Below are 85,587 nucleotides of genomic sequence, written 5' to 3' on the forward strand. Positions count from 1 at the left end.
GTTACAAGGATTCATCGATTCTGTTTTCAAACTCGCTCAACTCCCGTTGTCATGTCCTCATTATTCATGCATCAGTAAACGAGCCAAAACGGTTAATGTGTCATTCAAGACAAAGACCCGAGGCGCAATACAGCATTTAGCCATTGATGCAACAGGGCTAAAGGTCTACGGTGAAGGTGAATGGAAAGTAAAAAAACATGGTACTGACGGGAAGCGTCGAGTTTGGCGTAAGCTCCATTTAGCCGTAGACACTGGCACTCATGAAATCATTGCGGCTGAGTTAAGTTTATCGAATGTCACTGACGGTGAAGCTCTTCCTAATTTACTGAATCAAACTCGTCGTAGAATCAATGAGATATCTGGTGATGGAGCTTACGATACAAGACAATGCTACGAAGCAATACGTATTAAACAAGCTGTTCCACTTATTCCACCGAGAGAAGGTGCTGCTTTTTGGTTACGAGGTCACCCCCGTAATCTGGCGGTAGCTTGCCAGAAATTATACGGCTCAAATAAACATTGGAAAAAGAAGTACGGTTACCATAAACGGTCACTTTCAGAGACGGCTATGTTCCGTGTAAAGACACTGTTTGGTGGGCGATTAAGTTTAAGAAACTATAATGCTCAGGTTGGTGAAACCTACGCCATGATTAAAGCGTTGAATAAGCTCACAGGGTTAGGTATGCCTAAAACGATAGAAATAGCCTAATAATCACCCATACTGGCCGTTTCTATCTGAGATCCAATTAGGAAACAAAGCCATCCAATGCCTCAAAAGACAGAAGACCTTGAGGTGACGGCAGATATATACGTACCAAAAGAGTTTAACTGGAATAGTTTTATAGGGTTACCTGTCGCTATTTTTATTCATGGTGTTACAGCAGAGCGCGGCACTGCTTCTTTAATGGCTGCGGAATATACTGATAAAGGTTATGCCGTGGTTGCGATCGATATGCCATATCACGGTGAGCGGATACGTTATGACTCAAGCCCTGAGCACGTGGAAATTAGTGCCCGAGCAAACAAAGCCTTCTTCATCAATATTGATTCCCCTTTAGCGCTTCGTTCTAACCTCCAGCAGTCTGTTTCTGATTTTCTGGGTCTACGCTATGCGTTGAGCCAAGAAGGTTGGGTTGATAACAATAACGTTCATCTAATCGGACAATCGTTGGGTGGGATCATGTCGGTAATGGTGAGTGAGTTTAGTCAAGCAAGCCCTGATTTTCACTCGGATACTAATCCTAATTTTGAATTCAATACGGTGAACTTTGTTGTTCCGGGGCAGGGGCTAACCAACTTGGTTCTGTCTTCTCAAACCTTAGGCCCTGAAATGTCTGAAGGTGTTAAGAAGTCTCCTAATGTTCAGCGTGGCATTGCTGAAACTGTCATACCAGATACATGCATAACAGAAGCAACGAATCAACAATGTATTGAAGCACTTAGAGAGTTTGTAGAGCTTTCATCTGATAACGCGCTGCTTGTTAATCAGCTAGAGAACGACATCTTCGATTTAGTTGTTACCGACCTTAAACAAGGAGTTCAAGCAACAATTGATAGTGCAGACCCTGCTAGTTTCATCTCTCGTCAAGTTAAGGCTGAGCAACCGACTCTTTTGTTAGCTGCAGTTGGAGATTGCGGCGAAACCTGTGACGTTGGCGTTGATTATGTGCCAGACAGCGTAATTCCGAATACCGCGCCAAATAATATTCGAACTGGCACTGAGCCCTTAATTACTGCCCTTGGTTTAGACCCAAGAACGGGTACAAAGCGTGATCAGATCGAACTCGGTGGAGTCATAAGAACGACAACCGGTGGACATGGTACGTACTTATTCCCGTATGAAGGCCCCGTTGATGAAAATGGCCTACCGGGTATGCCAGGCGGAAATATGTCAGATGTACGTGAAGCCGTGACAACCCAACAATTAGCTGTTGCTTCGATGGTGATGACTGACGGTTCGCTTGTTGTCATTAATAACGAAGACCATATCGAAACAGAGGTGCGTCAAGATGAAGAATAAACTCATATTGGGCACCGCAGCTGCTCTCATTCCATGTTTAACAAACGCCGCAGGATTCCAACTTAACGCACAATCAGCAACGGGTTTAGGCCGTGCATTCTCGGGTGATGCTGTTATGGCCGATAGTGCGGCAATTGTGGCTAAGAACAGCGCTGCGATGGCTTACATAAAGCAACCAACACTCTCTGTCGGCGCTATCTATATCGATAGTGGTATTGATGTGTCGAGTGTTAGCTACACACCAATGATTGGTGATACTGAAATGTTAGATGACCAATCATTGGACGCAGGGACACTAGTCCCAAACATTCATTATGTTCACTCAATTCAAGATTCGAAATTTACCTTGGGCGCAACAGTCCATTCCAATTTCGGTACTGATGTTGAGTTTGACGAGTCGTTCGAAGCGGATGAGTTCGGAGGGAAAACAGCGCTTTCCAGTATCAATGTTGGTTTCGCTGTGGCTTACGAGTTATCTGAAAAAATCAATTTGGGCGCAGGGCTAGATGTTATCTACGGTGAGGGTGAGATATACCGTCAAAACTTGTTAAATGTAGATGCAGACGGTTTCGGTCTGGGTGCAAATGTTGGTGCGACTTACCAAGTCAACGAACATAACAAGTTTGGTATTAGTTACCGTTACAGCCCAGATATCGAAGTGGAAGGTGACATTACCAAAGGCGGTGTCCCTGCCGACAAGATGAACGTACCTCTACCAGACACTCTAGAGTTTTCCGGTTGGCACCAGCTCAACGAACAGTGGGCTTTTCACTACAGCCTGCAGTGGGTGAATTGGTCTGAGTTTGATTCATTAACGTCTGACTCTTATGACGACTCAATTAAAGAGTATCAATGGAAAGATGCAGGACATATTTCCGTCGGTGGTACGTACACTATGTCGAAAGACGTCGTTCTACGAGCGGGTTACATGTACGACATTTCCCCAACTGACGAACTCACATCGTTATCAATTCCTGATGTTAACCGTCATTGGCTCACGGTCGGAGGGACATATAACTTCACGGCTGCCAGTTCTGTGGACATTGGTGTCGGATTTATCATCGGAGAATCACAAGATATTGACGAAAGCCTGACGACGATCCCAGGAACTAGTTCCAATATAACTGCTGATGTGACTGCCGATGCTCTCTTGCTCGGTGTTCAGTATCAGCATCGTTTTTAACTTTTACTTTGGAGTTCAGAACGTAAAAATTTAGGAATCATATAAAAATTGCAGGGCTCGACAGTGAGTTGAGCCCTTTTCTCATTATTAGCTGTTTTAGCATTATTTAAATAGCTGGAAGCTCATTAAGTAAGAAATAGCTGCTTAGAAAAACGTTTTAATTCAGACGAATTCAACGGTTATGGTTATTAAAAATGAAATTTACAAAGCTTAGTAAAACAATCTGTTTGGCACTGTTTGCCTTACATATCTCTCCATCGTTTGCCCAAGACTCAAACTTGATTCCTGTGACTATCGAAAAAGCGCACAAACAAGCATTCACATCTTCAATCAACGAGGTTGGCAAAATCAGGGCAACGGATTCTGCTGCATTGACATTCAGTGCCTCCGACAAAATTCTCAACATCCATTTCAAAGATGGAGATTCAGTTAAAAAAGGCGAGTTGATCGCTCAACTGGACAATACCAAAGCGAAAGCCGATTTAGACAAAGCAAGAAGCTCTCTAGCGTTAGCAAAGTCGAAATTAAAGCGAGTACAAGAATTACTAAAGAAACAGCCTGACTCTATGTCTCAACAAGATGTGGAAGAACTGGGCGAACAGGCGAACCTAGCCGCAGCTGATTTCCGTCAGAAAGAAGCGCTGATGAATGACTATTTATTGGTAGCACCATTTGATGGGCAGTTAACTAACTTCACCCACTCAGTGGGCAGTAAGATTGATAGCGCAACCGCGTTGGTGAGTTTGATTAAACTCGATCCTGTCGAAGTTCAGTATTCCATTGGACAATCGGATTTAGGCAACGCAAAACTTGGGCAGAATGTCTCTATCCAAGTTGATGCTTTTGTCGATGAAGCGTTTTCTGGTGTGGTGGATTACATTGCCCCCACGGTTGATGAGAGTTCAGGTCGCGTAGAAGTACACGCGCACGTGACCAATCCAGATCATCGCTTAGTTCCGGGCATGTTTGCCAAAGTAAGCCAAATGACGAGCGAAGACACGACTCAAATGGTGGTTTCCCAAAATTCCGTTCAAGCAAAAAATACACAACGTTTTGTATGGATTGTGAATGGCGAAAAAATCGAGCAACGCATTGTTGAATTGGGCGTGAATACTAACGATGGGTATGTCGTTGTAGAAAGCGGATTGAAACTGGGTGATCAGGTCGTAGTGACGGGACAGCAGAACCTAAAGAAAGCGTCTCTAGTTAAGGTAATGAACCCTAATGCGGAGCAGAAAACGGTTGAGTTAATAACGGAGCCGGTAGATAAAGTGGTCACTAAGCAGACCGTTAAGCCCGAGGTAGAAAAGACCGAAACACAGATTGATGAAGCACATCCGGTTGAGCCTTCGGTTGATTGGACGGAAGCAACAAAAGGTGTAGACGAAGCGGTCAACGAAAATAACGAGCGTGCGGAAACTAATGCGGCCGCTGAGCAATCATCGAGCGAAATCCAAAGCCAGGAAACTCACAGCAAGGAAATCCAAAGCAAGGAAGCCGTAACAAAGGAGAATCTGAATGAAGCTTCCTGAGATTTGTATCAAGCACCCTGTGTTTGCGTCTGTTCTGAGTATTACCATTGTTTTGCTTGGGCTTTTGTCGTTTCAAAAGCTCTCAATCCAATACTTTCCTGAACATAAAACACCGTCGGCGACTGTAACCGCGGCGATCAATGGCGCGAGCGCTGAGTTCATGTCGCGCAATGTGGCAGATAAACTGATCACGGCGGCAACAGGCTTAGACAGCGTGAAAACCATGACGACCGACTGTCAGGAAGGAACGTGTAATCTAAAAATCATTTTTGAAGATGACATTAATGACGTCGAATACACCAGCTTGATGAACAACCTGCGTAGCAGTGTTGAAGCGATTGGTGATTTTCCTCCGAGTATGACGGATAAGCCAACGGTAACGGATGACTCTTCTGATACCAGTATGCCGAGTAACATCATCACGTTTGTGAATACCGGCAAGATGTCTAAGCAAGACATGTATGACTACATTAGCCAGCAAGTTGTGCCCCAGTTTAAGCACATACAAGGTGTGGGGGGGATTTGGGGGCCGTATGGTGGCAGTGAAAAAGCGGTGCGTGTGTGGTTACAACCAGATCGAATGATGGCGCTCAATATGAGTGCATCCGATGTGGTTGGAACATTAAGCTCATACAATGCGACATTTACCGCGGGTACTATCAAAGGTCAGGTGCGAGATTTCTCCATTAACCCAGTCAACCAAGTGACCAGTGTTGATGATGTGCGAGATTTGGTGGTTCGTGTCGATAACGGCAAAATCATTCGCATTGGCGATATTGCTGAAGTAAAAATGGGTGAGGAGAGCCTTACACCGAGTATTCTTCGTGTTGACGACAACTTAGCTATGTCGATTCAGGTACTGCCACTGAAAAGTGAAAACCCAGTGACGGTTGCCAATAAGGTTAAGAAGCAAATAGACGTGATTCAACCTCAGTTGCCTGAAGGCATTGAGATGAAGATGGTCTACAACCAAGCTGATTTTATTAAAACTGCAATTGACGAAGGCTTCATGACTTTAGTTGAAGCGATTGTTCTGGTTTCAGCCGTTGTCGTGTTGTTCCTTGGTTCAGTTCGTGTGGCGTCTATTCCTATTATCACCATTCCTGTGTGCGTAATAGGCGTATTTGCCGTCATGCGTTTACTTGGATTTAGCATCAACGTACTGACGATTCTCGCTATCATTCTCGCCATTGGTTTGGTGGTTGATGATGCGATTGTTGTGGCTGAAAACTGCTACCGTCATATCGAAGAGGGTGAAACGCCGTTCAATGCTGCAATTAAAGGGTGTCGAGAGATCGTATTTCCAGTGATTGCGATGACGCTGACTTTGGCCGTTGTTTACTTACCAATTGGCTTGATGGCAGGCCTAACCGCCGATCTATTCAGGCAGTTCGCGTTCACGCTTGCAGCAGCGGTGATCATCTCTGGGTTTGTGGCGTTAACGCTCTCACCAATGATGAGTGCTTACTTAATGAAGCCAGTATCAACCCCGGCGAAGTGGTATCAAAAAGTTGATGCGAAACTGAATGTGTTATCGGATTTATACACGAAAGAGTTAGGCAAATGGTTTGATCGTAAGGCTCTGATGAGTGGTATTGCTTTAGTGCTGATCGCTTTATCGGCCTTAGCGGTTTGGACAATGCCTCAAGTGTTGCTTCCAACCGAAGACACTGGTTTTGTCGAGGTGACTTCAACGCCACCAACAGGGGTAGGTCGTCAGTATCACCTAGACAACAACGAGCAACTTAACAGTGTGTTCAAAGGTGATCGTTCGGTAGAGGCAAACTTGTCTTACATCGAAGGGACTCCGACTAATCACGTTCTTTTGAAACCTTGGGGTGAGCGTGATCAGTCAGCGGATGAATTGGTAAACGAGTTTATCGCCAAAGCGCAAAGTTCGGTCTCTGCTTATGGCATGTCTTTCAAGGTTCGCTCGGCAGATAACTTAAGCATAGCGACCAATATGATCCTTGAGCTGACGACGGTTAACCGCGACACCTCGGTGCTGTCTGAAACCGCAAGTGAGGTCGTTGAGGCGCTTGAGGGTTATGAGGGCGTGACCAACATTAATAATTCGATGTTACGCGACCAATTACGTTATGACTTGTCGATTGACCGTAATGCGATTGTGTTGTCTGGTGTTGATTACAGTAACGTAACCAACGCGTTATCGACCTTCCTTGGTTCTGTGAAAGCGGCAGATTTGCAAGCCGATGACGGTTATACATACCCCATTCAAGTTCAAGTTAACCGAAAGGATCTCGGCGACTTTAAGGTTCTCGATAAGCTGTATGTGGATTCACAGTCGGGGCAAAGGCTTCCTTTGTCTCAGTTTGTATCAATCAAACAAGTGACATCGGAATCTAACTTTAAGACGTTCATGGGTAAAGACAGCGCTGAAATTACCGCAGATTTGATGCCCGGATACACGGCGAGTGATGTGAAAGCCTACATTGATGATACGGTTCCAAGCTTATTGAAACCGGCGCAGAGCTACGAATTCAATGGAATTGTAAAAGACTTAGTTGATTCAACCGCGGGCGCACAAGTGCTGTTCGTATTAGCGTTGATTTTCATCTTCTTGATATTGGCCGCGCAGTTTGAAAGCTTTGTTGACCCAATGATCATCTTGCTGACGGTACCATTGTGTATCGTGGGTGCGATTTTGACACTGTCGGTATTTGGTCAAAGCCTCAATATTTACTCGAAGATAGGATTGCTGACACTGGTTGGTCTCGTGACCAAACACGGTATTTTGCTGGTGGAGTTTGCCAACGAGAAACGCAAATCTGGCGCGAGTGCGAAAGAAGCGGCGATCAGCAGTGCACGTTCAAGGTTACGTCCAATCTTGATGACCTCACTGACGATGATCCTCGGTTCATTGCCATTGGCACTGGCGGATGGCCCGGGTTCCTTAGGTCGAATCAATATTGGTTTGGTTCTGGTCGGTGGCTTGTCTGTCGGAACTTTTTTCTCATTGTTCTTAGTGCCAGTCGCGTATGTCGGTATGGCGAACCTAAAGCAAATGGATTTGTTGACTCGATTGAGAACTAAACCAGCGTAGCGAGATGTTTTAGGTTTAGCTAGATACTTCAAGGCCCTCATTGTGAGGGCCTTTTGCTGTTGTGGGCTAGATTAAGTGAGGAGAGCGGTTAGAAGTCGTAGTTTAGATTCATTGAGCTGTAGATTTCGGCGTTACTTTGGTCTGATGCAACAGTGGTGTTGTAGATGTATTCGGTATCAAAAGTCAGAGCTAAATTGCCCATCAATATGTTCTTTAGATAGCCTTTGAGGTTGTAATTGGTGTTCTCTTCACCGTAAGCCATGTTAGCCGTTGCCCACATAGAAAACGTTTCTGTGATCGTCAGAGAGCCATCAACACTGGCATTCACGATTAGTTCATAGTTCTCTTTGTTCGGGAACTCTTCATCGGAGGATTGCCGTTGACTGATTCGGTAACCCGGACCAGCAGAGCCTTGAAGTTTGATTCTTTCAGTATCATAAAAGTGGCGACCCAATCCTGTAGCCGTTATAAATTGCTTACGATAAGTACCAAAGTGGTCGTGTTCAAAACGTGTTGTTGCAACCAAATAGGTGACTTCGTTCAAGTCATAGCTGATGCCATAGTTGGTGGTATAGCGATTGGTGCCGTCTTCATCGTTTTCAGCATCGGTATAGTAGGTATCAAACTGAACTCGTTGGCCCCAGTTCTCTTTTTTGTATCCAACAGAGATTCCAGAGTTGATCGACAAAGATGAGCTGGTGTTTTGTGAGTAGATAAACCCGAGTTTGGTCAGGGTTGTAAAAGGGGATTCTTGAGCTTCTTCTTGTAAGTCAGAACCTTCGCTTAATACGACGTCGCCCTCGAGTTCTACTTCTTCAACTTCTTCGGCAAATACGGGCATAGAGATAGCGATTAGAACTAAAGGTAGCTTTATTAAGGATCGTGTGTATGAAACTGTGTTGGTTAATGGGCGCGTTGTTTGTGAGATAGCGTGTGTCGACATAATGGTTTGGTATATAAGGTGATTGAACACGATGAACGCAAGGTTAGTCGTGAAGAGTCGTCAATGATTGAATCGAAAATGCGAGTGAGTTACGACGCAATAGGCAAAGGCGAAAAGATCGTTTTTATCGCTGAGAACCCATTACCTCGATGAGGATTAAAATCTTCAATGTGGACAAAGAATTCAAGTGTCTCAGAGGGTTTATCGTCTTCGATTAATAAGAACTCGAGTAGTCCTTGTTCTACATGGCATGAAACGATGGTTTCGCTCGATTGATCTGCTGAAATCTGTTCAACGTTGACCAAGACGCTCGTCTCGGGTAAGACATTGAAAGCATCTTGCGCACATTTAAGAATACAGCTGCACACGTACTCACGATATAAGGTATTGCTTTCAGAAAGAGACATCGTTTCACGCTTTACTTCGCCTTGGCACAATACCTTTTTTTCTTTAGGGATCACGTTGTGCTTATTAACCTGAATGTTGATTTCTAACAGGTGGCCATTCTTATAGGTATTGAAGTTATGGTTAATCAGTTTGGTGTCGACCACCGCTACGTTCATCAGGTTTTGCTGAGCTTTAGAAAGGGCAGACAACTTTGCTTGGCTATCGTTATTCAAAACGCCTTTCGATAACTGATTGCTTTTTACCCAGTAGCTGTAGTTCTGAGCCCAATGTACAAATTCCGTTTTATATTGCTCTATGTCTTTTTCTGCTGCTCGCTCGACATTGCTTGTGAGGGTGTGAAACTTAGACTTGTTACCCAACAGAATATCTAGCCAGTATGGCTTGTATTCATCAAGCGCTTCTATGGCTTTGACTTTATGATCGAAGCGAACCGTTGGCATTGCAGGCGCAGGTTCCATGGCAATCGACTCCCAATTTACTTTTGGTGTCGGAATGGTATGGACGGATTGGATTAAGTGGAGGTGCTGATTGAATAAGCTTACTTCACTAACCGCGTTCTCAAGTTGTTTGGTATTCATCTACATTCCTGTCGACGGTTGTTCTTGTCATTTGGCGCCTAGTTTATGGTCAAAGCGCGAGAACAGTATTTAAATGAATGTGAATGAACTTTCGTGAGATTACTTGATATTGATTTAGGAATATTTGGGGGGAGAAAGTTGGGTTCATTATTGATCTAACAGCACAGAAACACAGAGAACAAGGCGCTCTCTGTGTTGGTCATCTACTGTTATAGAAACTTGCTGATGAGTATTATCTCTGGCGTCTTGCGACCAAAGTAAATCTGTAATCGTTAGATGTGAAGTAGTTACGGCTGTACTCGAACACTGTGTTATTGGCGAGGTAACCTCGAGTACGTTTTTCAATGATAGGCTGAGTTGGGTCAATCCCTAACTGTTTAGCAACGTCTTCAGGCGGAAGAATCGGCACCAGTTCTTGCTCACTTCTATCAATCACCATGCCTTTGGTGTTCTCAATAAAGTCGTACTTTGATGTCTGCATCACTTGATAGGTGAGATCTGGGAATAGGGCAACAGGTAACCAAGTTTCTTCAACCGTGATTGGATTGTTGTCTATGAAGCGAACACGCTTTACGTAGAAAACTAATTCGCCTTCTTTAATATCTAGATGTTCAGACATCGCCAAAGAACAGGGCTTCATTTCAAAGGCTAGAACATCACTGTGTGTAACCACATCCAAATGCGCCCACTTTTCTTGAAAGCTCGACTGTTTGTAGATGTCGTAATTGATCTTGTTCTCTTTGACGTAAGTACCGCTGCCTTGAACGCTTTCAAGCTCATCGTTTTCGATCAGTAGTTTCAGTGCTTGCCTAACCGTTACACGGCTTACCGAGAATACTTCACGCAATTGCGCTTCTGTTGGGAGTGCTTCACCAACTTTGTATTCTCCAGAACTGATCTTTTCTCTTATTGCATCGGCGATTTGGCGATACATAGGGAGTCTTGCCATTTTTGCCTCATTTGTGCGCTAGGACAACTAGACTTTGATTAACAACCTGTACCTTAAATACGTAAATTTGCTCTATATAAGCCTTGCTTTAAAGGTTAGTGTGAGCGTCGTATCGGCGTTTTGTAGTACATATAATACAAATTAAACGATACATAACAAGCTTTCTTAAAGGATTTACCAATACGATTTAAATACAAATTAAATACAAATATGTATTGATGAGATCGTGATCACGGATTAAATGTCTTGAAGTTGTATTATTCTTCTCGTCGACAGGGACGACTGTCGTACTAATCCGTGACTATGGGACAAAGGTTATGAAACTTACTACTCTAACGAATAAGTCGCTCGTAAATCTGCAAACTACGTTTAGCAGTCGAGAAGAAGCGATTTACGCACTTGCTGACCAACTGGATCAGCAAGGCAAACTGCATAACAAGCAAGAGTACCTTGATGCAGTATTTGCTCGTGAAGAGCAAGGCCCGACAGCGCTTGGCGAAGGCTTAGCAGTACCGCATGGCAAGACTGACGCGGTTAAAGAAGCTGGCTTCGCTGTAGCAACGCTTAAAGAAGACATGAAATGGAAAGGCTTGGATGAAGACGAAGATGTAAATCTTATCTTCCTAATTGCGATTCCAAATGCAGAAGCGGGTTCTACCCACATGCATCTGCTTACTGCATTGACAACTACATTGGTTGATGACGATGTTCGCGAAGCTGTATTAAAAGCGACAACCGCTGAAGAAATCTTTGCGCTTCTTGATAGCGACAATCAACAAGAAGAAAAACAAGACAACTTAGATACAAATGCGCCGACAATTGTATGTATTACTGCTTGCCCAGCAGGCATTGCTCACACCTATATGGCGGCTGAGTACCTAGAAAAAGCGGGAAAAAAGCTTGGCTACAAGGTTCATGTTGAAAAGCAGGGCGCAAACGGTATTGAAGATCGCTTAACTGCGGAACAACTTAACAATGCTGTGGCGTGTGTTTTTGCTGCTGAAGTTGCGATTAAAGAATCTGAGCGCTTTAACGGCATTCCTCGTGTTGAAACACCAGTTGCAGAACCGATTAAACACGGTGAGCGCATTCTTAATGAAGCGATTGAAGAGTCGAAAAAAGGTAATGGTGCAGAACGCACAGTGGCTACTGACAACAAGCCTAAAAAGTTGCCACTGAAAACTGAGCTTAAACAAGCACTGCTTTCTGGTATTTCTTACGCAGTTCCTCTGATCGTTGCTGGTGGTACTGTTCTTGCGGTTGCTGTTCTTATCGCACAAATTTTTGACCTGCAAGATCTTTACGCAACAAAAGATTCTTGGCTATGGATGTATCGCAAACTAGGTGGCGGCCTACTGGGTACATTGATGGTGCCAGTACTGGCGGCTTACACAGCTTATTCACTAGCAGACAAGCCCGCACTTGGCCCTGGTTTTGCCGCAGGTATTGCAGCAAACATCATTGGCTCTGGTTTCCTAGGCGGTGTTGTTGGTGGTTTGATTGCTGGTTATGTGATGCGTTGGGTAAAAGAGCATGTTCGCTTAGGTCCTGCGTTTAACGGATTCCTTACTTTCTACCTTTACCCTGTGATTGGTACTTTGGTAGCGGGTAGCTTGATGCTATTTGTTATCGGTAAACCGGTAGCGTTTCTAAACCAAGGTCTAACGGATTGGTTGAACGGTATGTCAGGCACCAATGCGCTGTTATTGGGTGCGATTCTTGGTCTGTTTGTGTCATTCGATTTAGGTGGTCCGGTAAACAAAGCCGCTTACGCATTCTGTTTAGGTGCGATGGCGAACGGTGTTTATGGCCCTTACGCAATCTTTGGTTCAGTAAAAATGGTATCGGCGTTCACTGTAACGGCTTCAACCATGATTGCTCCACGCCTATTCAAAGACTTTGAGATTGAAACCGGTAAATCGACATGGCTACTTGGCCTTGCGGGTATTACCGAAGGTGCAATCCCAATGGCGATTGAAGATCCAATCCGTGTAATCGGCTCATTCTTACTAGGATCAGTGGTTACAGGTGCGATGGTTGGCGCGGCAGGTATTGGTCTATCGACTCCGGGTGCAGGTATCTTCTCTATCTTCTTGTTACACGATTCAGGTTTGGGCGCATTCTCTGCTGCTGCAATCTGGTTCGGTGCTGCGATTGTCGGCACAGTGATTTCAACTGTTACTCTTCTGATGTGGCGTGGTCACGCTGTAAAAAAGGGTAAGTTTGAAGCAAGTACTGCAACACAGAACTAACTGAATTTTGAGTTAGCTCCTAACTCACTGCGAAATCAATATATAAAAAATAACAAACAACTGGCTGTCCTAAATACCTGTGCTCCTAACGGTTTTATTCACACAGATTCTGGGCGTGGTTTTCTGCACCCTAAATTTAGTGGCAGACAATTTTAACCCCTTGAAAAACTTTAATTTAGTCGTATTTGGGTTCGAACTTTAGTTTTACTCGAAGCGACACATTTAGGTAAATGATTATGACTACATCACGCGTACATATTACTCCTCACATGCACTGGGATCGTGAATGGTATTTCACAACAGAAGAGTCTCGTATTCTTCTTGTGAACAACATGGAAGAAATCATGAACCGTCTGGAGAGCGATCCAGAATACAAATACTACGTTCTAGATGGTCAAACCGCCGTTTTAGAAGACTACTTCGCAATCAAACCAGAAAACACAGAGCGCGTAAAAGCATTGGTTGAAGCGGGCAAGTTAATTATTGGCCCTTGGTATTCTCAAACCGACACAATGCAAGTCTCTGGTGAGTCAATTGTACGCAACATGATGTATGGTATTCGTGACTGTATGAAGTTTGGCGATGCAATGAAGATTGGTTACCTACCAGATTCATTCAGCATGAGCTCACAGCTGCCAATGATCTACAACGGCTTCGACATCACGCGTGCAATGTTCTGGCGTGGTTGTTCAGAGCGTCATGGCACCAACAAAACAGAATTCTTATGGCAGTCTAATGACGGCAGTGAAGTAACGGCACAAGTGCTTCCGCTGGGTTACGCGATTGGTAAATACCTTCCACAAGACGAAGAAGGCTTGCGTGCTCGTTTAGATAAGTACTTCCCAGTGCTAGAAAAGCCATCGGTGACTAAAGATATCTTGCTACCGAACGGCCACGACCAAATGCCGATTCAAAAAGACATCTTTGAAGTAATGGACAAGCTTCGCGAAATCTACCCAGATCGCGAGTTCTCAATGAGTCGCTTTGAAGAAGTATTCGAGAAAGTAGAAGCAGCGCGCGACCAACTCGACACAATCAAAGGCGAATTCAACGACGGTAAATACATGCGTGTTCACCGCACGATTTCGTCAACACGTATGGACATCAAACTGATCCATGCGGAAATCGAAAACAAGATTGTAAACATCCTAGAACCTCTAGCGTCTATCGCTTGGACATTAGGTTTCGAATATCACCACGGTTTGATTGAGAAAATGTGGAAAGAGAGCATGAAGAACCATGCTCATGACTCTATTGGTTGCTGTTGTTCAGACAAGGTACACGCTGAAATCCTAAACCGTTACATCCTTGCGGACGACATGGCGACAAACCTAATCCACTTCTACAAGCGTAAGATTGTTGACCACATGCCAGATCGCGAAGGTTGCGACAAACTGGCGATGTTTAACCTTTCTCCGTATGAGCGTGAAGAAGTGGTGAACACAACCATCACTATCCGTGCTCAAGAATTTTCTATCTTTGATGAAAACGAAAACCCAGTTGAATACTCCATCCAAGACAAGCGCCAAATCGACCCAGGTAAAGTAGACCGTCAAATCGTTCACTACGGCAACTACGACCCTTTCATGGAGTTTGATATTCAAATCAAACGCACTGTGCCAGCGATGGGTTTCACCACGTTACACATCCAAGGTAATGAGAAGGGCGCAGTTAAAGTCGCAGAGCAGAAAGACTACTTGCTAGAGAACGAATACTACCGAATTAATGTAAACGACAACGGTACTCTGACTATTTTCGATAAAGAGACAGAGCAAGTATTCGACCAAGCACTTCGTTTAGAAGATGGTTCTGATGACGGCGATGAGTACGATTACTCTCCATCTCGTCAAGAGTGGCTGTTGTACTCTGATGAATTCCCGGTAGAAACATCAATTGACCACCAAGGTTTCCAATCGGTAGCAAACATCGCTTTCCGCATGAACGTGCCAGCAAACCTTACAGAGCGTGAAGAACGCACGGGTCAAAATGGATTCGTTGAAGCGCAATGCCAAGTGGTATTGAAGCAAGGTTCTCGCCGCATCGAAGTCCGTATGGAATTGGACAACCAAGCCGACGACCACCGTGTACGTGTCTTAGTACCAACGCCATTTATTTCTGAAACTGTGGTAGCAGATAACCAGTTCGGTTGTATTACTCGACCAACCAATGACCCTGCTATGGCGGTTTGGGAAGAAGAGAAGTGGAAAGAAGCACCGGTTCCGGTTTACCAACTGATGAACTTCGCTGCATTAGAAAACGGCAAAGCGGGCATGGCGATTATGTCGAATGGTCTACGTGAATTTGAGGTGATTGCATCTCAAGGTGACGAAAACCGAGATACCTTCGCACTGACACTGTTCCGTGGTATCGGCGTGTTGGGTAAAGAAGAGCTATTGCTTCGCCCAGGCCGCCCATCAGGCATCAAGATTCCGACACCAGATTCGCAAGTGCGCGGTAAGTTAGTGTGTGAATTCACGTTGTGCGGTTTCTCTGGTAACCATATTGACGCGAACATCATGGCGCAAGCACGTGACAATGTCACTCTAATCGAATGCTACAACAAGATCCCTTACAACGCGATGAAGCTCAACGTGGGTGAGCAGAACCTACCTATGAGTTTTAGCCTTCTGTCTAAGCAACAATCAGGCGCGGTGTTGAGTGTGCTGAAGAAAGCGGAAGACGAAGATGCACTGATCATGCGTGTCTACAACCCGGCAGAATCGGGTTCAGTATCGGATTCAATCTCTTTTACTCAAGCGGTTTCAAGCTGGAAAGAGACAAGCATGGACGAGCGCGTACGCGAAGGTGATGTAGCATCTGAAGAGTTCGGCCAGATAGCACCTTGCCAAGCAAAAACATTCCAAATCAAATTCTAATTTCGATAACCCGCTCACCTTGGTGGGCGGGAATGGTGAACGACAATGAAAATTGTAATTGCCCCTGATTCATTTAAAGAATCACTCGACGCTCATCAAGTTGCGTCTTGCATTGAGCGTGGATTTGCCGATGTTTTCCCTTACGCAGAGTTTGTGAAAATGCCACTCGCCGATGGCGGAGAAGGCACGGTAGACGTGTTGCTAGAGGCGCTCAATGGTAAGAAGCAACGGCTGCACACGACGGATCCAATCGGGCGTGAATGTACGGCTTATTGGGCTTCGTTGGAACAGACTGTTGATGGCGCCAACGTAAAAACTGCCTTGGTGGAATTTGCTCAAGCATCGGGTTTAGACCTATTAACCGTAGAAGAAAGAGCACCGTTAACCGCATCTTCGTTTGGTACTGGGCTATTGATCAAAGATGCACTAGATCAAGGTGTTGAACAAATCATTATTGGTTTGGGCGGCAGCGCAACCAATGATGCAGGTGCTGGCATCTTACAAGCGTTGGGAGGCAAGTTATTAGACAAGCAAGGCAACGAGCTATCGGGTGGCGGCGCCGAATTAAGCCGGTTAGCAAGCATCGATCTTGAAGGACTGCACCCTAGATGCAAAGAAGTGACGTTCGTGGTCGCGTGTGATGTGAATAATCCATTATGTGGCGAAAGCGGAGCCAGTACTGTGTTTGGTCCGCAAAAAGGCGCATCAAAAGCTCAAGTTGAACAACTTGATACTGCGATCGGGCACTTTGCCGATATCGCTCAAGCACATACGGGTACTAATCATCGCGACACAGCTGGATTTGGTGCTGCTGGTGGTACACCTCTGGGGTTAAGTCTTGCATTCAATATCCAAATTAAAGCGGGTATTGAGATGGTATTAGATGCCTTGGATGCAGATAAGGTTCTTGAAGGTGCTTCACTGGTCGTGACCGGAGAGGGGCAGATGGACAACCAAACCCTGAAAGGTAAAACACCTTTCGGCATCGCTCAGCGAGCTCAAAAGTTGAGTATTCCAACCATTGGAATTGCGGGCTCTTTGGGGCAAGACGTTGAAAAACTTTACGGCTCAATGTCTAGCTTATTTGGAACCGTACGTTCACCTCAGTCTTTAGACCAAGTTTTATCAGAAGCGAATCAAAACCTGACTCGCACTGCCCGTAATATCGCCGCCACGCTCAAGCTTGGTAGCCAGATTTTTAATGAGAAGTAATTATGTCTCTATTTAAACTCGACAACGTTATTCAAAACTACGCATGGGGAAGCAAAGACTCCATTAACCAATTGTTTGGTATTGTGAACCCAAACCAGGAACCTCAAGCAGAAATATGGATGGGTGCTCATCCAAATGGTTGTTCAAAGGTAGGCGATACCGGTGAATCGCTTTCTCACATGATTGATGAAAACAAAATCGATGTCTTAGGCGGATACACGGCGGCACGTTTCGGTGAATTGCCTTTCTTGTTTAAGGTGTTGGCCGCTGAAACACCGTTATCGATTCAGGTTCACCCGAACAAGCGAAAATCAGAATTAGGTTTTGAGCGTGAGAATGCACTTGGTATCCCTTTGAATGCGTCTAATCGCAACTACAAAGATCCAAACCATAAACCTGAGTTGGTTTATGCGTTGACCTTCTACAAAGCGATGAATGGCTTTCGTCCAATCGACGACATTATTGCCTTGTTCGAAGAAGCGGATATTCCTTCGTTAGCGATTGAGCTTAATGTACTAAAAGCCAATGCCGACAGTGATTCTTTGAAGTCGTTCTTTAGCGCCATTATGTCTCTTGAAGGTGACCGCAAAGCGTCTGCGCTTAATGAGCTTTATGCTGCACATGCGCGACCAGCCAAAACGGTCATGGGGCGTGAAGCTCTTCAATACAGCATCGAATTCAAACAGCATTATCCAGGTGATATTGGCTTATTTGCGCCATTAATGCTTAACACGGTTGAGCTGGCGCCCGGTGAAGCGATGTTCCTGTTCGCAGAAACCCCACATGCTTATGTTCAAGGTACGGGTTTAGAGATTATGGCAAACTCAGACAATGTGCTGCGTGCCGGTCTCACTCCCAAATATATCGATGTCCCTGAGCTTATCGACAACACAATCTTTGAGCCGATTAAGCCAGAAGATATCCGCCTTAAGCCTGTATTGAAAGAGGGCAAGATGAGTTATCCGATTCCAGTGGATGACTTTGGCTTTGATATCTTGTCTGCGACTGATGAGAGCAAGTCACAGTATCTACGTAGCGCGGAGATCTTGTTCTGTGTGGAAGGAGAGGCGACCGTCACTTCAGAAGGGCGGTCAGTTTCTCTTAAGCCCGGAGAATCGGTCTTTGTAAGTAGTAATTCAAGTGTTTACCAATATCAAGGGAATGGCATTTTGGCTCGTGCTTTTAACTAGTGCCCCCGTGCTAGCGATCAGCAAAAGAAATGTCAGAGTGCCACTGTAAAGTGGTACTCAATATTGGATTGATGGTTGTTACCTATCTGTCTTTGACAGTCATGATTATTGACCATACCCGCTACTCTGGCGGGTTTTTTCATTATTAGAATGAGCAGATATAAGCTTGTAGAAAAGACAAACCCTGCGATCAGAGCAGGGCTTTTTATTGAATTAGTACTGAGTGACTGGTTAGGCAATGTGCGTCATTTTATTAAGCACAAAGGTTTCAATACAACCTTCAGTCGCAGCCATGTAGTCAGCGATGTGTTGGCTCGCTAAGTGTTTCTCTAGATGAACTTCAGACTCCCAGTTCTCATGAAAAACGAAGTGAGCAGGGTTACTGTTATCTTGGTGCAGATCGTAGTTAATACAGCCGTCTTCAACACGGGTTTTATCGATCAATTTAATCATCTCAGCTTTTACAAGCTCAGTTTTGTCTTCTTTAGAGACGATCGTTGCAATAATAGTCAGTTTGCTCATTTTCAATTCCTTCGCTTTAAACTCGGTAAGTTTGAGTAATATAAGTATAAATTCAGAATGAAGAAAGAGTTCTGAAATCCAATAACTATGGTTCTTACCATCCACAATTCAAACTCGAGAGCATAGGGCCAGAGCCGAGTAGGTTATGCTTATTAAAAAAAGCCCTCATAGCAATATGAGGGCTTTTGAATAAGAATCAAACTGTGTTGTTACTGGAGTGTTAAGCGTACTGTCTTACCTTAAGCGTATTGCTCAACCGTCATTGCCCAATTTTTCTTCTGTTGTTCGAAATTCATTTTGATTTGCTGATAACGAACCTTAAGAACAGAGTGTTCGTACTTCTTCACAACGTCTTCGCGCTTGCTTTCAAGTAGCTGTTTTTTAACTTCGTAATATTCGTTCATGTTTGATACTAGAGCATCAAACTCTTGTTGAAGCTTCTCTGCGATTTGTTGCTTGTCGGCACGATGCATGATTTTTTGCTGGGTGCGTTTAAGTAACATTGACGCTTCAGCTTTCTCAATACGAGCTTGAGGGGTTTTCTTAAGCTTACTTGCCAGTCCCATCAACGAAGCACTCTTAATCAACCATTTTGTTGGATCGTATTGCCACCAGTAGATGCCGTTACGGTAGTCGTTCTCAAAGATGTGGTGGAAGTTGTGGTAGCCTTCGCCGAAAGTGAGTACTGCTAACACACCGTTATCACGCGCTGTGTTTTTGTCAGTAAAAGGTTGGCTACCCCAGATGTGAGCAAGAGAGTTAATAAAGAATGTTGTGTGGTGGTTAAGTACCAAACGAACTGCACCTACGATTAACAACATGCCAATCACGTCACCGTAAATCACGCCTAAAGCGATAGGAACACCGAAATTCATTAGTAATGCTAACAGAACATAGTGCTTGTGCTGCCACATAACAATCTTATCTTTTTTAAGGTCACGGCAGTTTTCGTAGTTTTCGTACATTGAGGTGCTGTAATTACGAACCATCCAGCCAATGTGTGAGTACCAAAATCCACGTTTTGCAGAGTATGGGTCTTTGTCGTTGTTATCGACATGCTTGTGGTGAACACGGTGATCAGAAGACCAGTGTAGCGCGCTGTTCTGCAGGGCAAATGCACCACCTAATGCAAACAGGAATCTTAGGCTTGAATGCGCTTCAAACGCTTTATGTGACCATAAGCGGTGATAACCTGTCGTGATTGAAAGGTTACAGAACGTAAAGCAGATTGCTAGCCATATCCAGTGCTCCATGCCATAGCCAAAAAAGTAGCCATAAACGGGAGCCGCTACAACAGCAAGCAGCATACTAAAAGAGAACACAAAAATATTGAGCCAGATTAATGGCGGCTTTTTTGTAGATTGTTTGTCGGCACTATTCATTAGCAAATTTCCATTGGGCTTACATCTGTGCGCTAGAATATCAGCGTACACGTGTAAGTCAATATTGAAAGTGTAAACGTGTATTAGTATGTTTTGCTTAAATATTGTATAAAGGTAGTGTGAAATGTAGTAGCAAGTCATAAATGGAAGTACTAAGGGCTAATAAATGGAAATTAAGGTAGCTGAATATAAAGATTATGAGCGGATTGCCCAATTACACGCGGATAGCTGGAAGCTATATTACCGTGGCATTCTTGCTGATGATTACCTAGAACATGATGTTTTGGAGGACAGATCTGTTATTTGGCAGACTCGTTTGATTAATCCTCCTTTCAACCAACATGTTTTATTGCTTGAGGAAGGCGGTTTACTGGTTGGTTTTGTCTGCGCGTTCGGTAATCACAACTTTGAGCGTGGTACGTTCATCGATGCGTTACATGTAGATAATAATTATCGTGGACGAGGTGTAGGCAAGCGTCTGTTGTCTGAATTGTCGAAGTGGTTGCAGCAATACTATTCGGACTCAGGGCTTTACCTAGAGGTGATGTCTGAGAACCACCAAGCGATTGCTTTTTATCAGGCGATTGGTGGCAAAGAAGAACTAGAGCAAGTTTGGAACGCACCATGTGGCAGCCAAGTGAATGAAAAAGTGATTTCTTGGAGCTCTCCCGTTGAACTTGAACAGAAAACAGCGAGCGTTGTGTATTCTTAGTCGATTCTTGTTGAATACTGTTTTTTTGCTGAGTAGCAGGTTCTTAACGAAGCTATTTTAAAGCAGAAGAACAAAGACAAAAGCCCCGAGTATTAAGTTGCTCGGGGCTTTTTTGATTGAATTAGTGGTCGTTTTAATGATTCGCAAAGATGCGTGAAATATTGGGCGATTAATCACACCATGTGATCTTATTCCTACCGCCTTTTTTCGAAATGTAGAGTGCTTGGTCAGCGTCGTCGATAAGCTGCTCGACAGAACCAAGGGCTTGATGGGCATGTTTCACACCGATTGAAATTGTTACTTCTAATCTAAGGCGAGTAGGGGATTCTAAAAGGGCATTAACCAGCGATTCAATTGAAGCCTCGGTTTCTCCTTGGACCAGCACCAAAAACTCTTCACCGCCGTATCGAAAGCAGTTACTGCTAGTCGGTAGTCGTTTTTGAATCTCATCGGCCAGTTCTTTAATCACCATGTCACCCATTTGATGGCCGTAGGTGTCGTTAATCGATTTGAAATGATCAATATCTATCATGAGCGATGTAATGGATCGCTGACGGTCTATGCTCGGTTCTATCACCTGATGAAGATAAAGGCGGTTGTAGCAGCCCGTTAGTGCGTCTTGATAGGAAAGGGCCTCGAACATATTAGATTGCTTGCGAAGCTGAATCGCTTGTTTGCGGAGTTGCTCGAATTGAGCGAAACGTTTGTGTACTTCCAGGTCACGTCTAACACAGGCCGCTGAGATTAGGATGTAAGCCGAGATATAAACGGAAATTGTTTCTATTTCATGCTCTGGCTCCGCTTCATAAAGCAGTGGCGCAAGGCCGATGAGATAAGCCAAAAAGATAAACGACAGCGTAGATATACTGTATCTGGCTGACAATCTTGAAAACGTACCAATGTAGATCATCACTAAAATGATGCCACCTTGGTAATCGAAGTTGTTCAGCTCGATGGCTAGTCGACCGATATAGACCAAGAAAAGTGAGCTAATTACAAGGAAGGCACTTTCTACGAGTTCCAAAACGTTGGGTTTGTTTGTAATACAGTATCTGGCGGCGGCCATCATCAATAAAAAAAGTATGACTCGGAAAATGATAGGCGTAATGCACTCGCTACCAAAGTGGATGTAGTCGGTGACGATAAAAGCACAGAATATTGAGATAGGGATGTAGATGAAATTTATGTACGGCAAATAAATTTCATTATCGAAATAGGTTTTAAATCTTTGATTCTTGAACCCAGAATAAGAGCGCATTGAGAAATTAGCCGAGATTGATACACAATAATTTGCGTAGTATGTCACAGTCTTTGGGATTGTAAACGACCATTTCTATAGATTTGTCAGTATGTTAGCTAGATCAACAAACGGTAGCGGGCAATATTCACGCTCTATTATCGATAGAGCGTGAATATCTAGAGGCTGGTGTAAGAGTGGTAAACAGAAATTAAAGCAGATTATAAAAACTAATCGCGATTAACGCTTGTTCTTCAGGTAACGCTTACGACGCTCTTCTTTTTTCTTAATCTGTTGTTCCGCTTTCAGCGCAGCCGCTTCTTCAACTTCGATCAGCTCTTGTGTGATCATTTCTGGCAACTCAAGCGTTACCTTACCTAAAGTGCCATTACGCAATTCGTGAAGCAGGATTTCTGAACATTTGTGAATGTCGATATGACCACCGGCACGAAGTGCACCACGCTTACGGCCAATCGCTTCCATCAGTTCGATGTCAGACTCAGGCAGCTCTTCAATTTGGTAGCGCTCTTGCAAAAGGTTAGGGTACTGTTTTGCTAGGTACTCTACTGTGTAAAATGCCACTTCATCGTATTCCATTGCTGTATCTTTTACAGCACCTGTTGCAGCCAAGCGGAAGCCACTGTGTGGGTTTTCTACTTTAGGCCAAAGGATTCCTGGAGTATCTGAAAGGATCACGCCATTTTGCAGATTGATACGTTGTTGGCGACGAGTTACCGCAGGTTGGTTACCAGTAACCGCAATCGTACGTCCAGCCAAGCAGTTGATGATGGTCGATTTACCCACGTTCGGGATGCCCATGATCATTGTACGAATGTTTTTGCCCATCTGTTCACGGTGCGGTGCCAGTTTACGTACCAGCTCCATAACGTGGTTAACTTCTTCTTTTACGCTAGTCGTAATCGCAATCGCTTTAACGCCTTGCTCCTTCTCGAAGTGCTCAATCCAACGTTGAGTCAGTTCAGGATCTGCAAGGTCACGCTTGTTCAGCACTTTTACACAAGGCTTATCGCCGCGCAGTGAAGAGATCATTGGGTTTTCACTACTGAACGGGATACGAGCGTCCAGTACTTCGATGATCACATCAACTTGTGGGATAACTTCTTCGATTTCTTTGCGGGCTTTATGCATGTGACCCGGAAACCATTGAATAGACATAGAGATAAACCTTGATAAATATATTTGCTGCACATTGTAAGGGTTCGTTAGGGCGTGTAAAGCGCTATGTTGCCCTAGATTAATCAGAGTGAAAGTCCTTACAGGCAATATTATTGCAGTGAGCGATTGTAAGGGGCGCATACGTAGAGATTTCAAATGCTGTAATCCATCTAGCAGGCATTTGATTTAACAGTTGATGATTTGAAATGGATTCGGCGAAAAGTCAGTTTTTGTGTGTCGCCAATTGTTGAAAGATAAAATACTATTGCATTGAGTGTTTTATCTCGAAGATCCGACTGGAGACATAATCCTATGGGGTTATGTCTGTGGTTGATTTGATTGAACGAGATTTTTCATCAACTGTTTACGTTCTGCTTGAGCGATATAAATGAATTGGTTGTTATAACTTCTGTCTGTATTGATATATTGTTCGAAATCCACAGGCAACCCCGCAACCGATAGTTCTATATGTAAGTGAGGACCAGTAGTTCGACCTGAATTTCCAGTGAGTCCAATGATTTGACCTTTAGTGATGAACTCTCCGGCCGAAACGTGTTTTTCTGAAAGGTGTAGGTAGCGAGCGTAGTTTCCATCAGCGTGTTTTATGGTTAGATAGTTACCAGCAAAACGGTTATACCGGGACTTCAAAACGATGCCATCTGACAATGAATGAACCTTTGTACCTATTGGTGTTGCGTAATCTGTTCCAAAGTGGGGGGCAATGCGGTTCGTTATTGGGTGTTTTCTGCTTAAATCGAACGGTGAACTTACGCGAAAATGCTGAGGAAGAGGGAATACATAGTCATTATTTAACTTATATCCATTCTCATTGTAAATATTATCATCAGCCCCTCTCATGGCAAAAAACTCTACGTCACTACCTAAATAGTAAAAAGCACTAACATATTCTGTATTAGAACCGTCATATTGTGTCCTTATTGAAAATTTATCACCATTATTAACCGATTTTATAATGTCAAAATTATCACCTAATAAATTCAACAAAGATTTTAATTCATCGTTTGTTAGACCTGAAGACAATATGGAACTGATAAAAGAGTATTTAACAACCCCTGAAACCATTTCAGATGTCGGAGCTGGGGTTGGAATATGAATGCTTTTGGGCTTGGCTATTTTAGGTGCCTGTTTTTTATCAGTATTTGAATGATTGTAGCTTAGCGATATGGCTGTTGAAACGATCAAAAAAACCATCAAAAGGCCAAAGGAAAGGGTACGGCGACTTAAATGGCTATTTATTTTCAAATACATAAATCATCAATAAAATTCGGTTAATGGACAAAAATAAGAATTAGATCATAATATTTATTTGTTTTTTTTGCATGTTATTTTAGTTCATTCCTTCTTAATGACTGGCTAAAGGCATAGGGTGTGTTTCTAGAGTGATAAAAAACAAACCTTTCACCTTTTGATTTAGCTAAATTGTACTTTGCAAGTAGTTATTATGTCATGTTGAGAAAATTTTAGACGATAATATAATCGCGGCAAAATATACTCTGCCAGAATACTATGTTCACTAAAAATACGCTGAAATCAACATTAGGTCTTATTGTTACGTCGCTTATCTTAAGCGCATGTGGCGGTGGGGAAGGTGGAGGTGATAACACCCCGCCAGCAAGGAATACCGGAAGCATCTCAGGTAACGTTTTTGACGCTCCTGTGAGCGGTGCGAAAATTGAGGTGTTTGAATACAAGGATGGAAACCTAGGTAGGAAGTTAGCAAGTACGACTTCCGATGCTTTTGGTGACTACAAGGTTGAATTTGAATCTTCATCGATGCCACTTTTCATCGTAGCTAAAGAAGGCAGTTATACCGATCCCTTAACGAAAAATACAGTGTCTGTCAGTAACGGCAAAACACTGCGTTTAGAAGCCATGCTCAATTACAAAGAAGGGCGTGATCAAAACTTAGTGCTGACCCCTTTGACGAACATTGTTTCAGGCTTAACTCAATACAAAGTAGGCAGGGGAGTGTCAGACTCTACTGCTATATCGGAATCACTAAATAGCATTAACGATATGTATGGTTTCGATGTCAATGAAACTACTCCGATAGACATTACTAAAGGTGGTCAAAGTAGTTTTGCTACATCCGGTCACCAATATGGTGCATTGTTAACCGCTTATTCTTCTTATTCGTACGACCTAATTCAAAAATACGGTGATACTCAGAGTAATATTTACACATCGATGCATTTGGCTGATATCCAATATCGAGATGTCATTGCCGATGGTCTTCTTGATGGGCTGGAAATAAGTACTGTGTCGGGAGGGGTAACCCCTTTAACCTTCGGTCAACAAAAAGTCTCTAGTGATATTTACACTCACGATTTGGCACAGCATGTTCTAATTGTCGTCAATGATCCTAACTTAAATATTTCAGGAACAGACGCAGACGACTATGTTGAGTTTAGCCGTAAGATTAACGACCAAGGCACCAATAGCGGTACTGCCGGTGTGATCCCACCTCGCGACGAAACCGAAATTGATACCGAAGCGCCTACAGTGTCTAGAACAGACAGTGATGTATTGGTAAGCCTCGATAAAGTGGATATTAAGCTCAATGATGAAATTGGTGTTCAAGGTGTCTCAGCGTACCTTGAATACCAACTGGATGGTGTCTGGTCTCTCGAGAGTCAGTGTGACGATGAACAAACTGCGGGTAGTGAGTTTTGTTTCTTGGAATTCGACGGCTTTGAATCTGGTCTTAGAGAAACAAGTATTAAAGTAAGTGTAGACACAAAAGCCATTGACGCGGTAGAAGTTGATTCGGATACGGGACTCTCAAATGTAACTGCGGCACGTTTGGTTTTTTATACGACTGACGTCTTAGGTAACGAATTAGTTCAAGGGCGAGATGTTGGCCATTATGTAAACTTTGAATGGGACAACAATGCGCCGGTAATTGAAGTAACCTCGGCTAGTTCTATAAACAACAGTGCAAAAGAGTATGTGCTTAAAGGCACTGTAAAAGAAGACTCGCAAGAGATTGATTCGGTAACGGTTTCATTTAAAGGCGGTTTAGATGATAGCGTTTCTTGTGGTCATATAACTTTAGAGTCAGGCAGTGCCTGTGAATTCAGTAAGGGATATTCAACCGATGAATTCGTATCGATAACAACATTTGAAATTAAAGCCACCGATAGCAACGGGAATATTGGTAAGGAAGTTCACGAAGTCGTTCGTGATGATCAAGCGCCGGCGCAAGTGATTAGCTACCCAGAGAATGCTCCAATGAATTATGTCAACGTTAGTGTTGATGGGGAACGCGTAACTAAAGAAGATGTTTATACGCAAGACACCTACACATCAGAAACGGTTCAATCCACTCGTGATTATTTGAAGATTGATTACATTTACGCGAGCAAGGGGATTTTAAACTCAATTCCCGATGTCGATTTTAGTGACTTTAATGTCAACGACCTCAAAGATAACAAAATTCCATATGTTCGTGTCAGAGTCTCAGATGGCAACGGGGATATGGGGTTAGGATCTAGTGCCGACAAACTTAAGCTAGTTGTTAAGTATTTAGTAAGCGCAAACAATGATAATAACTACGTGCTTCAGAAGGTAACCGATACCGTAGCCTCTGCCGCTAACATACCCCACGAAACTATCTCTGATACTGAAGGACACGTAAATGAGGTTATCTATTATGTTCCTTTTGTAAAAGAAATACTTGGTGACAACTTCGCTTCGACGTCCGAGAACAGCAGTCAAAAACTAGTGATTCAAACTATTGACGAGTCTGAAAATGAAAGTGCTGAGCAAGAAGTTTATTTTCGTAGTAGCTTCGACTTGCCGACAATGACGATCGTTACTCCATTTATCGGGGCTAGTGTGCAATTGGAGGGATTAAACTCGAAGGGAGAGTTTACCTCGCTAGGAAGATGTACCACGATTCAGCACTTAGAAAGTGATGGAACAAATAAAGCACTCGATGTTGCTGGATGTGAAACAACAACTGATGTAGTTAACTACGACTTTATGCGAGTGCGGTTAATCGGTATTGATGGTAATACGCAACCGTATTACTACAAGTGGGAGAGTGATCCAGGTACACAATCAGAACAAGTGAACCTAAATAGCGCGAATATAGGTGCCTACTTTAAACTTAATGGTTCTAAGACTTTTTATATTACCGAGCTAGCAACATACCAAACCGGACTGTTTGACTCTCAATGGAATCAAGTTGAAGCTGGAAACAAGACTCCAGAGAATGCCGCACGAATTTTAGACGACGTACAATATGCTCTCGCTGGTGGAAGCGATTCATTCTTTGGTTTCGACCCAACGATCGTTTCGTATGCAACGAATGAAATATTGAAAGGTGCTATTCCGGAAAAACTGCCTAATAATTATATTCATCGGTTTTTAGTAGAAGCGATTTATGACATTACCCAAATAAACAATATGCTACTAAGTAACTCTGTTGATTTTGCTTCCGCTATCTATGATGACTTGCAGTACGATGGCCAAGCTAACGGTATTGGTAGTGGGGGTGAAAAAATAGTTCTAGATTCATATGAATTTAGCTCAAAGTCTTACCGTAATGACTTAGCGCAATCATACTATAACATTATGACTGAAAAGTATGGTGTAGCAGCTAACCTAGCTCAGCGATACGCCGATCAGATATCAATGGCGAACCCAAGCCTCGATGGCGAACAGATTATAGACGGTGATGGCGAAAGTATTGATAAATCACCGCCTCAACCTTCGCTAAGTATCGAAAATGGCCGAGAAACATGGGTTGGAAATAAACGGTACGTTGCTGGTGTTTTAGATTCACGGATTATTTTGGAAGATCCGTCAGGCATTGTCGTGGAAGAAGGCAGTCAGCCATTATTTGTTACAGTGTGGTATAAGAAAACTGAACCGAATACGGAAATCCCAATTGATCTGAATATTCGAGAGTCAGGTGGTGATAATTATAAAAAAGAGTATTTATTTACCCTTAATACCGAGTCTTCAAATCTCAAAGGGATTGTCGAGTTTGCACTTGTGACCAGTGCAATGGATGAGCATGGAAATAGCTATGGTTACAATGGAGAGGAACCACATACGGAAACTTTGTATGTGGATAATGATTATCCTTTAGCGACTTATATTCCCCCGAGCGATGGTAATGGTGATCCGATTGACGAAAATGTCTATTTGAACACCAATTATGTTCAAGAACTCACTTTCAACATTGACGATATTGTAGGAGACAAATTGGACGAGCGAGGGCTCACTTTCTACAACTCGGCAACCGGTGTTACTAATGATTATGACGCTAACTCACATTTTTCAAGTAATACAGAGGATCATTTTAAGGTAAAACTATGCTCTGGAGACAAATGTAGCAGTCAAGGTAATATTATTAGTCCAGAAGATGGTAATTGGGTGGTGTATGTTAATGCTGAAGACAATCTGTCTAATATAGTTAACCGCCAGACGACCAATGCCCCTCAATTTAGTGTATTACTTGATTCAAAAGGTCCGGTAGTAAACGGATCTAAAATTATTAACCACTTAGGTGGTAATACTAGCTGGGTACCTGATATTACTTGGAGCTTGAGTCCAGGGAGTTTGGTTGAAGTCGATATGAAGTCAGAGTCTGGCAGGCGTTTCACTTTGCAACATTACGAAACAGAACCTGAAGAGAGTACTGAGCCGTATCTATTAGGCATGCAGCCTAACGTAGAGGTGAGACTAGTTGCGGAGGCATTTAAATATAATGAGAAAAACTTCTTCTACGTAACAGCAACAGACAGTTCTTTTCCATCGGGAACACACAGTGGTGAATTTGAATTCTTGGTCGACAACAAGGGACCAGTAATTGAATTAGCTGACCCTTGGGTTTTAGACACTAATTCAGGTGAAAGCTATGTTCTTGGTACCGCATTTACTGTAAAGCTTACATCAGTATCTGACGACTCTGATGTATCTAAGGTTGAACTTTGGCAACAAGGTCAAAACGCTGCAATACGTTCAATTGACCCCAAAGATCCAACGCAGCCCTTTGATATCGAAATTACAGAAACGCAAAGTGACACTATAGTGATTGGCGAAGACAGAAAGGCTAACCTGTACCTCAAAGCCCTAGACGAATATGGGTTTGAATCTGAAACAGAAATTAGAACTGTTCTGCTAGATCGTGAAGGCCCATCACTAAAGTTAAATGCGTTTGATCCGGAAAGTTTCTATCTTGGTGATTATGTATTCAATCTTTCAGCCCAAGATTTAAATGATAGGGGAACACCATCATCAGACGGTGTTAACAATGAAACATTAGAGTATTGGACTTTCAAAGAAAACCCCTCTGATGCAAGCACCTTAGTTGGTGAAGATATGAAGATTCCTTTAAGAGGTGAAAACGATGGTGATAGTGCGATTCGCACTATCAGATTAGGTGGTTCCGACATTAGAGGGAATACGACAAGCATAGATTATGTGGTTAAAGTTCAAAACTCAAAGCCCACTATTAACTCGGTTACTTTCACATATGAAGATGGCACGCCAGTTTCTTCTGGTGGCCAGATACAAATTACTCGTGTTGAACCTGTAATTATAAGTATTGATGCTGAAGATGAGAGCGGGATCCCGCTAGTTGAAGGTACTTATAAATATGGGGAACAAACCAACAATATCTCATTTTCTCAGAAAGGTGGCCTTTGGGAAGCTAGGTTGACAGAGGCAGATCTAACGGAAGATGGTGCCTATCAGTTGGAATTCAAAGTATATAATAACGTTCGCTATAGCTCTGAACAAGAAAGGCCTGTTTCCGAACGGTCAGAAAGTATCAATGTGCAACGTCAAGGTGTTGCTCTGTCAATCGTAAAACCGACTGACTTCCAAAGTCATATATCGGGAAGTACCCTTAATGTTGAATTTGGCCCTGCGGGTGAGGTAAAAGCAAAAACATTAGAATGTTGGGTTAGAGAGAATTACACCTCAGACGGTGTGCCGGAAGATGGTTCGAACAATGCTTATTCAGGTGTTATAACTAATCCTCAAGAAAATTATAAGTGTAGCATTACAACTGATGTGAATATGTCTGTTTCACCTGTGGTTTTGATAACGAAAACAGTAGGAACGAATGATACTGAAACAGTCAATAAATTCAGCTTTAATATGATGGATATCGATGCCCCTACGGTTGAACAAGACACATATCAATTTACTGGCAATGACGTTGGTTTGAACGCCGAAGGTAAGAAAGTTCTGAGCTTAACATTGAGCTTCAAAGACAATCTTTCTGGTGTGGATATTAGTGATGGTAACGAACCGTTATTGGTAAGAAATCGATTAAATGTGTCTTTTGAACCAAATAGTTGTAGCTCTAAATTGGGTATAACGACATGTACGTATAGAGAGTTGTATGCCGATATCCTCTCTCCGGGGGCGTTACAGCACTTATACACGATTAAGAACTTGTCTGATGTCGCCGGAAACTTAGGTTCGGATCATGCGTTAGAATTATTGCTTCCAGCCCAAGGCGATTTAGAAATCGCTATTACCAGCCCTGCTGAAGATACTATTATTCGAGGTGAGACCCTTGAAATGAAATTCAAGGTGAAGGTTGGACAAAATTCTGATCTTGAAAATGTCGTCGCAACTCTAGATGGTGCGTCATATAATTTGAATGATAACCCAGAGAACTTTGGCCCTTTCACTAAGTGTGAGGATGACTATTCTTGCTCGACGTTTACCGCGCCATTAGATGACAAACTAGATGGTCAATTTATCAAGCCTAAAATTCAAATTATTGATGTATGGGGAGAGTCTATAAGCGATGAAGTCAGCGTAATGGTCGATAATAGCCTACCAAATGTTGACGACACTGTATCCCTCAATGAATCTCCGGATGATTCTAGCTTAGTTAGATTTCAGTTTTCTGTGTGGGATGAAGGTAGCGGTATAGCAAAGGTTAAGTACACAATAGTTAATCCTAAATATGTATTTGATAAAGATGACATTGGCGACAATTCACACCTTTATTTTGATCTTCCAAAAACTGAGTTAGAAGAGTTGAATTCGATACGAGTCAATGTCGAAGCAACTGACAATGTAGGTTGGACTCAAAATAAGACGATTGATATTGACATTAGGATACCAACTATTGATTTGGCTTTTGATGGAATAACGAGTTTACAAGGGGGTAAGCTTGCTTTTACTAATGATAGCCAAGCGTTCACCATTACCTCTGAAGAGGGAGAGGATGTAAAGGCTGCTTCCTATGCTATAGATTTGGTTCCAGTTTCAGGTAACACGATTAAGTTTTCTGGGAAAATAGCCTCTTCAACAGCTTCAGATACGATGACTTTTGATATCGATGCTCAAGCTGAGTATATGCAAAAAGTAACCGTAACCGATTCTATCGGGCGAGTTATTATTGACTTTAATGTGCTCAACAAGACTTACGATGCTGAAGGCATCGCATCCATTGTTGATTACCAAGCACCGGTCATTTCAAGTATCACCAGTACTCAGGATTCGATGATTCCAGAGGAAGGGCTATATTATTTGGATGTAAGAGCATACGTCTTCGATAAAAATCTAAGCAGTGTTGGTTCTACTGCGGAAAACGGTACCGATGCCCCGGTAAACCCACAATCAATTGAAGAACCGACCAAAGACGGTGACCCTTACTTGATACGTTATCTTTTATCTCCTGGCGATTATCTAATAAATGTAACGGCAGACGATTTAGTTGAACACCAGACCGAGAAGTCACTAAATACAAAAGTTGAAGCAGCAAGTATTCCAGAGCTAACAATATCAACGGCAGCATCAATGCCTTTGGCTGGTGGCGTTGAAATTCCACTTTTGTTTACCTTCACTGAAGAGGTTAATCAATTTGAATTTTCAGATGTAGAGATTTAAGCAAGTGATGGCAATGATACAGGCGAGTTGAAGCAAGCATCATGGAGTACAACAGACAATATAACTTGGTCGGTCAATTACATAACGCCTGAAAAAAAGAACAAAAACATAACCATACGAGTCGGTGATAATAGTTACGAAAGCGTAAATACTATCCCCGGTACAGGGGATAGTTTGGTTTTGGGGATTGAGGGTGTGTTACCAACCCTGTCTAGCGTGACATTTGATCCAATGCATCAGCAAGTAGGCAAAGATGTACAAGTAGCCCTTGAATTTGATAAGGAATTACAAGAAGTAACGGCCATGCTTGGTGGTAATCAAATCAACTCACTAACTGCTACGGCTGATAAGAAAGTTTGGAAGGGTAACGCTCGAGTGCCTGATACTAATGAATTAACAGTGGCTTTGATTACAGAGCAATACAAAGACCTAGTGGGTAATGTGGGCACGCAAGACAGCACACACTCGCTGCCTATCACGCCAACGTTGGACATCACACCGGTGGGCAGTGTGGACGGCAGCAATGCCGCGAACTTGGCCTTCTCAGGCACCTCGACCCGTTTTGATGGTCAAGAGCTTCGCCTGGCAGTGAAAGCGCAAGACAATGAGACGGTATTGAAAAATGGCGTTACGACCGTAGCAAGCGGTGGGGCTTGGAGCAGTACGGTGGATATCAGCGATCAACCGAACGGCAGCTACACCGTTATTGTGACGGACACCAACGCTGCAGGCGTGCAAGTAAGCGAAAGCGCAAGCTTTACGCTCGCGCAAGCGGTACCGACGTTAACGAGCGTGACGTTTAACCCAAAACACCAAGCGATAGGTCAGAGCGTATCGGTCAGTCTTAAGTTCGATAAAGCGCTGCAAGCGGCCAGTGCCGAGTTAGGTGGTACGGTCATCTCGCTGACGCAGAGTGCGGACGGGCAATGTCGATGTATTAGTCGCGACGTCGTCTGATTTGACGGTGGATTTGGTGGTGAAAGATTACCAAGACTTATTGGGTAACGTGGGGGCGCAAGACAGCACACATTCGCTGCCGATTACGCCAACTATTAGCATCTCTGCGATCAACAGCGGTAACGATGTTAACGAATCAGAGTCACCCACATTGATTCTCGATGGTACTACGGTTCGTTTTTCTGAAGGTGATAAGTTGAGCCTAAGTGTCACAGACAGTGGGGGAGTTAAAGTTTCAGATGCTGAGGTGCTGGTTAGTGAAAACGGAGTTTGGCAATATGAACTGACTCTTGATCCAATCGAAGGTGGGTCTGTGACGGTGTCACTACATGGTGCCAATGCACTTGGAGCCGATGCTACTTTGGTTGAATCTACATTTACATTAAATAAGGATGTGAACGCTGCAGTGGTCGTAGTGCCAAGTTTATTACGACAACTGCTTATTTACGACAAGGGCACAAAACTAGCAGCGTAACGCTAATCGTTATATGGAAGATTAGACAAAGGTCTGCCTATTCGGCAGACCTTTTTTGCAAATGTATCTCAGGTTGTAGGAATTTGATTATGCACAGTGGACTTAATCATTTTTATTACCCTCAATTTTATTAAGAAAATTATTGTATACCAGTGCCCAATATTGATTAGCTTAGTGATGCTGAGTCATTGAAATTAAAATTATTTTGTTTTTCCTATTTCATTATTTAGTCATATTTTCAGTCAGATAACCAATATAACTGGTGATGTAATCAGAATGGCAATTGTATAGATATTTTGCATGGTAGTTTTTGGTGTTATCCCTATAAAAGTGCCATCTTGATATTAAATGCATAATATATATAGTGTTTATATCACATCGTTATTTGATGTGGTGTTCTGCATTTTGGTACTTTAGTACCACCCTTTTAAGCCAATTTAGTGTTCCAAAATAAATCCTATTTATATTGGCTAAGTTTATGTGGGAATTTATTCCCACTTTTTTTCTCTTTTACAGATGAGAAAATGCTCAATATAACCTTCTAAATCGATGAAATGCTTCCACCAGATATGTGTGTTTAGTCTAGTTAGTATTTACTTAAGTACGCAATGAAATGATTGTTATGTGACATCCGTTCAAATTTATTTGCCTTTTTAGTTGGTCAGACGAAATGACTATTTATCCTGTTTAATTAGCTTTATTGCTAGTGTTATGGTTTTTGACGATACTCCTTCTAATCTATTGAAATTTATAACCATTACGCGTAGAATTTATTTAACCAAATCGTTTTTTAAGCCTTATCAGCTTAGTTATCACCGCAACTATATATACCTGTAGGTTGTGGAGAATCCAAATGCACTTAGTTTGCAAATTTATATCTAGTTCGTCTCTCAGTACGAACGACCTTCAATATGTCTTAACACCGGATGAGTGTGTCGGGCTATTTTCGCGCGTGCGCACCCCTAAAGACATCTTGGCTCAATTACCAAGCACTCTGCTTCAGCAGATTACTGCGTCGGCTAAAAAAAATGTCCACAGCCTGCTCAATGCTATTCGAGTAGAACTTGTAAAAGCGAACTGGGTTTGTCTTTCATCCAATGTGAGACGTCGTCCACTAACGAGTAAGCAGCTAGCAAATTTCCCCCGACTGAAATTACATGTCGATCGGGTGAGCAATAGTACTGCAGAGCGCGTTCACAAAGCTAACTACCAGCAAGTTGTCGATGATGTACCTTTGGCTCGTCACTACAACTTCTCGCCGGTTGAACCTTCCCCTGAACATAAAATCGTCGTTGAGTTTGCTGGTCAGTGGTCGAGTAATGCTGGCTGTCTGATGTTAGGAACTACCGATACTCAAAAAGAAAAAGTGACGGTAGGTAAGTCAGATCGAGAAAATAAACACCGAAGCCTCGCTACATTTAAAGATCTTGAATTAGAGCGTAAAACGCTATATATCAAAATCCCTTGTTCCGATCAGCCTCAGCCAATTTTGCTTAAACTCGCCGAAGACCTGCAGCCCGTTGATAAAGAAACGCAGATGGAAGAGTGGGATAACGTGTTGGTGCCGGTAGTTCCGCTATACAAATCGGGTTCTTCATGGGATGGCTACACGTCGGGGCGTGTTTACATTATTTGGAATGGGGAAGTTTGGCGCGAACTACAGGTAACAAATGATGGATATTTTGCTGATGTAGACATGAGCAATAGCCGAAAAAAAACAACGGAGACAAGACACGTCAATATTGATGGCTCTTCGTTGTTCCCCGGAGAGAATGTTGCTTTTGAACGGTTCACCATTTTGCAAGATGGAGTAGAAGTGTTTAGCGGCGAACTAGACATCAATGAGCAGGCAAGAGTGTTTAGTTTGGTCGCAGAGGAGGTCGAGATCAAGTTCGTTGGTTTTGAACATGAGCAATTGATGGTTCCGACACATCCTAGCCCTATGAAAGCCTCTTCTACACTGAGTGATGAGGTTCTGGGCTATCCGCTACCTCACATCTGGATACCATACAAAATCAAAGGTGAGTGCCAAGGCGTTTACCTGTATTACGCATCTCAAGCATTAAGTGATGCTGCTATTTCTGAATTAGAAAGCAATTATGAATCGATGGCTGTTTCACTAGCTGAAACGTCAGACTACAGCAGTAATCAAGAATTTACTCAACAAACCGTTTTTGCTTTGCCTGAGCTCTCTGAAAGTCAAAAAGTGAAGGCGGTTGTGAATGTACAGAACGATTGCAATGTCGCCGCAGTCAATATACCGCCTCCTGGAAGTGAGATCATATTACGCTATCGTGTTCTTAGCTCCACTGATCAACCCGATGACTATTTTATGTTACAAAACGACGAGCATAGTTGGTCGCAAAAAGCATATTTTCGTTGTGCCAAGGTCGATGAAGATGGCTATCTCAATTTACGATTTAGTGGCTGGCCTGAAAAGGTTAAAGAAGTCGATATTTTAAGGGGAGCTCATGCATCACGAGGGATTGAAACTCCCGAAACGTTTAAGTTGCGCGAAAAAGTAAAAGTTACGGATTTATTAGGCTAAAAAATGAAAAAAACACTACTAATAACGTTATTAGGCTTAGCAATCATTGGTTGTAATGATCAATCTCAACAGAGTGCTTCCCCTATTTCGAGTTCTGCGCAAACAGAGCAAGAAAAACACCCAGATCGCGTTTATGTCGGCGAGCAAAACTACTACGTAATGGAATCGGCAGTTACCAATGAGAATTGGGTATCCGATGACGAAATACAACCTATGCCGGGTCAGTTTCCTAAATACTATGTCTTTAATTCAGATGAATGGCCTAAGGAAGACATTAACGATGCTAGCTCTTATGATCTGCCGCGTTTTCAGTTTGCATGGGACAATGATGATGATGACAGGGTGAAACTGAAGATTTGGAGCATGAAGACGGATGGTACAGATTTACGTTTAGTGGTTCCAGATACCAAGGTTGATGGCATTGTACTTATTCGACGCTCTCCTAACTTGCGTTATGTTGCTTGGATAGATAGGGGAACTGGCAAGTATGTTTATGACTTACAAACGGGTGTAAAAACGCGAGTGATGGGAGGTGGCTCTCCTGGCATGGTTTGGTCAGAGGATAGCCGTTATTTATATTTTCATACCATGCCGGGACAGAATTTTGATGTTGATAACGCGCGTTGGAATTCTGAAACTGGCGAAATTGAAGCGATTGATTTTGGAGTTGGACCTTACGCTGTCCTGAAAAATAAGACGATAATGAATCTAAGTTACACAGGGGTGTTTAAGCGAGATTTAACGAACAATGCTCTGAAACATATAAGTATTAATCCAACAGGTAAGGTTCAGCAAAGAGAGTGGTTGAAATTTCGGGGTATGAGTCCAACGGGTCGATATGCTTGGGGCCAAAATAATCAGAATAGATTCATTTTTGATATTGAAAATGAAACTGTAAAAAAATACGACAAAACCGAATATGTGGGTTCAGGGATATTAGGAAAAGATGCTCGATTCAGTGCACATGACCGCGTATCTCGTATGACTGTCGTCGATCGCGAAACACATCGACGCTGGCAATGGTATGCGTTGGGTACTGGCGAAATAGGCGTTAACTCTAATATGAGCTTATACAATGGCTTGGTAAATGATGGTCTTTGGTTTAAGGAGAGTGAGTAATGGACGACGTATGTACTTACGATAAACCGATGTATTTACTGGGTGTGTATTTTCAAGGTGAAGCTACAGATGTGGGTAGCGAGTTCAGTAATTGGAATACAGTGTCAGACTTAACCAGCGTAGATCAAGTAAAGAATGTTCGGCCTATCCCATTTACCCCAATACTAATAGATGCTCTTGCCCAAGACTCTGTAACTTTGCCTAGGTTCTGGGGAAGTGACCAATATGGCAGGCTATGTAACCTATCGTACTTAGGTGAAGCTGAAGATAGTAAAAAGCAAGTACTTCTTCGCCATAATAGCCCCATCACAACGATTGATATTAATCAAAGCTATGAGATGTTGTTTCCGCCCACCAATTTAATTGGTCAATTAGCGCAAAAATCGTCATCTGTTGTTGAACTAAAAGAAACAATGAAATCACTGTATACGGAGATGAGTTGGAGAAACGTAGCGAAACGGTTTAGCCCTACCAAAATTTCTGTAAAACAACTTGCAAAGCCTTATATTCAGGAGCATGGGCAGCCCCTTTCTCAAGAAGAAGAAAACTACAACCAGTGGTATGCAGATATCCAGTTATCTGGCGTTGAGGTTATTGAGGGGTTTGTTGTACCCAGTGTTAATACTGTTAGTATCGTGTTTAGCAGCGATATTTACATAGGTGCGGAAGTCTCATTAATAAAATATTGCAGCACACTTGGCAATCAGCAAGAAACGTCAGAGGTCGTATTGGAAAGAGGCGTCGTGAGCCAGCCTTTTTATGATGATGAAGATCAAGAGTCGCAAGAATTTAATGACACTTTGCCATCTGTATCATTTAATCTACCTTCGGTTATTGAACCTGCGAATTCTGAGTCAACCTCAGAAGATGATCACATCGTGCTGGGTGATGGTTTCTACGGTCTGAGGGTTCAGTTCTTTGTTCAGGACTATCTTAAAGAAAACAAGCGTCTTCAAAATAAGTTTCCTGAAGTTATTCAGTCTGGACGACTAAGGTTTGAACGGAATAAATTGTCAGCAGTCACTGGCGTAGCAGATCAGGATTGTTATACCTACGAATTGAACGAAAAGGTAACGTTTAAATCAATCAGCGGTTACGGAAAACTCGCTATTGTGTGCGGCGACATGATCTCTCTTGAAGAGTGTTTGTTTTATCAGTACCCCCAAGCATTACCCTCCAATTACAGCGAGTTAATGACAAAAACCGGTAAATCGGTTCCTCTTAGCGGCACGGGTGTTAATACACTCGGATTAGCGTCAGCAATCAAAAAGAATGCGGAAAGTTTGGCTGAAGGTTTTCTGATGGGAGGGAATCCATTTTCAGAAAACCTAAAAGCAACGATGTTCAGTGTAGCTAAAGGGATCTGGTCGGACATTGAGCATCAGAAATTGCCTGATTTAATGACCAGCAGTGTTGCACTCGCTTTTGGCTTTTCAGCATTTAAAGAAAGCCGTAAAGAATTGACCAAAGCGATAAGATTTGCCAATAAGGGGCTCGACTTTAATCAAGCGGCAGCCTTGGCGTTTCGCAAGAGCGGTATGAACATCTCTTTTATTAAGCGCGAACTCGATGTGATAAAAGCTAGCTTGATCACGGATACGTTCAGCGAGAACTCAACACGACTTGCGAGGTCATGGTTTAATGGCTCCGTTATGGAGAAGATGAACCGAGCATTTCCAATTCTTGAATCTGGCTCTAGCTTAGTTGACTTGTACGATTTGGTGCAAAAAGAAAACGAGCTTGAGAAGAAATCTCTTGAAGCCAAAGAAGATTTCGATGCTGTATCTCAAAGTTACCTTCAATCTATTTCAGTTATTAAAGCGTATCAACAATGGGCACAAGCGTTAGACGATGCTAAAAACGTCATCAATGGTAGCGATGGTGAGGAGATAGCCCACATAGTTGAGGACAGCCAAGGGTTAGCGATTCATATCAACTTTAAGTTCAACGAATGGCAACATGGCAATGAGCACGGCAAGCTGAGAACAGACATTAAACAAGTGTGTAAGAACTTGTCGCTATTGATGCTAGATAACCCAAGCTACAAGGTATCGATAGAAGGGCATGCTGGTAGGATTGGCTCTTCTGATGCGAACGATCTTGTTGCTGCTAATCGTGCAAAAACTGTTACCAACGCAATAACCTCCATTGACTCTAGCTTGGAAGAAAGGGTTTACACGGCGTCTTATGGAAATACTCAACCGCTTACGGCTGATAGTACCAAGAGCGATATGTCACAGACCGGAGACAGTGCCCCAGCAGCTTTAGATCGACGAGTTGAAGTTCGATTGATTATTCCTAACTATCAAGTTGTTTTACCACCGAGCCGCAGCGGAATGGTGGAATTAGAGAAAGCACGTCAGTTGAAGCAAGCATTGGATGTTGGCTTAGATGATACGCAGAAGGCGCAAGTCGCGGCGGTGTTAACCACTCTTAGCGGGTTTGCGATGTTTACTCCGCTAGCTCCGCTTGCTGCGGGTATTTTGTATCTAAAGTCCGGAGCAGAGCTAGCAGACTGTGGGTTATCTGTGTTGGACGAGCTCATTACTGAAAAAGCCTATTCTGACTTTAAAGGACGTTATCAGAATATCGACCAACTAAACCAGTTAGGTAAAATCCATATCCGAGTTCTTCAACAGTACAGAGATTTAAAAGTAACGATTGAGCGTAGTGAGATAAAGACACGTGATGAAGTTGAGTCTCATCTGAAGAATAAAGAAACGGTGCAAGAGCTGCAGAAACGATTTTTACTCCGTGCTCTTGCGCTTAATGGGCTCGTGGAACTGCTTGCTCGAATTTCGCTTTGGAACCCTAATGTTTCTAAGTTGCAAGGGCTGCTTGAGGAATATCGAGTTAAGGATTACATCGATGTTTACGTTATCAACGATAACTGGGAGGCCCCGTTAAGTAGCTACAACACCATGGCTCAGAATTGGATACAACGAGTTAGGGATGATAAGTCAGGAGCAAGTGCTGCCCGTGCTTTTGCGCAATCTTGGAAAAATGAACATTCGCCACAATTGTCACCTTTGTTGAAGAGAGCTCGTATTCAAGGGGAGTTCAATAAAGGCTTCCCTGTACAAGCCCGTCTATATCAGGGGGATGCGGACAATGGCTTTAACGATTTCGCAAACATGTTCGATAACAATGTGGAGTCTGTTAAATCGGACGATATCGGCTTCAGCCGTTTATTAGTTGATAGTAGAGGGGATGGGATTTCTTGGAAGCCATTTGACGAGTGGATTTCCCCAAACAAAACCAATCGAATTACGCCTTTTACACGTGTTAAGGTTCAGATTGTTTTATCAAGTAATGCCTCTAAATCTAAGAAAAAGATATTCAAGACAAAGCTGCAATACTGTTGTGAACGGTCGCTTTGGGACTTTAAAGGGCCAAGCTTTGAAGTTCTGATGGCGCCGCGAAAAGCGGATGATCTAACTTTGTGCGGGAGCAACGATAAGCTAAAAAGTTACTTTGACCAACACGCAGTTGAAGAGCATCTGACATGTGTTGAATTTGAGCCAACATATTGGTTCGGCGAATATGAAATCCCAGGTCTTAAGCCTTTATACTCAAATTACGAGATGCAAAGCTTCGATAAATGGAAACAAAGTGGAGAAGCTCGCTCAATGCAATACTATTTCACTGCTGATGGGAATACGTTGTCTCTAGCAGGTATTGAACAGCAGTTATTCAAGTTTAACTATGGTGTCGATGACAATAACACCTATGGTAAGCAGTGTTATCTGAATGACGATGGAGAAGTCGAGGTTGATGGTTTACCACTTGTTCTATACGACGGTCTGGCGAATAGGCAAGTAGTGATTAACGAATATGATTTACTAATCGAAGAGTTTGTTAAAAGTACTTCTGCTAAAAAATCTGAAGGTATTGCACCGTATCTAAAAGGTGATGTTTCGATCTTTAGTGCTGTTTCGAAAGGCAGTGGTTTTGAGTGGTTCGATGATAGAGCACCAAAATCCTCTGTACTTGATTGGTCTAATGATAAACCAGTTACTATATATGTCGCGTTTCTTTCCGAAGGAGGCGAAAAAGATGTGTACAGACGTATGATGGGAGAGAACTATCAGGTGCCAATGCGTTTATCTTTGTCGATTGAAGAGCAAGAGTCGATGTTTTCAAAAGACACGACTGAAGGGCCAAGTTTCTTCGGTTCACTGCTGGAAGTTGGTGAATACACTTATAAGAAAGATGTCCCTTCTCCTTATGCAAAAGTAGAAATCAAAGAGGTCAATTTCACTGATACTAACTCCGAACTTGCATCTGGGTTGGGAGCTTTTGTGGAGGAGTTTCAGTCGAAAGTTAATGTAGATCCCAATAGATACCTAGATCCATTTAGTGACCGTAGAACGCTACATATTGTTAAGTTTGAGCTTAGATACACCTCTCCTACTGGACGACGAGTGCCTACTTTGAGGCCATTTGGTCCTATTGTAGACAAGATAAAAGCAGAGTTCTTACCGGTGCATATTTCGGTATCATCGTTATCGCAAACGGGGCTTGCACCCGGCGTAGGGGAGTATCCTATAAAGCAGCCTCAGAAATTGTCTTTGCCTGGTGGTCAAAAATACAGTGTGCAAGGGATGCCTTGGATGGAGATTGAAGGCGATGCTTCTCGAATGAACGATTCAGCTTTTCTCTATTGGCAAAAAGAGTTAGCGAACAACCCGGTGAAACGAAAAGCGTGGATCGAGGATTGGATTGTGAAAGAACCGATGAATGTAAGCGTTCCGGAACAAAAATCAATATAAAAAAACCGCCTTCGGGCGGTTTTTTTGTTTCTATCGGACTGACTGAACACTCTGTTGTAATTGTTTTCTCTTTGCCTCAGCCCGCTGCAGAAATATCGTATTTCTTCATCTTGTGATTGAGTGTACTTAACGGGAGCGATAGTTGTTCAGCCGCTCGTTTCGTGTGCCAATTACAAGAGTTTAAGCAGTCGATAATCACAGTTCGTTCATATTGACTGACGACCTCTTTTAGGCCAACTGCGACATCGTCATCTCCTAGAGGTTCAGGTTCGAACGTGGTTTGAATTGCCGATGTAGTTGGAGCAACAACTTGACGGTGTTCTACCTCTTCAGGGATCTGTTCACCAAACTCAATCTGAGTAATAGTTTCGAAATCTGATAATAAAACCGATCGCTCAATGATGTTTTTAAGCTCACGCACGTTACCGGGGTAGGTATAAGTAAGTAGTTGGTTTCTCACATTAGCACTCAATCCCGGTGATTGAGGCAAGCCTAACATCGTCGTGGTGTGCTGAACAAAGTGCTCGGCAAGTGGGATAATGTCCGCTTGTCTGGATCTCAGTGGTGGTAAGGTGATGGGAAATACGTTCAAGCGGTAGAACAAATCGGCCCTAAAGCCTCCGTCTTTAATCTGTTGCATTAAGTTACAGTGTGTCGCAGCAATGACTCTAACATCCACTTCAATCTCTCTGCTGGCGCCTACAGGGCGAACTTTACGTTCTTGTAGCACACGTAGCAGTTTAGCTTGAAGTAGCATTGGCATATCGCCAATTTCATCTAGGAATAGGGTACCACCGTTTGCTGCTTCAAATAAGCCAACTTTGTCCTTGTCTGCACCGGTAAATGAGCCCTTTCTGTGCCCGAAAAGTTCGGATTCCAGAAGTTGTTCAGGAATTGCGGCACAGTTCTGAACGATTAATGCTTGGTCAGAACGATTCGAGTTTTCGTGAATGTATTTTGCAATGACTTCTTTACCCGCACCCGTCTCGCCTCTAAGTAAGACGTCGACAGGCAGAGAGAGCACCTTATCAAGTCGGCTCAATACATTGACCATCTCTTCACTTTCAGCGATCGGACCTTGATAGGTTTTCTTTGTCCGCTTTTTTAGCTGAGTATTTTCACGGACCAATGCTTGGTTATCGGCGCTTAAACTCTTAATCACTTGTCCATATTGCTCTAACCAAATGGCATGGCGAATATTACTTGCCGCCATTCGGCAAAACTCGGTAAGTGCGGTTTCGTTATCGATAACGCTTAAATCGAGCAAAACCAATAATCCAATGGTTTTGCCTTCATCATCAATCAATGGCCAAGCAAGTAAGTTGTTGCTTTTTAGACCTAACGTTTGCTCGGTTTGATAGATGCCTTCGCAGTCATAACCATTGTAAGTGTATAGCTCATTGATCAAGACAACTTCGCCGTTACGTACGGCGAAGTTGAATGGGTCGGCTTCACTTACTGTGTCTAACTGCAGAGGCTCCCAAGGATGTGAGGCAATGACTTTTTCATGGTGGTGTGCGGTGCTCGGAATCAAGGCTTGACCGGTTTGGTCAAGCACGTAAATGATGCCATGTTTCGCGAAAGTCATTTGCCTTGCTGCTGTGAGAACGGCATCCAAAGTTTGAGCTAACTGGCTGCGATCAGCCAGAGATTGGCTGATCGCAAGTAGGGCGTTACTAAGCTCACTATGGTTAGCTGAACGCATAGGTTAGAGTTCCTTGCTCGTCCACAGAAACTTCAATTTGAGTATGTGAATCATCCTTGTCATTCACCAGTAGTTGAGTCGAAAGCTGCGGCAATAGTTGACGGTTAATAACGGCATCAATATTTCGAGCTCCCGTCTCTGCAAGGCGGCAGTTGCCTAATACGAATTCCACTAAGTTATCACCATAGCAAAGTGCCAGTTTGTGGTGGCTTTGTAGGCGCTCAGACACTTTCTTCAGTTTATGATGGATGATATCAGTCATTGCTGCGTCTGAAAGTGGAAGGAATGGCAACACGGACATACGAGCCAACAAGGCTGGCTTGAAGTGTTGATTCAACGTTGGGCGAATGGCTTCAGCGACGATATTGGCATCAATGTCTTTCGCTTGGTGAACTAAAGACTCAATCTCATGAGTCGCAAGGTTACTTGTCATGATGATGAGTGTATTTTTGAAGTCGATGGTACGACCTTCGCCATCATTTAGCGTGCCTTTGTCGAACACTTGGTAGAACAGGTTGAGTACTTCTGGATCTGCTTTTTCAACTTCATCTAAAAGAACAACAGAGTAAGGGCGCTGACGAACTGCTTCGGTCAGCATACCGCCTTCACCAAAACCAACATAGCCAGGAGGAGAACCAATAAGACGAGAAACCGTGTGTTTCTCTTGGAACTCAGACATGTTGATGGTTGTCATGAAGCGTTCACCACCAAACATCTGATCAGCGATAGCGCGAGCGGTTTCTGTTTTACCTACACCACTTGGGCCAACCAATAAGAAAACACCCGTTGGTGCTTCTGGGTTACCTAATCCCGCTTTTGCGGTTTGAATACCTTCAGCAAGCGCATCAATGGCAAATTCTTGGCCTTTAATGTTTTGGATTAGGTTTTGTTTCAAGTTTAAGGTTGCTTGCGACTCATCTTGAAGCATCTTACCAATAGGGATGCCTGTCCAATCAGAAATTACATGACTAATTTCGTCGGGACCCACTTCATAGTGAACGAGTGGATTGGTACCGCGCACGTTATCTAAACGTTCGTTACAAGATTGAATAGCTTCGCGAGTCTGCTCTTCAGAATATTCATGACAATTTGGTTTGTCACTTGTTAGTGCGTCATCATCTTGAACCGTATTGTCAGCTATAGGAGCGCTGTCTTCTTCAGTCGAAGGAGTCGTAAGGCTATAAAGATGGCTACGCAGTTCAATGATTTCTTGAATAAGAGATTGTTCTTTCTTCCATTGAACTTGAAGGGTAGCTTGTTCTTCGGTGGCCTTTTCAATCTTCTCTTTTAGATCAGGAATTAAAGCGGCGCTGTGTTTGTCACCGGTTTGCTGCAGTTGGTCACGCTCAAGAGCTTCGAGCTCGCGATTCGCAGCTGCAATTTCTTGATGTAATGTTTCAACAGGTGCCGGTGTTGCATTAAGACTAATATTGACGCGAGCACAAGCCGTATCTAACACGTCGATTGCTTTATCTGGCAGTTGGCGTCCAGTGATGTAACGATCAGCTAAGTTTGCTGCGGCAGTGATTGCGTCGTCACGTACGTATACGTTATGTGACTTTTCATAGGCTGGTCTTAAGCCTCGGATGATCAATGCGGCTTGACTAGCCGATGGCTCATCGAGTTTTACTAGTTGGAAACGGCGCGCCAGAGCTGGATCTTTTTCGAAATATTTCTTGTATTCAGACCATGTGGTGGCAGCAATTGTTTTTACTTCACCACGTGCTAGAGCGGGTTTAAGTAGGTTGGCAGCATCGCTGCCTCCAGCTTGATTGCCTCCCCCAACTAGCGTGTGAGCTTCATCTATAAATAAAATGATTGGAGTCGGTGAATTCTTCACTTCATCTAGTACTGCGTTAAGGCGTTTTTCAAACTCACCTTTTACACTCGCTCCTGCTTGAAGTAAGCCCATGTCTAGGCCGTATAGTTCAACACCTTTGAGGCAGTCTGGAACATCTCCTTCGGTAATTTTTAATGCAAGACCCTCTACCACCGCTGTTTTACCAACTCCCGGCTCACCTACGGCGATTGGGTTATTTTTTCTGCGTCGCGCCAATATGTCGATTATTTGTCGGATTTCCTGATCACGGCAGAATACTGGGTCGATCTCGCCCTTTCTTGCTTTGCCGGTAAAGTCGGTGGTGAATTTACTTAATGCCGAACCATCTTCACGTGTGTCGGTTTTTTCTGATGTCGTTGCTAAAGATTCTAGAGAGTTTGTTGTGAGTTCAGAAAAGTTACGCTTTAAGGTATCTGGGTTTACACCGTCTAAGATTGAAGCGTAGCCGTGCTGACCATAGCGTAGTGGGTTACTCACGAGTGTAAGAAGTAGGGCGCCAGAGCGAATCTGAGTTTCGGATAGATCTAAAGATGAGACCAACCAACTTTCTTGAAGCCATTCGATTAAAAGCGAAGAAAAAACGGGCTTGCTGCCGTTGCCTGTTGTGTTGGTATCTAAAGTCGAACGAATGGATTGCCTTAAAATGGTCTCTGAGCAATCGAAATGACTTAATAAGATATCAAAATCACTATTTGGCCTTTCTAATAAGCTTAATAGATAGTGTTCAATTTGCACTTCATTGGCTTTTTCCGATACGGCTAATGCAGCGGCGTCCTCTAAAGCGACTTTTACAATAGGGTGCAGACGTTGTATTAAAGAGGAAAGGTTTATATTTATCATTTTAGTTCTATTAGTTATGTATATGGGATGCAGCAATTATACTAAAATTGATAACTGGTTTTTTATTCGGTGATGAATTTACTATTGTTTATTGGTTACTTTTATTGTTTGTTTTGGCTTTTTATCTGACTAATATTCAAAATCCCGTTCAAAATAATAAATAGTCTAGGCGTTATGATTTAATTGCTAGTTTTTTTGACTTTATTTCTAATCTTCGAGATGGTTATTTTGCCTTTGTTTTTTAAATTCAATTTATTAGTATCCACGTTCAATAAATCGTTTTTCTAAACAACAAATTGTTGTTAAATATAATATTTATAACGGATAATTTATTGTAACTATCTGTATTTATTGGTTTTATAAAGTTGGCATGATGTTTGTATTGGCTTAATCAGTCGCGGTGATAAGCGATTTGGTGAATTAATGAATTATAAATTTTAAAAAGGAAATATCGATGCCAACTCCAGCATATATGTCTATCAATGGTGAAACTCAAGGTCACATTACTAAAGATACTTACTCTGCAGATTCTGTAGGTAACACTTGGCAAGAAGCTCACGTTGATGAGTTCCTAGTTCAAGAACTTGATCACGTACTAACAGTTCCACGTGACCCACAAAGTGGTCAGCCAACAGGTCAACGTGTTCACCGTCCGGTAGTAGTAACTAAAGTACAAGACCGTTGTTCACCTCTGTTATTCAACGCATTAGTGTCTGGCGAAAAGCTTCCTGAGTGTGTAATCCGTTTTTACCGTACTTCAGTACAAGGTAAGCAAGAGCACTACTACTCAATCAAGTTAATTGATGCACTACTAGTAGATATTCAAACTCGTATGAATCACTGTCAAGACGCTGCAACTTCAGATCGTGTAACTGAAGAAGTACTTAAGCTGACTTACCGTGCAATCGAAGTTACTCACGAAAACTGTGGTACTGCTGGTAATGATGACTGGCGTGCTCCACGCGAAGCTTAATCGCTTTTCGTGAAAAACAAAGGGTCAACAACTGCTGTTGGCCCTATTTCTATTATTAGTATCAGGTAAAAGATATGGTGAATGACGTAGAATTTAAGTTTGAACTGCAAGGCTCTGAGCATGATTTTCGTGTGGAGAGCTTTCAGGTAATCGAAGAGCTTTCAAAGCCTTTTCAAATCAGCCTATCATTACTTTCACTTGATCCTGATATCTCATTTGATGCACTTATCCGTAAACCAGGTAGCTTGACTCTATATGGCCAAGGTGTCAGTTCAGCGAGATGCTTTCACGGCGTAGTTAATGAAGTTCGTTACCTTGGATCGGGTAGGAGATTCTCCCGTTACCAACTGACTCTTGTTCCGCAAGCTTGGTTTTTGAGCCAAAGACAAGACTGCCGAATATTTCAACAAAAATCAGCGTCGGCGATCATCTCTGAAGTTTTAGATGATGCGTCAGTAACTGATTATCGATTAGAGCTGTCAGGCGTATATCCTTCAAAAGAATACGTGCTCCAATATCGAGAGACAGACCTAGAGTTTGTTCAACGAATTTTGGCTGAGCATGGTATGTGGTACTACTTTGAGCATACAGAAGCTAACCACACAATGGTTATTGTCGACAGTAATGATGCAATCGCTGAGTTATTGAGCTCACCACTTAACGGGTCTTATTTGGGTCCTATTGTTTATCATGCTGATGGTGGTGGTGTTGCAGATCGCGAGCATATCTCTGATCTTGAACTTGTGAATCGAGTGAAAACCGGCCACGTTACTTACACTGACTATAACTACGAGTTTCCGAAGATCCCTCAGGAAATGAGCAGCTCCGGCGAACTCGATTTAGACCTTAAATTGTTCGATTTCCCAGGGCGTTACGTTGATCCAATGATGGGTCAAGTAAGATCAAATGAATGGATGTCTGAATATGTTGTTGATAATCAGCAAGTGGAGGCGACCAGTAATGTCATGAGGCTGGCGTCTGGATACAGTTTTAGTATCAGTGAGCATCCACGTTCAGCAATCAACCGTGATTATCTCATGTTATCGGTAATGCATAGTGGCCATGACCCTCAGGTTCATGAAGATGAAACTAATGGTCTGCCAACTACATATCACAATCAGTTTGCGTGCATTCCTAGGAATGTTGAGTTTAGAGCTCCAAAACTTGAGGCTCCTTTGGTTGAAGGTACACAAACAGCGGTCGTTGTGGGGCCTGCAGGCGAAGAAATCTATACTGATAAGCTTGGACGAATCAAAGTTCAGTTCCATTGGGACCGTTATGGCGAGAGCGATGAGCATTCCAGTTGTTGGATTCGAGTGAGTCAATCAATGGCAGCACCGACTTGGGGGGCGGTATACCTACCTCGCATCGGTCATGAGGTGGTTGTTACCTTCCTAGAGGGAGACCCTGATAGGCCTTTAGTTACTGGTGCAGTTTATAACGGACTTCATTATCCTCCTTATTCGTTACCAGAGAACAAAACGCGTACAACTTTCAGAACTCAAACGCATAAAGGGACAGGCTATAACGAGTTGAGCTTTGAAGACGAAGCTAACCAAGAAGAAGTCTACATTCATGCGCAAAAGGACATGTCGACTAAGGTTTTGAATAACCGCTACCGCGACATAGGCCAAGATGAGTTTTTAAAGGTTGCACGCCATCAGACAAATGATGTTCACGGTGATCACAAAGAGACCATTGACGGACACAAGACCACCCAAGTTAACAGTACGTTTACTGAAACTGTCGAACAAGATGTATCCGTTACTTACAATGCCAATGAGACTCAATATGTTAAGAATAACTCTGATCTAGAAATTGGAGACAATCAAATTACCAAGATTGGTAAGAATGATGACTTGGATGTGGGCGAAAACAGCAACTTAACGGTAGGTGCTTCAAAAAGTTCTGACATTGGAGCTGATGATAACCAAACGGTTGGTGGCAACTTAACGGTTTCTGTTAAAGGAAATACTTCATACAAAGCCGATGGTGCGACCCAGATCATAAGCGGTGACAAGATAGTACTGAAAACGGGTGGGTCTTCATTAGTGATGAATAGTGATGGTTCTATCAAGTTGTCCGGTTCTTCAATAACCATTGAAGGAAGCGATAAAGTTGTAGTCAAAGGTGGAAACGTAGCGATCAATTAATGATGGAAAAACAAACCCAAATTATCCAAACCATCACCGAACAGCAAGCCGAATCAACGGCTTGCTTTTCGCGTTTTGGAACAATTGTATCGATTAACGAATCTAAAAGTGGTGTTCGTGTCGATTTCGAAGGAAACCCGTTGCAGCAGCCAATTAATGCGAGGTTGGGGAGAGGGTTTAAATTAGCTGAGTTGCAACTTGCTATTGATAACAACCTTTCATGTCGTATCGAGTTTCTTAATAACGACTTTAACCTTCCTTTAGTCACAGATATCTTTTTCTCCATTGTTGATGACTCGGATGAGTTTGTACTGAGAGCCAAGAAAATGGTTATTGAAACGGAACAAGAGTTAATTGTGAGAAGTGGCGAAACAGAGACTCGTTACAGCGGCCGTGATGGCCGAATTACCACCAAAGCCAAATATGTGACTTCTCAAGCTGAGAAGGCTCAAAAAATTCAAGGCGGCACCATAGCGATCAATTGATCGTGTTACTAGATTGGATTCACGGATGCGTCAAAAAATAGGTATAGATCAACTAAACCAGCCGATTACTAATGAAGATGTGGAACTGGCCATCGCTAATGCGGAAATTACGCTCACTTTATTGAACGAGCTTCCTATCAAATGGCTGGATATGTGTAATGAAAAGCTGTCACTGGCTTCGGAGACATTCGGTTTCTTGTTAAAGCAACGCTTACAAGTACATAAAAGGGGATACCCAAGCGTTAAACTGGAGTATTTAGCGCTGGCTGAGCGTCAGATTGAAGACCTAAAAAATGTTTATTTGTCTTTCTATCGATTGGCTCCGGGATTGATTCATCAATTAAAGCAGAGCGAACCAACCATTTATGCTTGGCTCATGTTGAATTCTGAAATTGGACAAGAGCACGAAAACCTACTTTGTGGTTTATCGATACTTGATGATTTGGATTACCAAACCGCAAAATTGCTAGTTGTTCAGTCATCATTATCAGACATCGACTCTGTGATCATCGGAATGGTTGAAGGTGGTTGTAAGCTTCCCTTACTTTTCCTTGAAAGCATACAGTTACGTCAGAGTATTACTGTCGGTTTATTAAAACGTTGGCTCAAAGATAAACGATTTTCCGATCATAAAACGCATTCGTTTTTATCTTTACAAAATGATTCAGAGAGCGTCATTTGGTTAGTTGAAAATACTGCGGGCAGTCAGAATTTGTTTGAACGATTACTTGCGAAGGAAGACAGGAATACATGGTTTCGTAAGGAGTTCGGTGTATCCGTCGATGGTGTCTTTGATCCTGAAGTCATTACTTTTGCCAAACTTTTAGAACTCAAAGAGTTTTCCAAGTTTGATACGAGCGGTGCGCTGGCGCCAATTGAGTTTGTTTTACATGGCCTGAATGAGCACGTTCCTGAAATAGTTGAATTGATGTTAAGCCTTGATGAGTTCGATGGCGAGCAATGGGTTCAGGCGCTCTATATTGTCTATGGACAACGTATGCCAGTGACACCAGAAAATTTTGGCCTCGACTTTGAGTGGCACGAAATACTCATAAAGTTAACAGAGTGGGTTGAAAGTGGTGCTTACATACAAGTATCACCAAGTCGAATGGGGCAACCTTTGACCTTAGAAACCAGTATACAAGCCATGTTCGATACTCAGGTTAGTACCGTATTTAGGGTTTGGATTTGGCGACAGGTTTGTCTTCACACTCGATCATACATTCCTTGGGATTTTACTATGCCTGCTCATCAACAAAACTGGAATATCACACGATTAACTCAGAATTCAACAGCCTCAGAAAGGTTTAATCTAAGGAATAATAATGCAGTTGTGGGATATTGAGAACCATCCAGAACTTTCAATCAAAGGCCGTTTTCAACGGGACCATAATGGCAATGAGGTGTGGGTTGTCGTTGGAAAACGCTCATGGCAACTCGTAGGTTCTGTTTGGAAGGAGCAAGAAGAGGCAGAGATCTATGACGATCCTGTCTATCTGGGTGAAGCAGGGCTTTCCGCGATGAAAGCTGACCAAGAGTTCTCAGTTGTTAAAACCAACACAGATGTACTGATTTTCGGTAAGGCCCGAAGCTACGCGAAAAAGGCAGTTACGTACCATGAGTGTCGGCTTTTGATTGATGGCCATATCGACAAAACCATATCGGTACTTGGTGATAGGCAATGGATTGAGCACGGAGGTAGCGTAACGCTAAGTAAACCACTCCCATTTGTGGAAAAAGAGATGGACTTCTCCTGTGCTATCGGAGGCGATTTAAGAAACCGGCTCGGCGGAGGTATTGCTGATACTAAAGGGGAACTATTGAAACAGAAGGTTCCTTCGGTTTTTTATCCTACGGAAGATTGGAGTGCGACACCCAAGAATACACGGGTTGCTGGATTTGGCCCGTTAGCCCCATTTTTCGGGGCTCGTCAGCAATATGCTGGCACTTTTGATGACGATTGGCTAGAGAATAGGAAACCTCTTTATCCCGTAGACTTTGACCAGCGTTTTTATCAGAGTGCGCCACTAGACCAACAATGCAAAGGCTTCATATCTGGCGGTGAACGATTGATGATGAGTGGCTTTTGCCATAATGATGCACTCTCTTTCCGTTTCCCCAAAGAGATGTATGTAGCAGAAGCTCAATTTAAAAATGCCAACTATCAAGTAGATATGCCTATTTCTACGGTTTTCATTGATACAGAGGCTCGCATACTTTCAATCAGTTACAGCGCTGCCTTTCCATGTCAAGGCGAGGAGCATCTTTTAGTGTCAACGAAGATCCATAAAAAACAGGAGTTGTCGGATAATGAATAACAATTCAGCACGATTCGTTATTGGTATGGAAGCCATGACACCAACGGGCATGAATCTTGATATTGCCACAACAGTTGCCAAAGCGGATTTGGGAAGGTTCGATCAGCAAGTGGCCGGTGATGGGATAGAAAGATTCACGTACGCTAGTATTGAATACATTTCCAGTACATCATTGTTTGACAAGTGTTCGGTGCTTATTGAGAGCTTGATCGACTCTCTTTTAAAGCAGTTACCTACATCATTAAAGCCTATTCCGTTACTCGTCAATGTACCGGGCTCTATTTCTGCTGTGGAGATGAGTCAGTGGTTAAGTGAATGTAAGCATTGTGATTCAATATCACGTTATGAAGTGGTTCAACAAAGTGGACCATCATACTTGACCACATCATTGGCTAAGTTGAACCAATTCGATGCAATAATGAGTATCTCAGTAGATTCACTTGTTGATGATCTCAGTGACTTAATCGAATCTGGAGATGTCATGAGTTCAACTAATCCATGGGGCATAATACCGAGTGAGGGCGGGGCGGGTTTACTGTTATGTCGGAATAACTTGGTGCAAACGTTAAAGCTTAAACCCAAAGCAAAGTTAGGTTATTTCGAAGTAGAACCTGCAAATACAACGCGAAGGTCAGTAATGAAGCTCGTCAGGAATGCGAGTCGCAATATCAAGAGTTTTGGGCCTGTATTCTCTGATATGACTAATCTGAGGTCTCATACTGAAGATTATGGGTTCGCGTTAGGTGCACGCGCCGAATGTTTTGATAACCCACAGCAGCCCACTTTAATTAATGATTTATGGGGTACATTGGGTAGTTGTTCTGCATTGGCATTAATGGCCTGCACTATCCAAGAGGTAACGCATAATAGCCCTGTAACCCTGTTAATGTTTGATGTTAAAGGAGAAAGGGCGTTGCTCCAACTCACTTGTATGAAACAGACCTGACTGCATAGCCGTGATACGAAACGCTTATATTATAATCATTATCACACGACAATTATCTGAAAGGCGATTCAGTAGACAAAGTTAGTCTTAGCGTTTATTTAGATCCACCTTATTCATCAAGCCGCTTTAGTTGCTGCACCGCTCTATCTCTAAATTTGTAACACCTTGATGAAACTGATGTGTATTTTTATCATCGTAATTAAGTATAGCGTTGTACATTCCAATGACGAACTCAAGCTTAGGAGCGGGCTTGATGGTTTTATGATAAGTGAGCAGTATTTCAGTGCTTTACCATACTCACTTGATATCGAACTATTCCTAATTCCTATTTGGTGAATCCACTTCCCAAACACCTATTCCAATTATAGAGATAATCAATATTATTTCTGAACATTACTCAGATAAACGAACAATTCGTTTTTATTAGAATGAACTAAAAATGTGACTCAGTTAACAATGTATGTTTAGTTCGTTATTTACGTGGATAAGTACCCTAATTTTTAGCCAAAAATAGTTAGTTAAAGCGTTTGTCGTAATGTTCGGTTGTTTAGTAATAATAACTGAATTAATAGTCTTACCGATGGTTTTAAATACTGCTATTGAAAAGGGTATTGGACAGTAATTATTATCCAGCATTAATTTATTTCGTTTGATAAAGAGTTTAGCGTGCCAGAAAAGCAAGGGACAGCCAAAGGTTATCTAGATAAGTTGGTTGTGAAAGCGATCGAAAAGAAAAATCAGCAAGCTCAGAATATGGCTAATAAAAATAAGCCCAAGCTAGAGTATGTGATTTTCTCCCAATTTGACGTGTTAGATACATTACCTTCAAAAAATGGCAAAACGACTGTTTATCACCTGGCCAAGAAAGGGAACCCTGAAAAACAGGTTTGCTGTAAGGTTTTAAATGAAGGTTCATCTGAACTTGCGAATGAATTAATCATTAATGAAGCCAGTCGTCTTGAGATGTCTCAACATCCGAGTGTTGCTGATTTCATTAAAATAGGCAAAGAGTTCGATCGACCATACTTTATGTATCAGTGGATTCAGGGCGAATCTTTGGCTGAAAAAATGGCTCGTCATACTCCTAAAGGTTTTAGGCATGATCATATTGCGTGGCTGATATATCAATTATCTGGTGCGCTTGAGTTTATGCACACGAGAGGTGTCTGCCATTTAGATATTAAACCTTCAAACATTATTGTTACAGAGTCCGATTATGTAAAGTTGATCGACTTTGGTGCTGCTCGTTATGTTGGTGAATCTAATACTTACGCAGAAGCAAGCATGAGCTATGCGTCTCCTGCATTTATAAAGTCTGGCGTGGCTCAACCTCAAGATGACGTCTATTCATTGGCGTTATTAACTGGGCATCTATTTCTTGGTGCTGCATTTGGTGATGCTTGGACAACTCAATTACAAGCAAAAAAACGACCAGGTTTAATCCCTAACCATGTATGGAAGTTAATTAAAGATGTTGTCAACAACCCTCGACAGCACAGGTATACAGCGACTTCGTTTGCGCAGCAACTAGCTAAGATCGATACCCAAAAATTTGGTGCTGATGTAAGTGCTCCCTTATTTAGTAGTTTACGGAATGCTGATCTCGTTCTAACCAAACATCGAACTATTGACAGAATTCAAAGTGGTCGACTCCGATACTTAGAAGCGAGTTTGGTTCTGTGTGTCGTAATTATCACTGGCACATATTTATATAACCAAGGTCAGCCTGAATGGAAATCGATTGTTAAATCTACCAGCAGTTCAAGTAGCCTTGTGAGCACGATTAAACCTGCACAAACCGCGTCTTTTTTAGCGCAGTCTCCATGGGATATTGAATTCGCGTTACAAGATATGGAAAAAGATGTCGTCTCGACAGCTCCTTACCGAGAAGCTTATGAAGTCCAACAGAGCAAATTAGCTAAGTTGTATAAAAACTATGAATCGGACTTGAATGAATATGAAGGGGCGGTCGATCTACTTCCTAAAACTCTGATGTCGATCCGGCATGATCTCGTTGTTTTGCGAGAAAAACTGAACAGTGACGGCTCTCTATTTCCTTATGCAGATAAAGCGCTGACGGAAACGATGGCAAGTCTGAATAAGGCGACCATCAATTCACAAAATATTGCCGCCTTTGGTGGGAATCAAGAACAGCGTTTAGTCGAACTCATCTTAGATGGGAAATCAGATGTTGCAGACAGTGATATTGAAACTGCTTGGAAAGTAAACCAGTCAAGAGCCTACTTTTATAGTCATGTATTACCGCGAAAAGTGCTCAGCGGAATAGATGCCTCGATAGAGAAAAATGCAAAGCAGCATTATTACACCAAAGCAATTCTTGAGGCAGAAGCTGCGCAATCATTTTTTGGTAACACGCCAAAATTGAAAGCTAAAGTAAGAGCTCTAAAAGTAGCAAGAAGCGAATTTATCTTGTTCAGTACTGTAACTGAACAATCAGTATTTGGCCGACAGAAACTTCACGACTCGTTAGCTGATCTAGAGACTAATGCCCCTAAGAAATTCAGCGAAATAACGGAAATTCTTAATAGTATGGCAAGTGATTCTATAGACAAAAGTCATCAACTATCTAAACCAGCGCGAGGTGCTATAGCAATCGAGCGAGCAATTAGAAATTACAATTCTGAAAGCAGAGGTTAACTTGAGTCTGATCGATACTGAAACGCTATTAGCACCAATATCTGAACACTCACCAACTGGTGAGGATGCTAGGTACGAGTTTTGCTATGAAATGATGGAAGCCGAAGTGAAAAAATTTGGTTCATTATTTGGTGAGACTGTTGACTGGCATATAGTAAAAGTCCATTCGATTGAAGTGCTAAGTCAGCATAGTAAGGATCTTAAAGCGCTTTGTTATCTGATCCGTTCTTTGGTAGAGGACAAAGGCGAGATAGGGCTTGAGGAAGGATTATCTTTGCTCAATGACTCAATCAGTCGTTTTGGTCATGAGTTATACCCTAAACGTAAAAGAGGTAGAGATGGGGCTGTTGAGTGGCTCAATCATCAATTCAAACTCGTCGCGACTAAATTGTCTGCAGAATCCCTTGACTGGGAAGTTCTATCTCGATGTATCACACTAACTGAAGGTATCCAGCGTCAGTTTGACGAGATATTTCAAGACTCTGATGTAGACTTTTTCGAATTAAAAAGTCATTTGAATCAACTAATGCAGAACCCATCTTTAAATGAAGAAACGTTGGTTGAACACAGTTTGGCTGATTCCGAACCGCTCATTGATGTTGTTGCACTGTCCGAGAAAGCGATCGTTCCACAAAGCCACGAAGCTGACAGTCCGAAGACGCACACCACGCCTAATCAGAAACGAAGTAAACCTCGAGAGCACAGCACTGTATACGTTGACACAGATTTTTCATCTCCGGCTGCATCAAAGCGTACGTTAAAAAAAGTGTCTGAGATCATGGTGCATTCAAATCCGACTGAACCTTTAGGATATCGGATTTACCGTCACCTGACATGGGCCGACGTTGATGGTTTACCTGATCACAAAGACAATCTAACGCCTCTTAGCCTCGCTGTGTCATCAGACCAGCAGGCGGAATATCGAGATAAAGCAAATCAAGAAAGTGATATCGATACGATCAAGCGTTTAGAGCGAACACTTACTGATGCGCCATTTTGGCTGACTGGGCATTATTTCGTTTATTCAATGTTAGACAATCTTGGGTATGACGAAGCTGCGTTGGCTGTAAAGCAAGAAACAAAGAGATTTGTCGATTCTTTTGAGGGAATTGAGAACCTCTCTTTCAAAAATTCTATTCCATTTGCGGATGAAGCAACGATTACTTGGTTGTCTACAGGTAACGCTTGTCCTTCGGGTAAGTCGTCAATAATTCAAACTATTGTTGTAGCTGAAGATGATCTATCTGAGATGGAGGATATTGCCCTAGGTGACTTGGGTAAATATGTGGCTGAACTGTCAAACAAACTCGAGTTGGATAACTCCGGTCGTGGACAATTCATGTTGCACTTAAAGTTAGTGAAAGCCTACCAAAGTGTTGGTTTATACCCTTTGTGCTTGCCTTACTTGGAACAAAGTTGGGCGGTGGCTAAGGAACTAAATCTATCAATTTGGGAACCCCATTTGTTTTTTTCTTTAGAAAATCTAATTCAAAAAACTCTAAAGGAACTATATCGAACTAAGGATTTTTTACCTGTGAGATATAGCGAATGGGAAACAATTTATGACCAGCAATAAACTAGAAAGGACTAATTATGTCACGTGATGGCTCGGTGGCTCCGAAAGAGCGAATTAATATACGTTATGTTCCAGCAACAGGCGATGCGTCTGATGATGTTGAACTGCCCCTAAGTATGATGGTTGTCGGTGACTTCACTGCTCGTGCAGATGAAACTCCGATCGAAGAGCGTAATCCGATTAATATCGATAAAGATAACTTTAACGAAGTATTAGAAGGTTACGCACCGAATATCAAAGCAAATGTTGAAAACCGTCTTTCTGATGAAGAAGGTGCGCAAATTGGCGTTGATATTACATTCAAAAATATGAAGGACTTTACTCCAGAGTCGATTGCGAAGAGCGTTCCTGAGCTGAATGGTTTACTAGAACTTCGTGAAGCCTTGGTTGCATTGAAAGGCCCTCTAGGGAATGTACCTGCTTTCCGTAAGAAGATTGCAGCAGTTCTTCAAGATGAAGAAGCAAGAAAGAAACTTTTGGATGAACTAAGTATTGGTGCAGACCAAGGCGAAAAAGCAGAGTAAGGAAGATCATGTCGGCAGAAGCACAAGCACCAGAACAAGAAGCAGCTCTAGTTGAGTCAGGCTCTCTTCTGGATAGCATTTTAAATGAGACTCGCATTAAACCTAGTGATGAGGGTTTTGACGTTGCAAAGCGTGGCGTTGAAGCATTCATTGGTGAGTTATTAAGCAGCTCAACAGTAGAAAAAGTAGACCAGTCTTTAGTTGATTTGATGATCTCTGAGATTGATCAAAAGTTGTCTAAACAGGTTGATGCAATTCTTCACAACGAAGAAGTTCAAGCGATTGAATCAACATGGCGTGGTCTTAAATATCTTGTCGATCACACGGACTTCCGTGAAAACATTCAAATCGAACTTATTTCGGCTAAGAAAGACGAAGTTCTGGATGATTTTGAAGATGCTCCTGAAGTAGTGAAATCAGGTTTATATAAGCAGATTTATACTCGTGAATACGGTCAATTTGGTGGTAAGCCTGTAGGTGCCGTTATTTGTGATTACCAACTATCTGCGTCTTCGCCTGATATTAAACTAATGGAATATATGGGTAATGTAGGTGCTATGTCTCATGCACCATTTATTACTTCTGCATCTTCTCAATTCTTTGGTTTAGATTCTTATGAAGAATTACCAAACTTAAAAGACTTAAAGTCGGTATTTGAAGGTCCTCAGTATACTAAGTGGCGCGGATTCCGTGAGCACGAAGACGCACGTTATGTTGGGCTGTGTACATCACGTTTTATGCTGCGTACGCCATACTCAGTTGAAGACAACCCAATTAAGGCGTTTGACTACGATGAAATGGTTACGGACAGCCATGACAATTACCTTTGGGGTAACTCAGCTTATGCTATGGCTTCAAAGATCAGTGAGTCGTTTGCAAAATATCGCTGGTGTCCAAACATTATTGGCCCGCAAAGTGGTGGTGCGGTAACCGATTTACCGGTTTATAACTTTGAAGCGATGGGTCAGATCGAAACTAAGATCCCAACCGAAATTCTGGTTTCTGACCGCCGTGAGTATGAACTTGCAGAAGAAGGCTTTATGGCTTTAACAATGCGTAAAGGTTCTGATAACGCAGCGTTCTTCTCGGCAAACTCAGTTCAAAAACCAAAAGTGTTTGCGAATACACCTGAAGGCAAGCAAGCTGAGATGAACTACAAGTTGGGTACTCAGCTACCTTACATGTTCATTATTAACCGCTTAGCTCATTACATTAAAGTACTTCAACGTGAGCAAATTGGTTCTTGGAAAGAGCGTACCGATTTGGAAGTTGAGCTAAATAAATGGATCCGTCAATACGTATCTGACCAAGAGAACCCGCCAGCAGAAGTTCGTGGTCGTCGACCGTTACGAGCGGCTAAAGTCGAAGTGTCTGACGTTGAGGGTGACCCAGGTTGGTATAAAGTATCGATGTCTGTTCGTCCTCACTTCAAGTACATGGGCGCGAGCTTTGACTTATCTTTGGTTGGTAAGCTAGACCAATAATAAGTTTGGAAATAAATAAGCGGCCAGGTTTACTGGCTGCTTTTTTTCTTAGAGTGTTATATGGAAAAAGGTTACCGATTATTAGAACGAATTGAACTTGGTGAGCCGAAAAATTGTTATGAAAAAGTGGTTTCACATAGGCATTTAATTGAATCCATTCATCTGCACCTTGCTGATTTGCTTAATACTCATGCGGGTAATTCAATGATCGATCGGGAATATGGCTTACCTGATTTCAATGATGTTCTATCGAACAACACCAATTTAGTTCGTCACATCCAAAAGAACATCACTTCCACAATAGAAAGCTTCGAACCTCGGCTACGAAGTGTTGAAGTACATTACCGAGAAAATCACAACAACCCTCTTCAATTAGGCTTTGGCATATGCGGAGAAGTCTTACACAACGGTGGAAAAGTTCCGATGTCTATCGATGTCTATATGGGAACTGACGGCCAATTTAACGTTTAGTAGGTGCCCATTGAGTAACAGTAAATACTTTCAAGATGAACTCACATATCTACGAGAATCCGGCAGCGAATTTGCCAAGTACAATCCAAAACTGACCAACTTTTTGTCTGAAGGAACATTCGATCCTGATGTAGAACGTCTTCTTGAAGGTTTTGCGTTTCTTACTGGCCGTATTAGAGAAAAGATTGATGATGAACTCCCAGAGCTCACTCAGTCGTTAATGACGCTGTTGTGGCCACATTACATGCGCTCGATTCCTTCGTTATGCATTAGCGAACTAACGCCACACTCCGGAAGTGTCACTGAAAAAACAGTGGTAAAGCGCGGGGCTGAGATGGCTAGTGAACAAGTGGAAGGTACGCAATGTTTATTCAGAACCTGCTATGACGTAGAGCTTTTCCCCTTAAAAATCACAAGCATAGACCAAAGCAACAGTCGAACAAGCTCATCTGTTGAGGTGACACTTGCGACTGAACATGGGCTAGAGTTATCTCGTATCGGGTTAGATAAATTAAGGTTTCATTTACATGGTGAGATCCATATAACTAGAATTCTTTTCTTATGGATATTTAGATACTTAGACTACGTCGAGTTAGACGTGGGCGGTGGGTATAAACGTAAACTTGGACCTGAATTTGTTAAACCGGTTGGGTACCAAGACGACGAAGCGATACTGCCATATAGCGACAATTCATTTGCAGGTTATCGTTTGTTGCAAGAATATTTTTCTTTACCAGACAAATTTATGTTTTTTGATATTACGGGTCTCGATTGGCTAAAAGGGATACCACAAAGAAGTACCGTGAACCTTAAATTCCATTTTAAGAGAGCATTACCTGCCGAAGTTGTCCTGAAAGATAAGCACTTAAGGTTACATTGCACGCCAGCTGTGAACCTATTCGAAAAAGATGGTGATCCAATTCGGCTTGAACATCGCCGAAATGAGTATAAAGTTCGGCCACAGAGTGACAACCAGGATCACTACGAAGTTTATTCAATAAACCAAGTAGAAAGTTGGAGCAAAAATGAAAGGCGACGAAAATCTCTTATTGAATTTGAGTCCTTTGAACACCAAATAAATCAAAGAGATAAACGTGATTTCTACAAGTCAAAAGTTTCAGAGCGAGTGAGTGGAAGAGGGCTTGAGCGTTATATATCTTTTCATACCCACAATGGGGATATTGCAGACCTAGGAACCGAAACGGTTTTGATGAAGTTATTGTGCAGTAATGCAGATTTGTCTGAAAGATTGTCTGTAGGAGACATCATATATACCACACATAAATCTCCAACTTACGCCACGTTTAGTAATATTACTAAACCTACGCAATCTGTTAGCCCGCAAGTGAATGGCGAACTCCAATGGCAACTGATTGCTAATATGTCATTGAATTATCTATCGCTCTCTAATATTGATGTACTCAAGGTTTTACTGTCTACATATGACTTCCATTCTAGAGTGGATAGGCAGGCTCATAGGGCTTCGTTGCACAGGCTTGACGGCATTATCTCATCAGAAATGAAACCTATCGATAGAGTGTTTAGAGGGGTATCCGTTCGTGGTAATCAATTTAAGCTTAAGATGAACTCTAGTTTTTTTGTCAATGAAGGGGACATGTTTTTGATGGCAAATGTATTGAATGAGTTCATACGCTTATATTCAAGTGTTAACTCATTTACAGAGTTAGAAGTCTACGATGAACGCAGTGGCGAAAGCTACCAATGGGCAAGTTTAACTGGACAGCAAACAATCTTATGATTGATGAATTATCAGAAAAAATAAACGAATTTAGCTTTTTTCAAGCAGTTTTGTTGTTAGAGAAGCACTACCAACTATTACCGGGCAGTGATTTTGTAGCGGTTGGTGAAAACAAATATTTTTATCAAGAGAGAATTGCGTTTAGTGTCTCACCAAACCTCTGTTTCCCCAAAAGTGATATGGAATTCATCAGTCATATGGAAAGGTCTGGTGAGCACTATTCGAGAATTGAAACTAACTTTTTAGGATTACACGGTTCAAGTTCACCTTTGCCCGCGAACTATACAGAAAAATTAGTAGGTAGAGATGATGATGATAATCCAGTTAGAGACTTCTTTGATTTCTTTCATAATAGATATACCAGTTTAATCTATCGTGTTTGGAAAAAGTACCGTTATCATGTTCAGTATCAAAGCGATGCAACAGATGACTTTTCTGGGCGTATGCTGCACCTAGCAGGGTTGTCTAATGTTATTCAAGAGTCTGATACGATCGGGCTTGATCGTGCAAAGATTTTGTCTTACGTCAATCAGCTATCTACCAGGACACGCTCTCCGAAACTGATTTCTGGCATTGTTGCGCACTATTTTTCATTACCAAGTGTTCGAATCGAAGAGTGGGTCTTTCGAAGAGTAAAAATTGCCGAATGCCAAAGGAATCAATTAAATAGAACGAATTGTATTTTGGGTTCAAATTTACATTTAGGTAAGAGCATCCCAGATCTAAACGGTAAGTTTAATCTTTGTATTGATAACATTGATTTCGAGACGTTCCGAAAGTTCTCCTATGGAGGAGATTTCCATAAAACTTTAGTGGGGTTGATGCGTTTTATTCTTCGTGACCCCATGTCTTGGGATTTAAAGCTAACCGTTGATTTAGACTCAGTTCCAAAGAACCAACTCGGTCAAGGTGATGGGACGAGTTTGGGGCAAACTTTTTGGTTGGGTCAAGCAGGTACGAACGATGCGAAGATTAGAGTAATTGGAGGCATTTAAAAAAGCCGCTCATAAGAGCGGCTTTATTTTTAACGACTGATTGGCTGGTGTAGCACTACTGTTGTATTGAGAGAGCGAATGCCATTGAAAGACTCTATCTCATTACATAAATGGTGTATTGATTGCAGATCAGGAGCTTCAATCAAAGAAATAATGTCGTAGGTACCCCCAACAATGCTTGTAAGTCTGACTTCAGGTAGTTCTTTTAATGCATTACTTACATCATTTTTCTTACCTTTTTCACAAGAAATTAGCAAATAACTTGCCGCTTTTCTCCCGTCATTTTCTACTCTTATTTGTGCCGTATACCCTTTGATAATACCGGTTTTTTCAAGTCTGTTGATGCGTTCAGCGACTGCTGTTCGCGACAAGCCGATGTTGCGAGAAAGATTAGCAATCGATTCTCGCCCATTGGAGAGTAGATTCGAAAGAATTTTACGATCTAGTTTGTCTAAGCCTTGTAAACTAATGTTGGACATCATGTGTTCTGCCTTTTCTGAATTATTATTGTATTTGTATTTGTATTTGTATTTGTATTTGTATTTGTATTTGTATTTTTACTATATAGCTTCGGGTAGAGTGAAGTTATACAGCTCCGCTAACGTAAACGGGTTTTTCTGAGTCAAAGGAGTGATTCGCAAGCTCAGATCTCTGCCTGATACTTTTATATCACTCACGAAGCTACCGTTATGGGTATTTGTTAACGTTGAGTCACCAAATAACCGATAGATAGCCCATTGACCATTCTTGCTCAGTACATGTTGTTTACCTTCGTCTGTTACATCTTGAATTGTTATACTGATATTGAAATCTCCATTTTGAGGAGGCCACTCAAGTTCACGAATTCTGCTGGGACCATGGTAATAGTTGATATTTGAGTCCGCTATTTTTAAGCTTGCTCTGATCGCACTCGAATCCAGATCAAGTACCTTCGCACTAAATGGAAGGTACAAACGGTTTGTACTCTTGTTGATTAGTGTATCTCTGATGACATTGTAATTTCGTAACTGAACAAGCAGTTCTGGTGAGAGAGGCATAATTTCACCTTCTACTTGTTTTGGCGTCCATAGGTTTGTGTCATAAAAAGGAGCGAAATTTTTATCGATAAATGCATCAAGCAAGCCTCCCGATGCGAAAAGCAGCTCAAAGTCTTCGATCGAAATTTCTTCTGTTGCACTTAGATCAAAAGGGTACCTTCCTAAACCTAACTCTTTGAACTTAGAATAGATCTCACTATACCAAAGAGTCTGTATTCCTTTTGATGATTCAGAAATCATCACGGACCAGCTCTGGTTAACTACGTCTAAAAGCCAACTTCTTACTGGCTCAGGAGATTTTTGTGCAATTTGTTTTAAACGAATCAGAGGATCGGCATCCGTACTACTCATCCGGTGTTGTGCTGCAGACAACGCTGCCATTTGAGGGTCCGGTGCGTCTGCTATATCTTTCATATACGTACGAACTCTGCTCAGTGCAGTTATCGTTTCATCCCATGGTGTAGGGGAGTTTGGGGTTTCGTTAATTTGCAATTGATTCAAGATGTGGAAAGCTTGTTCAACTCTTTTCATTAATAAGTAGTCAGGCTTTACAACTTCTTCAACGAGTTCTGGTGCTGCTTTTACGGCACCCGCAAGTTTAGGGTTAACTTGAGCCATTAATGCTCCTTGTTGACCGATCGGTGAAAACTGCGTGTTTGTATAAACTTGTTTTAGAACCGTTGTCATCGGAGAAGATGGGCCAGAGATCAGATCAATGGCGTTAGTAATCTCCCCTATATTGTTATAACGCTTTACTTTTAGTTCGCTTAAAGCATTTCGCCAATAACTGATGTAGTCATCCGTATATTTTTTTCTTACTTGCTTCTTGAATGTCTCTTGTTCTTTGTCTGTTGGGATTACGTGGTTTGACAAACCCAATACCCAGTTGTCGGTGATGACTTGTTGCGACATTAAATCGACGCGAGGGCGGTAAAACGTACTGAAGCCTGTAGATGTGTAAACTTTATCGATTTCTAATCGTTGAGGATCCAAGTTGTCGTTGAAGACATTATTAAAGTCGAAACCGACTGCTCGCTGTAAATTCAAAGTGCCTAAATCAATGTCACCTGCTTGTTGTAACAAGCTGGCGTACACAAGATCTACATTTGAACTAGAGAGTAGAGAACGTCTTGTCGCACGCACCATATTCATGTTGATCGATACAGGTTCAAAATCAGTGCGGAAATATGCGTCCAAATATTTCATCACTGTCGTGATCGTGTCTGGTTGATCACTGAGTTTTTGGAGCGTTGACATCGTTTGCTGACGTAGAAATTTTATCTCGCGTTTTGTAGGATCATTCAACATTAAGTAACCTTTTAGTAAAGGCAGTGCATTATTAACGTTGTCTTGATTTTGTGTTAGTTGCAAACGATAACCTTGCTCAATTACTGGCATTAAGTGGTTTCTAATTTGCATTATGAGGGCGTTATAAGCGATTTTCGTACTTTCATCGAGACGACTTACATTCATATTCACAAGTTCATTATCTAGCGCTTGTGAGCCACTAAGCCATGCTTGATAAGATGGTTGTACAGTTTGGATCGCACTTGAAAGAGAACTTTCAAAAGAATTGCCTTTTGGGTAAGACGATTGTGAATCATCTATACCAATAAGCTGACTAATCACTCTCAGGTTGTCATCTAAAGTCGTTGAAAACAGGTAAGCACCACTACCTAGTAAAATAATGGAAGCTGCAACGGCTAGACGGCTCTGCCTCTGGATCATCCTAAGGTAAGTCTTGTTTTCACCTGCGAAATCAGATTCAGGCAAGATCTGAGAGTCCATTAAGAAACGCGTAAAATAGGGCGTTTCTGTTAACTGAGTATGTTCCGACGCAATGATCGGCAAGTTAAAGTAGTTGCTGCAACTCTTAGCTAATAGGTTGTATTTTCTACCACCTTGGATATTCGATATAAAAAACACTTCACGGATATCAAGAGAATAAGACCCAGTATTGAGTTCTGAAAGTCGTTCTATCACAGAAGCAATTTCAGACTGACACAATTCGAATTGTTTAGGGAATGCTAATATGGCTTGCTTCTCGTTAACTTCATTAGAGTGAGACGACGAATCTAACGCATTGCTCTCCATTACTTTTACTAAATTACGGAAGCTATCATGGTAGTACTCAACAAATACACCTTTAGCTTCCTTTAATGGAATTGATAGAAATTCAACCGAGGTCTTTAAAGAACTAAAGTGTATGTATTCCTTAAATCCTTCTAGCTTGTCGAGCTTAGACATCATTAAATATAAAGGGATCGCTGAAGATGTTTTTTCACTTACTGATTCTAATCGATGGTTAAGCGCGGTTAACGTGTAATCGATTTGTTCGGTTTCAGAGACAATTAGAAATTCAAAATCGATAAAGAAAAGACAACCTGAAAATGGCTTTCTAGGCTTGTGTTTAATGACCTCATCTACAAATGTGTTCCACAGAGCGCTATCGTTACTTGATACTTCTTGAAACAATAGGCGTTGATCCGGTTTGATATACACGGCGGAGTCTGACTCATACCATTCGAAAAAATCATTCTTTGCAGTACGAGTCTGATCCATTGGCTTGATTGCACTGGAGTTAAGTAGAAACTGAGTTCGACCCGCGTATTTATTGCCAATCATTAAATAGATTGGCTTTTTATTGGAACCAGAAAGAAGCGGACGGATGACCATGGCTAATGCTTCTTCTTCTGTTTCCAGCTTTAGGGCTTTAGTGTTGTTTTTCTTTTTTAGCCACAACGTTACCTGAAACAACGAATAGAAAATTGTTATAGCACCTAAAGCAATCCATAGGTAAAACTTGTCTGTTATATCTAGCCAAAGGATATAGATTGCAGCGATCGTAGCAGCAAGAAAGAGGAAAATGGCCGTTGATATAACAACAGGGTTCCTCATTAGTTTGTGTTTTAACATAAGCCTATTTCGTTGTTTTGAGTTTGTTGTAATACCGAGTCTTAAGACGGTTTTATGAGTTTTACGGTTTATTTGCTGACAGATCTGATTCTAAGGTTTTTATTTTGTGTAAATAGACGTTCAGTATCCGAAGAGATTTCTGTAGTTCTTTTTGTTGTTGTTCTTTTTCTGCATATTCAATGCGGCCAATCAATGGAAAAAGAGAGTTACTGTACTCATAAGCTCGTGCAGTCTTTTGACTTTCACTTCCTCTAATTACATTCGCAAATACAGACCTGGCGTTAGAAAAGCGTCGGTGAAGTTGGGCGTAATCTGTGTTTAACTTTTCTTGTTCATTGGTGAACTCTTGGCGTAATCGTAGAATAGAAGACGAGTCCGGATACAGCTTGGTCAAATCAAGCGTCAATCGGTCTAAAATATCGATCTGATACACTTTGATTGGATCGGCAACCCAACCTTTCATTAGTGTGTCTAATTGGTTTACGACATTAGGTCTAACATCTTGAGAAATAGGAGCATATTCATATCTTAATGAATGTGCTATTTCATTAAGTTGTGAGATATCAGATGTGATGATTTGTTTAGTCAGATCTTTTAGTTGGTATTGCTTATAAAAGAAGTGAGAGGACAATGCTAAAGCAAGAAATCCGGCTAACAGGTAGACGACTAAATAATTAGAGGGTGTTTTATCGTCGACTTTCGATGTTGTTGCAGATTGCTTATTTGACACATCAATTTTAATGGTTGATGGTTGAGCCACTGGTGTTGGTTGTTTATTTTCTTCTGGAGCTCGGTACTTTCGTTGATTCTCTGCTTCGCGCAGGTTTGCTTCTGTCTCTTTATGTTCATCAACCCATTGCTTTAAGATTCGACGTACCCCACCTAATGAAGGTGCTTTTATACCGTAATGTAGTCTTAGTTCTTCTTCAATTCTCATACATAAGCGATGGCAAGTTTCGATCAGCAGTACGTCGTCGGGGTTTGTTTTAATCGACTTTATTCGTTTTTCTGTGTGTTCAACCATCCAGTCTATCGCCCCAATCCTTGCGTTTGATTTTGTAATTTCTGGATATGCGGTAAACCAATAAACGACGCATAAGTCCAGAATAGAACTGAGTCCGTCAGCTAAACCTTTTAAGCCATCATTATGTGTTGCTGCGACAGTAAAGTAGCAACTACAACGGAAATCTTTGCTGTTTTTCGAAAGTATCGTTTTTGAAAGAGACTGAACCTTTTTCCAAGAGACTCTCCCTGTCACCTTATTAAGGTTATTAATTTGACGTTTTATCTCTGTAAAATCATCTAATGCGTTTGGGTTAGTTCCGCTAGGCTTTTCTTCGTCAATAGGCCGTCTTGTGAAATCTGAGGAGAACATAATCTTGATATCCAACTGTATATATAAAGAAATCGAAATTTAGCGATAACTAATAAATTTAGCCTCGCTTGTTTTTTATTTATATTTTTCAAGGATTCTATAGTCAAACAGAATCCTTGAATGTTAAAAGATTTGAAAAGTTCTTAATTTCAGCACTATGTGACGTTATTCACAAAAAGATCAAAAATGTAACAATTTACGACTAGGTTTTATGAAATTTCAGTGATGAAAGTCACATTTATGGTCTTTTTGGGGAGAAATAATATGAATCTAACTATTCCTACGTGTGGTGCTTTGTTGATTAATAATTACTCTTGTCAATGGTTGCATAAATATTAACTAACACTAAATTAGAAAAATGCTGTAAATGATTATGCTATAGGTTAAAGATAAAAAAGTGGCATGTTAGGTTTTTTGAATTTTGTAAATGCTAATTTTCTTGTATTGAACAACCTTCTTTCTTTGGATGGTTGTTGGTCGTTTGATTTTTCAATTATTGATAGTTTTGATTTTATAAATGAATTTTATTTGTAATTATTCGTAATGCATTTTCTTGTAGATATATCGTTTTTTTTGCTAGTTATAATGTCGTAAATGGCGGGTGTGACCGTCTCCTTATTGTAAAAGACATAATACTTGCTATCTTGCGCATCTAGTTAATATATGGATGAACTCAGAGGGAAGCATGCGAAACCTAAGTCAAATCGGTCTAATATCCACAATGTGTCTTTTTTCGTCCATCGCAATCGCGAAGGGTGAAAGATATGGTGGTTCAGTAAATATGCTGAGCATAGACACTATAGAATATGAAGAAGGACCGAGTGGCCAAGTAGATGCTCTGCGTTACGGGTTCGTCCATACACGTCCAATTGATGAAAGTAACAACCGATGGCGTTGGTGGCTAGGTTTTAATTATTTGGCTGAAGACGACATCGAAGCTCCAAAGAATGGCGTTTATAACGAGGTAACCAATTACGAATTTCGTATTGTGCCTCAGTATGCTTTAGGTAGCTGGTCGGTGTTCACACCTTATATAGGTGCAGGCTTGTCTTTAGGTTACTCGCAATACTCAAACCGTTGGAAAGTTGACGACCAAGGCTTTCGTGACGGCGAACAACTTGAAGATATCGATCAATTTGAAGCTGGCGCTGTTGTGACTTTTGGTAGTGTGATCAAGTTAGGAAGTAACCCAGACGCTCATTTACAAATAATCCCGCAAGCTTCATACATCTTACCTTTTTATAACGAAGGTCTAGGTGGTGTCGAGTTTAGTGTTTCTCTTCTGTTTTAAAGGCTATTCATGCGTATAAATCAATTGGTTTTGGTGATCTCAAAGTGCCCAGAAGAATACGTTGGATCTAAGAGCATAGAAATGCCTGAAGAAGGTGGTTCTATCGGTCGAGAAGCTGGATGTACAGTTTCATTGACTGATCATAATCGTTTTATATCAGGTACACATTGCCTTTTAAGCATATATGGAGATACCTATTACATTAGCGATATCAGCACCAATGGAACGTTGGTTAATGGGAATAAAATCCTGAAGAATCAACCTGTCTCATTGTGTGACGGTGATAGAGTGTCTTTAGGTCAATATGAAGTGAGTATTTCTATTGAGTTGGTAACGACTTCATATGACATCGCTTCAGAAATCGCGCCAGAAAGAGACTCTACAGATCCTTTGATGAATTTGGAAGAATCCGTTGTTGAGGAAGAAGCAGAGACAGGCGCGCTTGAAGATCTCTTCATGGAAACGAAACCTGATGGAGTAGATACTCATGATCCCGTCGAGCACTTAAAATTCTCAATGCAGAGAGATGATGATTATTTGGTCCGAGACGAAAGTAACGAAAAAAATCTTATGAAGTCATCGATAGAACCACAAAGGCAAGTTGTTGATGACAGTTTAAGCATCCATTCTGAGTTCGACCTCCCTAGTCTGATTCCTGAAGATTGGATGGGGATGGAAGAAGAACAGCAGGCGAACCTGAATGCTCAAGACATCGCTGATGATCAAACTAAGATACCGAACCGTTTAAAACCAACAAACATTGAAGGTACCGATTTTAAGTCAGATACGCTTACCGGCAGTTCAGATGTTCCCAAGCGTAAACCGACAAAAGTACCGCCTGTTACTATTATCCCTAATTCCGCAAATATACAAAGCCACAAGTGGGAAGAGGTGACACAAGAGTTTGTCCCTCATACCGAACCACAAGAGCAGCCTGTTGAAAGTGAGAGTAGAACTCAGAGTAATACCGCATTGAGTGAAACTTCTTACGAACATGAAAATGTAACACATGCATTCTTTGAAGGACTGGGTGTTGATTTAGAGTCTGACACGAAACATGACGCTTTATTTTTTAAACAAATGGGCGCTTGTTTGCGATTGTGTATCGATAATTTGTACAAAGATTTACAGAGTGTTGAAGAGCTTACTGACGAAAGCTCCTTTGCTCACAATAATCTTAGCCTAACTACATTGATGTTAACGCTAAATAGTCAAAATCTATTGGCTCCAAATGAGCTAATTGAACAGATACTGGATGAACTTAGCGAGCACGATACCTTATATGCGAAGGCAATTAACGATTTGGTATTGGAGCAACTAAAAGCGAATGATCCTCAGCAGTTTGCAAACACTTTAAGCCAGGAAACGCGCTTCCTTAGTAAGTCAAAGCTATGGCAAAAGTACAGCGAACATTATGAGCAGAATACTCGACAATTCAATGAGTCGACATTTAAAGCGTTGATGAAAGACAGATACAGTAAGGTTGCAAAAGCTGATCATGCGTAAACTTATAATCCCCATTACCTTGTTTCTATTATCAGGTTGCTCTATGTGGGAGCAATTTAAAGAATCATCTGGAATTACACCAGAAACATCTTCAATTGAACTCGTGATAGAAGCGTCAGAACTTCTCAATGTACGAGAGCAGGGACAATCTTCGCCGGTCATTCTGAGAGTTCATGAACTCACTTCACCTGTTTTATTTCGTAGTTTGGATTTCTTTGCTCTATTCGAAAATGATAAAGCGTCCTTAGGTGATGAGTATATTAAACGATATGAATACCAACTGCAGCCGGGCGATGAGCTACATGAGATTTTAGAGTTAGATCCAACGACGCGAGCATTAGGTTTTTCTGTGGCATTCAGAGATATTGATGGCTCGTCTTGGCGGAAGGTTGAAGTGATCGAAGAAAAAAGTGAGTATTTTCTGAGATTAAAAGTAGAGGGTAGCGAATTATCTTCGAACAATACTCGCGGTATTGAACAGACGTATTTTTAAGGAACTGACGAATGTCTTTATATAACCCAGTTGTTTGGCAAGATGGTATGTTCATGAAGCCTCAACACTTTCAGCAACTCGATAGGTCTCAAGGCAAGTTATCTAACATGCTTAGCTCTAATAGCTCTCCCTTACACTGGGGAGTGAAAAAAATTGAGATTAACACTGAGCTACTGGCACTTGGTAAAATCGGGATCACACGAGCAGAAGGTATCTTACAAGACCGTACTCCATTTGATTTACCGCTTCTTGCTGAGCTTCCAGAAGTAAGAGATGTTGACCCTTCTATTGCGGATAAAGTGGTGTACTTATGCTGTCCACTGCCATCAGAACGATCTGAACTCTTTGGAGGAAATGGAGACGGTGCTCGCTATAACATGGAAACCCAAGAAGCCGTAGATGCATGTTATGAATCAGAAGATATGGCAAGTATTGTGGTGGGTAAGCTTAACTTTTTCTTAATGTACGATCATGAAGATAAGAGTGCATATACATCAATTCCCATTTTGAAAATTTCGGAAGTGAAGCCAGACGGAAGCATCATTCTGGATGACAACTATATTCCGACGTGCATTGATATTCACGCATCTACAGTTTTGAGCAAGTTCGCGACGGAATTCGCGTCAATGCTTAAACACAGAGCCGAATCGATTGTTCAGCGTTTAGGGGTGGTTGACCAACAGGGCGTATCATCTGTTGCTGACTTTATGTTGTTACAAGCCTTAAATCGCTACGAACCGTTGTTCTGGCATTTTGCAAGCGTAGAGGGTGTTCACCCAGAGTCGTTTTACCGAATCCTATTACAAGCTGAGGGTGAATTATCCACATTGTGTTCTGCATCTCGCAGACCACAAGAGTTCACCAAATATAACCACAGCCAACTTACTGATTGTTTATCTCGGACACTTGATAGCGCGAAAATGACACTCAGTGTGATGTCAGAGCAACGCGCAATACCTCTAACATTGAGAGAGCAAAGCTACGGAATTCGAACAGCAGCAATTCCAGACAGTAAAATTGTCGAATCTACGACGTTTATTCTTGCTGTTAAAGCAGACGTACCGCTTGATATTTTACATACACAATTTGTGAGCCAAACTAAGATTGGTTCGATCGACAATATTCGCGATCTAATTAACTTACAATTGCCGGGCATTGAAATGAAACCAATGCCAGTGGTACCTCGAGCGTTGCCTTATCATGCAGGTTATACCTATTTTGAGCTCGATAAAGCGAGTGACGAATGGAATGCATTGAATAACACAGCTGCCATCGCTGTCCATATTGCAGGTGACTTCGCGAACTTGTCACTACAGCTTTGGGCTGTACGCCTATGAGTTACGCCGAAAACGATGTCACAGTAGTACTATTTCAACCAGAGCCAGGCAAGCCAATGGAGGTTATGCCTGCACCTGATTTATCTAGAAATATTGCGGTAAGAGACCTAAATGTTGAGAGTATGGGTGTTAATCCTTTGGTCGATCAGTTTACTTGGTTAATCGCCAGTCTCTCATGCATGTCTTCGATTCCTTGGTTGGACGACCCTGGCCCTTTTAGAGAACAAGTTGCACGAGAAATTCGCAAAGGTGAGCGAAAGCTCAATGAAATGGAGTTGGATCGAGCATCAATATTGGTCATACGCTATTGCTTATGTGCTGCGATAGACGAATCTGTATGTCGACAAGAGTGGGGGGCGAACAGTCATTGGAGTACAAATAGTTTGTTGTCTGAGTTTCATAACGAAACATCGGGTGGCGACAAGTTCTTCACCATCTTAGAGCGCTTAAAAGCTGACCCTCGAAAATATAGACACGTAATAGAATTCCTCTATTTGTTGCTGCAGCTAGGGTTCCAAGGCAAGTATGGTCGAGAAGAGCGTGGCAACGAAAAGCTTTCAGAGATAGGAAATACTATCTATCGCTTAGTTAGAGACGAGCGTTTAGCTGAGCAGGAAAAAGTAACGTTAGTTAACTTAAAGGCGAAGTACTTAAAAAAACCGCTCAAACGGGTTATTTCCCCTAAGTTAATTCTTGGCGTCAGTACTGTCATCTTTGGCGTTATGTATGCTGCGACTTACTTGGTTATTGACCTAAAATTTCAGCAGCTTTTGGATGTGTATCAGTAGCATCAGATTTAATTGTGAGATCTTCTGTCCGTTTTTAAAAATAGACTCGAAGTAACAGTCTCATCCTTCATTTTCACTACGTACTTAGAGAGATTGCAGCCTGCGATCTCTTTTATCATACATCTATTGGAATTTAATTGGATTTACTATGGGCGTAACAGTTTGTGCGAATGGACTCAGCGTAGTTCATCAAGGCTCAGGAGGAGAAGCGAACGCAACACTCCCTGATGTTTGTTTAACAACAGTCGGCAAACCTGTTGTTCCTATCCCTTATGGTAACAATGCAAAGTCCGCCGATTTAGTAGGCGGCACCACGACCGTCTCTATGGATGGCGGTAACAGCATTGCTATTAAAGGCAGTAAATTCAGCGCCAGTACTGGCGATGCAGGTGGTGATAAAAAGGGCGTAGCCTCAGGCACTATTGAAGCCGAGGCCGAATTCATATCAGCTTCTCCTACCGTTAAGTTCGAAGGTGTCGGTGTATGCCGCCTTTCTGATCAAATGACCATGAATAAAGCCAACACCATGTGTTTAGGCGGTGCTCAAAACCCTTCGGTTTCTGTGACAGAAGAGCAAGAAGGGACGTATACGGTAGACCTGTTTCTTTCTTATTCTGATGGAGAACCTGTTCAAGGGGCTACATATAAACTGATTGATCAAACCGGCGCTTCCTTTGAAGGTACATTAGATAATGTAGGCAAAGCTTCGGTGAGTGGGGTTGCACCTGGTGAATTTAACATTGACTATGGTGAAGATAGTCGCGAATTCATGCCAAACATCCCAACTAAAACCAACCCTAATTTCAACCCAAATGCGAATGCCCAATTAATTATTGAAGAAGCCAAACGAGGTGAGGTTGGTTTCTGGGAAAATTCTTGGAAGAGAATGTCTGGCGCTGCCAGCTGGATCTGGGGGGTAATTTTAGGTGACTTTAATGATGATGCATCGGTAGAGCAAATCATTGCAAACACAGCGCTGACAATGATCCCCGTCGTAGACCAAGCAGCAGATGTACGAGACCTTTCAGCAAATATCATGACACTATTAAGTGAAGAAGAACGAGATAAGCCAGAAAATTGGTTGGCACTCTCTTTGACTTTGATTGGTTGTGTCCCAACGTTTGGCAGTGCAGTTAAAGGTACATGTAAAGTTGCTTTGAAAGGTGGTAAAGGTACATCGAAAGACACTTTACTCGCGGTACTTCGTGGTATGGGTAAAGGTGACCCAGAAAAGTTCTTACGTACATTAGATTGGGTTGATTACGCCAAGCAGGCGAGCAATATTGTATCTGATGTTCTAAAACCTTGTATCGAAGTGGCGAGTGAGCTTGCTTCTTACGCCAATCGCATGGGAGCAGATGAACTAGCAGAATACTTCTTAAAGCTAGCCGATGAAGTGAAAATCATCGATAAAATGGTGCCGGATAAACTAAAAGAAGCGATGGGTGAGTTTGATAAGCTTTTTGCTCGAATCTTAGATAAGGGTGAGAAAACTTACCCAGCAAAAGTAAAACATAATACCGGCGAGTCTGCTCAGTCAGGAAAGAACTCTGCAAAGGCGAATGAAGAGAAAGATAAAAAGCCTGTTAGGTGTAAGATCTGTCGCCGAATTGCAGGGAAGAAAAACGGTCAGTGTAAAGACGCATTAAAAGCTAGATATAGTTAAAAGGTAAGAGCTATGCCAATAAGAGAAGGTAAAGGCAAGTGGGCGCGAAGCAGCAGTTTGAGAGACTCAAAAGTTAAAAAACACCACCCATTAAACTTCAAGTTAAGATCTGTTGCATCCCATCACGTTGTATCTTGTGACTCGCTATCTCGGCTGTCCGAAGCTAGACAGCAACAAATCGTGAGGAAAGGGTATGATGTGAATCATCAGAAAAACTTGGTAATTTTACCAACTGTAGATGAAATATCATGTCAATATAGTGTACCGCTACACAAATCTGGGCATACTGACAGTGATTTAATTGCACACTATGAGGAAAGGACTGGTGAAGAAGTTGAGGTTGAATTGGCAAGCTTAGCAACAGCTCCGGCTTCTAGAGAGTCTATTCAAGAAGATGTTGTATCACTAAACGCTGCACTCGGTTACCATAAAGTTGTTGCTAAGAAATTGGCCTTTAGGCTGAAATCAATCAATTGCGACACACTTCCTAAAAACTATATTGAAACAATTGATGATGTTTCTATTGAAATTCTCAGTGATATAGCGAGTTTTGACCTTTTGTTGATAAGCAGAGGGAAACTAATGGAAGAAGGTGATAAAGGATGTGCGCGTTGTATTAAAAAATCTGTCCGGCATACGCATTACACAAAGCGTTTTAGATCACTCTTCAAGCTCAAAAAGCGAGTTCCTGAGCAAGTAACGGTAGATTCATTTAGCTATATACCCGGAAAATATCGCCTTATGAGTGTAAGAGAACAAAGCAAGATAATCACCAAACAATAGAGAGGTATAAGATGGAGTTTTCGGTAATCTCAGAGGACTTTATGAGAAGTCCTACTGCGTTCCAATGTGTGGACACTCGGGAGTTTCTATATAGTACAAACAACTACCAACCAACAAGTTCGGAAAGCCCAATTCTGTGGGAGGATAAGAATATAACTTCTACTATGGTCCATCCAATAGCAGATAATGGTGATATCTGTGTCACAAAGGGGTTTGCGGAACTTGTAATGAGTTTTGATCCGTATGGTGTAGAGTTTTATCCTGCATCACTATCGACTAAAGACGGAGATATTACAGAGCGATATATACTAGCTTTGAATAACATACAAGATGTCGTCGATCATGAACGAAGTGTTGTAGAAGTATCGCCAAATAGTGGAAACCTAATCATCCACCGCTTGTTTCTAAGCTCTGAAAAAATATCAAATATTCCATTCCAGAAACGAGTCGTTTATAGGGCAAAGGGGGCTGATACCGCAGTTTTTTTTGCGCCAGAGATCTATGATTTACTCAGTAATGATTCTAGATTTTCTTTGGTTAGAAAAATGAAGAAGAATACATCTATGCGCGCACCTAAGTTTTAGGAAAAAATAATGAAAGAACAATATCATTTACTAACTAAACAAGACCTAGGTAACTTCCCGTTCCAACAAAGCCCCAAGCCAATAGTGCCAGTAGAGCCTGATTTACTGCTTGAAATGACGTTTTCTCCAAAGCTATTTATCATCAGCGATGTTGCATCAAAAGTGGAGAAACTGGTCATACACGGAGTAGAGTGGTTAGACGCGCGCGTGGATTGTTCTCCAAGCCAACCAACAGATGATCAAATTAAAGTTTACGAAGACTATCGAGTGCCTTATATCCATCAAACTTATAAATTGACGGATAAAGAAAAACAATACGGCAAGTTGAACTGGTTAGACATTGAGTCAACGGAGTTTGATTTTTCTAAGTTAGAGAATATTCCACTCGAAGAAAGGCTGATCTTCAAACTAGAAGAAGATTATGGTTTGGTTTTTATTCACCAAAGCGTGATTGATTTACTTAAGCAACATGTTAATGATGTTTGGGTTCGAGATGTATAAAATGAAAGCGCCTGAGGCGCTTTTTTTTAAGTCATACTGGTTACGTTAACTTCTGATACATAGCAATAGTTAAGCACTTAGATCTTTTCAATCTCGGGCAGGGTGTATACCTTCATTGATTCAACGTTAGGTTGATAGACACGTAATAAGAAAGACCAGTTGTCTTTAGGGGTGTAAGCAAAGTTTACGTTATTACCATCCGCATGTTTTTTACAGTCTAAACCACCGAATACCACCGTGAATGTACCGTCTTCGTTTTGCGTCAGTCCTTGATTGGTCGAAACGATGTTATTCTCGTTCGACATGAGATAACCTTTTGAATCGTAGACAGTGATTGAGTAATAACCTAGGTCACTAGCTAATTTAGGTGCTTCGTATGTCGCTTGGTAACATTGTTCACCTTTGGCATTCTCTAGTGCGTAAGGTGCATACATTGCGGTGTCAGCTGTCGATAGGCCGAACGCTCCAGCAATTGTGTAAGTAGTCTTTTCCCAGTCAGTCACATCTTGCGCTCGGTATTGAACTGTATCGTATGTGTCATTTAACTTATCGTATTCTGGCATTAATGCAGTACGAACTGCTTCCATAGCCTCAGTGTTTGGCTTTGGCAATCCTTCAAGATCTTGACCACCACCGATAATTTTCACTTTCGGCTGAAGCTCTTCTGTAATCCGTTTAACGTTTTGTTTTGTTCCATCTGTCGCAAAACGCAAGCCTATCAGCACATATTTTGTATCGAACATTTCAGGAGTGAACTCGTAAGTTCCTGCGCCAACCTTATAAAATGGTTGAGTGTGGTTCATATCTTGAAGGTGAAGTGTAACCAATTTCCCATCGTTCTCAGGTACAACGACTGTAAATGGTTTGGAGGTATCGATAACGCCCATTGAGTACAAGTGATCAATGGATGGTGATACAACCCAGCGAGTGTCTTTGTTCGCCAGTTCTTTGAAGTGATGAAGGTTGTTTAAGCCTAACTTAAAGTTGCGAGCAAAATTGTCAGCAAACCAAATGCCTTCTTGGTTTATGTACTCATGCACCGTCATACCATGATCTTCTGGGTTTACCGCCCACGAAGAAGAGTCAATGTTAGCAAAGACGTCTTCAATTGATTTATCTTCATTGTTAAAGCTGGTTGTGGACGTTCCTGCAACCGTAAAGAAAGACGTGACCACTAATAAAGAAAGTAGAGTTTTTTTCATTTTTAAATACCATATTCTGTTTTATTAAGTTGAGGTAATGGTAAGTAAAAGTTTGGTATTTATGAAATGACTATATAGAATCACAGGTATGACAAATATGTTATACCTGTGAGGTTGGTACTTTGAAAGCTGCGCTAAACAAGATCGATTTGAACCTACTTAAGGTTCTACATGTTTTGATAGAAGAGCAAAATGTTACCCATGCTGCGGAGCGACTTTTTCTTGCTCAGCCTTCTGTGAGTCGGAAGTTACGGAAACTTCGAGAGCAGCTTGATGATGAGCTCTTTGTTTCGACTCCACAAGGAATGAAACCTACCTACAGGTGTAATCAAATCGCAGAGTCACTCCCTGACTTAATTGCGCTGCTAGAGAAAACATTAACTCCGGTAAAGAAGTTCGACGCGTACAGCCACGCTGGGCATATCTCTTTGGCCATTAATCCGCTTTTAGGACAGTCATTGCCTCATATCTTGTTTCTATTCCTTGCCAAGCATGCGCCGAACGTGACATTTTCTTGCCACATATGGAACCAGAATACGCTTGATAATTTAGCGAAAGATAACATTCAGTTAGGCATTAATTACGACGTCCCAATAGGCAGCAAGGCCATATTGCATAAACATTTGGCCGAAGATCACTTTAAGTTGTATGCGAATAAATCCCATCCTATTCATCTGAAGAAGATTGTAGAATTTGAATATCTTTCAGAATGTCGATTTGCAATTGCACAGTTGGCTGAGTGGAATGAAAAAGAGGGGATGATGGAAAACATGTTGGTGCAAAGAGGATTGAATTATAACGAAGTCTTTCGTTCCGAAATAATCTCAAATGTCGCAGCTGTGGCAGCGCAAACCGAGGCTCTATTTCCAACTTCAGAACTGTATATCGATAATACACATAACCTAGTTGAAGTTAGTCATGCGAGGCTCCCATCATTCAATAGCAAGCAGATTTTGCTTTATCAACACAAAAAAAGGGAGTCAGATCCTTTCTACTTGTGGCTACATGAAAACATAGTCCAGTTGGTTGATGGGTTAGGTTAGTTGTCCTCCTGGCAACTGTTTAACTCGATACATCGCTTTTTCTTAGAGTGAGCGCCATCACCAGGTACTTCAAGGATATTTCAACGAGTTTGTTTCAGTAAGTTCGGGGGTAATTCTCTATCTGTAACCGTTGATAAACTTAGCTCGGCGGCAACGAGCTCATGTGTGTTTGTATTGACTGCAATATGAAGCTTTCGCCAGACTCTACGCTTCCCATCCGTCCCGTGTTTTTTGACTTTCCATTCACATTCACCATAAACCTTAAGGCCAGTAGCATCGATGGCTAGGTGCCGTATTGCTCCTCTAGCTTTAGTCTTAAATGAGGCCTCAACTTGCTTGGCTCTACGAATGATGTAGGTGTAATGCGGACAACTTAACGGCACATGGGCTAACCAAAATATCGAGACTACAAATCCTTGCAGCGCTGTCAGTGGCATAGAGAAAACTCGTTTCACCATGAGTGCTGTCGTGATAGCTAAATCATTGAACCGACATGGCCTAAACGCGCGCTTATTCTGTTTGCTCTGCGTCCACCCGACTATTGTCTCTTTATCAATCCAAAAGGTCAGAAAGCCTCGATTAATAAATGATTGGTTGTATTGTAACGAGGTTTAGGCACAGAGCTACGAGAGGGGGTGGGCGTAGCTGAACAGGTCGTAGGTTCTAGGTTTAGTTCGATTGAATTACACAACAAAGCCAACTCTCGATATGGAATAGAACGCTATCTAGATAATGAAGAACAATAGGCAGCAATATCTTTTAAATCTTGTTCAGAAAGTCGACTTAATTGAGCCTTCATCATGTCAGCGTAGGCACCTTCACGTTGGTCGTTCTTATACATTGTCATAGTATTGAGCAAATAGAGGCGGTCTTGCCCTTTAAGGTCTGGGGAGTTTTTATTCGTGTTGTCGCCAGCAACTGAATGGCAAAAAACACAACTCGGGGATTTCAGTTTACCGAGTTCTGGATCACCAAAGTTGTCTGCGTGAAGTGTGAAAGAGAGGGAAGCAGTTAGTAAGATTAGATACTTGTTGTACACGTATATACTCCTGTGAAAACAAAAGTATAAAGCTTCCCCTTAGGGGAAGCTCAAGTATTAATAGCGATAGATGAGAACTTTTCTGAGAGTTACAGCGCTTTTTCTAATTCCGTTAGGAATCGAGCAATGTCTTCTGTACTAATATCACGGTGAGTAACAAAGCGAACAGGATTACCTGGTGACATAGTAATACCTTGTTCACCTAGCTCTCGTGCGATGCGGTTGATATCTACTGATTCATCTAATTTAGCAAACACAATGTTAGTTTGAATGAAATCAGGGTTAACAGAAAAGCCTTCTAACTTGCTTAGGCCGATCGCTAGGTTTTTCGCGTTCTCGTGGTCAGCTTTAAGTTGAGCAACGTTCTCAGTCAGTGCCATTTTACCTGCTGCAGCAAGAATGCCTGCTTGACGCATACCGCCACCAACCATTTTACGTAGTCGACGTGCTTTAGCGATGTACTCTTTACTACCAAGTAGCAGAGAGCCAATCGGAGCACCTAAACCTTTAGATAAACAAATCGTCATCGAATCGAAGTGTTGCGCGATCTCTTTAATGTGAACGTCTAACGCGACTGCCGCATTGTATACGCGTGCACCGTCTAAGTGCATCTGTAAACCATGTTGGTTTACGAACTCACGAGCTTCCGCTAGGTAAGACATTGGCAGCACTTTACCATTGATCGTGTTTTCTAAACTAAGAAGCTTAGTACGAGCAAAGTGGCTGTCGTCTGGCTTAATCGCAGCGGCAAGCTTTTTAAAATCTAAAGTGCCGTCTGGGTTGTTCTCGATTGGTTGAGGTTGAATCGAGCCCAATACCGCCGCGCCACCGGCTTCGTATTTGTAGTTGTGCGCCTGTTGACCACATAGGTATTCATCACCACGCTCACAGTGCGCCATTAGGCCGAGTAGGTTGGCTTGCGTACCTGAAGAGGTGAACATAGCGGCTTCAAAGCCCGTTTCGTTGGCTGCCCACTGCTCAAGCTCGTTTACTGTTGGGTCATCGCCATAAACATCATCGCCCACTTCTGCGTTTGCCATTGCGTCACGCATAGCTTGCGAAGGTTTAGTTACGGTATCAGAACGAAAGTCCATGTTTCTCTCCTAGAGTACTTTAGGTAGCCATATAATTGGCTATAGATGGCCACATAGTTGGGCTTTACTTAAACAAGCGATAGTTTTGGTATCAGTGATTTGATCGTGTCGTATTTTATCGTGCAGTTCTTCTAAACTCAGTTCGATCACTTCTATTACTTCATCGTCATCGCATTCAAAGCGGGTAGTGAGGCTTAAGTCTTTTGCGACAAACAGATGTTGTATCTCATCACAGAAGCCAGCCAAAGGGGTGACTTGCCCCAAGCTTTGAAAAGAAGTTGCACTGTAACCTGTTTCTTCTTCCAGTTCGCGTTGGGCACATTGAAGAGGTGTCTCATCTATTTCCATCGTGCCTGCGGGTAGTTCCAAAAGCCATTTCTTTAGAGAAGGGCGGAACTGGTTAATGAGGATGATTTTTCCAGACAAAGTGATAGGAAGAATAACTGCCGCGCCAGGGTGATTGATTGTTGTATGTTTTACCACGACGTTCGTAGGGAGCGTCACGTTCTCCTCTATGAGAGAAATACTTTTCCATTTATGGATAACTTTACTCATGCAGTCTGGCCACATTCCTTGCCAATTTTTCGTATAACGGAAGACGTGCACCACCATAACGTCTATGGTGTCGAAAATAAAAGAAAAATTAGGTTTCGTATTAGATTTAGTTTCACGCCGTTCGTGATGTTACTCTCATAATTGGAATCTATGATTGCGCCAAAATTACCGACGTAACCATCTGATATAAATGCAACTCAATAATAAAATGCACTTGTAACAAAGCGCTAACAAATGTATAAAAACAATTCTACACTCTCAACTGTTCAAAGATTTTCGGAGTAACGCATGAACCCTTCTATTTCTTCACATGCTGACAAAGCGCTACTCTCTGAAAGAATCAATAAATTAGCGCATGCTCTATCCGATGGTGTCTATGAAAGAGAAGACACGATTAAGCTCTGTTTACTGGCGGCTCTCGCCGGCGAAAGTGTATTCCTATTAGGCCCTCCGGGCATCGCAAAAAGCCTTATCGCGAAACGTCTCATTCAGGCTTTTGATAACAGCAGCTATTTCGAATATTTGATGACTCGTTTCTCTACTCCCGAGGAAGTGTTCGGCCCACTAAGTATCCAAGAATTAAAAGACAACGGTCGTTACGTAAGACTAACCGAAGGCTACCTACCAACTGCACAAGTCGTCTTCCTCGATGAGATCTGGAAAGCCGGCCCTGCAATCCTAAACACGCTACTTACTGTCGTTAACGAAAAGACTTTCAAAAACGGCAGTGATATTGAACGTGTACCGATGCGTCTACTAGTATCGGCATCCAACGAACTTCCAGATGAAGACAGCGGCTTGGAAGCACTTTATGACCGTATGTTGGTACGCGTGTTCGTGAACCGTATTCAAAACAAACAAAACTTCAAATCGATGCTGACGACGGGTACTTCTCAAGAAGCGGTAATTCCAAAAGGTTTGGCGATTACGGACATTGAATACCATCAATGGCAGAAAGAGCTCGATAAGCTGGAACTGACAGACAATTCGTTTGATAAGTTGTTTGAACTAAAAACCATGCTTGAAGAGACGGTTAAGAAGCAAGGCTCTGCTTCAGAGTCAGAATTGTATGTATCAGACAGACGCTGGAAGAAGGCCGTTAAACTATTGAAAGCGAGTGCGTTCTTCAGTGGTCGCGATAGCGTGAACCCGCTGGATATTATGCTTCTGCAAGATTGTTTGTGGCATAGCCCAGAATCACGTGATGTGGTTCGTAGCGTGGTGAAAGACTTTGCATTGAACCGAGCGTTTGATCAACAAGAGTCGAAAGCTCAAATTGAAATGTCTCGTGAAGAGTTAGAAGAGATTCAAGACGATGTTGAATCAACGTTGTCGGTGTCACTTTCTATGGAGTCAACCAGTGGCTTGTTGCGTAAAGATGTTTACCAGAATGACATCAAGAACGCGAAAATGTACAGTGTGGGCAGTGCTTACAATCTAGTGAAACTGGTTATGCTGCAAAGCAACATGTCGGTTTCTGAATCTGAGAAAGGCGATAGCCGTTGGGTATACGTAGCCAAAGACGATTTTGATCGTGTTCTTAAAGAAGGTCACGGTGATATTTACGGTTACGTAAACGAAAATAAAAACCTATGCCGTTTAAAACTCGACTTGGATGCATCAAACCAATTAGTGATTAAAGACATCGCCAATCGCTCTGTATTGGTGAGTGTGGTTACTACTGACGGTTTAGACCAAGAACTGTACAACAAGTGGTTGAGTGGCGCTGAGAAAGCCTTAGAACAGTTAACTGAAGCTGAATTCAAGTTAAAACGCGTTCGTACTGAATTCCATGATGCATTACCTCATAACTATATTGACCCTGACTTGCCGAAAGCGATGGAAGCAAGTTTGCAATCGGTAACGCAAGATCTTGAAACCACGAAAGTGAAGAGTGCCAAGATCGCTCAGCGTATTAAGTTTATGAGCCAGTACTTCGAGTAAGAGGAGAGCATATGTTAGGAGCAGACGGCTTAAACCTCGCTTTGATGGTAGCTGATTCCGGAATCATTGATACCGCGATGAATGATCTCATCGCTCGTTCTCAAGTCATGATGGCTGCAGAGAACAAAGGTGTGAAAACATCAGTGAAAAACCACTTAGTTAAATGGCGCGGTAAAGTTAAAAAACGCGTTACTAAGGTGTGTGAAACTGATCGATTCCAAGAGGAAATCGCCCTTTACCAAGAAGTGATTTACTGGGATGAACCTCAGTTCTTTGATGAGATTGACAGCGTTATCAAAAAGCTGGAGTGGCACTCAGCGTTTTATCTACAAGCTCGACGCCTTATGGAGAACAACAAGGGTGTTTATAACGCGATGTTTCCACACTACTTTTGCGACCAATGGTACCAATCACTTTCTGATGCGATTAAACAAGCTCAAGTAACTGAACTTGAAACAAGCAAAGAAAAAGTCTTAGCCGATCTTTATCAGCGCATGGAAACCATGAAAAACATGGATAAAGTGACTGAGTCGGGTGATGAAGGCAGTGTAGGGCGCTTGTGGGACATGGCTTCTGCCAAATTAAGCAAAACAGACCTTACCATCATGAAACGTCATGCTGAGTTCTTGAATAAGCACAAGGGCTTGCAAGAGATCGCTGAAAAGCTAGGCCGTATGGCTGGTGAGGAAGATGATCCTTCGCTACACAAAGCCCCTGTAGAAGAATTGCAGGTGGTTGAAGAGAAAAGCGATGAAGCGGTCGATGATATTGTCGGGATTCATGAAAGTGATGACCTTAACAAGATGCTGCCAAACGAAACCATGTTCTTAGCTTATCCTGAACTTGAGGTTATCTTTTACAAGCACTTGGCCGACAAGCGTTTACTGAGCTATCGCTCGCAAGGTAAATCACGCACGTTACGCAAAGTGAAGGCGCAAAAACCAGATAGCAAGAACATCGATATTGAAAAGGGCCCGTTTATCGTCTGTGTGGACGCTTCGGGTTCTATGAGTGGTTTCCCTGAGCAGTCTGCTAAAGCAATGGCTTATGCCTTAATGCAAATTGCTCTTGCAGAAGAGAGAGACTGTTATGTGATTCTTTTTTCTTCTGAGCAGATTACCTATGAGTTAACAAGGCAAGATGGCCTACGTGAAGCGAGCGACTTCTTAAGTTACTCATTCCACGGCGGTACGGATTTGGAACCTGTTCTCATGAAGTCGATTGACCTAATGACTGGTGATAAATACAAGAATGCCGATTTAATCGTACTTTCTGACTTTATTGCGCCGAAACAATCAGACGAAATGATTGCTCAGGTTGAAAAGTTGAAAGAACACAAAAACCGTTTCCATGCGGTTAGTCTTTCTAAGTATGGCAACCCTCAACTTATGACTATGTTTGACCACTGCTGGGCGTATCATCCGAGTCTTGTCGGTCGTTTCATGAAGAAGTGGTAGCGCTAGAACATCTTGTTTAACTCGATTTTGCTGTGTGTTTTTTGATTAAAGAGATCGAACATGCAGCAATTTGATTTAAATGTCAGCAAACGGAATTTAAATTCACTTTTTTGTTTGACTATCTCCCCTCAATCCGTAAAGTAGGCACCCGAACACAGCGGTGCGGCTTACTTAAGTCCCTAAAGTGTTGAATTAAAAAAGGCGCCTTGGCAGAGTGGCTATGCAGCGGATTGCAAATCCGTGGACCTCGGTT

General features: G+C 42.1%; 56 protein-coding genes and 4 pseudogenes. 41 read left to right on the forward strand and 19 right to left on the reverse strand.

Annotated elements, in window-relative coordinates; genetic code table 11:
* The 5 genes and pseudogenes from ACED41_RS14000 to ACED41_RS14020 form a co-directional block, all read left to right on the forward strand.
* The coding region (locus tag ACED41_RS14000; protein ID WP_371725140.1) for an IS5 family transposase at positions 1-709 on the forward strand (709 nt) is incomplete at its 5' end.
* Between the two features lie 57 nt (positions 710-766).
* Positions 767-2,020 (forward strand): annotated as a pseudogene (locus ACED41_RS14005) (lipase); the annotation flags it as partial.
* Positions 2,010-3,203 (forward strand): outer membrane protein transport protein, encoded by a 1,194-nt coding sequence (locus ACED41_RS14010; RefSeq protein WP_371725141.1) that lies wholly within the window; start codon positions 2,010-2,012, stop codon positions 3,201-3,203. The pseudogene ACED41_RS14005 and the gene ACED41_RS14010, both read left to right, overlap by 11 nt.
* Before the next feature lie 194 nt (positions 3,204-3,397).
* Positions 3,398-4,735 (forward strand): efflux RND transporter periplasmic adaptor subunit, encoded by a 1,338-nt coding sequence (locus ACED41_RS14015; protein ID WP_371725142.1) that lies wholly within the window; start codon positions 3,398-3,400, stop codon positions 4,733-4,735.
* Positions 4,722-7,799 (forward strand): efflux RND transporter permease subunit, encoded by a 3,078-nt coding sequence (locus ACED41_RS14020; protein ID WP_371725143.1) that lies wholly within the window; start codon positions 4,722-4,724, stop codon positions 7,797-7,799. The genes ACED41_RS14015 and ACED41_RS14020 overlap by 14 nt, the downstream gene beginning before the upstream one ends.
* Positions 7,800-7,887: 88 nt before the next feature.
* Here ACED41_RS14020 and ACED41_RS14025 read toward each other — a convergent pair whose 3' ends face one another.
* The 3 genes from ACED41_RS14025 to ACED41_RS14035 all read right to left on the reverse strand — a co-directional run bounded on the left by ACED41_RS14025 (position 7,888) and on the right by ACED41_RS14035 (position 10,677).
* Positions 7,888-8,640: a DUF481 domain-containing protein gene (locus ACED41_RS14025; protein WP_017069133.1), complete on the reverse strand. Its 753-nt coding sequence runs from the start codon at positions 8,638-8,640 to the stop codon at positions 7,888-7,890.
* 191 nt (positions 8,641-8,831) lie between these two features.
* Entirely contained in the window at positions 8,832-9,728 is an 897-nt protein-coding gene (locus tag ACED41_RS14030; RefSeq protein ID WP_371725144.1) for a hypothetical protein, read from the reverse strand.
* A 232-nt stretch (positions 9,729-9,960) separates the two neighbouring features.
* The gene (locus ACED41_RS14035) at positions 9,961-10,677 is read right to left on the reverse strand and encodes a GntR family transcriptional regulator (protein ID WP_010430026.1); all 717 of its coding nucleotides are present in this window, start codon (positions 10,675-10,677) and stop codon (positions 9,961-9,963) included.
* A 317-nt stretch (positions 10,678-10,994) separates the two neighbouring features.
* Here ACED41_RS14035 and mngA point away from each other — a divergent pair, with 317 nt between their 5' ends.
* The 4 genes from mngA (at position 10,995) to manA (ending at position 18,207) form a co-directional block, all read left to right on the forward strand.
* Positions 10,995-12,929, forward strand: a complete 1,935-nt coding sequence (gene mngA, locus ACED41_RS14040) for a PTS 2-O-a-mannosyl-D-glycerate transporter subunit IIABC (protein WP_371725145.1) — start codon at positions 10,995-10,997, stop codon at positions 12,927-12,929.
* A gap of 236 nt (positions 12,930-13,165) precedes the next feature.
* Positions 13,166-15,805, forward strand: coding sequence for a mannosylglycerate hydrolase (gene mngB / locus ACED41_RS14045; protein ID WP_371725146.1), 2,640 nt, complete (start codon positions 13,166-13,168; stop codon positions 15,803-15,805).
* Positions 15,806-15,850: 45 nt separating this feature from the next.
* Complete coding sequence (locus tag ACED41_RS14050; protein ID WP_371725147.1) at positions 15,851-17,017, forward strand: glycerate kinase; 1,167 nt, start codon at positions 15,851-15,853, stop codon at positions 17,015-17,017.
* 2 nt (positions 17,018-17,019) lie between these two features.
* Positions 17,020-18,207: a mannose-6-phosphate isomerase, class I gene (gene manA / locus ACED41_RS14055; protein ID WP_017070588.1), complete on the forward strand. Its 1,188-nt coding sequence runs from the start codon at positions 17,020-17,022 to the stop codon at positions 18,205-18,207.
* A 231-nt stretch (positions 18,208-18,438) separates the two neighbouring features.
* Here the strand turns inward: manA and ACED41_RS14060 are convergent, their stop codons facing one another.
* Together ACED41_RS14060 and ACED41_RS14065 are read right to left on the reverse strand one after the other, a co-directional pair.
* Positions 18,439-18,729: a putative quinol monooxygenase gene (locus ACED41_RS14060; RefSeq protein WP_017062602.1), complete on the reverse strand. Its 291-nt coding sequence runs from the start codon at positions 18,727-18,729 to the stop codon at positions 18,439-18,441.
* A gap of 239 nt (positions 18,730-18,968) precedes the next feature.
* Positions 18,969-20,111 (reverse strand): fatty acid desaturase, encoded by a 1,143-nt coding sequence (locus ACED41_RS14065; RefSeq protein WP_137002044.1) that lies wholly within the window; start codon positions 20,109-20,111, stop codon positions 18,969-18,971.
* Between the two features lie 166 nt (positions 20,112-20,277).
* Here ACED41_RS14065 and ACED41_RS14070 point away from each other — a divergent pair, with 166 nt between their 5' ends.
* The gene (locus tag ACED41_RS14070) at positions 20,278-20,823 is read left to right on the forward strand and encodes an N-acetyltransferase (RefSeq protein ID WP_017062600.1); all 546 of its coding nucleotides are present in this window, start codon (positions 20,278-20,280) and stop codon (positions 20,821-20,823) included.
* A gap of 169 nt (positions 20,824-20,992) precedes the next feature.
* On the opposite strand, the gene ACED41_RS14075 is transcribed toward ACED41_RS14070, so the two are convergent.
* The 3 genes from ACED41_RS14075 to ACED41_RS14085 all read right to left on the reverse strand — a co-directional run bounded on the left by ACED41_RS14075 (position 20,993) and on the right by ACED41_RS14085 (position 24,505).
* The gene (locus ACED41_RS14075; protein ID WP_371725148.1) at positions 20,993-22,018 is read right to left on the reverse strand and encodes a GGDEF domain-containing protein; all 1,026 of its coding nucleotides are present in this window, start codon (positions 22,016-22,018) and stop codon (positions 20,993-20,995) included.
* A 282-nt stretch (positions 22,019-22,300) separates the two neighbouring features.
* Entirely contained in the window at positions 22,301-23,236 is a 936-nt protein-coding gene (gene ylqF / locus ACED41_RS14080; RefSeq protein WP_029405588.1) for a ribosome biogenesis GTPase YlqF, read from the reverse strand.
* Positions 23,237-23,554: 318 nt separating this feature from the next.
* Entirely contained in the window at positions 23,555-24,505 is a 951-nt protein-coding gene (locus ACED41_RS14085; RefSeq protein WP_371725149.1) for a peptidoglycan DD-metalloendopeptidase family protein, read from the reverse strand.
* A 258-nt stretch (positions 24,506-24,763) separates the two neighbouring features.
* On the opposite strand from ACED41_RS14085, the gene ACED41_RS14090 reads away from it, so the two are divergent.
* From ACED41_RS14090 to ACED41_RS14115, 6 genes are all read left to right on the forward strand, one after another.
* The gene (locus tag ACED41_RS14090; protein WP_102333571.1) at positions 24,764-32,125 is read left to right on the forward strand and encodes a hypothetical protein; all 7,362 of its coding nucleotides are present in this window, start codon (positions 24,764-24,766) and stop codon (positions 32,123-32,125) included.
* A gap of 174 nt (positions 32,126-32,299) precedes the next feature.
* Positions 32,300-33,082: a hypothetical protein gene (locus ACED41_RS14095; RefSeq protein WP_371725150.1), complete on the forward strand. Its 783-nt coding sequence runs from the start codon at positions 32,300-32,302 to the stop codon at positions 33,080-33,082.
* Positions 33,039-33,557 (forward strand): hypothetical protein, encoded by a 519-nt coding sequence (locus tag ACED41_RS14100; RefSeq protein ID WP_240799509.1) that lies wholly within the window; start codon positions 33,039-33,041, stop codon positions 33,555-33,557. The genes ACED41_RS14095 and ACED41_RS14100 overlap by 44 nt, the downstream gene beginning before the upstream one ends.
* Positions 33,558-34,410: 853 nt before the next feature.
* Positions 34,411-36,105, forward strand: a complete 1,695-nt coding sequence (locus ACED41_RS14105) for a hypothetical protein (RefSeq protein WP_102333572.1) — start codon at positions 34,411-34,413, stop codon at positions 36,103-36,105.
* 3 nt (positions 36,106-36,108) lie between these two features.
* A complete protein-coding gene (locus tag ACED41_RS14110) occupies positions 36,109-37,224 on the forward strand; it encodes a hypothetical protein (protein ID WP_102333573.1) in 1,116 nt (371 codons plus the stop codon).
* Positions 37,224-41,996 carry an OmpA family protein gene (locus tag ACED41_RS14115; RefSeq protein ID WP_371725151.1) on the forward strand — a complete coding sequence of 1,591 codons (4,773 nt, stop codon included), beginning with the start codon at positions 37,224-37,226 and terminating at the stop codon, positions 41,994-41,996. Before ACED41_RS14110 ends, ACED41_RS14115 begins: the two co-directional genes overlap by 1 nt.
* 76 nt (positions 41,997-42,072) lie before the next feature.
* On the opposite strand, the pseudogene ACED41_RS14120 reads toward ACED41_RS14115, so the two are convergent.
* The 3 genes and pseudogenes from ACED41_RS14120 to tssH form a co-directional block, all read right to left on the reverse strand.
* Positions 42,073-42,237 (reverse strand): annotated as a pseudogene (locus ACED41_RS14120) (helix-turn-helix domain-containing protein); the annotation flags it as partial.
* Positions 42,238-42,320: 83 nt separating this feature from the next.
* Positions 42,321-43,701: pseudogene (locus ACED41_RS14125) on the reverse strand (sigma 54-interacting transcriptional regulator); the annotation flags it as partial.
* Positions 43,688-46,381, reverse strand: a complete 2,694-nt coding sequence (tssH, locus tag ACED41_RS14130; RefSeq protein WP_102333576.1) for a type VI secretion system ATPase TssH — start codon at positions 46,379-46,381, stop codon at positions 43,688-43,690. The pseudogene ACED41_RS14125 and the gene tssH, both read right to left, overlap by 14 nt.
* 454 nt (positions 46,382-46,835) lie before the next feature.
* On the opposite strand from tssH, the gene ACED41_RS14135 reads away from it, so the two are divergent.
* The 13 genes from ACED41_RS14135 (at position 46,836) to tssG (ending at position 62,723) form a co-directional block, all read left to right on the forward strand.
* Positions 46,836-47,354: an Hcp family type VI secretion system effector gene (locus tag ACED41_RS14135; protein WP_012600867.1), complete on the forward strand. Its 519-nt coding sequence runs from the start codon at positions 46,836-46,838 to the stop codon at positions 47,352-47,354.
* Between the two features lie 74 nt (positions 47,355-47,428).
* On the forward strand, positions 47,429-49,507 hold the full coding sequence (tssI, locus tag ACED41_RS14140) for a type VI secretion system tip protein TssI/VgrG (RefSeq protein WP_371725152.1): 2,079 nt from the start codon (positions 47,429-47,431) through the stop codon (positions 49,505-49,507).
* On the forward strand, positions 49,507-49,992 hold the full coding sequence (locus ACED41_RS14145) for a hypothetical protein (RefSeq protein WP_371725153.1): 486 nt from the start codon (positions 49,507-49,509) through the stop codon (positions 49,990-49,992). Before tssI ends, ACED41_RS14145 begins: the two co-directional genes overlap by 1 nt.
* A 25-nt stretch (positions 49,993-50,017) precedes the next feature.
* Positions 50,018-51,337 carry a hypothetical protein gene (locus ACED41_RS14150; RefSeq protein WP_102333579.1) on the forward strand — a complete coding sequence of 440 codons (1,320 nt, stop codon included), beginning with the start codon at positions 50,018-50,020 and terminating at the stop codon, positions 51,335-51,337.
* Positions 51,318-52,310 (forward strand): DUF2169 domain-containing protein, encoded by a 993-nt coding sequence (locus ACED41_RS14155; RefSeq protein WP_102333580.1) that lies wholly within the window; start codon positions 51,318-51,320, stop codon positions 52,308-52,310. The genes ACED41_RS14150 and ACED41_RS14155 overlap by 20 nt, the downstream gene beginning before the upstream one ends.
* On the forward strand, positions 52,303-53,256 hold the full coding sequence (locus tag ACED41_RS14160) for a hypothetical protein (RefSeq protein WP_102333581.1): 954 nt from the start codon (positions 52,303-52,305) through the stop codon (positions 53,254-53,256). Before ACED41_RS14155 ends, ACED41_RS14160 begins: the two co-directional genes overlap by 8 nt.
* Before the next feature lie 666 nt (positions 53,257-53,922).
* Positions 53,923-55,914: a protein kinase gene (locus ACED41_RS14165; protein WP_102333582.1), complete on the forward strand. Its 1,992-nt coding sequence runs from the start codon at positions 53,923-53,925 to the stop codon at positions 55,912-55,914.
* A gap of 1 nt (position 55,915) precedes the next feature.
* Complete coding sequence (gene tssA, locus ACED41_RS14170) at positions 55,916-57,490, forward strand: type VI secretion system protein TssA (protein ID WP_371725154.1); 1,575 nt, start codon at positions 55,916-55,918, stop codon at positions 57,488-57,490.
* Positions 57,491-57,507: 17 nt separating this feature from the next.
* Positions 57,508-58,014 (forward strand): type VI secretion system contractile sheath small subunit, encoded by a 507-nt coding sequence (gene tssB, locus ACED41_RS14175; RefSeq protein ID WP_017064520.1) that lies wholly within the window; start codon positions 57,508-57,510, stop codon positions 58,012-58,014.
* Positions 58,015-58,022: 8 nt separating this feature from the next.
* Positions 58,023-59,498: a type VI secretion system contractile sheath large subunit gene (gene tssC, locus ACED41_RS14180; protein WP_017067544.1), complete on the forward strand. Its 1,476-nt coding sequence runs from the start codon at positions 58,023-58,025 to the stop codon at positions 59,496-59,498.
* Positions 59,499-59,558: 60 nt separating this feature from the next.
* A complete protein-coding gene (gene tssE / locus ACED41_RS14185; RefSeq protein WP_017064522.1) occupies positions 59,559-59,969 on the forward strand; it encodes a type VI secretion system baseplate subunit TssE in 411 nt (136 codons plus the stop codon).
* 10 nt (positions 59,970-59,979) lie between these two features.
* A complete protein-coding gene (gene tssF, locus ACED41_RS14190; RefSeq protein WP_371725155.1) occupies positions 59,980-61,728 on the forward strand; it encodes a type VI secretion system baseplate subunit TssF in 1,749 nt (582 codons plus the stop codon).
* Positions 61,725-62,723 (forward strand): type VI secretion system baseplate subunit TssG, encoded by a 999-nt coding sequence (gene tssG / locus ACED41_RS14195; protein WP_371725156.1) that lies wholly within the window; start codon positions 61,725-61,727, stop codon positions 62,721-62,723. The genes tssF and tssG overlap by 4 nt, the downstream gene beginning before the upstream one ends.
* A gap of 29 nt (positions 62,724-62,752) precedes the next feature.
* Here the strand turns inward: tssG and ACED41_RS14200 are convergent, their stop codons facing one another.
* The 3 genes from ACED41_RS14200 to ACED41_RS14210 form a co-directional block, all read right to left on the reverse strand.
* A complete protein-coding gene (locus ACED41_RS14200) occupies positions 62,753-63,205 on the reverse strand; it encodes an Lrp/AsnC family transcriptional regulator (protein WP_017062578.1) in 453 nt (150 codons plus the stop codon).
* A 78-nt stretch (positions 63,206-63,283) separates the two neighbouring features.
* Entirely contained in the window at positions 63,284-66,676 is a 3,393-nt protein-coding gene (gene tssM / locus ACED41_RS14205) for a type VI secretion system membrane subunit TssM (RefSeq protein ID WP_371725157.1), read from the reverse strand.
* Positions 66,677-66,737: 61 nt separating this feature from the next.
* The gene (locus ACED41_RS14210; RefSeq protein ID WP_371725158.1) at positions 66,738-68,051 is read right to left on the reverse strand and encodes a type VI secretion system ImpA family N-terminal domain-containing protein; all 1,314 of its coding nucleotides are present in this window, start codon (positions 68,049-68,051) and stop codon (positions 66,738-66,740) included.
* A 685-nt stretch (positions 68,052-68,736) separates the two neighbouring features.
* On the opposite strand from ACED41_RS14210, the gene ACED41_RS14215 reads away from it, so the two are divergent.
* The 9 genes from ACED41_RS14215 to ACED41_RS14255 all read left to right on the forward strand — a co-directional run bounded on the left by ACED41_RS14215 (position 68,737) and on the right by ACED41_RS14255 (position 77,000).
* On the forward strand, positions 68,737-69,342 hold the full coding sequence (locus ACED41_RS14215) for a hypothetical protein (protein WP_371725159.1): 606 nt from the start codon (positions 68,737-68,739) through the stop codon (positions 69,340-69,342).
* 9 nt (positions 69,343-69,351) lie between these two features.
* Entirely contained in the window at positions 69,352-70,848 is a 1,497-nt protein-coding gene (gene tagH, locus ACED41_RS14220) for a type VI secretion system-associated FHA domain protein TagH (protein ID WP_108194857.1), read from the forward strand.
* Positions 70,841-71,341 carry a type VI secretion system lipoprotein TssJ gene (tssJ, locus tag ACED41_RS14225; RefSeq protein ID WP_029222546.1) on the forward strand — a complete coding sequence of 167 codons (501 nt, stop codon included), beginning with the start codon at positions 70,841-70,843 and terminating at the stop codon, positions 71,339-71,341. Before tagH ends, tssJ begins: the two co-directional genes overlap by 8 nt.
* 11 nt (positions 71,342-71,352) lie before the next feature.
* Entirely contained in the window at positions 71,353-72,678 is a 1,326-nt protein-coding gene (tssK, locus tag ACED41_RS14230) for a type VI secretion system baseplate subunit TssK (RefSeq protein ID WP_017062572.1), read from the forward strand.
* Positions 72,675-73,466, forward strand: coding sequence for a type IVB secretion system protein IcmH/DotU (gene icmH, locus ACED41_RS14235; RefSeq protein ID WP_017064531.1), 792 nt, complete (start codon positions 72,675-72,677; stop codon positions 73,464-73,466). The genes tssK and icmH overlap by 4 nt, the downstream gene beginning before the upstream one ends.
* Before the next feature lie 148 nt (positions 73,467-73,614).
* The gene (locus ACED41_RS14240) at positions 73,615-75,132 is read left to right on the forward strand and encodes a PAAR-like domain-containing protein (protein WP_017064532.1); all 1,518 of its coding nucleotides are present in this window, start codon (positions 73,615-73,617) and stop codon (positions 75,130-75,132) included.
* Positions 75,133-75,144: 12 nt separating this feature from the next.
* Positions 75,145-75,915, forward strand: coding sequence for an AHH domain-containing protein (locus ACED41_RS14245; RefSeq protein WP_017064533.1), 771 nt, complete (start codon positions 75,145-75,147; stop codon positions 75,913-75,915).
* Between the two features lie 11 nt (positions 75,916-75,926).
* Positions 75,927-76,499, forward strand: a complete 573-nt coding sequence (locus ACED41_RS14250) for a hypothetical protein (RefSeq protein ID WP_017064534.1) — start codon at positions 75,927-75,929, stop codon at positions 76,497-76,499.
* Positions 76,500-76,508: 9 nt separating this feature from the next.
* Positions 76,509-77,000, forward strand: a complete 492-nt coding sequence (locus ACED41_RS14255; RefSeq protein WP_371725160.1) for a hypothetical protein — start codon at positions 76,509-76,511, stop codon at positions 76,998-77,000.
* Between the two features lie 77 nt (positions 77,001-77,077).
* On the opposite strand, the gene ACED41_RS14260 is transcribed toward ACED41_RS14255, so the two are convergent.
* The gene (locus ACED41_RS14260; protein ID WP_371725161.1) at positions 77,078-78,202 is read right to left on the reverse strand and encodes a DUF1254 domain-containing protein; all 1,125 of its coding nucleotides are present in this window, start codon (positions 78,200-78,202) and stop codon (positions 77,078-77,080) included.
* A 122-nt stretch (positions 78,203-78,324) separates the two neighbouring features.
* Between ACED41_RS14260 and ACED41_RS14265 the strand changes: the two genes are divergently transcribed.
* Positions 78,325-79,245, forward strand: a complete 921-nt coding sequence (locus ACED41_RS14265; RefSeq protein WP_076668635.1) for a LysR family transcriptional regulator — start codon at positions 78,325-78,327, stop codon at positions 79,243-79,245.
* A gap of 83 nt (positions 79,246-79,328) precedes the next feature.
* Here ACED41_RS14265 and ACED41_RS14270 read toward each other — a convergent pair.
* From ACED41_RS14270 to ACED41_RS14285, 4 genes and pseudogenes are all read right to left on the reverse strand, one after another.
* Positions 79,329-79,847, reverse strand: a pseudogene (locus ACED41_RS14270) (IS5 family transposase); the annotation flags it as partial.
* 119 nt (positions 79,848-79,966) lie between these two features.
* Complete coding sequence (locus ACED41_RS14275) at positions 79,967-80,284, reverse strand: cytochrome c (protein WP_371725162.1); 318 nt, start codon at positions 80,282-80,284, stop codon at positions 79,967-79,969.
* Positions 80,285-80,373: 89 nt separating this feature from the next.
* Positions 80,374-81,378 (reverse strand): low-specificity L-threonine aldolase, encoded by a 1,005-nt coding sequence (gene ltaE / locus ACED41_RS14280; protein WP_371725163.1) that lies wholly within the window; start codon positions 81,376-81,378, stop codon positions 80,374-80,376.
* Positions 81,379-81,417: 39 nt separating this feature from the next.
* Positions 81,418-81,933, reverse strand: coding sequence for an NUDIX hydrolase (locus ACED41_RS14285; protein ID WP_371725164.1), 516 nt, complete (start codon positions 81,931-81,933; stop codon positions 81,418-81,420).
* A gap of 288 nt (positions 81,934-82,221) precedes the next feature.
* Here ACED41_RS14285 and ACED41_RS14290 point away from each other — a divergent pair, with 288 nt between their 5' ends.
* Both ACED41_RS14290 and viaA read left to right on the forward strand, forming a co-directional pair.
* Positions 82,222-83,877, forward strand: coding sequence for an ATPase RavA domain-containing protein (locus tag ACED41_RS14290; RefSeq protein WP_017067123.1), 1,656 nt, complete (start codon positions 82,222-82,224; stop codon positions 83,875-83,877).
* A gap of 11 nt (positions 83,878-83,888) precedes the next feature.
* A complete protein-coding gene (viaA, locus tag ACED41_RS14295; RefSeq protein ID WP_017064542.1) occupies positions 83,889-85,334 on the forward strand; it encodes an ATPase RavA stimulator ViaA in 1,446 nt (481 codons plus the stop codon).
* Positions 85,335-85,587 lie beyond the last annotated feature (253 nt).

The sequence above is a fragment of the Vibrio sp. 1F255 genome (assembly GCF_041439145.1).
Taxonomy (GTDB): Bacteria; Pseudomonadota; Gammaproteobacteria; order Enterobacterales; family Vibrionaceae; genus Vibrio; species Vibrio crassostreae_C.

Bases quoted from the DNA above. Each gene is read 5' to 3' on its own strand.
- ACED41_RS14010 (WP_371725141.1), top strand. From the start codon at position 2,010: ATGAAGAATAAACTCATATTGGGCACCGCAGCTGCTCTCATTCCATGT.
- ACED41_RS14015 (WP_371725142.1), top strand. From the start codon at position 3,398: ATGAAATTTACAAAGCTTAGTAAAACAATCTGTTTGGCACTGTTTGCC.
- ACED41_RS14020 (WP_371725143.1), top strand. From the start codon at position 4,722: ATGAAGCTTCCTGAGATTTGTATCAAGCACCCTGTGTTTGCGTCTGTT.
- ACED41_RS14025 (WP_017069133.1), bottom strand. From the start codon at position 8,640: ATGCCCGTATTTGCCGAAGAAGTTGAAGAAGTAGAACTCGAGGGCGAC.
- ACED41_RS14030 (WP_371725144.1), bottom strand. From the start codon at position 9,728: ATGAATACCAAACAACTTGAGAACGCGGTTAGTGAAGTAAGCTTATTC.
- ACED41_RS14035 (WP_010430026.1), bottom strand. From the start codon at position 10,677: ATGGCAAGACTCCCTATGTATCGCCAAATCGCCGATGCAATAAGAGAA.
- mngA (WP_371725145.1), top strand. From the start codon at position 10,995: ATGAAACTTACTACTCTAACGAATAAGTCGCTCGTAAATCTGCAAACT.
- mngB (WP_371725146.1), top strand. From the start codon at position 13,166: ATGACTACATCACGCGTACATATTACTCCTCACATGCACTGGGATCGT.
- ACED41_RS14050 (WP_371725147.1), top strand. From the start codon at position 15,851: ATGAAAATTGTAATTGCCCCTGATTCATTTAAAGAATCACTCGACGCT.
- manA (WP_017070588.1), top strand. From the start codon at position 17,020: ATGTCTCTATTTAAACTCGACAACGTTATTCAAAACTACGCATGGGGA.
- ACED41_RS14060 (WP_017062602.1), bottom strand. From the start codon at position 18,729: ATGAGCAAACTGACTATTATTGCAACGATCGTCTCTAAAGAAGACAAA.
- ACED41_RS14065 (WP_137002044.1), bottom strand. From the start codon at position 20,111: ATGAATAGTGCCGACAAACAATCTACAAAAAAGCCGCCATTAATCTGG.
- ACED41_RS14070 (WP_017062600.1), top strand. From the start codon at position 20,278: ATGGAAATTAAGGTAGCTGAATATAAAGATTATGAGCGGATTGCCCAA.
- ylqF (WP_029405588.1), bottom strand. From the start codon at position 23,236: ATGTCTATTCAATGGTTTCCGGGTCACATGCATAAAGCCCGCAAAGAA.
- ACED41_RS14085 (WP_371725149.1), bottom strand. From the start codon at position 24,505: ATGTATTTGAAAATAAATAGCCATTTAAGTCGCCGTACCCTTTCCTTT.
- ACED41_RS14090 (WP_102333571.1), top strand. From the start codon at position 24,764: ATGTTCACTAAAAATACGCTGAAATCAACATTAGGTCTTATTGTTACG.
- ACED41_RS14105 (WP_102333572.1), top strand. From the start codon at position 34,411: ATGCACTTAGTTTGCAAATTTATATCTAGTTCGTCTCTCAGTACGAAC.
- ACED41_RS14110 (WP_102333573.1), top strand. From the start codon at position 36,109: ATGAAAAAAACACTACTAATAACGTTATTAGGCTTAGCAATCATTGGT.
- ACED41_RS14115 (WP_371725151.1), top strand. From the start codon at position 37,224: ATGGACGACGTATGTACTTACGATAAACCGATGTATTTACTGGGTGTG.
- tssH (WP_102333576.1), bottom strand. From the start codon at position 46,381: ATGATAAATATAAACCTTTCCTCTTTAATACAACGTCTGCACCCTATT.
- ACED41_RS14135 (WP_012600867.1), top strand. From the start codon at position 46,836: ATGCCAACTCCAGCATATATGTCTATCAATGGTGAAACTCAAGGTCAC.
- tssI (WP_371725152.1), top strand. From the start codon at position 47,429: ATGGTGAATGACGTAGAATTTAAGTTTGAACTGCAAGGCTCTGAGCAT.
- ACED41_RS14145 (WP_371725153.1), top strand. From the start codon at position 49,507: ATGATGGAAAAACAAACCCAAATTATCCAAACCATCACCGAACAGCAA.
- ACED41_RS14150 (WP_102333579.1), top strand. From the start codon at position 50,018: ATGCGTCAAAAAATAGGTATAGATCAACTAAACCAGCCGATTACTAAT.
- ACED41_RS14155 (WP_102333580.1), top strand. From the start codon at position 51,318: ATGCAGTTGTGGGATATTGAGAACCATCCAGAACTTTCAATCAAAGGC.
- ACED41_RS14160 (WP_102333581.1), top strand. From the start codon at position 52,303: ATGAATAACAATTCAGCACGATTCGTTATTGGTATGGAAGCCATGACA.
- tssB (WP_017064520.1), top strand. From the start codon at position 57,508: ATGTCACGTGATGGCTCGGTGGCTCCGAAAGAGCGAATTAATATACGT.
- tssC (WP_017067544.1), top strand. From the start codon at position 58,023: ATGTCGGCAGAAGCACAAGCACCAGAACAAGAAGCAGCTCTAGTTGAG.
- tssE (WP_017064522.1), top strand. From the start codon at position 59,559: ATGGAAAAAGGTTACCGATTATTAGAACGAATTGAACTTGGTGAGCCG.
- tssG (WP_371725156.1), top strand. From the start codon at position 61,725: ATGATTGATGAATTATCAGAAAAAATAAACGAATTTAGCTTTTTTCAA.
- ACED41_RS14200 (WP_017062578.1), bottom strand. From the start codon at position 63,205: ATGATGTCCAACATTAGTTTACAAGGCTTAGACAAACTAGATCGTAAA.
- tssM (WP_371725157.1), bottom strand. From the start codon at position 66,676: ATGTTAAAACACAAACTAATGAGGAACCCTGTTGTTATATCAACGGCC.
- ACED41_RS14210 (WP_371725158.1), bottom strand. From the start codon at position 68,051: ATGTTCTCCTCAGATTTCACAAGACGGCCTATTGACGAAGAAAAGCCT.
- ACED41_RS14215 (WP_371725159.1), top strand. From the start codon at position 68,737: ATGCGAAACCTAAGTCAAATCGGTCTAATATCCACAATGTGTCTTTTT.
- tagH (WP_108194857.1), top strand. From the start codon at position 69,352: ATGCGTATAAATCAATTGGTTTTGGTGATCTCAAAGTGCCCAGAAGAA.
- tssJ (WP_029222546.1), top strand. From the start codon at position 70,841: ATGCGTAAACTTATAATCCCCATTACCTTGTTTCTATTATCAGGTTGC.
- tssK (WP_017062572.1), top strand. From the start codon at position 71,353: ATGTCTTTATATAACCCAGTTGTTTGGCAAGATGGTATGTTCATGAAG.
- icmH (WP_017064531.1), top strand. From the start codon at position 72,675: ATGAGTTACGCCGAAAACGATGTCACAGTAGTACTATTTCAACCAGAG.
- ACED41_RS14240 (WP_017064532.1), top strand. From the start codon at position 73,615: ATGGGCGTAACAGTTTGTGCGAATGGACTCAGCGTAGTTCATCAAGGC.
- ACED41_RS14245 (WP_017064533.1), top strand. From the start codon at position 75,145: ATGCCAATAAGAGAAGGTAAAGGCAAGTGGGCGCGAAGCAGCAGTTTG.
- ACED41_RS14250 (WP_017064534.1), top strand. From the start codon at position 75,927: ATGGAGTTTTCGGTAATCTCAGAGGACTTTATGAGAAGTCCTACTGCG.
- ACED41_RS14255 (WP_371725160.1), top strand. From the start codon at position 76,509: ATGAAAGAACAATATCATTTACTAACTAAACAAGACCTAGGTAACTTC.
- ACED41_RS14260 (WP_371725161.1), bottom strand. From the start codon at position 78,202: ATGAAAAAAACTCTACTTTCTTTATTAGTGGTCACGTCTTTCTTTACG.
- ltaE (WP_371725163.1), bottom strand. From the start codon at position 81,378: ATGGACTTTCGTTCTGATACCGTAACTAAACCTTCGCAAGCTATGCGT.
- ACED41_RS14285 (WP_371725164.1), bottom strand. From the start codon at position 81,933: ATGAGTAAAGTTATCCATAAATGGAAAAGTATTTCTCTCATAGAGGAG.
- ACED41_RS14290 (WP_017067123.1), top strand. From the start codon at position 82,222: ATGAACCCTTCTATTTCTTCACATGCTGACAAAGCGCTACTCTCTGAA.
- viaA (WP_017064542.1), top strand. From the start codon at position 83,889: ATGTTAGGAGCAGACGGCTTAAACCTCGCTTTGATGGTAGCTGATTCC.